The organism is Gallicola sp. Sow4_E12 (genome assembly GCF_052116305.1).
Taxonomy (GTDB): domain Bacteria; phylum Bacillota; class Clostridia; order Tissierellales; family Peptoniphilaceae; genus JBQKLI01.
In genome coordinates, this window is the sequence record NZ_JBQKLI010000001.1 from 115,343 (window position 1) to 220,452 (window position 105,110).

Annotated in this window: 96 protein-coding genes, 1 other RNA gene and 1 riboswitch (1 of these 98 cut by a window edge); of the genes, 41 read left to right on the forward strand and 56 right to left on the reverse strand. The window is 34.0% G+C overall.

Translation table 11 applies throughout. From position 1 onward, the window contains the following. The 6 genes from ACTQ46_RS00555 to rnpB form a co-directional block, all read left to right on the forward strand. Positions 1 to 12, forward strand: the final stretch of a protein-coding gene (locus ACTQ46_RS00555; RefSeq protein WP_441746601.1) for a deoxyguanosinetriphosphate triphosphohydrolase. The gene continues 993 nt to the left of window position 1, outside the view; 12 of the gene's 1,005 nt are visible here — the last part of the coding sequence; the start codon falls outside the window, past its left edge; it ends in the stop codon at positions 10 to 12. A gap of 14 nt (positions 13 to 26) precedes the next feature. Then, positions 27 to 1,802, forward strand: a complete 1,776-nt coding sequence (gene dnaG / locus ACTQ46_RS00560; protein WP_441746603.1) for a DNA primase — start codon at positions 27 to 29, stop codon at positions 1,800 to 1,802. Between the two features lie 18 nt (positions 1,803 to 1,820). Beyond that, positions 1,821 to 3,032, forward strand: a complete 1,212-nt coding sequence (gene rpoD, locus ACTQ46_RS00565; protein ID WP_441746605.1) for an RNA polymerase sigma factor RpoD — start codon at positions 1,821 to 1,823, stop codon at positions 3,030 to 3,032. A 1-nt stretch (position 3,033) separates the two neighbouring features. Then, positions 3,034 to 3,726, forward strand: coding sequence for a tRNA (adenine(22)-N(1))-methyltransferase (locus tag ACTQ46_RS00570; RefSeq protein WP_441746607.1), 693 nt, complete (start codon positions 3,034 to 3,036; stop codon positions 3,724 to 3,726). After that, complete coding sequence (locus tag ACTQ46_RS00575) at positions 3,716 to 4,477, forward strand: Nif3-like dinuclear metal center hexameric protein (RefSeq protein WP_441746608.1); 762 nt, start codon at positions 3,716 to 3,718, stop codon at positions 4,475 to 4,477. The genes ACTQ46_RS00570 and ACTQ46_RS00575 overlap by 11 nt, the downstream gene beginning before the upstream one ends. Positions 4,478 to 4,512: 35 nt before the next feature. Continuing rightward, an RNA gene (gene rnpB, locus ACTQ46_RS00580) (RNase P RNA component class A) lies at positions 4,513 to 4,853 on the forward strand. Positions 4,854 to 5,026: 173 nt separating this feature from the next. Here rnpB and ACTQ46_RS00585 read toward each other — a convergent pair. Beyond that, positions 5,027 to 6,394, reverse strand: a complete 1,368-nt coding sequence (locus ACTQ46_RS00585) for a sensor histidine kinase (protein ID WP_441746610.1) — start codon at positions 6,392 to 6,394, stop codon at positions 5,027 to 5,029. Then, positions 6,384 to 7,088 (reverse strand): response regulator transcription factor, encoded by a 705-nt coding sequence (locus ACTQ46_RS00590; RefSeq protein ID WP_441746775.1) that lies wholly within the window; start codon positions 7,086 to 7,088, stop codon positions 6,384 to 6,386. The genes ACTQ46_RS00585 and ACTQ46_RS00590 overlap by 11 nt, the downstream gene beginning before the upstream one ends. 135 nt (positions 7,089 to 7,223) lie before the next feature. Continuing rightward, positions 7,224 to 7,368: riboswitch (Lysine riboswitch) on the forward strand. Positions 7,369 to 7,438: 70 nt separating this feature from the next. Here ACTQ46_RS00590 and lysA point away from each other — a divergent pair. From lysA to ACTQ46_RS00615, 5 genes are read left to right on the forward strand one after another with little or no spacing between them, the layout of a single operon-like run. Continuing rightward, positions 7,439 to 8,743 (forward strand): diaminopimelate decarboxylase, encoded by a 1,305-nt coding sequence (gene lysA / locus ACTQ46_RS00595; protein WP_441746612.1) that lies wholly within the window; start codon positions 7,439 to 7,441, stop codon positions 8,741 to 8,743. A 27-nt stretch (positions 8,744 to 8,770) separates the two neighbouring features. Then, on the forward strand, positions 8,771 to 9,754 hold the full coding sequence (locus ACTQ46_RS00600) for an aspartate-semialdehyde dehydrogenase (protein ID WP_441746614.1): 984 nt from the start codon (positions 8,771 to 8,773) through the stop codon (positions 9,752 to 9,754). An 8-nt stretch (positions 9,755 to 9,762) separates the two neighbouring features. Then, positions 9,763 to 10,644 carry a 4-hydroxy-tetrahydrodipicolinate synthase gene (gene dapA, locus ACTQ46_RS00605; protein WP_441746616.1) on the forward strand — a complete coding sequence of 294 codons (882 nt, stop codon included), beginning with the start codon at positions 9,763 to 9,765 and terminating at the stop codon, positions 10,642 to 10,644. Between the two features lie 12 nt (positions 10,645 to 10,656). Then, the gene (gene dapB / locus ACTQ46_RS00610; RefSeq protein ID WP_441746617.1) at positions 10,657 to 11,400 is read left to right on the forward strand and encodes a 4-hydroxy-tetrahydrodipicolinate reductase; all 744 of its coding nucleotides are present in this window, start codon (positions 10,657 to 10,659) and stop codon (positions 11,398 to 11,400) included. A gap of 14 nt (positions 11,401 to 11,414) precedes the next feature. After that, on the forward strand, positions 11,415 to 12,383 hold the full coding sequence (locus ACTQ46_RS00615) for a diaminopimelate dehydrogenase (protein WP_441746619.1): 969 nt from the start codon (positions 11,415 to 11,417) through the stop codon (positions 12,381 to 12,383). A gap of 101 nt (positions 12,384 to 12,484) precedes the next feature. On the opposite strand, the gene ppdK is transcribed toward ACTQ46_RS00615, so the two are convergent. After that, positions 12,485 to 15,130: a pyruvate, phosphate dikinase gene (gene ppdK / locus ACTQ46_RS00620; protein WP_441746621.1), complete on the reverse strand. Its 2,646-nt coding sequence runs from the start codon at positions 15,128 to 15,130 to the stop codon at positions 12,485 to 12,487. A gap of 15 nt (positions 15,131 to 15,145) precedes the next feature. Continuing rightward, positions 15,146 to 15,961 (reverse strand): pyruvate, water dikinase regulatory protein, encoded by an 816-nt coding sequence (locus ACTQ46_RS00625; protein WP_441746623.1) that lies wholly within the window; start codon positions 15,959 to 15,961, stop codon positions 15,146 to 15,148. 313 nt (positions 15,962 to 16,274) lie between these two features. On the opposite strand from ACTQ46_RS00625, the gene dprA reads away from it, so the two are divergent. The 24 genes from dprA to ACTQ46_RS00745 all read left to right on the forward strand — a co-directional run bounded on the left by dprA (position 16,275) and on the right by ACTQ46_RS00745 (position 46,645). Further along, the gene (dprA, locus tag ACTQ46_RS00630) at positions 16,275 to 17,357 is read left to right on the forward strand and encodes a DNA-processing protein DprA (protein ID WP_441746625.1); all 1,083 of its coding nucleotides are present in this window, start codon (positions 16,275 to 16,277) and stop codon (positions 17,355 to 17,357) included. A gap of 4 nt (positions 17,358 to 17,361) precedes the next feature. Continuing rightward, entirely contained in the window at positions 17,362 to 19,437 is a 2,076-nt protein-coding gene (topA, locus tag ACTQ46_RS00635; RefSeq protein WP_441746627.1) for a type I DNA topoisomerase, read from the forward strand. Between the two features lie 138 nt (positions 19,438 to 19,575). After that, positions 19,576 to 20,322 (forward strand): 30S ribosomal protein S2, encoded by a 747-nt coding sequence (gene rpsB, locus ACTQ46_RS00640; protein ID WP_441746628.1) that lies wholly within the window; start codon positions 19,576 to 19,578, stop codon positions 20,320 to 20,322. An 88-nt stretch (positions 20,323 to 20,410) separates the two neighbouring features. Beyond that, positions 20,411 to 21,085: a translation elongation factor Ts gene (gene tsf, locus ACTQ46_RS00645; protein WP_441746777.1), complete on the forward strand. Its 675-nt coding sequence runs from the start codon at positions 20,411 to 20,413 to the stop codon at positions 21,083 to 21,085. Positions 21,086 to 21,486: 401 nt separating this feature from the next. Beyond that, entirely contained in the window at positions 21,487 to 22,947 is a 1,461-nt protein-coding gene (locus tag ACTQ46_RS00650) for an NCS2 family permease (RefSeq protein ID WP_441746630.1), read from the forward strand. A 257-nt stretch (positions 22,948 to 23,204) separates the two neighbouring features. Next, positions 23,205 to 23,912, forward strand: coding sequence for a UMP kinase (gene pyrH, locus ACTQ46_RS00655; RefSeq protein WP_441746632.1), 708 nt, complete (start codon positions 23,205 to 23,207; stop codon positions 23,910 to 23,912). Positions 23,913 to 23,932: 20 nt separating this feature from the next. Beyond that, positions 23,933 to 24,490 carry a ribosome recycling factor gene (gene frr / locus ACTQ46_RS00660; RefSeq protein WP_441746634.1) on the forward strand — a complete coding sequence of 186 codons (558 nt, stop codon included), beginning with the start codon at positions 23,933 to 23,935 and terminating at the stop codon, positions 24,488 to 24,490. Between the two features lie 14 nt (positions 24,491 to 24,504). Then, positions 24,505 to 25,242, forward strand: coding sequence for an isoprenyl transferase (locus ACTQ46_RS00665; protein WP_441746636.1), 738 nt, complete (start codon positions 24,505 to 24,507; stop codon positions 25,240 to 25,242). Then, on the forward strand, positions 25,239 to 26,012 hold the full coding sequence (locus ACTQ46_RS00670; protein WP_441746638.1) for a phosphatidate cytidylyltransferase: 774 nt from the start codon (positions 25,239 to 25,241) through the stop codon (positions 26,010 to 26,012). The genes ACTQ46_RS00665 and ACTQ46_RS00670 overlap by 4 nt, the downstream gene beginning before the upstream one ends. Before the next feature lie 9 nt (positions 26,013 to 26,021). Continuing rightward, entirely contained in the window at positions 26,022 to 27,050 is a 1,029-nt protein-coding gene (locus tag ACTQ46_RS00675) for a M50 family metallopeptidase (protein ID WP_441746640.1), read from the forward strand. A 9-nt stretch (positions 27,051 to 27,059) separates the two neighbouring features. Next, positions 27,060 to 28,109: a flavodoxin-dependent (E)-4-hydroxy-3-methylbut-2-enyl-diphosphate synthase gene (gene ispG / locus ACTQ46_RS00680; RefSeq protein WP_441746642.1), complete on the forward strand. Its 1,050-nt coding sequence runs from the start codon at positions 27,060 to 27,062 to the stop codon at positions 28,107 to 28,109. An 8-nt stretch (positions 28,110 to 28,117) separates the two neighbouring features. Continuing rightward, positions 28,118 to 32,332 carry a PolC-type DNA polymerase III gene (locus ACTQ46_RS00685; RefSeq protein ID WP_441746643.1) on the forward strand — a complete coding sequence of 1,405 codons (4,215 nt, stop codon included), beginning with the start codon at positions 28,118 to 28,120 and terminating at the stop codon, positions 32,330 to 32,332. 14 nt (positions 32,333 to 32,346) lie between these two features. Then, complete coding sequence (locus ACTQ46_RS00690; RefSeq protein WP_441746645.1) at positions 32,347 to 33,297, forward strand: PhoH family protein; 951 nt, start codon at positions 32,347 to 32,349, stop codon at positions 33,295 to 33,297. Further along, the gene (gene ybeY, locus ACTQ46_RS00695; RefSeq protein WP_441746647.1) at positions 33,297 to 33,752 is read left to right on the forward strand and encodes an rRNA maturation RNase YbeY; all 456 of its coding nucleotides are present in this window, start codon (positions 33,297 to 33,299) and stop codon (positions 33,750 to 33,752) included. Before ACTQ46_RS00690 ends, ybeY begins: the two co-directional genes overlap by 1 nt. 27 nt (positions 33,753 to 33,779) lie before the next feature. Next, the gene (locus tag ACTQ46_RS00700) at positions 33,780 to 34,190 is read left to right on the forward strand and encodes a cytidine deaminase (RefSeq protein ID WP_441746649.1); all 411 of its coding nucleotides are present in this window, start codon (positions 33,780 to 33,782) and stop codon (positions 34,188 to 34,190) included. Next, positions 34,183 to 35,070, forward strand: a complete 888-nt coding sequence (gene era, locus ACTQ46_RS00705) for a GTPase Era (protein WP_441746651.1) — start codon at positions 34,183 to 34,185, stop codon at positions 35,068 to 35,070. The genes ACTQ46_RS00700 and era overlap by 8 nt, the downstream gene beginning before the upstream one ends. Continuing rightward, positions 35,067 to 35,831, forward strand: coding sequence for a DNA repair protein RecO (recO, locus tag ACTQ46_RS00710; protein ID WP_441746653.1), 765 nt, complete (start codon positions 35,067 to 35,069; stop codon positions 35,829 to 35,831). The genes era and recO overlap by 4 nt, the downstream gene beginning before the upstream one ends. Then, positions 35,821 to 37,659 carry a glycine--tRNA ligase subunit beta gene (locus ACTQ46_RS00715; RefSeq protein WP_441746654.1) on the forward strand — a complete coding sequence of 613 codons (1,839 nt, stop codon included), beginning with the start codon at positions 35,821 to 35,823 and terminating at the stop codon, positions 37,657 to 37,659. Before recO ends, ACTQ46_RS00715 begins: the two co-directional genes overlap by 11 nt. A gap of 10 nt (positions 37,660 to 37,669) precedes the next feature. Then, on the forward strand, positions 37,670 to 38,476 hold the full coding sequence (locus ACTQ46_RS00720; protein ID WP_441746656.1) for a pyruvate, water dikinase regulatory protein: 807 nt from the start codon (positions 37,670 to 37,672) through the stop codon (positions 38,474 to 38,476). Between the two features lie 102 nt (positions 38,477 to 38,578). After that, positions 38,579 to 39,910, forward strand: coding sequence for a tRNA (N6-isopentenyl adenosine(37)-C2)-methylthiotransferase MiaB (gene miaB, locus ACTQ46_RS00725; protein ID WP_441746658.1), 1,332 nt, complete (start codon positions 38,579 to 38,581; stop codon positions 39,908 to 39,910). Positions 39,911 to 39,920: 10 nt separating this feature from the next. Further along, the gene (mutS, locus tag ACTQ46_RS00730; protein WP_441746660.1) at positions 39,921 to 42,524 is read left to right on the forward strand and encodes a DNA mismatch repair protein MutS; all 2,604 of its coding nucleotides are present in this window, start codon (positions 39,921 to 39,923) and stop codon (positions 42,522 to 42,524) included. Positions 42,525 to 42,527: 3 nt separating this feature from the next. Then, the gene (gene mutL / locus ACTQ46_RS00735) at positions 42,528 to 44,444 is read left to right on the forward strand and encodes a DNA mismatch repair endonuclease MutL (RefSeq protein WP_441746661.1); all 1,917 of its coding nucleotides are present in this window, start codon (positions 42,528 to 42,530) and stop codon (positions 44,442 to 44,444) included. Further along, positions 44,441 to 45,358 carry a tRNA (adenosine(37)-N6)-dimethylallyltransferase MiaA gene (gene miaA, locus ACTQ46_RS00740; RefSeq protein WP_441746779.1) on the forward strand — a complete coding sequence of 306 codons (918 nt, stop codon included), beginning with the start codon at positions 44,441 to 44,443 and terminating at the stop codon, positions 45,356 to 45,358. The genes mutL and miaA overlap by 4 nt, the downstream gene beginning before the upstream one ends. A 15-nt stretch (positions 45,359 to 45,373) precedes the next feature. Next, positions 45,374 to 46,645, forward strand: coding sequence for a methionine gamma-lyase family protein (locus ACTQ46_RS00745; protein WP_441746663.1), 1,272 nt, complete (start codon positions 45,374 to 45,376; stop codon positions 46,643 to 46,645). Positions 46,646 to 46,699: 54 nt separating this feature from the next. On the opposite strand, the gene lexA is transcribed toward ACTQ46_RS00745, so the two are convergent. Beyond that, positions 46,700 to 47,323, reverse strand: a complete 624-nt coding sequence (gene lexA, locus ACTQ46_RS00750; protein WP_441746665.1) for a transcriptional repressor LexA — start codon at positions 47,321 to 47,323, stop codon at positions 46,700 to 46,702. Between the two features lie 181 nt (positions 47,324 to 47,504). On the opposite strand from lexA, the gene yneA reads away from it, so the two are divergent. After that, positions 47,505 to 47,804 (forward strand): cell division suppressor protein YneA, encoded by a 300-nt coding sequence (gene yneA, locus ACTQ46_RS00755; protein ID WP_441746667.1) that lies wholly within the window; start codon positions 47,505 to 47,507, stop codon positions 47,802 to 47,804. Positions 47,805 to 47,848: 44 nt separating this feature from the next. On the opposite strand, the gene ACTQ46_RS00760 is transcribed toward yneA, so the two are convergent. The 37 genes from ACTQ46_RS00760 to lepB form a co-directional block, all read right to left on the reverse strand. Continuing rightward, on the reverse strand, positions 47,849 to 48,820 hold the full coding sequence (locus ACTQ46_RS00760) for a tyrosine recombinase XerC (protein ID WP_441746669.1): 972 nt from the start codon (positions 48,818 to 48,820) through the stop codon (positions 47,849 to 47,851). A 151-nt stretch (positions 48,821 to 48,971) separates the two neighbouring features. Then, a complete protein-coding gene (locus ACTQ46_RS00765; RefSeq protein ID WP_441746671.1) occupies positions 48,972 to 50,174 on the reverse strand; it encodes a pyridoxal phosphate-dependent aminotransferase in 1,203 nt (400 codons plus the stop codon). Next, positions 50,175 to 50,987 carry a PHP domain-containing protein gene (locus tag ACTQ46_RS00770; protein WP_441746673.1) on the reverse strand — a complete coding sequence of 271 codons (813 nt, stop codon included), beginning with the start codon at positions 50,985 to 50,987 and terminating at the stop codon, positions 50,175 to 50,177. Positions 50,988 to 51,047: 60 nt separating this feature from the next. After that, positions 51,048 to 52,586, reverse strand: coding sequence for a ribonuclease Y (rny, locus tag ACTQ46_RS00775; RefSeq protein ID WP_441746781.1), 1,539 nt, complete (start codon positions 52,584 to 52,586; stop codon positions 51,048 to 51,050). A gap of 81 nt (positions 52,587 to 52,667) precedes the next feature. Then, on the reverse strand, positions 52,668 to 53,381 hold the full coding sequence (locus ACTQ46_RS00780; protein ID WP_441746675.1) for an AAA family ATPase: 714 nt from the start codon (positions 53,379 to 53,381) through the stop codon (positions 52,668 to 52,670). Then, the gene (locus tag ACTQ46_RS00785) at positions 53,374 to 53,616 is read right to left on the reverse strand and encodes a hypothetical protein (protein WP_441746677.1); all 243 of its coding nucleotides are present in this window, start codon (positions 53,614 to 53,616) and stop codon (positions 53,374 to 53,376) included. Before ACTQ46_RS00785 ends, ACTQ46_RS00780 begins: the two co-directional genes overlap by 8 nt. Further along, positions 53,606 to 55,057 (reverse strand): AAA family ATPase, encoded by a 1,452-nt coding sequence (locus ACTQ46_RS00790; protein WP_441746679.1) that lies wholly within the window; start codon positions 55,055 to 55,057, stop codon positions 53,606 to 53,608. Before ACTQ46_RS00790 ends, ACTQ46_RS00785 begins: the two co-directional genes overlap by 11 nt. Then, positions 55,038 to 56,015, reverse strand: coding sequence for a metallophosphoesterase family protein (locus ACTQ46_RS00795; protein WP_441746681.1), 978 nt, complete (start codon positions 56,013 to 56,015; stop codon positions 55,038 to 55,040). Before ACTQ46_RS00795 ends, ACTQ46_RS00790 begins: the two co-directional genes overlap by 20 nt. A gap of 24 nt (positions 56,016 to 56,039) precedes the next feature. Continuing rightward, the gene (gene recA, locus ACTQ46_RS00800; protein WP_441746682.1) at positions 56,040 to 57,143 is read right to left on the reverse strand and encodes a recombinase RecA; all 1,104 of its coding nucleotides are present in this window, start codon (positions 57,141 to 57,143) and stop codon (positions 56,040 to 56,042) included. Positions 57,144 to 57,216: 73 nt separating this feature from the next. Then, a complete protein-coding gene (gene pgsA, locus ACTQ46_RS00805) occupies positions 57,217 to 57,759 on the reverse strand; it encodes a CDP-diacylglycerol--glycerol-3-phosphate 3-phosphatidyltransferase (protein ID WP_441746684.1) in 543 nt (180 codons plus the stop codon). Beyond that, positions 57,743 to 59,986 carry a DNA translocase FtsK gene (locus ACTQ46_RS00810; RefSeq protein WP_441746685.1) on the reverse strand — a complete coding sequence of 748 codons (2,244 nt, stop codon included), beginning with the start codon at positions 59,984 to 59,986 and terminating at the stop codon, positions 57,743 to 57,745. The genes pgsA and ACTQ46_RS00810 overlap by 17 nt, the downstream gene beginning before the upstream one ends. 28 nt (positions 59,987 to 60,014) lie before the next feature. Beyond that, positions 60,015 to 60,446 (reverse strand): dUTP diphosphatase, encoded by a 432-nt coding sequence (dut, locus tag ACTQ46_RS00815; protein ID WP_441746687.1) that lies wholly within the window; start codon positions 60,444 to 60,446, stop codon positions 60,015 to 60,017. Between the two features lie 54 nt (positions 60,447 to 60,500). After that, the gene (pnp, locus tag ACTQ46_RS00820; protein WP_441746689.1) at positions 60,501 to 62,603 is read right to left on the reverse strand and encodes a polyribonucleotide nucleotidyltransferase; all 2,103 of its coding nucleotides are present in this window, start codon (positions 62,601 to 62,603) and stop codon (positions 60,501 to 60,503) included. 78 nt (positions 62,604 to 62,681) lie between these two features. Beyond that, positions 62,682 to 62,948, reverse strand: coding sequence for a 30S ribosomal protein S15 (rpsO, locus tag ACTQ46_RS00825; RefSeq protein WP_441746691.1), 267 nt, complete (start codon positions 62,946 to 62,948; stop codon positions 62,682 to 62,684). A gap of 83 nt (positions 62,949 to 63,031) precedes the next feature. After that, on the reverse strand, positions 63,032 to 63,973 hold the full coding sequence (locus ACTQ46_RS00830) for a bifunctional riboflavin kinase/FAD synthetase (RefSeq protein WP_441746693.1): 942 nt from the start codon (positions 63,971 to 63,973) through the stop codon (positions 63,032 to 63,034). Between the two features lie 8 nt (positions 63,974 to 63,981). Next, the gene (truB, locus tag ACTQ46_RS00835) at positions 63,982 to 64,866 is read right to left on the reverse strand and encodes a tRNA pseudouridine(55) synthase TruB (protein ID WP_441746695.1); all 885 of its coding nucleotides are present in this window, start codon (positions 64,864 to 64,866) and stop codon (positions 63,982 to 63,984) included. Then, positions 64,850 to 65,818, reverse strand: coding sequence for a DHH family phosphoesterase (locus tag ACTQ46_RS00840; protein WP_441746697.1), 969 nt, complete (start codon positions 65,816 to 65,818; stop codon positions 64,850 to 64,852). Before ACTQ46_RS00840 ends, truB begins: the two co-directional genes overlap by 17 nt. Beyond that, positions 65,811 to 66,176 (reverse strand): 30S ribosome-binding factor RbfA, encoded by a 366-nt coding sequence (rbfA, locus tag ACTQ46_RS00845; RefSeq protein WP_441746699.1) that lies wholly within the window; start codon positions 66,174 to 66,176, stop codon positions 65,811 to 65,813. The genes ACTQ46_RS00840 and rbfA overlap by 8 nt, the downstream gene beginning before the upstream one ends. An 8-nt stretch (positions 66,177 to 66,184) precedes the next feature. After that, positions 66,185 to 68,323 carry a translation initiation factor IF-2 gene (gene infB / locus ACTQ46_RS00850; protein WP_441746700.1) on the reverse strand — a complete coding sequence of 713 codons (2,139 nt, stop codon included), beginning with the start codon at positions 68,321 to 68,323 and terminating at the stop codon, positions 66,185 to 66,187. Between the two features lie 13 nt (positions 68,324 to 68,336). Beyond that, positions 68,337 to 68,612, reverse strand: a complete 276-nt coding sequence (rnpM, locus tag ACTQ46_RS00855) for an RNase P modulator RnpM (protein WP_441746702.1) — start codon at positions 68,610 to 68,612, stop codon at positions 68,337 to 68,339. Next, positions 68,602 to 69,783, reverse strand: a complete 1,182-nt coding sequence (gene nusA / locus ACTQ46_RS00860) for a transcription termination factor NusA (protein ID WP_441746704.1) — start codon at positions 69,781 to 69,783, stop codon at positions 68,602 to 68,604. Before nusA ends, rnpM begins: the two co-directional genes overlap by 11 nt. 19 nt (positions 69,784 to 69,802) lie before the next feature. Next, on the reverse strand, positions 69,803 to 70,270 hold the full coding sequence (rimP, locus tag ACTQ46_RS00865; protein ID WP_441746706.1) for a ribosome maturation factor RimP: 468 nt from the start codon (positions 70,268 to 70,270) through the stop codon (positions 69,803 to 69,805). A 172-nt stretch (positions 70,271 to 70,442) separates the two neighbouring features. Then, positions 70,443 to 70,838 (reverse strand): hypothetical protein, encoded by a 396-nt coding sequence (locus tag ACTQ46_RS00870; RefSeq protein ID WP_441746708.1) that lies wholly within the window; start codon positions 70,836 to 70,838, stop codon positions 70,443 to 70,445. 5 nt (positions 70,839 to 70,843) lie between these two features. Continuing rightward, complete coding sequence (gene floA / locus ACTQ46_RS00875) at positions 70,844 to 71,824, reverse strand: flotillin-like protein FloA (protein WP_441746710.1); 981 nt, start codon at positions 71,822 to 71,824, stop codon at positions 70,844 to 70,846. Beyond that, a complete protein-coding gene (locus ACTQ46_RS00880) occupies positions 71,825 to 72,535 on the reverse strand; it encodes an NfeD family protein (RefSeq protein WP_441746711.1) in 711 nt (236 codons plus the stop codon). A 96-nt stretch (positions 72,536 to 72,631) separates the two neighbouring features. Further along, the gene (gene rpsU, locus ACTQ46_RS00885; RefSeq protein ID WP_441746713.1) at positions 72,632 to 72,811 is read right to left on the reverse strand and encodes a 30S ribosomal protein S21; all 180 of its coding nucleotides are present in this window, start codon (positions 72,809 to 72,811) and stop codon (positions 72,632 to 72,634) included. A gap of 94 nt (positions 72,812 to 72,905) precedes the next feature. Beyond that, complete coding sequence (locus tag ACTQ46_RS00890) at positions 72,906 to 73,247, reverse strand: histidine triad nucleotide-binding protein (protein WP_441746715.1); 342 nt, start codon at positions 73,245 to 73,247, stop codon at positions 72,906 to 72,908. Positions 73,248 to 73,297: 50 nt separating this feature from the next. Further along, positions 73,298 to 74,599 (reverse strand): tRNA (N(6)-L-threonylcarbamoyladenosine(37)-C(2))-methylthiotransferase MtaB, encoded by a 1,302-nt coding sequence (gene mtaB, locus ACTQ46_RS00895; RefSeq protein WP_441746717.1) that lies wholly within the window; start codon positions 74,597 to 74,599, stop codon positions 73,298 to 73,300. Position 74,600: 1 nt separating this feature from the next. Next, positions 74,601 to 75,323 (reverse strand): RsmE family RNA methyltransferase, encoded by a 723-nt coding sequence (locus ACTQ46_RS00900; protein WP_441746719.1) that lies wholly within the window; start codon positions 75,321 to 75,323, stop codon positions 74,601 to 74,603. Beyond that, positions 75,316 to 76,260, reverse strand: coding sequence for a 50S ribosomal protein L11 methyltransferase (gene prmA, locus ACTQ46_RS00905; protein ID WP_441746721.1), 945 nt, complete (start codon positions 76,258 to 76,260; stop codon positions 75,316 to 75,318). Before prmA ends, ACTQ46_RS00900 begins: the two co-directional genes overlap by 8 nt. A 9-nt stretch (positions 76,261 to 76,269) precedes the next feature. Further along, on the reverse strand, positions 76,270 to 77,397 hold the full coding sequence (gene dnaJ, locus ACTQ46_RS00910; protein ID WP_441746723.1) for a molecular chaperone DnaJ: 1,128 nt from the start codon (positions 77,395 to 77,397) through the stop codon (positions 76,270 to 76,272). A gap of 138 nt (positions 77,398 to 77,535) precedes the next feature. Next, positions 77,536 to 79,353 carry a molecular chaperone DnaK gene (dnaK, locus tag ACTQ46_RS00915; RefSeq protein WP_441746725.1) on the reverse strand — a complete coding sequence of 606 codons (1,818 nt, stop codon included), beginning with the start codon at positions 79,351 to 79,353 and terminating at the stop codon, positions 77,536 to 77,538. Between the two features lie 22 nt (positions 79,354 to 79,375). Further along, positions 79,376 to 79,894: a nucleotide exchange factor GrpE gene (grpE, locus tag ACTQ46_RS00920; RefSeq protein WP_441746727.1), complete on the reverse strand. Its 519-nt coding sequence runs from the start codon at positions 79,892 to 79,894 to the stop codon at positions 79,376 to 79,378. Between the two features lie 9 nt (positions 79,895 to 79,903). Then, positions 79,904 to 80,947: a heat-inducible transcriptional repressor HrcA gene (gene hrcA / locus ACTQ46_RS00925; RefSeq protein WP_441746729.1), complete on the reverse strand. Its 1,044-nt coding sequence runs from the start codon at positions 80,945 to 80,947 to the stop codon at positions 79,904 to 79,906. 111 nt (positions 80,948 to 81,058) lie between these two features. Beyond that, positions 81,059 to 82,201 (reverse strand): radical SAM family heme chaperone HemW, encoded by a 1,143-nt coding sequence (gene hemW, locus ACTQ46_RS00930; protein ID WP_441746731.1) that lies wholly within the window; start codon positions 82,199 to 82,201, stop codon positions 81,059 to 81,061. Continuing rightward, the gene (gene lepA, locus ACTQ46_RS00935) at positions 82,185 to 83,996 is read right to left on the reverse strand and encodes a translation elongation factor 4 (protein WP_441746733.1); all 1,812 of its coding nucleotides are present in this window, start codon (positions 83,994 to 83,996) and stop codon (positions 82,185 to 82,187) included. The genes hemW and lepA overlap by 17 nt, the downstream gene beginning before the upstream one ends. A gap of 13 nt (positions 83,997 to 84,009) precedes the next feature. Then, complete coding sequence (gene lepB, locus ACTQ46_RS00940) at positions 84,010 to 84,540, reverse strand: signal peptidase I (protein ID WP_441746735.1); 531 nt, start codon at positions 84,538 to 84,540, stop codon at positions 84,010 to 84,012. A 131-nt stretch (positions 84,541 to 84,671) separates the two neighbouring features. Here lepB and rpsT point away from each other — a divergent pair, with 131 nt between their 5' ends. After that, positions 84,672 to 84,929 carry a 30S ribosomal protein S20 gene (gene rpsT / locus ACTQ46_RS00945; protein ID WP_441746737.1) on the forward strand — a complete coding sequence of 86 codons (258 nt, stop codon included), beginning with the start codon at positions 84,672 to 84,674 and terminating at the stop codon, positions 84,927 to 84,929. A gap of 50 nt (positions 84,930 to 84,979) precedes the next feature. Here rpsT and holA read toward each other — a convergent pair whose 3' ends face one another. Next, a complete protein-coding gene (gene holA, locus ACTQ46_RS00950; protein ID WP_441746739.1) occupies positions 84,980 to 86,002 on the reverse strand; it encodes a DNA polymerase III subunit delta in 1,023 nt (340 codons plus the stop codon). Beyond that, positions 85,971 to 88,280 carry a DNA internalization-related competence protein ComEC/Rec2 gene (locus ACTQ46_RS00955; RefSeq protein WP_441746741.1) on the reverse strand — a complete coding sequence of 770 codons (2,310 nt, stop codon included), beginning with the start codon at positions 88,278 to 88,280 and terminating at the stop codon, positions 85,971 to 85,973. Before ACTQ46_RS00955 ends, holA begins: the two co-directional genes overlap by 32 nt. 63 nt (positions 88,281 to 88,343) lie before the next feature. On the opposite strand from ACTQ46_RS00955, the gene ACTQ46_RS00960 reads away from it, so the two are divergent. Beyond that, positions 88,344 to 89,390, forward strand: a complete 1,047-nt coding sequence (locus ACTQ46_RS00960) for a hypothetical protein (RefSeq protein WP_441746743.1) — start codon at positions 88,344 to 88,346, stop codon at positions 89,388 to 89,390. A gap of 77 nt (positions 89,391 to 89,467) precedes the next feature. On the opposite strand, the gene eno is transcribed toward ACTQ46_RS00960, so the two are convergent. From eno to nth, 8 genes are all read right to left on the reverse strand, one after another. Then, positions 89,468 to 90,754 carry a phosphopyruvate hydratase gene (gene eno, locus ACTQ46_RS00965; protein ID WP_441746744.1) on the reverse strand — a complete coding sequence of 429 codons (1,287 nt, stop codon included), beginning with the start codon at positions 90,752 to 90,754 and terminating at the stop codon, positions 89,468 to 89,470. Between the two features lie 12 nt (positions 90,755 to 90,766). Next, positions 90,767 to 92,296 (reverse strand): 2,3-bisphosphoglycerate-independent phosphoglycerate mutase, encoded by a 1,530-nt coding sequence (gene gpmI / locus ACTQ46_RS00970; protein WP_441746746.1) that lies wholly within the window; start codon positions 92,294 to 92,296, stop codon positions 90,767 to 90,769. A gap of 9 nt (positions 92,297 to 92,305) precedes the next feature. Further along, the gene (tpiA, locus tag ACTQ46_RS00975; protein ID WP_441746748.1) at positions 92,306 to 93,058 is read right to left on the reverse strand and encodes a triose-phosphate isomerase; all 753 of its coding nucleotides are present in this window, start codon (positions 93,056 to 93,058) and stop codon (positions 92,306 to 92,308) included. Positions 93,059 to 93,066: 8 nt separating this feature from the next. After that, positions 93,067 to 94,269, reverse strand: coding sequence for a phosphoglycerate kinase (locus ACTQ46_RS00980; protein WP_441746750.1), 1,203 nt, complete (start codon positions 94,267 to 94,269; stop codon positions 93,067 to 93,069). 76 nt (positions 94,270 to 94,345) lie between these two features. Then, positions 94,346 to 95,344 (reverse strand): type I glyceraldehyde-3-phosphate dehydrogenase, encoded by a 999-nt coding sequence (gap, locus tag ACTQ46_RS00985; RefSeq protein ID WP_441746752.1) that lies wholly within the window; start codon positions 95,342 to 95,344, stop codon positions 94,346 to 94,348. Positions 95,345 to 95,565: 221 nt separating this feature from the next. Further along, a complete protein-coding gene (locus ACTQ46_RS00990) occupies positions 95,566 to 97,161 on the reverse strand; it encodes a Na/Pi cotransporter family protein (RefSeq protein ID WP_441746754.1) in 1,596 nt (531 codons plus the stop codon). Positions 97,162 to 97,164: 3 nt separating this feature from the next. Beyond that, positions 97,165 to 97,629: a tRNA (cytidine(34)-2'-O)-methyltransferase gene (locus ACTQ46_RS00995; protein ID WP_441746756.1), complete on the reverse strand. Its 465-nt coding sequence runs from the start codon at positions 97,627 to 97,629 to the stop codon at positions 97,165 to 97,167. After that, positions 97,629 to 98,297, reverse strand: a complete 669-nt coding sequence (gene nth / locus ACTQ46_RS01000; protein ID WP_441746758.1) for an endonuclease III — start codon at positions 98,295 to 98,297, stop codon at positions 97,629 to 97,631. Before nth ends, ACTQ46_RS00995 begins: the two co-directional genes overlap by 1 nt. A gap of 121 nt (positions 98,298 to 98,418) precedes the next feature. Between nth and rodA the strand changes: the two genes are divergently transcribed. Beyond that, positions 98,419 to 99,525 (forward strand): rod shape-determining protein RodA, encoded by a 1,107-nt coding sequence (gene rodA / locus ACTQ46_RS01005; protein ID WP_441746760.1) that lies wholly within the window; start codon positions 98,419 to 98,421, stop codon positions 99,523 to 99,525. A 13-nt stretch (positions 99,526 to 99,538) separates the two neighbouring features. After that, entirely contained in the window at positions 99,539 to 100,015 is a 477-nt protein-coding gene (locus tag ACTQ46_RS01010; RefSeq protein ID WP_441746762.1) for an S-ribosylhomocysteine lyase, read from the forward strand. Between the two features lie 34 nt (positions 100,016 to 100,049). On the opposite strand, the gene ACTQ46_RS01015 is transcribed toward ACTQ46_RS01010, so the two are convergent. From ACTQ46_RS01015 to ACTQ46_RS01030, 4 genes are all read right to left on the reverse strand, one after another. Next, positions 100,050 to 100,748, reverse strand: coding sequence for a response regulator transcription factor (locus ACTQ46_RS01015; RefSeq protein WP_441746764.1), 699 nt, complete (start codon positions 100,746 to 100,748; stop codon positions 100,050 to 100,052). A gap of 30 nt (positions 100,749 to 100,778) precedes the next feature. Next, the gene (gene selD / locus ACTQ46_RS01020) at positions 100,779 to 101,813 is read right to left on the reverse strand and encodes a selenide, water dikinase SelD (protein ID WP_441746783.1); all 1,035 of its coding nucleotides are present in this window, start codon (positions 101,811 to 101,813) and stop codon (positions 100,779 to 100,781) included. 24 nt (positions 101,814 to 101,837) lie between these two features. Next, positions 101,838 to 102,422 (reverse strand): helix-hairpin-helix domain-containing protein, encoded by a 585-nt coding sequence (locus ACTQ46_RS01025; RefSeq protein ID WP_441746766.1) that lies wholly within the window; start codon positions 102,420 to 102,422, stop codon positions 101,838 to 101,840. Between the two features lie 79 nt (positions 102,423 to 102,501). Continuing rightward, positions 102,502 to 104,304, reverse strand: a complete 1,803-nt coding sequence (locus ACTQ46_RS01030; protein WP_441746768.1) for an NlpC/P60 family protein — start codon at positions 104,302 to 104,304, stop codon at positions 102,502 to 102,504. 217 nt (positions 104,305 to 104,521) lie between these two features. Here ACTQ46_RS01030 and ACTQ46_RS01035 point away from each other — a divergent pair. Beyond that, the coding region (locus tag ACTQ46_RS01035; protein ID WP_441746770.1) for an IS30 family transposase at positions 104,522 to 105,110 on the forward strand (589 nt) is incomplete at its 3' end.

The window sequence follows — 105,110 nt, forward strand, 5'->3', positions numbered from 1 at the left end:
TGGAAATTTTAAGAGGTGAAGTTTAATTGTCTAGAATACCAGAGGAAACTATAGAGCATATAAAAGAACAGGCGGATATAGTTTCAATAATTTCAGAATATATAGATTTAAAGAAAGCAGGCAGCAACTATTTAGGATTATGTCCTTTTCATAATGAAAAAACCCCATCATTTACGGTTTCTCCTTCAAAAGAAATATTTCATTGTTTCGGATGCGGCGAAGGCGGGGATGTTATCAGCTTTCTTATGAAGAAAGAAGGACTATCCTATCCGGAAACGATTCGTTTTTTGGCAGATAAGCTGGGAATATATATAGAAAACAAGGATATGGACCCTGATAAATACAAGAGAAGAAAACTCCTTATGGAGATCAACAATGATGCAAGATTATTTTTCTATCAAAATCTGCTGACAAATCAAATTCCAAAAGAATATTTAAAAAAGAGATCTATCGATAAGAAATGCATCAATCACTTTTTCTTAGGCTATGCAGATAACAGCTGGGATTCATTGTATAATTATATGAGTCAAAAGGGATATAAAGCTGAAGATTTGCTGGAATTAGGATTAATACAAAAATCCAAAAAGGGAACATATTATGATACCTTTAGAAATAGGCTTATCTTTCCAATTATAGATATCAGGAAAAATGTTCTTGCCTTTGGAGGAAGAACATTAGGCGATGATAGAGCAAAATATATCAATTCGAAAGAGTCTCAAATCTATCATAAACGAAAAAATGTGTACGGAACCAATAATTTCCATAATATTTCTAAAAAAGGCAGTGCAATGTTAGTCGAAGGCTATATGGATGTTATCAGTTTATATAATAGGGGAATCGATACTGCCATTGCATCATTAGGAACAGCGATTACGCAAGAACAGGGAAGATTGATATCCAGATATACAAAAGATATATATATTGTATATGATGGAGATGATGCTGGTATTAAAGCTGCAGATAAAGCGATCGATATATTCGATAGCATTAAAATTGAACCAAAAGTAGTTCGAATACCCGATAAAATGGATCCTGATGATTATATAAACAAAAATGGACCTGAAGCCTTCGATAATCTTATATCAAACGCTTATCTACCTTTATTATTTAGATATGATATAATAAAAAGTCGTTACGATCTAGGATTGATCGATGATAGAATAAAATTAAACGAAGATGTTGTTGTGCTTTTATCCGATGAAAAGAGTTCTCTGAAGCGAAATGAGTATATTGATTTAATTGTTAGAGATTTGGATATTGATAAAGATGCTCTTACTGCTGAAGTTAATTTTAGAATGAAAAATTTTGAAAGCAAAAAGAAACCAGCGCCAAAAATAGTGCATCAAAATCCGAACAAACGAAATCCATTGGATAAAATTACAAAAGCTGCCATTGTTTTTATGATTTTTAATAGAAAATTCATTGAATCGCTGCTTCCCTATGAGTGGATCTATCAATCAAGCAGTTTAGAATTTGATGCAATCTATAAAGCAATAGACGGCTATTATAAAGAGTTTCCAGAACAGGAAGCTATAGGACAAGATTATATTCAGAAGAACAGAATACTAGAGGGATTTCTTATTGAAAAGCATTACACTGAAGAAGAGGTGGAAGAGATGTATCAGAATTTAACAGCTCAGCTTGAAAGAGTACAGCAATTCAATAATAGAAATAAATTGTTAGAAGAAATTGGATTATTAAAAGAACAAGATTATTCAAAAATGTCTGCAGAGTTAAAAGAAAAGTACAAAGAGAAATTAAAAGAATTGTTCATATTAGATAAGCAAATCAGGGGACAATGATGGAAGGAGGATCATCATATGAGTAAAAATAAAGATCAGGAAAAATATGATGAATTAAAAAACGATATGATTGAGGAATTAATCTCGATCGCAAAAGAAAAGAATGGAATCGTCACTAAAACAAACCTTGAGAGTCTAGATCACTTCTCCGAATTAGATCCTGAAGATATAGAAGCGATTAAAGAAAGACTTCTGAAAGAAAATATTGACTACGATGAGGAAGATGAAGTCGTAAATATAGAAAAAGTGAATATTGAAGATGAAGAGGTTGTCGATGAAGAGGCCGAACTTGAATTTACAGAGGAAGATGAGCCTGCAGATGATCTCAAAGAGAAAGAGGAAAAGGATGCTGACACGAAGGAATTAAAAAAAGAAATTCCCATAGCAGATATTAAAGGTCTAAATGTAGATGATCCCGTTAAAATGTATCTTAAAGAAATCGGTAAGATTCCCCTATTAACTGCTCCTGAAGAAGTAGCATTAGCGAAAAGAATGGAGGCGGGAGATAACAGGGCCAAGAAAAGATTAGCAGAAACGAATTTACGTTTGGTTGTATCCATTGCAAAAAGATACGTAGGAAGAGGAATGTCCTTCTTAGATTTAATTCAAGAAGGAAATCTGGGTTTGATGAAGGCTGTTGATAAATTTGATTATAAAAGAGGATTTAAATTCAGTACCTATGCAACATGGTGGATTCGTCAAGCAATAACCAGAGCTATAGCCGATCAAGCTAGAACAATACGTATCCCAGTCCATATGGTTGAGACTATAAATAAGCTCGTTCGAATTGAAAGACAGTTAGTCCAAGAATTAGGACGCGATCCATCAAATGAAGAAATCGCTAAAGAAATGGGAATTGAAGTAGAAAAGGTACGAGAAGTCCGAAAAATTGCTCAAGAACCTGTCTCCTTGGAAACACCTATTGGTGAAGAGGAGGACAGTCATTTAGGCGATTTCATCGAGGATGACACAGCTGTTGCTCCTGACGAAGCAGCTAATTTTACGATGCTTAGAGAAGAATTAAATGAAATTCTTATGACATTAAATGAGAGAGAGAGAAAAGTTCTGGAACTGCGCTTTGGTTTAGTGGACGGGACTCCGCGAACACTAGAGGAAGTAGGAAAAGAGTTTAATGTTACGAGAGAAAGAATTCGTCAAATAGAAGCGAAAGCTTTGCGAAAATTAAAGCATCCAAGCCGCAGTCAAAAATTGAAGGATTTCTTAGATTAATATGAAAATGCAGCGTTTAAAAACTATAATTCATTTTATAGAGAAAAATTCGATTGTAGCAGATATAGGTACGGACCATGGGGTCGTACCTATTTATCTTATAGAGGAAAATATTGCAAAAAAAGTGATTGCGACGGATATCAGCAAACCTTCTTTAGAAAAATTGGAAAACAAACTTCAAGAAAAGGCTGGATCATTAAATATTGAGACGAGATGCAGCGATGGATTAAAACAGATTCTTCCCTTTGAAGTCGATACGATTATTATTTCTGGAATGGGTGGAGTTTTGATAGAAGAAATATTATCTCATTCTATAGAGACAGCCAAAACTGCATCAACGCTTATACTTCAGCCGAATAATGCAGTAGACCATTTAAGGAGATGGCTTCTTTATAATGGTTTTTATATTGAGAATGAAAAAGATCTTTTTGAGAATCGAAAATACTATACGATTCTTTGCGTAAAGAGAGGACTCGATAAACCTTATACAGAAACAGAATACAAATTCGGAAGAAGATTGATAGAGAATCAATCTATTGTACTGAAGAAATATCTGATTCATTTAAAAGACGAAAAAAGCAGTATATTAACTAAATTAAACAGCATAGGGAGTTCCTCTGCCAGCGAACGGATAAATGAACTTCAAAAAGATATCAATGAAATTAATGAGGTGATTGAGGCATATGATTCTTAAGAATATTATAGAGGTGTTTCAACAGAGATACTCTGAATTCCTTCAAGAAGATTGGGATAATTCGGGTATTCAGATTGCAGATCTTAATAAAAAGATTTTCAAAGTCTTATTTGTAATAGATATTACGAAAGAAGCTTTAGAGTTTTCTATTGATCATAATATCGATTTGATCGTATCTCATCATCCATTATTTTTCACATCTTTAAAATCTTTAAATGCTTCCGAGGGCAAGTCTAAGCTTATACTATCCTTAATAAGGAACAATATAGATGTATATTCGATGCATACGAATATAGACAAGGTAAGAGACGGTGTATCGGATGAACTGCTTAATATGTTAGATTATGGCAATAAAGGATCTCTTGATGAGGAAGGATTCCTTCGATTTACCGAAGTTAACCATTCTTTTGAAAAGATAGCCCTTGAGATTAAGGAGAAATTCCATCAAGATAGGCTATTGTACTATGGGAAGCTAGATCATAGTGTTAATAAGATTGCTGTTTGCGGAGGCAGCGGCGGAAGTTTCATAAATCTTTGTATTGAAAAAGGTATCGATTTATATATTACTGGGGACCTAAAACATCATGATATTGAGGCAGCGTTATTAAATAATATGAATTTGATTGATTTGGGTCATTTTGATTCTGAGGTACATATTCTTGAAAGAATGAAAGAAGAACTTCAGAGTCATTTTCCAGAGATACAGTCATATATTCTAAAATCGAATCCATACGAAAGAAAATATCTTTAATTGCAAATAGTAATTTACTTTGTTATAATATATATCGAGTAAGTCAGATGATCGCGTTTTTTAACGAGGAAAGTCCGTGCACCATAGAGCAGGATGCTGGATAACGTCCAGTAGGGGCGACCCTAAGGCTAGTGCAACAGAAATATACCGCCGCTGCTTTTCGAAGCAGAGGTAAGGATGGAAAGGCGAGGTAAGAGCTCACCAGCAAATAGGCGACTATTTGGCTATGTAAACCCCATCTGGTGCAAAATCAAATAGGATAAAAAGATGGCTGCTCGCCATCTCCGGAAGGTAGATTGCTTGAGTCTATTGGCAACAATAGATCTAGATAGATGATCATCTAATACAGAACACGGCTTATAGACTTGGTCAAAGGCAGCGGAGACGCTGCCTTTTTTATTGTCAAAGTTTGTTTTGTACTTTTGTGCAATAAGTAGAAGGATAAAAATGTATTATAATAAACCTTCATTGGCTCTTCTAAATTATACAAGACTCTCAAAAAATAATAATTTATTATGAGAAAAAGCAGATCATAAATGATCTGCTTTTTTACATTGATTTCTCTGCTATTTCTGCTGTATCTATAATTTTATCGGAAAATTCAAGAATAAATTCCGAACCAAGTCCTTCTTTGCTATTTACCAATATTTTGCCTCCTAACCGATTGGTATAGTTTTTTACAATAGATAAACCAAGACCGGAGCCGCTGGTTTTCGTATTACGAACATTGTCGACTCTGTAGAAACGATCGAATATATTTGAAATTGACTCTTCAGCCATGCCGATTCCAGTGTCTCGTATGGAAATTAATATTTTATGATGACGATGAGTAAGTGTTAAATAGACTTTATCGTCTTTTTCACAAGCTTTTAATGCATTGCTTAATAAATTCTGGATGATTTGTGTTAATTTATCTTTGTCCGTGCTTATAGTAATCGACTTTTCTAAATTTGCAATCAGCAAGACTTCCTTTTTTAGGAAGGAAGGGTTCACAGCTATTGTAATTTCGTTCAGCAGCTCTTCAACATTAAAACGGGATATTGAGAGTTCTTCCTTAATTGCACCGCTAAAACTTTCTTTTAATCCTGTCACTATAACATTAAGTCTTAATAGTTCATTTAGTATAGTTTCGTAATTCTCTTCGCTAGGATCTATAATTCCGTCTTTCAAAGCTTCGATGTGCAATTGAAGATTTGTTAATGGTGTACGGAGTTCATGGCTGATGTCTTGAGCATAATTTTCTCGAATAGCCTTTTGATGCTTGAGAGTATTGGCAAGATATTCTATATCGTTGTTTAATGTCTCAATTTCATAGATATCAGAGGGAGGAAGGTTCAGATTTTCAAATTCTCCGTCTTTGATTTGATTCGTAGCTATGGATAAAAAGCTAATGGGTCTAGAAAGAGCATGGGCAATGAAATAATTCATTATAATAGTAGACATTAAAGCAATTATGCAGCTTATAAATAAAAACTTAAACATCGTTTGACTAAAGGATTTTGTCATGATATCGGTATAATTTGTATCGATAAAACTAAATTGAATTGTGCCTACCTGCTGATTGTTATCTATTAAAGGATAATCTTTTCGGATTATTTCATTATCCGGCTGAATATTCGTATCAGGAAGAGCATCTATATCCAATAAAATGTTATTGTCTTTATCAAGTATTTGCAATTGAAGCTGTTCGTTTGCAATATAGTTTTTAAGGAGTTCTCTTTTTTGCCCGATAGGATAGGGGGCATTCATTATTTCTGTAACCATCTGCTCGATAGACTGGAACTTGATATTCTGTTCATACTCTAGATATTCTCTAAAAGATGAATTAAAATTTAAACTTGTAATAAGCACAAGTATTGTAAATGGAATCAAGATGGCTATTAAAAATGTGATACTGATTTGTTTTCTAAACTTCATCTCCAAGTCCTGCCTTATAGCCTACTCCATAAACGGTCTTAATATATTTAGGAGATTTTGGCTGATCTTCAATTTTATGCCTTATATTTTTGATATGGGTATCTATTGCACGATCATAAGCATCATAGTGCATCCCAAAGGCTATCTCAATAATTTCTTCCCGAGTAAATATTTTTTGAGGATTTGAGAACAACGTTTGTATAATCTTAAATTCGTTATTTGTCAAAGAGACTTCTTGGCCGTTTTTCAATAATTTATGATTATCAAAATCGATTTTTATTCTTCCATTGTCGATATTCAGCCATTCGCTTTTTGGCAGATTATACTTTTCAACTCGTCTTAGAACAGTTTTTACTCTTTGTACCATTTCTTTAGGACTGAAGGGTTTTGAAATATAATCATCCGCACCTAATTTTAAACCCTTTACAATTTGTTCTTCTTCCACTTTTGCGGTAACCATAATTACAGGTGTTTCTGAATTTGTTCGGATATACTCCATAATTTCTTCTCCGCTTACTCCAGGAAGCATCAAATCCAGCAAGATTAAATCATAGCGGTTTTCTTTGATTTTTATTAATGCATCTTCCCCATTAAAGGATTGATCTACAAGATATCCTTCTTTTTCTAAGTATTTTCTTTCAATATTTGAAATTCCTACTTCGTCTTCTATAATTAAAATTGATATATCCAAGATAATACCTCCTTATTAAAATTATTATATAACATTTTTGTGAGTAAATTAAGTAAACGACACAGTAGGGTTAAAATTAAACTTATATTTGACTTATGTCTATAAGACTGTTATGATGATTTTAGACAATTTAATTCAATGTAAGTAAGAGGCCGCGGTGTGGATGAGTAAATTATGAAAGGCTACATCGCCGAAATACTAATTTAGTATTGGGGTCAAATCGAATAGGTTTGGGACTGTCATGGCGGGATGCCCATCTCGCTAATGGAGTACTTCTTGCATTGGGGCAGAAGTTGACTATGAACTATGAGTGCTTTTGCTCATGGTTTTTTTGTATTCGAGAGGATGATGAGATGAAGTTATTTGGAACAATGAAAATTTCCGATAATATGGTTGAGGTTGGCGGAGTCTCTGCACAATCGCTGGCAGAGGAATACGGTACCCCTCTTTATATTATTGACGAAGAACAGTTTAAGAATACGATTGCAGATTTTAAATACAATTTTTTAAGCAATCAGCTGAAAACAAATGTAATTTATGCTTCAAAAGCTCTATTAAATCTATATGTAGCAAAAATAATCGATGAATCAGGATTATCGCTGGATGTAGTTAGCGGCGGGGAATTATATACAGCTTTAAAGGCAGGATTTCCAGCAGAACGTATTTTTTTTCACGGCAACAATAAATTGGTAAAAGAATTGCAGATGGCAATAGAATCCAATGTAGGTACGATAATTGTCGATAATGAATTAGAAATAGAAATACTATCCGATCTTTTGAAAGACTATAAAAAATCTCAGCGAGTTCTATTGAGAGTAAATCCTGGTATAGATGCTCATACCCATGAATATATTAAGACTTCAAAAAATGATTCAAAATTTGGCGTGAGTATATTCGACGAAGATACGATTGAGATTATAAGACGCATACATGATGACGAATATTTAGGGTTCAAAGGTCTTCATTGCCATATAGGTTCTCAAATCTTTCAAGAAGATTCCTTTCTAAAAGAGTCTGAGACAATGCTGGAGTATATATCTAGAATTGAAAAAGAAGAAAATATCCATGTGGAAGAGTTGAATTTAGGCGGAGGGTTCGGTGTATATTACACAGAAGAAGACAAACCTTTTAGCATTAGCGAATTTCTAAAAAAATTAGTAAAATTTATAGAAGATTATTCGAAAAATAATGGACTTCATTTAAAGCAGATTGATATCGAACCCGGCCGTTCCTTAATTAATAACAGCGGCTCGACGCTGTATACGATCGGAGGAGTTAAGAGAACATTCGGAGGCAAAAATTATATTTTTGTAGATGGGGGAATGACGGATAATATTCGTCCAGCTTTATATCAAGCTGAGTATGAAGGTATTATAGCGAATAAAGCAGAAGAAAAACCAGCCGTTAAATATACAATAGCTGGAAAATGCTGCGAAAGCGGAGATCTTCTTATAAAAGATATTATACTTCCTGAGGCCGGCAGAAATGATTTGTTTTTAATAAATTCAACGGGAGCTTATAATTATTCTATGAGCAGCAATTATAATAGAATAGAAAAGCCGGCTATGGTTTTTGTTATGAACGGCAAGTCCAAACTAGCAGTTCGCAGAGAAGAATATAAAGATCTTATAGCAAATGATATAGTTATTAGTGATTAAAAAATAGATTAGAACAAGGAGAAGAAAATGAAAAAAGTTAATTTAGCTGTTGTTGGTGCTACTGGAAATGTTGGAAGAATGATTCTGAAGGTTTTAGAAGAAAAGGATTTTCCTATAGAAAATCTATACTTGTTTTCTTCTAAAAAATCCGCTGGATCGGAAATAGAATTTAAAGGAAAAAAATATGTGGTTGAAGAGCTGACCGAGGATGTTTTCGATAGAGATATCGATATAGCAACTTTTTCTGCGGGTGGAACGATTTCAGAAAAATTCGCTCCGATTGCAGCTAGTAAAGGAATTACAGTCGTAGACAACAGTTCTCGTTTCAGAATGGAAAAAGATATTCCGCTAGTAGTCCCTGAAGTAAACGGAAAAGAAGCATTAAATAATTCAGGAATCATTGCAAATCCAAACTGTTCTACAATACAGTCAGTACTGCCTTTAAAACCTTTATATGATAAATATGGTATTAAGAGAGTGATATATAATACTTATCAAGCAGTGTCCGGTTCAGGAATGAAAGCTATTGAAGATCTAGCAAATAAAACTTGCGAGGTATATCCATATCCGATTGCGTACAACTGCCTTCCTCATATTGATGTATTTCTTGAAAACGGCTATACAAAAGAAGAAATGAAGATGATTGAAGAAACTAGAAAAATATTAGATGATGATAGTTTAAAAGTAACAGCAACAACTGTACGTGTTCCTATTAAGAACTCTCATGCAGTAAGTATCAATGTTGAACTAGAAAAAGATTTTGATATTGAAGAAATCACAAAAGATTTTGAATCATTCCCGGGAATTATCATAAGAGATGATATTGAAAACAATATCTATCCTTTAGAGCAAGAATCCGATGGAAAAGATGAAGTTTTTGTAGGCCGTATTCGAAGAGACTTTAGTGTGGATAATGGCATCAACTTCTGGTGTGTAGCTGATAACCTACGAAAAGGAGCTGCTTCAAACACTGTCCAAATCGCCGAAATCGTAGCAAATGAAATGCAATAGGAGGCAAAATGACTTTATTTAGAGGATCGGGAGTAGCAATTGTTACTCCTTTTAATGAAGATATGACGGTTAATTATGAAGAATTAGACAAATTAATCGAATTCCAAATAGCAAATAAAACAGATGCAATCATAATAGCTGGAACTACTGGTGAAGCTTCAACATTATCAGACGAGGAGCATCTTGAATTGATCGGACATACTGTGAAAAAAGTCAATGGAAGACTACCAGTTATTGCTGGTACGGGCAGTAACGATACTCGCCACGGCATCAATCTAAGTGTAGAGGCTGAAAAGCTTGGTGTAGACGGTCTGCTGCAGGTGACACCGTATTATAATAAAACTACACAAAAAGGATTAAAGGAACATTTTTTAGCCATAGCAGATGCGGTAAATATTCCTATTATTCTATATACTGTTCCAGGTAGAACGAATATGCCGATAGCACCAGAAACTGTTTTAGAATTGTTGGACCATCCAAATATTATCGGCTTGAAAGATGCTACAGGGGATTTAGGCTATACGGTCGCTGTAAAAGCTCTATGCGGCGACAAAATTGATATTTATTCTGGGAATGATGATATAGTAGTACCATTATTATCAGTAGGGGGAATAGGGGTTATTTCTGTACTAGCCAATTGTGCTCCTCTTGAAACTCATAATATGGTTATGAATTATCTAGAGGGTAATGTTTCAGAAGCCAGGAGTCTTCAATTAAAATATAAAGAATTTATTGATGCTTTATTCGCTGAAGCGAGTCCTATACCTGTTAAATCAGCATTAGAACTTATGGGATATGGAAAAAGCAATCTACGCCTTCCTTTAACAAGTCCATCTGATTCGACAGTTGAATTATTAAAAACAAAAATGAAAGAGGTAGGATTACTCTAATAGGAGGAACAGGTGAATATTTTACTTGCAGGAGCTACAGGGGCAATGGGAAAAGTTGTAACTGAAGTTGTAGAAAACAAAGAACAATATCATATTGCAGCTGGATTTGGAGAAGGCGAGTCGAAAGCGGATTATCCTGTATATGCGGATATTATTGAAATAAATCCGGAAAATATTGATGTAATTATCGATTTTTCCGTCGCTGAAACCCTCGAGTCTATCTTAAACTATGGTACATCAAACAAAATTCCTATCGTGATTGCAGCGACAGGTCATAATGAAGAGCAGATTGAAAAGATAAAGCTTGCTTCGGAACAGATACCTGTTTTATGGTCTGGCAATATGAGCTTAGGTATTAATATAATGACTGAAATCGTGTCAGAACTAGCTGAAAAATTGGCCCAGTATGATATTGAAATTATTGAAAAACATCATCACTTTAAAAAAGATGCACCCAGCGGTACTGCTAAAATGCTCTATAATGCAGTTGGAAAAGGCCGAAATGGAGAAACCACTCCTATATATGACCGTCATGAGTTGAAAGAGCAAAGAAATTCTTCTGAAGTAGGGATACATACCATCAGAGCAGGCAGTATAGTTGGTGAACATTCTGTGATTTTTGCTGGGCTGGATGAAATCTTAGAAATCAAGCATCAGGCAGGTTCTAAAAAAATATTTGCAATTGGATCTCTGCAAGCTGCAGATTTCATCGTAAATGGTAAGCCTGGTTTGTATAGTATGAAAGATATTTTTTAGAAAGGAATTAGTATATGATAAAAATTGGAATTGTAGGATATGGTAATTTAGGCAAAGGAATTGAAAGAGCTTGCGAAGTGTTTGAAGATATGGAAGTTGTCGGAATTTTTACCCGCAGGAATCCAGAAGATATTAAGGCTAAAAGCGCAGTATACAGTGTAGATGAGCTTCCTTCCTTTAAGGATCAAATAGATGTCTGCTTATTAGCAGGCGGCTCAGCAACAGATTTAATGGAACAAGGACCTTCAGTATTAGAAAATTTCAATACTGTGGACTGTTATGATACCCATGCTAAAGTTCCTGAGTATTTTGATAAAATGAATCGTATCGGAAAAGAGAATGGAACACTATCTTTAATTTCTACAGGATGGGATCCGGGTTTATTTTCTATTCAGCGTTTATTTTCAGAATGTATTCTGCCGAAGGGAGATACCTATACATTTTGGGGAAAAGGTGTCAGCCAAGGACACAGCGATGCTCTCCGAAGGATAGAAGGGGTAAAAAATGCGATTCAGTATACGATTCCAAATCAAGATGTAATTGAAAAAATAAAAGCTGGAGAAAGGCTTGAACTTTCTACTAGAGACAAGCATTTTAGAGAATGTTTTGTAGTTTTAGAAGAAGGAGCTGATGAAAAGGCAATTACAGATGAGATTGTGAATATGCCAAATTATTTTTCTGATTATGATACAACGGTTCATTTTATATCGGAAGAAGAATTATCAGCAGAACATCAAGGCATGCCTCATGGCGGGACAGTTATCAGGATAGGGGAGACATCAAATGGCTGTAAACAGAATTATGAATTCAGTTTATCTCTGGATAGTAATCCTGAATTTACAGCTAGTGTGGCAGTAGCCTATGCAAGGGGTGTTCATAGAGCTTTTAAGGAAGGGAAAACAGGAGCAATTACCGTTTTTGACCTGCCGCTATCTTATTTATCAGTGTATACCGATGAAGAGCTAAGAAAAAACTATATCTAATCTAGTGAAATACAAAAACTGTTATTTTTCAGAGAAGTCTGAGAAATAACAGTTTTTTCGTAAAAAAAAGCAGAGAGTCGTTAGACTCTCTGCTTTAAGTTTTATTTATCGATATGAATATCTTCGTTTTTAGCTTTGATTGCAGCTTGTGCAGCGGCAGCTCTTGCTATCGGCACTCTGTATGGAGAACAAGAAACATAGTCTAATCCTATATTGTTGCAGAATTCTACTGTTTGCGGTTCTCCGCCATGCTCTCCGCAGATTCCCATATGGATATTAGGGTTAGCAGCTTTTCCTTTTTCTGCAGCTAATTTCACCAATTGACCCACACCGTCTTGATCTAATACCGCGAAAGGATCTTGAGGATATATTTTCTTTTCACTGTATTCAGGCAAGAATTTTCCAGCATCATCACGAGAGAATCCAAATGTCATTTGAGTTAAATCGTTAGTACCAAAACTGAAGAATTCAGCTTCTTTAGCAATTTCATCTGCCATTAACGCTGCTCGTGGAACTTCAATCATTGTACCGATATGGTATTCTACCTGGGTACCTTTTTCTTCGAATACTTTTCCGATTTCATCTATAATTTCATCTTTAACATATTTCATCTCTTTAATGTCGCCAACAAGAGGAATCATAATTTCAGGAATGATATCAGCGCCCTCTTCTTTAATTCTTAAAGCAGCATTTATAATCGCTCTAGCCTGCATACGATAAATTTCTGGATATGTTACTGCCAAACGGCAGCCTCTATGTCCAAGCATCGGGTTTACTTCATGAAGTTCGTCTACTTTGCTTACAATCTCATCATAGCTTAGATTCATCTCTTTTGCCAAAGCATCCATTTCTTCTTTTTTAGATGGAAGGAATTCATGAAGAGGAGGATCCAATAAACGAACTGTCACTGGAAGTCCAGTCATGATTTTATAAATTTCATAGAAATCTTCTTCTTGGAATGGAAGCAATTTATCCAATGCATTTTGACGCTGTTCTACACTGTTGGATAGTATCATTTCACGAACTGCTGGAAGTCTGTCTTCATGGAAGAACATATGCTCTGTACGGCATAATCCGATTCCTTCAGCGCCAAACTCTAAAGCTTGTTTCGCATCTCTCGGGTTGTCTGCATTTGTACGAACGTTAAGAATGCTTGTTTCGTCAACCCATTGCATATATTTTCCGAAGTTTCCAGTCATCTTAGGATTTTCTTTTTTGATTTCTCCTTTATAGATAGCCCCAGTACTTCCGTCTATAGAAATGACATCTCCTTCGGATAAAGTCAAATCTTTTACTTTTATTGTTTTAGCTCTTTCATCAACATGTACTTCGCTGGCGCCTGCAACACAGCATTTACCCATACCGCGGGCAACAACTGCAGCATGTGATGTCATACCTCCGCGAGCCGTTAAAATTCCTTTAGCGCTTATCATTCCTTCGATATCTTCTGGAGAAGTCTCTTGTCTTACAAGAATACAATCTTCGCCCTTTTCGGAAGCAGCTTTTACATCTTCGGCTGTAAAATAAATTTTACCGGATGCAGCTCCTGGAGATGCTGCCAAACCTTTGGCTATTGCTTTAGCGCTGTCTAAATCATCTTTATTAAACGTAGGATGCAATAGTTGATCTAGTGAGGCTGGTTCTACGCGAAGAACTGCATCTTCTTTAGAGATCAAGCCTTCTTCTACAAGGTCTACAGCTACGTTTAATGCAGCATGTGCAGTTCTTTTACCATTCCTAGTTTGAAGAATATATAATTTTCCTCTTTCAATTGTAAATTCAAGATCCTGCATATCTTTGTAATGATGTTCAAGTTTGTCGGCGATATCCTTAAACTGTTTATAAATATCAGGCATTATGTCTTCTAGATGAGAGATAGGCTGAGGCGTTCTAATACCGGCTACTACATCTTCGCCTTGTGCATTCATTAAGTACTCGCCAAATAATTTATTTTCTCCTGTAGATGGATTTCTTGAGAAAGCAACACCTGTACCAGAGGTATCACCCATGTTTCCATAGACCATGGATTGAACATTTACAGCTGTTCCTAAATCATCTGGAATATTATTAAGTTTTCTATAAATATTAGCGCGAGGATTATTCCAAGATCTAAAAACAGCTTCAATAGCATAAATCAATTGAGTTTTAGGATCTTGAGGGAAGTCTTCGCCTTGTTCTTCTTTATAGATGGCTTTGAACTCTTCAACTATTTCTTTTAAATCGTCGGCTGATAATTCAGTATCGTCTTTAACGCCTTTTGCTTCTTTCGCTTCGTCGATTTTTGTTTCAAATAAAGCTTTCGGTACTTCCATAGCTACATCAGAAAACATCTGAATAAATCTTCTGTATGAATCGTAAGCGAATCTTTCATTTTCAGTTGATTCGGCAACTCCTTTAACCGCCTCATCATTGAGACCAAGGTTTAAAATTGTGTCCATCATACCTGGCATTGAAAAAACAGCGCCAGAACGTACAGAAACAAGTAAAGGATTTTTTGGATCAGAGAATTTTTTGCCTTGAATCTTTTCTAATTCTTCCAAATGTTGATCGATTTCAGTTAATAGTGAATCCCAAAGCTGGCTGTTTTCTTCGTAGAAACGATTACAGGCTTCTGTAGTAATTGTAAAACCTTGGGGTACTGGCAAATCAAGACCAGACATTTCCGCTAGGTTGGCCCCTTTACCACCTAAAAGATTTCTCATCTCTTTGTTTCCTTCACTAAAACTGTAGACGTATTTTTTGTCCATTTCAGCACCTCTCCTTTAAATAATATTAGTTTTTTTCATGTGTTTTATGATGATTTCCGCTGTTTCTTCAATTGCTCTAGCGGATACATCAATGATTGGACAGCCAATTTTTCTCATAATTAAATGAGCATGTTCTATCTCGTCTAGTATTCTTCCTAAATCTGAATAAGAGGAGATAGGGGGCAGACCCATAGCCTTAAGCCTTTCTTTCCGAATTTCATTGAGCTTTTCCGGTGAATTTGTTAAGCCTATAACTTTTTTGGCTGGTATTTGAAATAGCTCATCCGGCACAGGTGTCTCCGGTACTAATGGAATATTGCAGACACGAATATTTTTATTTGCTAAATACATCGATAAAGGTGTTTTGGAAGTTCTAGATATACCTAATATCGTTATGTCTGCTATTAAAACGCCGCGTGGATCTTTACCATCATCATATCGCACTGCAAACTCGATTGCTTCAACACGTTTGAAATATTGTTCATCCAGCTTTCTCAAAGCACCTGGATTTACAATAGGCACTTGATCTGTCATTCGTTCAATTGCTATAATTGCTGGTGATAAAATATCTACGCTGGTTATATTATTAAGGTCACAATATTTTCGGGTATAATCAATAAGATTTTCATTGACAAGAGAATAATAAATGATACTATAAGGCGATTCGCTGCACTCTTCTAGTATATTATGTAGCTTATTGATATCTCTCACGTGTGAAAAACGTTTTATTTTGAAGTCTTTTATGGTAAATTGAGCTATAGATGCTTTTACGATCTGCTCTCCCGTTTCTCCGGTAGAGTCTGAAATGATGAATAGTCTAAGAGTTTCCATGATACCTCCTATGATAATTTAGGAAAACTATCTCTATTCATATTATACAACAAGAACCATAAAATTTCATTAATATTCTATGGAGATCTAAAGACTGTGAAAACATTTACTTGACTTTTTTGCAAGATAAAATATTCATAGGCACTAAGCATGATTATAATTAAAATAAGTAGATGTGATCGATTTCCCAGGAAGTTTATTTTTTAATGAATCTATTATTTGCTCTCTATTGAAAAAACAATTATGGAATTTGATTCTAGTCCCGCTTTCGTTGTATAGTAAAAATAATTATACTTTTAAGAGGTGAGTTTTTATGTCCTCCGAATATGAGGATCTTCTTTTATTACTAAATATTGTGCGTCTTTCTTATGACAAACAGTATGTTCTATATGAAGAAATCGGCATACGATCCATTAAAGAATTAAGAGAATCTCTCTATAATCTTCCATTCAGTCGGTCTATTATAGAAAAATTGAGCAAAAGGATAGACAAAACAGATATCGATAAATATAAAGATCGGCTTCTTCAGCTTAATATACATAAAGTGCATTATACAGATCTAGATTACCCTGAAAACTTAATACATATTCAAAATCCGCCTCCTACATTGTATTACAAAGGTATATTAGAAAAAACTTTTAATAAAGGCGTTTCTGTAGTCGGTTCAAGAAAATGTACAGATTATGGCAAATATGTCTGCGAAAAACTTGTAAGAGAACTTAGTTATTATAAAATACCCATAATATCCGGATTAGCATTGGGAATAGATGGAATTGCTCATAGAGCTGCGTTGGACAACGATAATAAGACATTAGGGGTTTTGGGTAATGGATTAGATCAAATATATCCTAAGAGCAATAGAGCTTTGTATTCAAAAATGGAAGACAATGGTTGTATTATTTCAGAATTTCCATTAGGATCGGATCCAAAGCCTTATAACTTTCCTCAAAGAAATCGCATTATAAGCGGTATAGGTATGGGCGTGTTAGTGATAGAAGCTCAGGAGAAATCAGGAACTTTATTAACGGCAACGGCTGCTGGAGAACAAGGTAGAGAAGTATTTGCAGTACCAGGCAATATCTTTTCCCAAGGAAGCAGCGGTACAAATAAGCTTATCCAAGACGGAGCAAAGCTTGTTATGAACGTAGAAGATATTCTAAATGAACTGCCTTACGAGGACAGTATATTACAGACACAGTGTAAAGAAGAAATAAATGAAGAGTTAAGCGGAAATGAAAAAAGTATTTTCCAATCGTTGATGATCTCTCCTAAGAATTGCGATGAACTTTGTTTTGAAAAAGACATGGCAATCAGTGAAGTGCTGGAAATTATCACCAGTCTTGAGCTGAAAGGACTTATTGGAATGATTGGGGATAAATATAGCATATTAAAGTGAGAGGATGAATTTTTTGGCTAAAAATTTAGTGATTGTAGAGTCGCCAACTAAAGCAAAGACGATTTCAAAAATGCTGGGTTCAAATTATAAAGTAATCGCTTCTGTAGGACATTTGCGCGATTTGCCCAAAAGCAGAATGGGAGTAAATATTGAAGATGATTTTGAACCGGAATATATCAATGTCCGAGGCAAAGGCGATATTATAAAAAACATAAAAAAGGAAACAAAAAATGCAGAAAAAGTTTTTTTAGCCACTGACCCGGATCGGGAAGGAGAGGCAATCTCTTGGCATTTAAACTTTATTTTAGGATTAGACTTGGATCAAGCGAATAGAGTCGTTTTTCAAGAAATAACAAAGGAAGCAGTAAAAAAAGCGATCCAAGAGCCTAGGAAAATTGATATGGACTTAGTGGACGCACAACAGGCTAGACGAGTTCTCGATCGGATAGTAGGATATAATCTATCTCCATTATTATGGAAAAAAGTTAAAAGCGGGTTAAGTGCTGGACGTGTTCAATCAGTGGCCTTAAAATTGGTTTGCGATAGAGAAAAGGAAATCAGAGAATTTGTAAAAGAGGAATATTGGACGGTGCATTCAACATTTCTTGAACAAAAGCAGAGTTTCGAGGCAAATCTCAAGTCTAAACTCATAAAGGGAAAAGAAGTAAAAATTGAGATACCCGAAGAAAAAGAAGCTGATCGGATTATCTCCGAAATAAAAGGCAAAGAGAATCTGATTACCAAAGTGACAAAACGGAAAAAAAGAAAAAATCCGTATCCGCCTCATACCACTAGTACACTTCAGCAGGATTCATACAGTAAACTAGGTTTTTCAACCGGCAGAACTATGTCCATTGCTCAGCAGCTGTATGAAGGGATTTCCATTGGAAAAGAAGGGACAGTAGGTCTGATCTCCTATATGAGAACGGACTCTACTCGTTTATCCAATGAAATTATACAAGAAGCTTTACAATATATACGCAAAGAATACGGAGAAAACTATTCTTCTAAAGGGGTAAACTATGGCAAACAAAAAAAAGGCTCTCAAGACGCCCATGAAGCCATAAGACCCAGCTCGATTCAACGTTCTCCTAAATCTTTGAGATCTTATCTAACAGATGATCAGTATAAACTTTACAATCTTATCTGGACAAGGGTAGTTGCAAGTCAAATGATGCCGGCGCAATACAAGTCGACTTCCGTTCAAATACAAAATGGAGAGTATATCCTTCAATCTAATGGGTTAATAGAATTGTTTGATGGATTTACAAAAGTATATACTGTAGGCGGAAGCCAGGATAAAATTCTTCCAGATTTAAAAAAAGGTACTGTTTTGAAAGAAATTTCTGTAGACAAGCAACAGCATTTCACAAAACCTAAACCGAGATATACAGAAGCTTCTCTTGTGAAGACATTAGAAGAAGACGGTATTGGAAGACCCAGCACGTATTCATCCATTATTTCAAGTTTATTAAAACGCCACTATGTAGAAATTAAAGAGAAGAAGTTTTTCTCTACGCAGATCGGGGAAAATGTTAACGAATTTCTTTCTAAATATTTCAAAGATATCGTCAATGAAGAATTTACCGCAGGATTGGAAAAAGAATTAGATGAAATCGCTGATGACAAGAAAGATTGGAAGAGAGTAATATCTGTATTTTATGAAAAATTTGAAGGGGAACTGGATAAAGCAAAAGAAGCAGAAGAAAAGTTTAAGATTAAAGATCAGCCAATTGATGAAATTTGTCCAGAATGCGGAGATCATTTAGTAATCAAGCATGGAAGAAACGGAAAATTTATCGGCTGCAGTAATTTTCCAGATTGTAAATTTACAAAAACTATTGTTAAGAGTACGGGAATTAAATGTCCTAAATGCAAAACAGGAGATATGATAGAAAAAGTATCTAAGCGAGGGAAAGTTTTTTATGGATGCAGCTCCTATCCGAAATGCGACTATGCATTATGGGATAAACCTACTGGAGAGAAATGTCCTAAATGCGGTTCTTTGCTTGTTCATAAGAAAAATAGAAAGACGGATAAAATACTTTGCAGCAATGAGAATTGCGACTATGAAAAGTAGTTGTAATTCTGGTTAGAATATGTTATTCTACTCAAGTACGTATTTTAAAAATACACACACTCTAGGATCAAAGGAATGTTGCCACAGGTTTTCATTTGAGGGGAATAGAGTGGAGGAAAAAACAATGGAGGAATTAAAATGTCAGTTATTTCAATGAAACGATTATTAGAAGCAGGTGTTCACTTCGGACATCAAACAAGAAGATGGAATCCTAAAATGAAGAAATTCATCTTTACAGAAAGAAATGGTATCTACATTATCGATTTACAAAAAACTGTAAAGAAAATGGACGAAGCTTATAATTATGTTAGAGATATCGCTGCAGACGGCGGACAAGTGTTGTTTGTAGGTACGAAAAAACAAGCTCAAGAAGCAATTGAAACAGAAGCAAAAAGATGCGGACAGCCATATGTAAGCCAAAGATGGTTAGGCGGAATGCTTACCAACTTTAAAACAATTAAAAGCAGAATTGCTAGACTTCGCGAATTAGAAGCTATGGAAGAAGATGGAACTTTTGATTTGCTTCCTAAAAAAGAAGTAAGCAAACTTAAATTAGAGCAGGAAAAATTAGAAAAATTCCTTGGCGGAATCAAAGATATGGAGAAAATTCCAGCAGCAATTTTTATTATCGATCCTAAAAAAGAAAAAATTGCAGTTAACGAAGCTCATATTTTAAATATACCTGTTATTAGTGTTGTAGACACGAACTGTGATCCTGATGAAGTTGATCTTCCTATCCCTGGAAATGACGATGCAATTCGTGCCGTTAAACTTCTTACAGGAAAGATTGCTGATGCAGTTGTAGAAGCAAATCAAGGTGCTCAAAACGAAGCGGAAACAGTAGAAGCTGCTGAAGAGAGTACAGAAGAAGTAACAGAAGCGTAATTTTTAGGTAAGAGGGAAAGTATTGAACTTTTACTCTTACCTTTGTTTTTTGAGACTATAGAACAAGGAAATATATGGAGGTTTATTAATAATGTCAATTAGTGCATCAATGGTAAAAGAATTAAGAGAGCAAACAGGCGCTGGAATGATGGACTGCAAGAAAGTTCTTGTAGAAGCAGACGGAAATATGGCGAAAGCTGCTGAATTATTAAGAGAAAAAGGTCTTGCAGGTGCTGCTAAAAAAGCTGGAAGAATTGCTTCTGAAGGTGTTGTAGTAAGCTATATTCACGGCGGCAGAATCGGATCTATTATCGAAATCAATTCTGAAACAGATTTCGTTGCAAAAAATGATGATTTCCAAAATTTCGCAAAAGATATGGCAATGCAGGTAGCAGCTTCTAATCCAAAATATGTTAGAAGAGAAGAAGTTCCTTCAGATATAGTAGAAGAAGAAAGAGAAGTTTTAGTCAGACAAGCTATGAATGAAAATGCTGAAAAAGGTATGGACGAAGCGAAATCAAAAATGATTGCTGAGAAAAAAGTAGAAGGAAGATTAAACAAATTTTATGAGCAGATCTGTTTATTAGAACAGCCTTTTATTAAAGATCCATCAGTAACTGTACAAGAATTATTAACAAATCTTGTTGCAAAAATTGGTGAGAATATCCAAATCAGAAGATTTGTTCGTTATGAAGTAGGCGAAGGTCTTGAAAAAAGAGAAGAAAACTTCGCAGACGAAGTAGCAAAACAAATGGGCAACTAAATAGAAACTGGAGGCTAGGAGCATTAACTGTTTTTAGCCTTTTTCTTTGCTTTTCTATATTGCTAAGCTTTAAAATATATAAGAATTTACAAGTTCCTATCAATTACAACTTGAAAGGAAGGGTATTTATTAATAGAATAACAATTAAGTAATATCTATATAATAATCAGAACATTCATAGATGCGTTAGACCGTTATGTAAACGATTGTACATATATTTTCCTGATGCATTGTGAAAATATATCGATAGGATTAAGCGATACATAGAAGCTGATATTTATAGATTAACTGAGAGGAGGCTGCAGTAGAGGAGAAATTTTATATTTGTATTTGAAAAAATCTAAACAAAAATTCATATCATCCGATATGAATAATATTCTTTATTGAAAAAGGAGGTCAATATGGAAAGCAAGAAAAACGGTTTCATTGAGAGTTATTTTAAGCTGACAGAAAATAACACCGATGTCAGGACGGAGGTTATTGCTGGTTTAACTACATTTTTAGCAATGAGTTATATTCTAGCTGTAAACCCCATGATTTTGGCGGGCCCTTTTGAAGGTACCCCAGACTTTGCTAAATATTTTAGCGGTATTTTTATCGGTACTTGTATCATTTCTTTTATCGGTACGATGCTGACAGCGTTATATGCCAGACTGCCCTTTGCCCAAGCACCTGGTATGGGATTAAATGCATTTTTTGCATATACAGTTATGCTTGCAATGGGATATACTTATCAGCAGGCATTAGCCGTTGTATTCCTTTCAGGGGTAGCATTTATTATAATGTCCTTAGGCGGTATACGTACAGCAATTATGAATGCAATTCCTGAAGCTATTAAAGGAGCTATAGGACCTGGTATCGGATTATTTTTGACTATTATCGGTTTGAAAAACAGCTCCCTTATCGTAAGCAACCCTTCAACACTAGTTGGTATCATTGATTTTTCTCTACTAGGATCCGCTGGCGATGCAAATGGTATGGTATTTGCTGGTGGAATGCAGTATGAAGCTGCTGCTTACAATACTATGATAAAATCTGCACTCGTAACACTAGTTGTATTAGTTGTGTTAGCAGTATTACTTTCCAAAAAATTTAAAGCAGCAATGCTTATAAGTATTATTGTCGGAACTATTATCGGTTTTCCTTTAGGTTTATCGACAATGACTGAGATGATGGGACTAGGACAGCAATTCAGCAATTTCTTTGAAGTATCGTTCTTCAATATGGATCTGCCGGGACTTTTATCAAAGGGGGATACACCGCTCACATCTATATTCAATCTCGTGATGCTTATTATCGCCTTTGGTTTGGTTAATCTCTTTGACACCATGGGTACCCTTCTAGGGACCGCCAGGGCAGCAGATCTAGTCGATGAGAAAGGGAATCCTATCCGAATGGAAAAAGCATTATTGTCAGATGCTATCTCAAGTGCAGGTGCTGCATTAGTAGGTAGTTCTACATGTACAACATATGCTGAGTCTGCAGCGGGGGTTGCCGTTGGTGGTAAAACCGGACTTGCATCCGTTATTACAGGAATATTATTCTTAGCATCATTAATCCTTGCACCGATTATAGGACTTGTCCCTGCAGCTGCAACAGCTCCAGCGATGATATATCTTGGTGTTTTAATGATGAAACAAATACAGCATGTTGATTTTTCAGACGTGACAAATGCTATACCTGCATTTTTAACAGTTGTAATCATGCCTTTTACATATTCCATTGCAAATGGGATAGCCGTTGGTATAATAAGTTTTATTTTAATAAAATTATTCTCTGGCAAGGCTAAAGAAGTAAATTGGATAATTACTATAATTGCTATATTATTTGTAATACGTTTTGCGTTTATGGTATCTGGCTAGAAAAAAAGGTCTTGTTTCTTGATGAAATAAGACCTTTTTCTATGTTTATCCGTAGTATATCTAATATGGAAAGACTTTCTAAAGATTGCAATGGATGAGTGATTAAGATATAATATTTTTTAGGTTAAATAATAAATAAGCCTGTCTTTTTGGCAGAATTATTTTTTTAAATAATAAAATGAATTTCAGATATAATATTATAATGAATGTAAATGGAGAACTTTGGTTCTTCATTTATCTTATGTATAGGAGGGTCTATGGAACTCGCATATAAAAGGGTCATAATAAAATTAAGCGGTGAAGCACTATCGGGCAATAAAGGATATGGATTAGATGACGAAGTCATCGATCGTATCTGTATGGCAATACGTGAAGTACATACAATGGGATTGGAAATAGCAATCGTTGTTGGGGGTGGAAATTTTTGGAGAGGACGATCTAATGAAAATATAGATCGATCGACTTCAGACAATATGGGAATGCTTGGAACTATAATAAATGCATTAAGACTTCAGGCATCGCTAGAAAATCTTGGAGTGGAAACCAGAGTTCAAACTTCTATAGAAATGAGGGAAATTGCAGAGCCCTATATCAGAAGAAGAGCAATTCGCCATATAGAAAAAGGAAGAATCGTAATTTTTGGAGCGGGTGCAGGTCTTCCATATTTCTCAACAGACACGACCTCAGCTTTAAGAGCAGCAGAAATTAATGCAGACGTTATATTAGCTGGCAAGACAGGTGTTGACGGTGTATATGATTCAGATCCAAATATAAATAAAGATGCAGTCAAATATGATGAATTAAGCTATATTGAAATCTTAAATAAAGGATTAGGTATCATGGATTCTACTGCAACCTCTTTATGTATGGATAATCATATACCTCTTGTAGTATTCGGCATCGATGATCCAACCAATCTAGTTCGCGTTGCAGTAGGCGAAAAAATAGGTACTGTCGTTAGATAAATTTGAAAGGAGATAGAGTTATGGTACAGGAAGTATATAAAGAAACAGAAGAAAAGATGGAAAAAACAATCACTGCATTTCAAAATGAATTGACTGCGATAAGAGCAGGGAGAGCAAATCCACAGCTGTTAGATCGGATGACTGTCGATTATTATGGCGTACAAACGCCTATAAATCAGGTAGCAACAATCTCTACACCGGAGCCTAGATTGTTAGTTATTCAGCCTTGGGATGCTTCTTTAATCCCAGCAATTGAAAAAACTTTATTGGGTTCAGATCTAGGAATCACTCCATCAAATGATGGAAAATTGATACGTCTGCCTTTTCCTCAACTTACTGAAGATAGACGTAAAGAATTAGTTAAAGTAGTAGGCGCTGCTTCTGAAAAAGCAAAAGTTGCAATTAGAAACTCACGCAGAGATGCTATGGATACTGTTAAAAAACAAGAAAAAGCTTCAGAAATAACAGAAGATGAAAAGATACAAGCGGAGCAGGAAATTCAAAAGATCACTGACACCTATATTGAAAAAATCGTAGATATTGTCAAGGTAAAAGAAAGTGAACTAATGGATATTTAATTTTGGAGAAACAAATGGAAAATGCTGAAATACAAAAACAAATTAAAAACAATTCAGTGCCGGTCCATGTAGGAATTATAATGGATGGAAATGGAAGATGGGCCAAGAAACGCCATCTTCCACGTATTTCAGGTCATAAAGTCGGTGCTGAGAGAATTGAAGATATTCTCGAAGAATCAGTAGCGTTAGGTATTCAATACTTAAGTCTATATGCCTTTTCAACAGAAAACTGGAAAAGGCCAAAAGAAGAAGTAAACAGTCTTATGAATCTTATCGTGCGATATGTAAATAGCAGATTAAGCGATTTTAAGAAAAATAATATAAAGCTTCTTACTATGGGAGATATTAGCAAACTCCCGACTAGCGCTCTAAATGCTGTAAACTACGCGAAAGAAGAGACAAAAGACAACAATGGTTTGACTCTTAATATAGGACTTAATTATGGCGGACGAGATGAAATAGTTTCTGGCATAAAGGCTTTATTCAAAGAATATGAAAAAGACCCGACTATAATAAAGAATCTTGACAGCGAATTATTTAAATCCTTTTTGGATACGAAAGATCAGCCGGATGTGGATCTGCTGATTCGTCCAGGAGGAGAAAAAAGAATCAGTAATTTTATGCTTTATCAGATTGCCTATTCCGAGTTTTATTTTACAGAGTGTTTATGGCCTGATTTTACAAAAGAAGAGTTTCAAAAAGCTATTTTAGAATTTCAAAATAGAGAAAGAAGATATGGAGGATTAAAATGAAAAAACTTGTTGTGCGTACAATAACAGGCGTTCTCGTTTTAATAGCCTCCATTTTTTTCACTTATAAAGGATCCTTTTCTTTGTTGGCTTTTTTATTATTCTTATCCAATGTAGGTCTTTATGAATTAAACATCGCTCTAAAAAAAATAGGATTCCATCAGAATATATCACTGGTATATATAGCGAACTCGATAATTATGGTATTTGCAATGCTTAAGAATATGCCGGCGATAACGGGTGTCTTGATCGCATTTTCTATGATTACATTTGTTTCCTATGTATTAGCAGAAAAAGGAAAATTAGAAGATATTATGGCACAGCTCTTTTCTTTGATCTATATTTCGATACCTTTTTCCATGATGTTTTTTCTAGAATCTACACTCTTTATCTGGCTTGTTTATATTTGCGCATGGGGCACAGATACATTGGCATATATATGCGGAAGCCTCTTCGGCAGACACAAGCTTATTCCAAAAGTGAGTCCGAAAAAGACTGTAGAAGGAGCCGTCGGAGGAATGATCGGCGTCGGTATAATTTGTTTTGGCTTTGCAACAGCTATCAATAGTACCAATGTATTATCCATAGTATTTTTAGGAATGATCGGTTCTTTATTAGGACAAGTTGGTGATCTTTGTGCCTCTAAACTAAAAAGATTATCCGGATTAAAGGATTATGGATCAATATTTTTAGGTCATGGGGGAGTATTAGATCGTTTTGACAGTATTTTATTTACGATCCCTTATATATACATTATATATTTATTCATATAGGAGAATTTGATGATAACAATTTTAGCAGCAATATTAGTATTTTCAATTGTAATTTTTGTCCATGAGTTCGGACACTTTATAGCAGCAAAAAAATCCGGCGTAAAAGTCAACGAGTTTTCAATCGGCATGGGTCCGGCATTATTTAAAAAACAGGGAGCAGAAACATTATACGCTATACGTGTCCTTCCTATCGGCGGTTACTGTGCAATGGAGGGTGAAGACGATGAATCAGATGATATAAGAAGTTTCGATAATGTTTCTGCAGCTAAGCGGTTTGTTATTATTATAGCCGGGGCATTAATGAATTTCTTGTTTGCTCTCTTGATTTGTATCTTTATTCAAACTTTCACGATCACAACTGTCAATATAGCTTCCGTTGCTGAAAACTCTCCCGCATCACGAAGCGGGTTTATGCCCGGAGATGTTATAACAGAAGTTGAAAATACAAAGATAACAAATACGAGTCAAATCCAAACGATGATTTTAGAGTCTGGCGGCAGAGAATTAAATTATAAAATCATAAGAGACGGAAATGAAGATACCATTACTGCAGCTGCAGAACCGGCAGAAGGCACGGAAGGAAGCCAGTTGTATCAAATCGGCATACAAATGCAGGGAGTACAGAATGCTTCTTTAAGCAATTTTTCCCTTATAAGAGGAATCGCAGGCGGTTTTTCTCAGTTTGGGGCAATGATGATTATGATGGGTCAGATTCTAGGGATGTTATTTACAGGACGTTTAGGAGTTTCTAATCTAGCGGGGCCTGTAGGTGTAGTATCTGAAATCGGCAGACAAGCAAATACAGGATTGATCTCTCTTCTGTTTTTCGTTTCTTATATAAATGTGAATTTAGGGGTATTAAATCTACTGCCTTTTCCAGCGTTAGATGGAGGAAGAGCAGTGCTGATTCTTATAGAAATGGCAACAGGAAAAAAACTACCAAAAAATAAAGAAGCGCTAATCAATGGGATAGGTTTATTATTATTGTTGGGATTAATTTTGTTCGTAAGTATTAACGACGTACGAAGAATATTTTAAGGGGACATAATGGAAAGAAGAAAAACGAAAAAAATTATGGTAGGTGATGTTTCTATTGGAGGAGGATCACCTATTACTATTCAATCTATGACGAATACAGATACAAAAAATATTGACGATACCGTCAGCCAAATACTAAGATTTGAAAGTTTAGGCTGCGATCTAACCAGAAGTGCTATTAACGATATGGAGGATGCAAAAGCTATAAGGGAAATCAAAGAAAAGACAAATATACCTTTCATAGCAGATATACAATTTCATTATAAACTTGCTATAGCAGCGGTGGAAAACGGGGCAGACTGTCTGCGTATTAATCCGGGAAATATCGGTTTGAAAGAAAAGGTTAAAGAACTTGTAAACTGCTGCAATCATTATGGAGTTCCTATGAGAGTTGGAGTCAACAGCGGATCTATTCATCAGAATATGCTGGATAAATACGGAGGGGTAAATGTTGATTCAATTTGCTACAGCGCCTTAGAAGAAATCGAGTATTTAGAGTCTTTGAATTTTTATAATATGAAAATATCTTTAAAGTCTTCTGATGTAAACATGAGTATAGGGGCTTATAAAAGATTTTCAGAGCTATCCGATTATCCGCTTCATCTTGGTATAACAGAAGCAGGTCCGCCATTTAAAGGAACCATCAAATCAGCTGTTGGAATCGGCAGTTTGCTAAGCCAAGGCATAGGCGATACTTTAAGAGTTTCATTAACCAGCAATCCAGAAGAAGAAATCAAGGTAGGAAAAGAGATTTTAAAAGCATTAGATCTAAGGCAGGAAGGCATCGATATTATTTCTTGCCCGACATGTGCGCGAACGAAGATTGATTTAATACGTCTAGTAGAGCAGGCAGATGAAATTCTAGATAAGATGGACAAGAATATTAAAGTAGCGATTATGGGCTGTCCTGTAAATGGACCTGGAGAAGCAAAAGAAGCAGACATCGGAATAGCAGCAGGAAAGGGAACGGGTATCCTTTTTAAGAAAGGTGTTGTTCTTAGAAAAGTTCCGGAAGAAGAATTATTGTCTGCTTTAATTGAAGAGATTGAACAATTGTAGGTGATTTGTTGAATAATTTAAATGATATACTTTCAAAATCAAATAAGGATATATTTCTTGAGGAAGAATATGAGTTTGAACGTATCCTATTTAATAAAAGATCAAAACGATTAGAACTCTATTTCAAAAATGATATTTCTGCTATAGAGGAACAAATTAAGACAGAATTAAGTGCATTGATCCCTGAAATTGCAATTGTTTTATATAGTAAAAAATCAACAGTTAAACAATGTACAAATGAATTTATTCAAAACTTGCTAAACCAATATAATGAATCCTGTGTTGCCTGTATAGATATCCAAAATATCATGATCGACAAGAATTCAATTACGATTCATTTTCCTTATCAAATGGCAAAGGAAACATTTGAAAACAAAGGATTGCATTCAAGATTAAAAGAAGATCTTTTAAAGGAATGCGGCGTAGAATTTAAATTGAACCTTTTATATGAACAAAAACTAAGCAACGATGACTTTTTGGAAAAAAACGAGAAAGAAGAACTAAATACGGTTCGAACTGTTGCAGCGGCAGTCAATCGAAGTATAAAAAAACCTAAAAAAAAGGAATCATCACTTTCCTATGGCAGAAAAATCAAAGGAGAGCCTCAAGATATCCAAAGTTTAACTTCAGATTCTTACGAAGCGGTAATTAAAGGAAAAATTTATAATGTGGAAAGCAGAGAGACAAAATCCAAAAAAATTATCGTTATTTTCGACATCAATGACCAATCAGGAGCTACAATCTGCAAATTATTTTTGAAACCAGAAAAATATGAAGAAATAAAAGAATTATTTACAGAAGGCAATTCCTTAAAAGTAATGGGTAATATGCAATACGATAGTTTCAGCAACTATAATTGTATTATGGTTCGATCCATAGAATCTGCAAGCATAGCAGACCGCAGAGATTTATCGCCTGATAAACGTATAGAACTTCATGCTTACACTCAGTTTAGTGCTTCAAATGGTTTTATTTCTCCAAAAGCTTTGATAAAAGAATTAGAAAATTGGGGTCATGAAGCTGTAGGAATTACGGACCAAGGAGTTGTACAGGCTTTTCCAGATATAGCTGATGCCGTTAATGGTAAAAATATTCGGGCCCTTTACGGAATGGAAATGAAACTTTTAGAAGATTATATACGAATCTTCACAAAAAAAGAAGAGGAAAATTCTTTTAATACATTTGTAGTTTTCGATATCGAGACAACAGGACTTTCCAGCAGAAACGATCGGATTACAGAAATCGGTGCTGTTAAAATAATCGACGGAAAAATTACAGAGGTCTATAATCAGCTTGTCAATCCTGAAAAAAATATTCCACCGAAAATTGTTGAACTGACAGGGATTACAAATGCGATGGTTGAAAACGAGCCTGTAATCGACAAAGTACTGCCAGAGTTTCTAGACTTTGTAGGAGATTCTATTCTTGTAGCTCATAATGCTGATTTTGATACAGCTTTTATTTTCGAAAACTGCAGAAGACTTTCTATCTCTTGGAGCAGATCTTTTATCGATACTTTAGCTTTGGCAAGAGCTCTATATCCGGAATTAAGAAATCACAAACTAAACACATTAACAAAACACTTAGAAGTAAAACTTGAAAATCACCATAGAGCGTCAGACGATGCAAAAGCTACAGCGAATATATTTCTAAAAATGATCGACTTTCTTTCTGAGAAAAACATCAAATTAGATGAAAATATAAATCAGCTGGATACAGAATGGCCAAAATCTAAAAATGAAAGCCATAACGCTTTATGCTATGCAAAAAACTATACAGGTTTAAAAAATTTATACAAGATGGTATCTGAATCATCATTACATTATTTTTTCAAAACTGGAGGAGTTCCCAAGTCTATCTTAGAGAAATACAGAGAAGGACTAATAATTGGAAGCGGAAACAGCAATGGCGAACTTTACAAAGCAATACTAAATAAAGAAACTGAGGAAACAGTTAAAAAAATAGCATCCTTTTACGACTTTTTAGAAATTCAGCCGATTAATCAAAATTTAAGCTTATTAAAACGTGGCAAGGCATCTGACAGAAATGAGCTTATTGAAATTAATAAAAAAATAACCGGGATCGGTGAGGAGTTGAATATTCCAGTAGCAGCAACAGGTGATGTTCATTATTTAAATTCAGAAGATTTCGTGTTTAGAAATATTATCCTAGAAGGTCAAGGCAATCGTAATTTAGAAGAAGAAGGCTATTACTATCTTCGAACTACAGAAGAAATGCTGAAGGAATTCGATTATCTGGGAAGTGATAAAGCTCGGGAAGTTGTAATTGATAATACACACAATATAGCAGAGCAAATTGAAGATCTAAAGCCGATACCGGATGGAACATTTCCTCCAGTAATTGAAGGTTCGGATGAAGAACTTAAAAATCTTACTTATACGAAAGCATACAATATTTACGGAAACCCATTGCCGGAACTGGTAGAAAAACGTATTGATAGAGAACTGACATCAATTATTTCAAACGGCTATGCGGTTTTATATATTATCGCTCAAAAACTTGTTAAGCGATCAAATGAAGACGGCTACCTTGTCGGATCCCGTGGTTCCGTTGGTTCTTCCTTAGTTGCTTTTTTAGCGGATATTACGGAAGTAAATTCTCTGCCACCTCACTATATTTGTTCGGAATGCAATCACTCTGAATTTATTCTAGACGGTTCTTATGGATCCGGTGTGGATTTGCCAGATAAAATCTGTCCAAAATGCGGAACTTTAATGAAAAGAGATGGCTTTGATATCCCCTTCGAAGTTTTCTTAGGCTTTGAAGGGGACAAAGAACCAGATATCGACCTCAACTTTGCAGGGGAATATCAGTCTACAGCCCATGAATACACAGAAGAAATGTTCGGTAAAGGCAAGGTATTTAGAGCAGGCACAATTACGACTATTGCAGAAAATACTGCTTTTGGATACATCAAAAAATATTTTGAAAAGAGAGAAGTCAATCTCCATCCTGCAGCCGTCAGACGTTATCAAAGGGGGATAGTCGGTGTTAAACGTTCTACCGGACAGCATCCTGGCGGAGTTATGGTTGTGCCACGAGATAAAGATATTACTGATTTTTGTCCGATTCAGCATCCTGCAGATGATATAAATTCCGATATTATTACAACACATTTCAACTATCAGTCAATCAGCGGCAGGATTCTGAAACTAGATCTTTTAGGCCATGATGTTCCTACGATAATTAAGATGCTGAGCGATCTGACAGGAGTAGATGCTATCAATATTCCAATGGACGATCAAGAAACAATGGAAGTTTTTAGATCTGTGGAAAGCTTGAACATGAAATATGATGCAAGCGAAATGGAAGTAGGAACGTTAGGTATTCCTGAGTTCGGTACAGGTTTTGTTCGACAAATGCTCAAGGACACAAGACCGACCACTTTTTCTGAATTAGTCCGTATTTCCGGCTTGTCTCATGGTACAGATGTGTGGCTTAATAATGCCCAAGATCTTATTAGAGAGGGGAAAGCTGTACTGAAAGAAACAATATGTACAAGGGATGATATTATGCTTTTCTTGATTTTAAAGGGATTAGACAATAAAAAAGCCTTTAAAATCATGGAAACTGTTCGAAAGGGAAGACCCCTCGACCCAGAGACGATTCAATATATGGAAGAGTACGACTTGCCGTCTTGGTATATCGATTCTTGTAAAAAGATACAATATCTATTTCCAAAAGCCCATGCAGTAGCCTACAATCTTATGAGTTATCGTATAGCTTATTTTAAAGTGCATTATCCAGAAGCTTTTTACGCGACTTATTTTACGATTAAGATTGCAGATTATCCTGGAAATCTTGTGGCTAAAGGAATAGAAGCCATAAAAGATGAAATGGAACGAATAAAATCTTTAGGAAATGATGTTTCTCCTAAGGAAAAATCGGTATATAATTTATTAGAAGTAATAGAAGAAATGTATGCAAGAGGGATAGAATCGAAGCCTGTGAGTTTTAAACACTCAGACAAGCTGCGCTTCACTGTACCGGAAAAAGGGTTTATTCAGCCCCCTTTTAGAGCGTTAGAAGGGGTTTCTGATTCTCATTCCATCTCAATATACAAAGAGGCTCAAAACGATGAATTTATTTCGATTCAAGAGCTTGTCAAGAGAACCAAGATCAATAAAGTAGCAATAGAAGCTTTAAGAGAACATGGTACATTGGACGGACTGCCAGAAACAAACCAAATGAGTTTTTTATAAACTAAGGAGAATTTATGTCGGAGAAACTTGTTTATACTATAAATGACGAAAATATGATTCACCAAATATTTGGTGATTTAGATAAAAACAAAAGAATAATAGAAAACAGCTTTAATGTTGTGATGAAAATTAATTCAGAAGGAATAGAAATTATCGGCGAAAAAGAAAAAGCTGAGAAAACTTATGAATTGATCGAGCAATTAGTTCGGATTATAAAAAAACAGCCTCTTACGGATCAACAGCTGAATTACACAATTGATTCGGTTTTGATTGGAAAAGGGGAGGAATTGGAGAAATTATTGGAAGAGCCGATCAGTTATACTGCATCAGGTAAGATCTTACGGGCAAAAACATTAGGACAATATAAATATATCAACGCGATTAAAAAAAATGATATCGTATTTGGAATTGGTCCAGCAGGTACAGGTAAAACTTATCTGGCCATGGCAATGGCGATTAAGGCTTTTAAAAACAATGAAGTCCGCCGTATTATTCTTACAAGACCTGCAGTAGAGGCAGGAGAGAGCTTAGGTTTTCTACCGGGTGATCTCCAAGAAAAAATAGATCCTTATTTAAGACCTCTTTATGACGCATTGTTTGATATTCTTGGATTTGAAAATTATCAAAGACTAGTAGAAAAGGGTTTGATTGAAGTAGCCCCCTTAGCCTATATGAGAGGAAGAACATTAGACGACTCCTATATTATATTAGATGAGGCGCAAAACACTACGTCACAGCAGATGAAGATGTTTTTAACACGAATCGGATATGGATCCAAAGCTGTTATTACCGGTGATATTACTCAAGTAGATTTGCCTAGGGGAAAAAAATCTGGATTAGTCAGCGCATCTAATATTCTTAAAGATATAAAGGGAATAGAATTTATGACCTTCAAAAAAGAAGATGTTGTTCGCCATCCCTTAGTTCAAAGAATAATTGAAGCTTATGAAAAGGACGATAAATAATGAATATCATGTTTGAAGACAGGCAGGACATAAAAATCGAAGACAGTATCCTCTCAATAATGATTGACTCTATCCAGAAAACCTTGGAGGAAGAACGTCTATCTTTAGATAAAGAGGTCTCTGTTTCTTTTGTAAATAATGATGAAATACAAGCTTTAAACAGAGAATATAGAGATATTGATCGAGAAACAGATGTTTTATCCTTTCCTGTAGATTTTGAATTTGCTATAGATGGAGAAGATAAGCCCCTTGGAGACGTAATAATCTCTGTTGAAAAAGCAAAAGAGCAAGCAGAAGAGTTTGGTCACAGTCTTTTAAGAGAAATGGTTTATTTAACCATCCATTCGATGCTTCATCTGCTAGGCTATGATCATTTAGAGGAATCGGATAAAAAGATCATGAGAGAAAAAGAAAAGGCAATCGTACGAGCAGTGGGTATATATAAGAACAGCTGATTAATTAAAGAAAGCAGAGGTGAAATTATGGAATATCTAAAAGAGGACATCCTTAAAAAGGCAATCGAGGCGAAAGAGCATGCATATGCACCTTATTCAAAATTTCATGTAGGAGCCGCGGTTTTAACAGAAGATGGAAATATTTATACAGGATCAAATATTGAAAATTCCAGTTATCCGGCTACCATCTGTGCAGAACGGGTTGCAATAAGTACCGCAGTACATTCCGGTTCTAAGAAAATAAAAATGCTGGCGATTGCAGGAGATTCAGATTATACACATCCATGTGGAATCTGCAGACAAGTCCTTGTAGAATTTTCGGATAAAGAAACTTTGGTTATTGTTGGAAAAGATACTCATAATTTTAAAGTCTATAGTGTAAATGAACTGCTGCCTTATGCTTTTACAAAAGAAGATATTGGAGAAGAAGATGTTTAAATCAGGATTTGTCACAGTTGTCGGTCGTTCTAACGTTGGGAAATCGACTTTATTAAATCATATAATGGAACAAAAATTATCTATAGTCACAAATAAAGCTCAGACTACGAGAAGTAGAATTCAGCTGATCTTTACAAATGAAGAAATGCAGGTTATATTTATCGATACTCCAGGGATACAAAAACCTAAAAATAAATTAGGGGAATATATGCTGGATATTTCTGAATCTGCTTTAAAAGATGTAGATATTATTACCTATGTTGTCGATATAAGCGATACAATAGGGGAAAACGAAAACTATATATTGGAAAAATTACAGTCTCTAGACCAGAAGATTATACTTGTGATCAATAAAATGGATCTTGTCTCTGAAAATAAGCTGGAAGAAATTGTTGAAATGTACAAGAAATATAACATATTTGAAAGTATCATTCCGATTTCTGCATTAAACGGCAGAAATATTCACTTGTATCTAGAAGCTCTGTATCGTAATTTAGAGGAAGGGCCTATGTTTTATCCGGAAGATGCGATTACAGATCAAACAGAGCGGACCATTGTGTCAGAATTAATTCGAGAAAAGGCGCTTCTTTTTCTTAAAGATGAAATTCCTCATGGTATAACTGTTACAATTGAATCTATGAAAGAAAGAAATAATCGTAAACTAATGGATATTGATGCAACTATAGTTGTCGAAAAAAAATCACATAAAGGAATGGTTATCGGCAAAGGCGGAAAAATGATTCAAAAAATCGGTTCAACTGCTCGTGTTGATATCGAGAAGTTTTTAGACGAAAAAGTAAATCTTCAACTATGGGTTAAGATAGACGAAAATTGGCGAGCTAACGAACAGAAATTAAAGAGACTTGGTTTTCATAAATGATAGAGTTGAAAAACATTCATGGAATCGTTGTTAATTCTATGAAATATAAAGAAAATAACCTGATTCTAAAGCTATATACCAGAGAATTAGGCATGGTTTCTTTATTGGTTCGAAACAAAAAAAATTTTCTGCCGTTATCCTATGAGGTCTTTGCAGAAAGCTGTTTTACTTTAGAAAGAGGTAAAAATTTTTATTATTGTACAGATTATGAGTTAATTAATTCTCACTATGAAATTAGACATAATATAAAAGTTTATAGCTTCATTAATTTATTTGTAAATATCATTGAACTATCAATTATGGAAAATATGGTTGACTATAAATCCTATGATCTTTTTATTAAGACTTTGGATTTTATAAAAATTTCAGAAGATGATTTCTTAAATATTGTTAATGGTTTTTTAATTAAATATATAAGTTTTCAGGGGTTTAAACCTCTGTTGAATCTAGAGCTGCTAAATAGTTGTTCGGATTTTATCTTTTCATTGGAAGAGGGAATATTTATCGGTTTAGAGGACAGTAAAGTAAAACATAATGAGATAGTATTCAGAAAATATGAACTAGAATATCTCTATGCTTTACTGTATAATAGACTAGAAATTCTAGGAAAATTTGATATAGACATATATTCAAAAGAAAAGATATTTAATTCTTTGATTGAGTATATCAAATATATTTATGATATACCGCAATTGCATTCTATGAACTTTATAGAAAGGATGTGTCTATCTGAAAAATGGAGAAAACAACATGGTAAATGATTTATTATTAGAAATGGGTATTGAAAACTTCCCTACGGAATTAACGGGTCTAGTTAAAAGAGTTTTAGATGAAGAGTTTTCAAAATGTCTTTACTCTAACCATATTCATTTCGATAAAATAACAGTAGAATCAACGAAAAAACGAATTGTTTTAATCGTTCAAAATCTGCAAGATACAGATACTGAAATAGAGAGTTTAGTTTCTTTTTTTAAAGAAACTATTCCTAAGATTATATCGAATGTTACAATTCCAATCTATAATGAAGTCGATTCAAGAAAATGTCATTTCATCCACTATATAACTTGGATACAATGTGTTTTTCATGATAAGTTAATCCATTTTGATCAAACGGATGATATATATGAATATAAGTCTGATCGAAAAGAGTACTTTCAGATAGATTCTATACAAGATTATAGAGAGACATTAGAGAATAATTCTATTTTGCTAGAACTGGAAAAGAGAAAGAATCAGCTTTCTATCAAAGCGAATAAATTAGTACGCGAACATGGAGACAATTTATACCGACCAAAAAAATTAATCAATTTATACAGCAATATATATGATTATCCGAAACCACAACTTGGAAGATTTGATGCACGTTATTTAGCCTTGCAGGATGAAATTATTCATACGATTTTAAGAAATGAATTCCAAGTAATCTCTGTTATTGATGACAATAACGCCTGTTCTGATTACTTTGTAGCTATAGCAGAATATGAAAACAATGTTAATATAGATCAGTATACAAATAAAATAAATACTCGACTGGAAGAAGTAAGAACTCTATTATTAGAAGATTTAGATAGACCCTTAGAAACATATGTCGATGAATTGGAAAATATAGAATATTTAAATTTTGGAAATTATAAAGATAAAACAAAAAGACTAGAAACCTACTCAAAAATAATTGCTGAAGAACTTGGTGTAGGAAAAGAGACAATAGCAAATACTGAACGGTTGGCACTGCTGTCAAAAGCAGATTTAGGAACGAAGGTTGTACGAGAGATTCCCATTCTAAGGGGAACTATAGGTATGATCTATGCAGCAGAACAAGGGGAGAGGGAGATTATCGCTAAAGGCATATGCGAGCATTATCAGCCGTCTTTTTCTGATGAAGAACTTCCTGCTACCACATCTGCAAAAATAGTCGCATTCGTTGATAAATTAGATGAAATAATAACACTATATGTTATGAGAGAACAGACTCAAGAATTAGACCCGTTGTTGGTACGGGCAAATGCATTGGGAATTATTGATATTGTCCTCGGTTCAAAATGGACATTGAATATTGAAAAGACAATTTTGGACGGATTGTTTACATTATTAAAACATTCTGATGTGCCAATAAATCATAAAAAATTAATGCAGCCGTTGATTAATATTATCAAAATTAATTTCAAAGATAATCTGATTCGCAAAGGACATAAATTTTATATCATTGATGGTATTATGGAAGATGCAGACTTTGATCTCTATGATATTTATAATCGAGTAAAAGCTATGACTGCTATTACTGAAAGTTCAGACAATGATTTTTTACGATTTATTATTCTTTTAAATGATTACGAAAAGGAATATTTAAATACAGACAAAGATTATGAATTTACTGCAGAAATTATAGAATGGCAAGAATTGTATGAAAAAAAACAATATAATGATTTTTTCCAATCCGTTGAAGAATTCAGGAAAAAAAACGAAACGACTATTAAAATGATATTGTCAAAAGAAATTGATCATAATGAAAGTTATGATAATATTATAATACCGCTAAACCGGATGATACGTTCGATCTATGATATAGATGCAGTATTTATCCCAGATTAGGAGGGCTTTTTTGAAAGAAAAACAGATTATACTGATTTCCGATTCTACGGGAGAGACAGCAGAACATATTATGAAGGCAATACTTGTACATTTTGACATTCAAGAGACAAATATCATTCGAAGCAATAAAGTCAATAGTACAGAAAAAATAGATGAATTGTTCACAAATACAGGTGAAGAGGTCTTGGTTTTTTCAACTTTAATTGAAGAAGAGCTGATCAATCATCTTAAAGAAAAAGTAGAAGAAAATCATTACAAACTTGTAGATCTCTTAGCAGATCCTCTTCAGATAACTGCGGACTTTTTAAAGCAGGAACCTAAAAGGGAAATTGGGTTGAGAAGACAGCTTTCAGAAGATTATTTTCATAAAATCGAATGTGTTGAATTTACTGTTAAATATGATGATGGCAAGGATCCTAGGGGAATACCAAAAGCTGATATAGTTATTATAGGTGTATCCCGGACTTCAAAAACACCTGTTTCGCTAAATCTTGCTTTTAAGAACTTTAAAGTATGTAATATCCCTTTAATCCCAGAAATAGAAGCACCAGAAGAACTTTTTAAAATCGATCCTAAAAAAATCGTAGGTTTGATTATTAATCCCGACAAATTAAATGCGATTAGAATTGAAAAGTTAAAGATGATGGGTTTATCAGGTGATGTAGAATATGCGAATGACAATCGCATTCATGAAGAACTTGATTATGCTATTGATATAATGAATAAAATAGGATGCGATATTATAGATGTTTCTGATTTTACAATCGAAGAAACCGCTAAAGAAATTCTAGTGCAGCTTGATTTATTGAATAAATAGTTCAAAAGCACCTTTATACAGGTGCTTTTTTGGTGGAAGATTAGTGTTCTACAAATATATGATAAAATAGACAGAGTTGGTTAAAATATAAATGGAGTGAATATGGAAACGATAAATAATAAAAAATATACGATAGCAACTTTTGGCTGTCAGATGAATGAACATGATTCTGAAAGAATAGCTGCTATTTTAGAAAATATGGGATATACCAAAACAGATAATTATGATAATAGCGATTTTATTATCTTCAATACTTGTTTAGTACGTGAAAATGCAGAATTAAAGGTCTACGGACAAATCGGAGCATTAAAGAAATGGAAAAGAGAACATCCGGATGCTTTATTGGCAATATGCGGGTGCATGATGCAGACTGGTGAGGCGAGGGATGTAATTTTGAAGAAACATCCTCAAGTAGATATTATTTTCGGTACATCAAATATAAATTCTCTCCCAGAGCTGATGGATACACATAAAAGAACAGGGAAAACTGCAATGGATATTAGCAGAACGGATTCTATAGACGATCAGTTCGACATGATCCGATCCCATCCAAGTATCGGTTATGTAAATATTATGACAGGGTGCAATAATTTCTGCAGTTATTGTATTGTACCTTATGCTAGAGGCAGAGAAGAAAGCAGATCCCCTGAAAGTATTATTAAAGAAGTGCAATTTATGGCTAAAGAAGGCTATAAGGAAATAACTCTTTTAGGTCAAAATGTAAATAGTTACGGCAAAGATAAAGACTCTACTGTCAGCTTTCCTGAGTTATTAGAAGAGATAAATAAAATTGAAGGTATTGAACGAATTCGATTCTTAACAAGCCACCCTAAAGATTTATCTGATGAACTAATAGAAAAAATGGCAACATTGGATAAAGTGTGTGAAAACCTCCATCTACCATTTCAATCTGGAAGCAATGCAGTGCTAAAAGCAATGAACCGAAAATATACTAGAGAAGACTACTTGAAACTCATTAAGAAACTAAAAGACCGTATACCCGGTATTAGTTTATCTACAGATATTATAGTAGGTTTTCCAGGCGAAACAGAAGAAGATTTTCAAGACACTTTAGATTTAGTAAAAGAAGTAGAATATGAACAAGGATTTACCTTTTTATACAGCATACGTCCAGGTACGAGAGCTGCAGAAATGAAAAATCAAATTCCCGATGATGTTAAACAAGATCGATTTCAGCGATTATTAGATACAATGTATCCTATATTTTTCGAAAAAAATAAAGAATATTTGGATACTATTCAAGAAGTTATGGTAGAAGGTACCAGTAAAAATGATCCCTCTATTCTAGCAGGAAGAACACGAACTTTTAAATTGGTCCATTTTAAGGGAGATGAAGACTTGATTGGAAAATTAGTCAATGTCCATATTACTGAAAATAATTCATTTGCATTGAAAGGCGAAATGGTTAACTAAGGAGGTTCAAATGGCTTATACTCCTATGATGCAGCAGTATTTAGATTTAAAAGAAAAAAATCCAGACTGCATCCTCTTTTTTCGTTTAGGAGATTTTTACGAAATGTTTTTTGAGGATGCAAAAGTAGCTTCTCGCGAATTGGAGATTGTAATGACGAAAAGAGACTGCGGGGATAATCAAAAATGTCCTATGTGCGGTGTGCCTCATCATGTTGCTGATATTTATATTTCAAAATTAGTTTCCAAAGGCTATAAAGTTGCAATCTGCGAGCAGATGGAAGATCCGAAACTTGCCAAAGGGCTTTTAAAAAGGGATATTATTCGAATCATTACTCCAGGTACCGTTATTAATTCAGAATCCATTGATCATGATTTAAATAATTATTTAATGAGCCTTGTGAACATTGATGGGATATACGGCATATCCTATTGTGATATCACCACTGGAGAGATCCAATTCACAGAAATTCCTTCTAGTGCTAATCAAGGCAATGATATAGAAAACGAAATTACTAGAATTCAGCCGGTTGAGATTATTTACGATGAAGAAAATATAGACGAGAGCACAATCCAACACTTAAAAAATCAATACCAAATAACTTTTACCAAAAACACATTAGCAGTATCCGAGAATCCCCTTAAAGATCTGGAAAATTATTTTTCAGTCGACGGTTTAAGAGTATATCAAAATAAAATTACAGGTCTGTCAGCGTTAAATTATATCTTAAGATTTGTTTATAAATACCAAGAAGATAAGCTTCTCCATCTCAAGAATCCTCGATATTATGAATATAAAGAGTATCTTGATATTGATGCGCACAGCATAGTAAATCTTGAAATCTTAAAAAATTTATATACAAAAACTAAAAAGGGTTCTCTTTTTGATGTATTGGATAAAACACAAACATCTATGGGATCACGATTATTAAGATCGTATCTTGAGCGGCCTTTAATGAATCGAGAAACTATATTATATCGACAGCAATATGTAGAAGCCTTTTATAATAGTCAGGAACTAAATGGAAATCTTCAAGAAATTTTAAAAGATATTTATGATTTGGAGAGAATTATTGGTAAATTAGCTTATTCTAAAGCTAATGGGAGAGATCTGCTATCTTTAAAAAATTCAATCTTTTTACTGCCTCAGCTTAAAGAACTTCTTATTCACTCAGAGACCACAGTATTAGAGAACACTGGAAATCAAATTGATACTTTAGAAGATCTATATCAGTTGATACATGCATCTATAGTTGAAGAACCGCCTATTAATATAACGGAAGGAAATTTAATCAAAGACGGCTTCAATAAAAAGTTAGATAAAATTCGAAATAATAAAGTAGAAGGACAAAAAAGGCTGATCGAATTTGAACAAAGGGAAAAGAACCGACTGAATATTAAGAATTTAAAAATTGTTTTTAATAAAAAACTTGGATATTTTATCGATATAACAAAGAGCCATTTGTCAAAAGTACCTGAAGAGTATATAAAAAAACAGACATTAACAAATTCTGACCGATTTATAACTTCTGAACTTTTAGAAATTCAGAGTATGATTTTAGATTCTGAAAATGAGATCTCAGAGCTTGAATATAGCATCTTTAATTCAATTCGAGAAGAAGTTTTAGACAAAATGGATAGAATTAAACAAACATCTCAAATTATTTCCTTCTTAGATGTTGCTAGTTGTTTAGCTTTTATTTCCAAGAAAAATAATTATACAACACCCCAATTGAATAATGTGGGTATTATGGATATTGTAGACAGCCGCCACCCGGTCGTAGAGCAAAGCATTGGAAAAGAAAACTTTATAGCCAATAATATTACCATAGGCAATGGAAGAGATAATATTCAGATAATCACCGGTCCTAATATGAGCGGTAAATCAACCTATTTAAGACAGATCGCTTTGGTCGTCGTAATGGCTCAAATCGGATCTTTTGTTCCATGCGAAACGGCAAATATATCCATTGTCGATAAAATATTTACTCGTATCGGGGCATCAGACAATTTATACAGCGGCGAGTCTACATTCATGGTTGAAATGAATGAAATGAGCAATATTCTTCGAAATGCAACTACAGATAGTCTGCTTATTTTAGATGAAGTCGGCAGAGGTACTAGCACCTTCGACGGTTTAAGTATAGCCTGGTCCATCTTAGAATATATTTCAAAAAATATAAAAGCAAAGACACTCTTTGCTACACATTATCACGAATTGACAGAATTAGAACATGTATTAAAAAATGTGGTAAATTTAAAAATACAAATCGAAGAATATAAAGACGATATTATCTTCTTAAGAAAGATCATTAAAGGAAAATCAGACAAGAGTTATGGGATCGAGGTTGCAAAACTAGCAGGGCTTCCTCCAGTGATAATAAAGCGTGCGAAAGAACTGCTAAATAAAATTGAAGAAAAAGAATTTACAAAAAACGATAAAAATTCAAATAATATTCAAACTATCAGCGAAAATCAAATGGACTTCAATAAAGTTAAAGAGCTGAGGTTTATTGAAGAAATAGTAGATGTAGATATTCATAATTTAACACCGCTTCAAGCTATGGATAAATTAAATTCGCTAATAGAGAAAGCAAAAACGATAGGGGGTGAGTAATTCATGATCGAGCTATTATCTTCAGAGACGATACAAAAAATTGCTGCAGGAGAAGTAATCGAGCGGCCGGGATCTATCGTAAAAGAGTTGGTTGAAAACTCTATAGATGCGAAAGCAGATTCCATTACTGTTGAAATTAAAGATGGAGGCAAGTCCTTTATACAAATCATAGATAATGGTTCCGGCATCCATAAAGATGATCTGTTGATGGCTTTTAAGAGGCATGCTACATCGAAACTTAAGGAATTCGATGATCTATATCAAATTTATTCTTTAGGTTTTCGTGGAGAAGCATTAGCAAGTGTTGCTGCCGCCGCTGATGTTAGCATCAAAACAAAAACAGAAAATGAAACAGCGGGCGCCTTCTTAAATATTCATAACGGTATTTTTTCAGCTATAACACCGATTGCGATGAATAGGGGAACTGTACTTACAATAACCAACCTTTTTGAGAGTATTCCTGTTCGAAAAAAATTCCTTCGAAAAGACAGTACGGAAGCAAATATTATCACAAATATGATGTATCGTTTTGCCCTTTCGAATACTAATATCAGTTTCAAATATATTAAAGATAATCGAGTTGTTTTTGAAACTGTACAAGGAAGTCTAAAAGAAAATCTTCGTGAATTGTTCGACAGTTCTCTAGTTGATAATATGGTGGAGATTAATATAAAAAACAAAAACTATCATTTTTCTGGATTAACTTCAAATAATAACTATTATCGAGGAAATCGAGGATTACAATATCTTTTTATAAATGGCAGATATGTAGAAAACAAAGATATACAGCGGGCTGTTGAAGACAATTACACGAGCGTAATACCCAATGGAAAATATCCGGTATTTCAGCTTTTCTTAGAAATTTCTCCTTCTTTAATTGATGTTAATATTCACCCGAATAAACAAAAAGTAAAAATCAATATTATCGATGATATATTAAGAGATATCAAAGAAGAATTTGCTAAACAGCTTAAATCAGGTATTGAAATTCCCGGTATTGATATAAGGAAAAAAGCCCCTGAGGTTAAAAGATTAGAAAATATTGCTGCAGATCAAGAAAAAGAAATTATTGAAAAAGTATACGGAAAAAAAGATTCCTTAACAAAAGACAGTTATAATTTATTCAAACCTAATCATCAGATAAACGATAAAAAAATAGAAAGAATCCTCCCCTTAGAAGAAAATCAAGAACTTTTGATAGAGGATACAAAAATAATTTCAAAGCCCTTAGTGAAAAAATTTCATGTGGAAGAAAAAGAAATCCCTTATTCTTCCTCTCAGATTAATTTTCATCAAGATGAAACAGAAGATAAACGCCTAGAGAAACCTGCCTTTCCAAAATTGGATAACTGTACAATTATAACTGTACTATACGATACTTATATTTTATTTAAGGAAACAGGCAAAGAAAATCTGTATCTCCTAGATCAGCATGCAGCTCATGAAAGAATTCTATTTGAAAAATTTACTGAAAATTATAAGAATAATAGCATTTCTTCCCAACAATTGATTTCACCTGTAATTCTTACTATGAAAGAAGATGAAATCAGAGCCTTTGAAGAGAATAGAAGTATATTTGAAAGGCTAGGGTATGAACTGGATCTTTTCGATGACTCTCATTTAATTTTAAGGGCTTTCCCAGTAGTTTTAGGAAACATCGAAGGGGAGAAGCTGCTTATTGAAATATTTGATTCTTTTGGAGGCAGTGATAAAGACATTGATTCCCTTCGAAATAAAATTATAATGAAATCTTGCAAAGCTGCAGTGAAAGCAGGCGATCATCTTTCTGCTCTTGAAATAGAATCATTATTAAAACAGCTTTCTGCAGCAGAATACCCCTTTACTTGCCCCCATGGGAGGCCTACATTGATTCAAATTACAAAAACAGATATTGAAAAAATATTCAGCAGGATAAAATAATGAAAAAAGCAATTATTATTGTAGGTCCAACAGCAGTTGGAAAAACAAAATTAAGTATAGAGTTAGCAAAAGTATTAAACAGTGAAATCATATCTGCAGATTCTATGCAGATTTATAGGGGAATGGATATTGGAACAGCAAAAGTAAAGGAAAATGAAAAAGAAGGGATTAAACATCATCTTATAGATGTTATAGATCCCGATCAGAATTTTTCTGTAAATGATTTTCAAGAAAAAGCATTTACTATTATAGAGCATCTAAATAAAAAAAATATAATCCCAATTATAGCTGGCGGAACAGGTTTATATATAAATTCTCTAGCCTATAAGCTCCATTTTCAAAAGACAAAAGCTGACACAGGTATTCGAAAAAAATGGAATAAAAAAGCAGAGCAATATGGTCTTTCCTATGTTTATGATCATCTAAAAAAAATTGACCCAGATTCCGCAAAAAGAATTGATTCAAGAAATGCCCATCGCATAATAAGGGCTATAGAAGTATATGAATCAAGCGGAAGGCCCATGTCAACGGAATATAATAAAGAATTATCCGAGAATGACAGTTATGATTTTATAATGATCGGCTTAAATACAGATCGCGAAACTCTTTATGAACGTATTAACCAACGAGTAGATCTGATGTTGGAAGAAGGTTTAATTGAAGAAACTCAACAATTAATAAGAAGATACGACCCGAATTCTCATGGATTTAAAGCGATCGGTTATCGTGAAGCAATTGATTATTTATACGGTAAAACCACCAAGGACGAAATGATCCATTTGATAAAAAGAAATAGTCGAAGATATGCTAAACGACAGCTTACATGGTTTCGAAGAGATAGACGCATTATATGGTTCGATTTAGTTAAAGATTATGAACATAACTATAAAAAAATAGAAAATCTGATTAAATAAAAAGTAGGTAATATTTTGGATAAAGAATGGCTAGATTTATATAATATAGAAAATGATATCTATGAAGAAGTAAAAGAAATCGATAAATCAATAAAAAAAGACTTTTACTTATTAGATGAAATAGAAGAATATAATACTTTTAAGGTTTTGAATGCATTTCATGAGGAAAAATTATCCTCTACGGATTTTAAAGGAACTACCGGTTACGGATATGGCGACGACGGAAGAGATAAAGCTGAAAGAATATTTGCTCGAATATTTAAATCGGAAGATGCGCTTGTCCGCCCTAGTATAGCATCGGGTACTCATGCCTTAGCATTATGTTTAAACGGCATACTGCTTCCTGGAGACCATCTGCTGTCTATTTCAGGTACTCCATATGATACAATGCAGCAGGTTATAGGAATCACAGGAGACGAGCCCTGTACTCTAATAGAACAGGGGATAGAGTATTCTGAAGTTCCATTAAACGGGAATAAACTTCAAGGGGATAAGATTCTTAAAGAGGTCAGAACTAATACGAAACTATTGTTAATTCAAAGATCGACAGGCTATAGTCTTCGTTCTGCAATATCTTTAGAAGATATGGAAAAAATAATTGGAATAATTAAAGAGAAATATCCGAATATTATTATTATGGTAGACAACTGCTATGGAGAATTTACTCAAAAAAAAGAACCTATTGAAATTGGAGCCGATCTTTGTGCAGGTTCATTAATTAAAAATTTAAGCGGCGGCATCGCCGTTTCTGGCGGTTATATTGTGAGCTCGCATAAAATCATTCAAAGAATTGCCAATCGTCTTACTGCACCAGGACTAGGAAAAGAAGTAGGTCTCTCTTTCAATACGACACGATTAACTCTTCAAGGTCTGTATTTTGCACCAAAAGTTGTCATGGAAGCGATGAAAGGCAGCAAGCTGTTTGCACTCGCTTTTCATAAAAAAGGCTATAAAACAATACCAGATATCCATGAAGAAAGATACGATATTATACAAGCAATAATATTAAAGGAACCTGAAAAAGTTATTCAATTTTGTCAATCTATTCAAAAAGCAGCTTCAGTAGACTCATATGTTTCGCCTCAGCCTTGGCCAATGCCTGGTTATGAGAATGAAATTATAATGGCATCTGGCAGCTTTATTGACGGGTCGTCTATCGAACTAAGTGCCGATGGCCCGCTAAGAGAACCGTACTGTGTATACTACCAGGGGGGATTGTCTTATTATCAATGCAAATTGGCATTAATGATGGTTCTGCAGAATCTAAAAAACAATAATTTATTATAAAAAAACGGCGGGAGAGAATTCTACTCCAGCCGTTTTTTTATAATATTGTAAATTCTATCGGATATCACTTCTATATAATCCAACAACCTTACCAAGTATTTCCACATCTTTTACTAATATTGGATACATACTAGAATTCTCCGGACGAAGCTCTATATGGTCGCTATGTTTATAAAATCTCTTTACCGTTGCCGATTCATCCATCATTGCTACAACGATGTCGCCATTGTTGGCAGTGTTTTGTTTTCTTACAATAATCTTATCCCCGTTTAATATCCCTGCTTCGATCATTGATTCACCTTGAACCGTTAATATAAATAAGGTTCCTTTTGAAGATAGTTCTAAAGGCAGGGGGAAGGTATCCTCAATATTTTCTATAGCGAGTATCGGCATCCCTGCAGTAACTTTTCCAACAATGGGAACGTCGAAAGTATCTTTTTTATTTACTTCATCATCGAATTCATTATCAATAATTTCTAAGGCCCTGTTCTTTTGCGGATCTCGTCGAAGATAACCTTTTTCTTCTAATTTCAAAATATTGCTGTGAACAGTAGATGTAGAATTTATATTTAACCCTTCGCAAATTTCTCTAATTGCAGGAGGATAGCCTCGATATTTTATTTGTCTTTTAATAAAGGTAAATATATCTATCTGACGTTGATTTAAATCATCATACATAAAATTTCCTCCTATCTAGGATATTTATTATCGTTAATTACTTTAACATTATTGTAACATAGAAGGGTTTTATTCGCAAACAATAGTTCGAAATCAATCCTTGACACGATACATATGTTCGTTTATAATTTAAGAAACAGAACAAATGTATCGAACGTTTAGACTATATGGAGGATTTAAAATGAGATTACGTGTAGTAAATAAAACAAGATTTTCAATATTTATTATAGTTTTATTGAGTATTTTATTTTTAACAATGGGATCTTTATTTTTCCAAATAAAATCATACGGTTTAGAAAATAATGAAGATCAAAAATTATATACAGTGGCTTATGGAGACACATTATGGAAAATAGCAGAAGAATACAAATTCGAAAATATAGATACAAGAGACTATATCGCGAATATTAAGCGTTTAAACAACATGAAAAAGGCGGCTGTTATGCCAGGAGAACAATTGATATTACCTTCTGAAAACTAAATCATATTAAAAAAAGATAGCTATATGAAAAGTATAAGACTTTTTCAGCTATCTTTTTTACTGCTTTTAATATTTAAGGGATTTTTGCTTACTGCAGAGCGAAGACCTTCATCATCTAAATGGGTATAAATTTGTGTTGTTGAAACGGATTCGTGACCTAATATTTCTTGAAGAATTCGTATATCAACTTCACCGTACTTGAACATAAGTGTCGCTGCAGTGTGTCTTAATTTGTGAGTAGAATATATGTTTGTGTCAAATCCTGCAATTTTTAAATAGTGTTCGACTCTATGCTGTATAGCTCGAGTACTCAATCGGCTCTTTCGCATACTTAAAAATAATGCAGGCTCATTCTGCACGTCAGGTCTGATTCGCAAATAATCAGTTATTGCTTCCATAGAAGCCTCATTCAAATAGATTGTTCTTTCTTTATCGCCTTTTCCAACAACTTGGAGAGTATTATTAGCTCGAATTTTATCTATATTGATGCTGGCTAATTCTGACAACCGGAGTCCGCAATTGAGGAAAAGGACTAATATCGCTCGATCTCTTGTTCGAAAGATCTCATTTTTCGTGGTTTCTACGGATTGTATAAGCTGTATAGACTCGTCTAATGTGAGATATACTGGATTTCTAGAGCTTTTCGCAGGGGTGTCTAATAGTTCTGCTGGATTGATCTTCATAATTTTTCGTATATTTACTACATATTTAAAGAATGATTTAATAGAAGCTATTTTACGAGCTCTCGTTGAAGTTGAATTATGAGCAACTCGATCTAAGAATGTCATATAGGCATGAATATCTTTTAATGTAATATGCACTAATTCATCCGTCTTGAAATTCAAAATAGAAATTTCTTTAAGAGTTTCGGCATTTACAGTGATAGAATTTTTTGAAGCCGTGATGAATTTTAAAAAATTTGAAATATCATAAGTATATTCTGTAATCGTTCCGTTAGATCTTCCTTTAATGGTGGAAAGATACTCCACATAGTCATTGAGAATGGTAGGGTTCATGTTTTTTTGTCCTTTTTTAGTTTTTGATATATTTTCTATCTATTTTGTCACAAAACTATAATTTTGTGACTATTATTATTTTACTAAAGAGAGCTGTTTAAGTCAAATTTTCTTAAACAGCTCTCTTTATGTGTCTCCCCCGACTTATATTCTATGCATTTTGGTCTTCTAGGTCTTTTATGAATCGCTTAATACGCTTAAAACCTTTTTCGATGATCTCATCGCTTGTTGCATATGATACCCTTATATAATCATCATTACCAAATACAAAACCTGGCAAAAGCGCTACCTCATAATCCGAAAGTAAAATATTCGCCGCGTCAAATGAAGTTTCTATAGGTTTTGATTTATAATGTCGACCTTTTATATGGCTAATGTCAATAAATGCATAAAAAGCCCCTTTTGGGTCCACTACAGACAATAATGGAGTTTTTTCAATTAATTCTTTTATTAAATTTCTTCTTCGAATAAAATGTTTAATCATTTCGGCTTTTGAACCGTCATCATCCTTTAAAGCAGTTAAACCAGCATATTGTGAAATACTTGAAGGGTTGGATGTCATATGAGATTGAAAACTGCTCATAGCTTCTATTATATCTGCATTCGCAGCACAGTAGCCTAACCGCCAACCTGTCATAGCATAAGATTTAGAAAAACCAGAAACGGTTATTGTTAAATTTTTAATATCTTCGTTAAATTTCGCAATACTTATATGTCTTCCTTCATAAACCAAATCTTCATAAATTTCATCAGATAGGACTAGTACATTATTATCCACCGCCCATTCAGCAATTTTTCTTAATTCATCTTCTGTGTAAACTATCCCTAAAGGATTGGATGGATTGTTAATTATTAAACATTTAGTATTTTTTGTCTTATTTTGATCTAATAGTTCTACTGTGATTTTGAAATCATTATCCTTGTTTGTATCTACAATAACAGGAGTTCCATCGCCGATCTTTACCATTTCAGGGTAACTCAGCCAATAAGGTGAAGGTATAATAACTTCGTCTCCTGGATTTAATATACTCATTAGTGCTGTAACTATCGTTTGCTTAGCACCTGTAGATACTATGATATTTTCATTACTATATTCTAAGCCATTAAAATCTTTAAATTTTTTACATATCTCAGATTTTAATTCAGGTATACCTGAAGCAGCAGTATATCGGGTTTTACCTTCATTGATAGCTTTGATAGCACCTTCTTTAATATATTGAGGTGTTTCAAAATCAGGTTCCCCTACTGTAAAATTAACTAGATCAATTCCCTCTTTAATCATTTCTTTTGCTTTTGCGCTAATTGCCAATGTTAGCGAGGGGGCAATATTATTTCCCTTTTCAGATATATACATTTATAGTCCCTTCTTTCTTAGTTGATGCAAATGAATTATAGGTTCTAAGGCTTTATAATTCATCCCATAGTGTCCTAATAACATTTTACCATTATATACTTTACCGTGACAATCAGAACCAGATGTTTTTAATAAATGATATTTATCTGCTAAATGAATATAATAAACAACATCTTGGTATTGGTGTTTTGAATTAACAACTTCCAAGCCGTCTATACCCATTTTAATAATATCAATGACTGTATTTTCATCTTTAATAGTTTTTGGATGGGCCAAAATACTGACCGCTTTATTATCTCGAATAATACGAAGTATTTCTTTCACATCCATAGCTTTTTTATCAACGTAAGCAGGTTTTCCGGGATTTAAATATTTTTGGAATGATTCCTTTAACGATTCTGTATAACCTTTTTCCGCTAAAAGTTCTCCAATATGGCTTCGGCTTAATATTTTTCCTTTTGATTTTCTTTCAACTTCTTCATAAGTAATAGAAAAACCTAAATCCGACAATAATAAGACTGTTTTATGAATTCTACGATTTCGATCTTCTTGTAGTTTCACAGTTAAATCAAGGAGTTCCTTATCATAAGTATCTATAAAATAGGCTAAAATATGTACTTCTTCGTTTTTATAAGTCAATCCAAATTCTATACCGGGAATAAAAAATTCATCGTGTTTCGAATTTAAGTAATATTCTAAATTATCATGATCTGTAATAGAACCCTTCATATCTTCGTTTTTTAATTTAGAAAATATCTCAGATGGAGATAAACATCCATCTGAGTTAGTACTATGTATATGCATATCAAACATAAAAATTACCTCCAAAAAAAAGAAAATGCACCAAAAATTAATTTAGGTGCATTTAATGGATTATTTAGCATACTCTACTGCTCGGGTTTCTCGAATTACATTTACTTTGATTTGCCCTGGATATTCTAATTGATTTTCTATTTCGTTAGCGATATCTCTTGCTAATAGTATAGATTTATTTTCATCAATATTATCAGGCTGAACCATAATACGCAATTCTCTACCTGCCTGCATAGCGAATGAAGTATCAACCCCGTCGAAAGAATTTGCGATTGTTTCTAAATTCTCAAGACGTTTTATATAGTTCTCCAAGGACTCTCTTCGAGCTCCTGGTCTTGCTGCGGAAATAGCATCCGCTGCTTGAACTAAAACAGCTTCTACAGAATTTGGTGCAACATCTCCATGATGGGATTCAATACAGTTAATAACTTCAGGTTTCTCCTTGTAGCGCTTCGCTGCATTTACTCCTAATTCAACATGAGGACCTTCAATTTCATGATCAATTGCCTTTCCGATATCATGGAGAAGACCGCCGCGTTTTGCTAATCGGACATCGGCACCTAATTCAGCTGCGATCATACCTGCAAGATTTGCAACTTCTATAGAATGTTTTAAGACATTTTGACCATAACTTGTTCGATATCTTAGTTTTCCGAGAAGTTTTATAATTTCTGGATGAACACCGTGAACATTTGCTTCATCACAAGCATTTTCACCCTCTTTGCGTATAGTAGCATCTACTTCTGCTTTCGCTTTGCCATACATGTCTTCTATACGTGATGGATGAATTCTTCCATCGGCAATCAGCTTTTCTAAGGTTATTCTTGCAATTTCTCTTCTAACAGGATCAAAGGCAGACAAAACAACTGCTTCTGGTGTATCATCAATGATCAAGTCCACTCCGGTCATCGTCTCGAATACACGAATATTACGCCCTTCACGGCCGATAATTCTGCCTTTCATTTCATCGTTTGGCAGATTTACAACTGTTACAGTAGCTTCTATTACATTATCAGCTGCATATCTTTGGATTGTTGTAGAAATAATTTCCCTTGCATATTCTTCAGCACGATCCTTAGTTTTAGCTTCAATTTCCTTAATAATAGATGCTTGTTCCTGAACTGTTTCTTCCCGTACATTTTCAAGCAAAATTCCCTTTGCTTCATCTGTAGTTAGGTTTGCTACTTTTTCAAGTTCTTGCAATTGCTGGTCTATAATTTCTTGAATCTTCGCTTCTTTTGCTTCCACTTTTTTGATTTCGTTGTTTAATCGTTCTGTTTTCCGATCTAAGGAATCGCTTTTTTTCTCTATATTCAGTTCCTTTTGAACGATACGATCTTCAAGTTTCTTAATTTCTCTACGCTGCTCTTTGTTTTCACTTTCTTGATCAGAACGCAATTTAAGAATTTCACCTTTAGCTTCTACTAAAAGTTCTTTCTTTCGGGAATCAGCTTCTTTTTCAGCATCTTCCAAAATTCTCGCAGAGTATTCTTCAGCGGATGAAATTTGTTTTTCAGCGGAGTTCTTTCGCAATATATAGCCAATTACAAGACCTATTGCCAGTGTAATGATTGCTACGATTATTGTAATGTAGTTAATATCAATACACCTCCTTTACTCAATATTCAATTTTCAAAATACATTTAATTATTAAAATTTTGATAAATTTACTATTTTATTTTATAATGATTTGTTACTAATGTCAAGTGAACGAGGTTTCACAGAAGATGAAGAATCCCCATTAAATTGGTTGATTTCAACATTTGAATGGTCCTCTTCTTTCTGAACTCTGTAACTATTTTCTGCCATAGCAGCTAAATGCTCATCATGAGAAATCAGTATTATCTGACGTTCAAAATCTAATGAGATTTTTTTCAAAAAATCTGCTACATTATAAATATAATCCATACTCACATGTTTTGCCGGTTCATCTAATATTAACGGTCCTTCTATACGAGGTCTGTATTTGAGTAGAAATGCAATTCTAAGGGACAAGGAAACTATGTCAACTACGCCTCCCCCTCTGGAATCAAGTATGCCGTAAGGCTGTTCAATCCCTTCTTCGGATATATAAAATTCTGCAGAAGATCGATTGCGCATTTCTTTAAGTTGAACCACAAATTGAAGGGGCTTTTCAAAAATTAATGATAAACAATTGGATACAATAGTTTCTATCTGCTCTTTCGATTGCTGTCTAGCATAATCCGACGTAATCTTAAAAAGAGAGTCAACTTTAGTTAATTGATCAATTACTGTATCAATTTCTTTGATTTTATTCTCTGTAGAACTGATTAATTTTAAAATCTGTTCTTGCCTTCCTAAAGCTTGTATATATTTTTCTTCTTTTTTTTGATAAAGGGTCTTTACTGATAAAATCCTATCTCTATTATTCATGGCTTTCTCGAGGAAGTAAATTATCCGCTTCTGTTAACAATCTTTCAATTTCTATTTTTAAAATTTCAATTTCTTGATCAATATTTTCTGGATCTATATTGTATTCTTTAAATTGCAAAAGAAGATCTTCTTTTTGCTTATTTAAAGACTCAAGTTTCGTTTCAGCTCTCGTTCTTTCTGTTTTTGCCTTATCTAATTCTTTTTTTAACTGGCTTAGTTTCATATCATAATCCATAGTCGTCCCTCATTTCATTAACAATCGATTCTCTATGTTTGCTGTCGATCCGGCTTTTGCAGTACGGACATGCAGTTATATTTTTAAGTATATCTTCATAGCTTGCAATCATCTTATGGATGGAATTGTTTAGACCGTTAATTTCTGTTAAGATATTTTCTTGATTTTTATTTAACACATGATACCAGTCTCGCAATTGAATATATGTTTTTAATTTTTCTGTCATATTGTTAGTATTCTCTGTTATAGATTCAATTGCTTTTAGATTTTCATAACGTTCTAGATAGATATTTCCATTTTTTATTCTCGATGAAAGTATTGTATTGTCTTTATAAAAACGATCTAACTTTTGATATCTCGATAGTTTATCTTCTATTTGATTCTCGACATCATTTATTTTTTTGATGTTGATATTATTAACAAGTCTTTGAGATTTTTGAATGTTTTTCGATAACGAAGTCCACTTCAGTGCAAATTGTTTCAGACGATAATAGTTTTTGATATACTGCTCTAAATCAAGAATTGATTTTTCAGTTTTCTCCAGATGATTTGTTTTTGTGATGGTATTTGTTAAAAATCTTTCTTCTTTTTCAAGGATTTCCTTATTTTTGGACATTCTGCTTAATAGTTTAAGATGATTGATACTTGGAATTGCAGATTCTAATACATTTTCTAATTCTGATATATTCTTTAATCGAGATAATTCATTTTCAGTATTTTTTATTTCTTGAACTATAGAAAGATATCTTTGATTTACGATAGATAGTTTATCTAAACGATTTTCAAGAAATTCTGCTTTATCTATAATTGTTTTAATTTTTATAAGATTTTCTTTTTCTTCTTTTAAATACTCATATTGAGAAAGTTCTTCTTTCTGCAGTTTAAGAAGACTTTCTTGAGCCTTAAGATTATTTTTTTCTTCGTAAATTTCTTTGCTGAGATTGGAAGAAGCTTTATCTATAATATCAGTTCCAGCAAGTATACCAATAGCAGTAGATTTCACAGAAGGAGCCTCTGTAATAAGAAAAGGACTCTCAAGCTGATCTGCTATACTTACTATTATATTCTGATTGTTGATGCTGAGTTTATGAATTTCAGCTGCTTCTTCAATATCTTGAGGCACATTATGGCCAAAACCTTCATACCGCTCTTCTTTGTCATCTTTTTTCAGTATATAATAATTTTTTTTCTTGCTTCTTCCTCGTTCAATAATTGTATTATCGTTAAAATATAAAACAACCTTCGCATATTCTTCGCCCCTTTTTATAAAGGAAGAACCAGAAGGCTCATTAAATAATACCCACTTGATTGCTCGTATAATAGCTGTTTTACCGCTGTCTGATGGCCCTACTATAACATTTACACCGTCGCTTAGATACAAGTCTGTATAACTATGGGATTGGAAATTAACAATTTCTATTCTACTTATTTTTTTCATCATTAAATTCAGCCTCGGCAAGTCGTTCTAATGCCATATCTAATATGGGCTTAGGGATATTTTCATTTTTAGAGATGTCCATAAGCATATCCTTTATATCATAATTATCTATGTCTATATTTTGACGCATAAGTAATTTGAAATTTTCTAAATTAGATCGTTTTAGTTCTGAATCATCTCTTTTTATATTTAAAATTTCACTGCCCGGTTTAGCTGTTTTTAAAGGTAACAGTCTGCAGCTTACCTCTTCTTTATTTACTTCAATAATAGCTACTTGAGGTATTCTTTTTCTTTCGGGTTTAGAACTGCTTATCCGCACTAAACTCCCCGGGTTTACAAATAGAGTATTATTGTATTTGATTTTCCCATATCCAGTGTGATAATGTCCAGATAAAACAATGTCGATATTGTCGTCTTGAACTTCTTCAATTAGACTATAGGCTATCGATTCGATAAATGGTTTTTCTAAAAGCATGCTGTGTATGATCAATATATGTTTGTCTATATCTTCCAGTCTTTTTGGATGATATAGATTTTTTTCTTCACTGTCGATATTATAAACATAAGGACTTCCGCTAATTTGAATCTTTAAATCTTTATCTTTCACAATAATAGGTTCATCTTTACGAATGATATGAAATACATCTAATTCAGAAAGCAATCCAAGCATCGATCTACCTAATGTATTTGGATTGTGACCATAAATATCGTGATTACCGCTGATAATAAAAGTAGGCTTTTCAAATTTTTGAAAAAGCGTGCCAAATTCTCCGACAGTCCGAATCGCAACGTCAGGCCGGTCGAACAAATCTCCTCCATGAATATAAAAATCTACCTCTTCTTTGATACCGATATTATTAACCTCTTTGATTTTTTCTTTCAATGTATCCTCAAATCTGTCAAGTCTGGAAACAGGAGAATTTCCTCTAATATGGGTATCTGTAAAAAACAAAAATTTCATTTTATAATGAAAAAATTGAGGATATTATTCCTCAATTATTTCAGTTTCCTCTATAACAGTATCTACATCACTATCCCCTGATTTGATTTCAGTTTCTTCGACTACATCAAAAAAACCTTCTTCATATTTAAAATTATGATGATCGTAAATACGTTTAAGAATTTCATTTTTTATAATTGGATTTTCATCGAGGAAATCTTTTGATTTTTCACGACCTTGTCCGATCTTATCATCTTTGTAGCTGTACCAAGCTCCAGATTTTTTAATAATATCTGCATCTACTGCTACATCTAAAATCGTACCTGTCTTAGAAATCCCTTCGCCATACATTATATCGAACTCTACTTGTCTAAAAGGAGGAGCAACTTTGTTTTTAACAATCTTGATACGAGTTCTGTTTCCTTTAACCGTATCTCCCTCTTTGATCTGCTCTGCACGTCGGATCTCCATTCGAACACTAGCATAGAATTTTAGCGCTCTTCCTCCTGTTGTTACCTCAGGATTTCCAAACATGACTCCTACTTTTTCTCTAAGCTGATTAATAAATACTAATGTACAATTAGATTTTGCAATTACACCCGCTAGTTTACGAAGTGCTTGACTCATCAGCCTTGCTTGAAGTCCAATATGAGAATCCCCCATATCTCCTTCGATTTCAGCTCTTGGTACGAGGGCTGCTACAGAGTCTACAACAATAATTTCTAAAGCACTGCTTCGGATTAACGATTCTGCTATTTCTAATGCCTGCTCGCCTGTGTCCGGCTGAGAGATAATTAAATTATCAATGTCTACACCTAGTTTCTCTGCGTACTGAGCATCTAGTGCATGTTCAGCATCGATAAAAGCAGCTAATCCATTTCTTTTCTGTGCTTCTGCAATAATATGAAGAGCAAGAGTCGTCTTTCCTGAAGATTCAGGGCCGTATATTTCGATGATACGGCCTTTTGGTATACCTCCGACTCCTAAAGCAATATCTAGATTCATTGCCCCTGTGGGTATTGCTTCTATGTTGATCTTGGGAGCATCTCCCATTCTCATGACAGAACCTTTTCCGAATTGTTTTTCTATTTTAGAAAAGGCATCATCTAAAGCCCTTTGTTTTTGTTCCATTTCTTTAGAATTTTTCATATAAACATCCTTCCTCATTCTTTAGAACTTATGTTCTTGATTTGATTGTATAATAAAGCTTTGATTCTGTCAATCAGATATTGTTTAAGTCTAGAACATTTTTATTTTTAATAATATAATCTGCAGCAGAGATTATAGTTAGGATCAAAGAAATATAAATAAATATCGTATCTAAAGGAAATGTAAAACGAAGCAGCAGCGTTTCTTTAAACAACAATAATATAATCGCAATAAATTGAGTTGTTGTTTTAAACTTGCCCCAGATGCTTGCAGCTATAGTAACATTATTTGAAGCAGCCAATACTCTAAATCCTGTAATAATAAATTCTCTAGCAACAATGACTACTACAATCCAAGCAGCTATTTTTTCTAACTGGATCAGCATAATAAGAGCTGTTGTTGAAAGAAGTTTATCTGCGAGAGGATCCATAAATTTTCCGAAATTTGTTACAAGATTGCGGCTTCTTGCAAGATATCCATCTATAAAATCCGTTAATGCAGCTCCGACAAATATAATCCCTGGAATTACACTATCTAGGCCTGTTATTATAATCGCTATTACAAATACTGGAATCAGCAACATTCTGAATGTCGTTATTTTATTGGCTATATTCATCTGTTTCTCCTTCTTCTATTTCATCATATAAATAATTTTTATCTTTCAGCACTTTTCTAGGTTTGCTTCCTTCATAACCGCTTACAACACCGTTTTCTTCCATTTCATCGATAAGCCGTCCGGCTCTAGCGTATCCTATTTTTAATTTCCTTTGAAGAAATGAGATTGACGCAGTCTGTTCTTGAACTACAAGGTTTACAGCTTCGTCGTATAAATCATCATTGCTGGAAGCTTTAATAGATTCTTCTTGAACTTTTTTGATCTCCTCTAAAATGACTTCATCATAATTTGTTTCATTCTGATCCTTAATATAATTTACAATATTTTCAACTTCCCGATCCGATACAAAGGCGCCTTGTATTCTTTTAGGTTTACTTATTCCCGATGGGAAGAAAAGCATATCTCCTTTTCCTAATAGTTTTTCAGCTCCTGATATATCTAATATTGTTCTGGAATCGATTTGAGAAGTGACCTGAAAAGAAATCCTAGAAGGAATATTTGCTTTTATTGTACCTGTGATTACGTCTACTGTAGGTCTTTGAGTAGCAATAATCAAATGAATTCCACAAGCTCTTGCCATTTGTGCCAATCGGCAAATAGCATCCTCTACTTCACCGGCTGCTACCATCATAAGGTCTGAAAGCTCATCGATAACGATGACGATGTAAGGCAAATGTTCTAAGGAATGATCCTCGTTTTTTCGGTTATAAGACTTTATATCCCGTACATGATTTTCTGAAAATATCTGATATCTTCTTTCCATTTCCCGAACAGCCCAGTTAAGTGCAGAACTGGCTTTTTTAGGATTCGTCACTACAGGTATAGCTAGGTGTGGAATTCCATTATAAATACTTAATTCAACAACTTTTGGATCAATAAGGATTAGTTTAACATCCTCTGGCGTGCTATGGTAGAGAAGACTTATAAGAAGGGTATTTATACATACCGATTTTCCGCTTCCAGTTGCACCTGCTATTAATAAATGAGGCATAGAATCGATCGAAGATACAACGGCTTTTCCTGAGATATTTTTCCCTAGTACAAGAGGCAGTTTTGTTTCGAAATTTCTAAATTCATCTGATGTAATGATTTCTTTTAATAAAACATTATCTTTCAGCTCATTAGCAACTTCTATACCTACTACAGATTTTCCTGGAATCGGCGCTTCGATTCTTATTTCCGATGAAGCAAGATTTAAAGATAAATCATTAGCCATATTTACGATTCGGCTTACTTTAACACCTGGAGCCGGCTGTACTTCATAACATGTAACTGTTGGACCTGTGTTAATCTGAACAACTTTAACTTTAATTCCAAATTCTTCTAAGGTCTTTTCGATAGTATCAGCTTTTTGTAGTACTTCTTCCTTATTATCAATTTTCTTAACCGCTGGATTTTTAAGCAGTTCTAATGGCGGTATTTTATAATTTTGATTATTTTTTTCGATATTTAAATCAAAATCCTCTACTGTCATTTGTTCCCCAGAGTTTTTATAATCTACAATAAGAGGCTGTTTTTTCGGGGTGTTGGAAGTTGTATCTTTCTTTGCTATTTCTCTCTTCTCTACTATTGGAATATTCTTTTTCTTTGGTATCTTGATTTCTTCCTTATTATTAATATTTTTTCTCGAGGTTGAATCGTTTTTAATCTTCATTACAGCTGTTTTCGCTTTCTGATAAACAATCTTTACAATATCTCTTAATTCATAAAGAAATTCTCGAATCGTTAATCCAAAAATCTCCAGTCCGCAAAGGAAAAAGCATAATATGAATGCAATATAGATTCCAAGATCGCCTATCATTTTGAAACTAGCGTAGCTTAAGGCTGCTGCTATAACTCCATATCTTGGCTCATTAGCGTTCAACTGCCATTGAGGATCAAAGCGATCCAAAAAAGCAGTGCCATACTTAAACCTGTTATCTAAAAAAATCAGCAATGCAAAAGACAGAACTATACAAGCAATGATTTTTTTTCTATATCGGCCTATTTTATCAGGAAAGATAAAACTTGCAAGAAGGGCGGAGATAAGCAGCGGCAATACATAGCTGCCCAATCCAAAGAGATAAAAATACATGTTTTTAAGCCCTTTCCCTACAAAACCAATATTTTCATTAAAAATAAAAACATAGGATATCAAAAAAAAGAGTATCAAAAAAGCATATACTGATGTTTTATTAATATTCAGTTGTTTGTTTGCTTTCTTACTTGTCTTTCTTTTTTTTCTCATTTTATACGCTCCAAATATTTAGCGGACATTAAAGTCCGGTATGTCCGAACCCTCCATCTCCTCTTTGGGTATCTTTTAACTCTTCTGCTTCTTTAAACTCAATTCTCTCATATTTTGCTAAGATCATTTGCGCAACTCTTTCACCATGAGAAATTACAGCTTTTTCTTTTGACAAGTTTATAATGGGAACCATAATTTCACCCCGATAGTCGCTGTCAATCGTTCCTACAGCATTTACAAGAGTAAGTCCTTTTTTAATCGATAAACCGCTGCGAGCTCTTATTTGAATTTCATATCCTTCTGGTATTTCCACAAAAATTCCAGTGGGTATCAAAAATCGGTCTAAAGAATCTAATATAATATCTTCCTGAAGATCAGCTCTAATATCAACTCCGGCCGATCCTTCAGTAGCATATTCTGGCAACGGGTTCGTACTCTTGTTAATTATATTTATAATCATAGTTCCTCCTTATGAGAAAAGACATAGATATAGCATCTATGTCCTTTTTAGTCATTATTCTTGTTCTTTTTCTTTTCTTTCCGGTCTCGGCAATAAAGCTTTTCTAGAAAGGTTGATTCTGCCTTGTTTATCGATTTCAGTAACTTTAACCATTACTTCATCTCCTACAGACAACACATCTTCCACTTTATTAATTCTTTCATCGGCGATATTAGAAATGTGAATTAAGCCTTCTTTACCAGGAAGAAGCTCTGCAAAAGCTCCGAAATTCATAATCTTTGTAATCTTAGCAAGGTATGTTTCTCCAGCTTCTACTTCTTTAACAATATCTTCAATCATTTTAACAGCTTTTTCGCCATTTTCTCTATTTACAGAAGTTACATTTATGGTACCGTCATCTTGGGTTTCAATAATAACTCCAGTTTCGTCAATAATTTTATTTATTACTTTCCCCCCTGGTCCGATAACTTCTCGTACTTTATCCGGATGAATTTTAATCGTAAGAATTCTAGGAGCATATTTTGAAATATCAGCTTCTGGTTCTGCAATAAGAGCTGTCATTTTATCTAAGATGAATAGTCTTCCTTTTCTAGCTTTTTCCAAAGCTTCTTTTAGAATTTCCTCGCTAATACCGCTGATTTTTATATCCATCTGTAGTGCAGTAATACCTTCTTTTGTTCCAGCTACTTTAAAGTCCATATCCCCTAAGTGATCTTCTAATCCCTGAATATCAGAAAGGACAACCACGTTATCATCTTGTTTGATAAGACCCATTGCAATACCTGCTACAGGAGCTGAAATAGGCACACCTGCGTCCATTAAAGATAATGTCGATCCGCAGATAGATGCTTGAGAACTGGATCCGTTTGAACTAAGAACCTCTGATACTACACGCATTGTATAAGGGAAATCTTCCTCTTTTGGAAGGACAGGAATAATTGCTCTTTCTGCTAATGCACCATGGCCGATCTCTCTTCGTCCAGGGCTTCTTAGAGGTTTAGTATCTCCTACACAAAATGGAGGGAAGTTATACTGATGCATATATCGTTTGTTTTCTTCTTCGATTAATCCGTCTAATCTCTGTACTTCTCCAGGTGCACCTAAAGTAGTAATGGATAATACTTGAGTTTGTCCCCTTGTAAATAAACCTGATCCATGGGCTCTAGGAAGCAGACTTCGTTCACAAGTGATTTTTCGGATTTCATCTAAATCTCTATTATCTGGACGAACATGGTCCTCTACAATTAAGCGTCTGACCTCTTCTCTTTCGATATCATCAAGAATTGCTTTTATTTCTTTATCTTTATCTTCGAGCATTGAAAAATGCTCTAATGTTTCTGATTCTAGTTCCCCTAGCTCATCTTGTCTAGCCATCTTATCAGGATTTTTTATCATATTAATTAGGCGTTCTTCTGCAAATTCGCGAACACTTTTATTTAATTCTGGATCTACTGCTTTAATTTCATATTCTTTCTTTTCTTTACCGCAGTCTTTTTGAATATTACTGATAAAGCGGCATATATTTTTAATCTCATCATGGGCAGCTAGTATAGAATTTAATATCATTTCTTCAGATACGATATTGCATCCTGCTTCTACCATCATAATAGCTTCTTCTGTTCCTGCAACTGTTAATTCAAGATCTGATTTTTCTTTTTCTTCCTGGTTTGGAAATAATATGATTTCTCCATCGATAATACCTACACTCATAGCTGCTGTAGGGCCCATAAATGGAATATCAGAAATTGTCAGTGCAACGGATGATCCAATCATCGAAAGTATATCAGGAGTGTAATCCGGGTCGACAGATAGTGCCGTAGCGATTACTTGTACGTCATTATGATATCCTTCTGGAAATAATGGTCGCAACGGTCTGTCGATCAAACGTGAGGTTAGTATTCCTTTTTCTGTAGGACGTCCTTCTCTTTTGATAAATCCGCCAGGGATTTTACCGACAGAGTATAGTTTTTCTTGGAAATCACAACTTAAAGGAAAGAAATCCACACCTTCTCTTGGTTTGTCGGAAGCAGTAGCTGTTACGAGAACGATACTGTCCTCATATTGCACTAAGCAAGCACCGTCTGCCTGTTCTGCTACTTTCCCGATTGTAATTTTTAACTCTTTGCCTTTAAATTGATATGAATATTCTTTTGTCATTTTTCCTCCAATAAAAGATTTGCTTATAACTAAAGATAAGAGCGGTTAAGACCGCTCTTATCTTTAGAACCTCATTCATTAACCACGGATATTTAATCTTTTGATTAAGTCACGATATCTTTCGATATCCTTAGATTTAAGATAGTTAAGAAGACCTCTTCTGTTACCAATCATCTTAAATAATCCCCTACGAGAATGGTGATCACTTTTGTGAGTTTTTAAATGTTCTGTTAAAGAACTGATTCTATAGCTTAATAATGCTATTTGAACCTCTGGAGAGCCTGTATCTCCCTCTGCTGTTTTGTACTCATCGATAATTTGTTTTTTTTCTTCTGATGTCATCATAATAATGATTCCTCCTATTAATTTTATTCACCGCTGCTGTTGAAAACGTTGAGGACTCGTATAACAACGCAACAGTACAAGTATTATAGTAACATATCTGTGTATAGTTGTAAATCTTTCTTAGAAATATAAATCTTGTCTTTTTCAAGCTGCTGAATCAACTCATTGGCAGATGGAAATCTGTCATTTTCCCTCATATATTCGATGAAATACAATTTCTGAGTTTTTCCATAGATATCTTCTGAAAAATCGAATATATACGTTTCAATTTTTTTTTCTACTTCATCAAATGTTTTATTCTCGCCTAATGCAGTCATAGACAGATAGTGGTTCCCATTGACTTCGCTGATTGTAAAATAGACACCTTCCTTGGGCAAAATATAGTTTTGATTCTCTAAATTTGCTGTGGGAAAGCCTAGAAGATGTCCTCTCGCTTCTCCATGAACTATTTTTCCTTTTATACTATAGGGTCGGCCAAGGTACCTATTCGCTAATTCAACATTTCCAATTTCGAGCAGATTTCTTATTAACGTACTTTTTATAAGCTTTTTATCAAGACAAAAGTCATTTATTTCAATAAGTTTAAATTCTTGATCGACATAATGCTCTTCTAGATAACGAATATCGCCTTCTCCTTTATAACCAAATTTATAATCCCTTCCTACAACGATACCTTTGCATTTTGTTTTTGTAATAATAAAATCAATAAACTCTGCCGGAAGCATCTTAGAAAAGTCTATATCAAAATTCTTTACAAAAACAATATCAACTTTTTCTTTTTTTAGAATTTCAATTTTATCTTCCAAAGTCGTCAACACGAATTTTTTACTGCTCGGATACAGTACCTTGCCAGAATGATCTTTGAAAAGAAGAACTGCACTTTTTAGATTCTTTTTACAAGCTTCATCTATCATAGTAGAAATTAATTTGATATGACCTAGATGCAATCCATCAAAATTTCCTAATGCCAGTATAGTCTCTTCTGAATTTTTAATTTTACTATTGTCTAACTCAATAATCTTCATAACTTCCTCTAATGCAATAATTTTTTTACTTTAATAATATTTGAATGGTTGCTTTTTAATACTTCACCGATACCAATAAATTCATTCCTGCAGTAGATCAGATTTTGTTCCATTGGATCTAAAGAGGTAGATATTTTTGCTCCATTTAGAATAAGATTATATTTCTCATCGTCTACTTCAATTTTTGGCAAATGAGACAGTGCCTTTTCCATAGGAAGCATAATATCTTCTATCGATTCTATATTATGCTCAATCTGTTCTAGGGTTAAACAATTATCTATGGATATGCCTGATGAAAGAGTACGCAATAGAAAAGACATAGTGCCGCAGGTATCCATAGAACGAGCAAGATCTTTCAGAAGAGTTCTAATATAGGTGCCTTTAGAACAACGTATCCGTATAAGAGCTTTATTTTCATATTTACGAAGCAGCTCTGCCTGATAAACTGTAACGCGGATCGATTCGCGAGAAATAATTTCGCCTTTTCGCGCATATTCATATAACTTTTTACCTTTGATTTTCTTAGCAGAATACATCGGTGGAATCTGCTGGATTTCTTGATTATTTATTTTATCTATTGAAGATATTATTTCATCTCTTGTAGGAATTTTGTCTGAATAATTTAATACTTCTCCCCAGATATCTTCAGTAGCAGTTTCTATTCCGAATGTAATTTCAGCGATATATTCTTTCGGCTGAAGCATCATATAGTCGCTGATTTTAGTTGCTTTTCCGATACAAATAGGCAGTGCGCCTGTGGCATTTGGATCAAGTGTACCGGAATGGCCGATCTTTTTAGTTTTTAAAATTCCTCTTAATTTTGCAACCACATCATGGGAAGTAAAACCTGTTTCTTTAAAAATTGGCAAAATCCCATTAAGATTTCCATTCAATTTCTTCGAACCTCTCTAATAACTTGTTTTTCACTTCTATTAAGCTTCCCTTAATACTGCATCCAGCAGCGAAAGTATGTCCTCCTCCGCCAAAATCTGCAGCAATCTTACTCACATCAAGATAAGTCTTGCTTCTTAAACTCACTTTAAATTCGTTTTGTATTTTTTCTTTTATCAATACAGAAAGCTCAACACCGCCGACATTTTTGTATTCGTTTACTACTTCATCAACTTCCGATATGGTTGAATTATAGTCGGAAGCTTGTTTCAATGTAACAGAGGACAGTACTAATTTATTATCAAAATAGAATTCAGATTCCGAAAGTATCTCTATTTTCAATCTTTTGGATTCTATCGATTCGTTTTCATAAAGGTAATACATGATCCTTCTTTTATCTGCACCGCATTCTATCAACTCGGATGCTGCTTTTAATGTAGAATCTGTAGCTGCTGGATATAAAAAACGTCCTGTATCTGTACAGATCCCTGTATAAAGACTATCCATAGAGGACGTGGGAAGCGGAAATTTACCGTGTTTTATTAATTCATATACGATCTCGCATGTTGAGCTGTAGTCGCCTATTACTAAGTTAATATCGCCATAATATTCATTGCTCTTGTGATGGTCGATATTTATAATTTTAATCGTTGGGTCGTTGAAAAGTATTTCAACATCTCCTAATCGTTCTTTGTTTGCACAATCTACTGTGATATAGAGATCAATATTGTCTGGAATTTTATCTGTCATTTTGTCCAAACCTTTTAGGAATTTTAGGTATTTTGGAATCTCATCTAGTTGAAGCAGGGTAACTTCTTTTCCCATTTTTTCTAAAGAAAGACCTAAACCAATAAGAGAGCCTAAATTATCACCATCTGGACTTAGATGAGAAGAAAGCAGAATTTTATCTGCTTTCTCGACTTCATTTTCAATCTCATTGAAAATATTATTCATTTTTATGATCCTTATCGTGAATTTCTTCAATCAAATTGTTGATATGGATACCTCTTTCGGTAGATTCATCTAATTTAAAGACTAATTTCGGTATTTGGCGAAGCTGTACAGCTTTGGCAATTTCTTTTTTGAAGAATCCGGAAGCTTGTCTAAAACCTTCGAGAGTCTCTTCTTTTTTTGCTTCATCTCCTATAACTGAGATGTATACAGTTGCAAAACTTAAGTCATTTGTAACGTGGACTTCCGTAATACCTGTGTTTATCGTATCAATTCTTGGATCCTTTACGTCATTATACAAACTTGTGGATATAATTTTTTTTATTTCAGCTGATATTCTATGAACTCTTTTATTATTCATATTAACCTCTATCTTTTTACTTCACTCATGATATAAGCTTCCATTTCATCGCCTTCTTTGATGTCGTTGTAATTTTCTAAACCAACACCGCCTTCATAGCCGGTAAGAAGTTCTTTTGCATCATCTTTGAAACGCTTCATGGAAGATACATCTCCTTCAAATACAACTACATTATCCCGTATTAATCGAATGGTAGATTGTCTTGTTAATTTTCCATTTGTAACGTACACACCAGCGACGTTTCCAATATGAGGTACTTTGAATACTTGTCTAACAGTAGCACGGCCTAAAACTTCCTCTTCAAATTTAGGATCAAGCATACCTTGAATAGCGTTTTTAACATCTTCAATTGCATCGTAAATAACTCGGTACGTTCTAATATCGACCCCTTCATGTTTTGCCATATCCATAGCACCCTGAGAAGGTCTAACATTAAACCCGATAATTACAGCTTTAGACGCAGTAGCAAGCATTACGTCAGAATCTGTAATTCCTCCTACGGCACCGTGAATGATATTTACCTTTACTTCTTCATTGCTTAATTTATTTAAAGATTGTCTAACAGCGTCTATAGTTCCTTTAACATCTGTTTTTACAATAATATTCAAGTCCTTGAGAGCGCCTTCTTCAATTTTTGAGAATAAATCATCAAGAGATATATTATCTCCTTGGTGGATCATTTCTTCTCTTTGGACATCTCTAACTCTATCTGCATAAGCTCTAGCGGTTTTTTCATCTTCAACTTCGTATAATTTCCCCCCTGCTTCTGGAACTTCAGAAAGACCTAAAATTAATACAGGGATTGAAGGACCGGCTTTTTTGATTTTTTTGCCTTTATCATCAAACATAGCACGAACTCGTCCGCTTGCTTGTCCGGATACAACTTCATCTCCTAAACGAAGCGTTCCTTTTTCAACTAATACCGTTGCAGTTGGTCCTCTTCCTTTGTCAAGCTGAGCTTCAACAATAGTTCCTACTGCTTTACGATCTGGATTTGCTTTAAACTCTTCCATATCGGATACCATCAGGATCATCTCTAAAAGATCATCGATTCCATCACCTGTTTTGGCAGATACTGGAACGATTATGGCATCTCCGCCCCATTCATCCGGCATTAGACCGTTGTCAGCCAGCTCTTGTTTAATACGCGCATCATTCGCATCTGGCTTATCCATCTTGTTTACAGCTACAATAATCGGCACTTCCGCCGCTTTTGCGTGATTGATCGCTTCTATGGTTTGAGGCATAACACCATCGTCAGCAGCTACTACTAAAATAGCAATATCTGTTACCTGTGCTCCTCTAGAACGCATAGCAGTAAAGGCTTCGTGGCCCGGAGTATCTAAAAACACAATTTTGTTTCCATCTATATTTACAGTATAAGCCCCTATATGCTGAGTGATTCCTCCAGCTTCGCCGCTTGTAACATGGGCTTTACGTATTCTATCTAATAATGAAGTCTTGCCGTGATCAACATGGCCCATAACTGTAATTACCGGAGGTCTTGGTTTTAATGTTTCTTCCGCATCTTCGTAATCTAAATCGAAATCAGATTTAACTTCTTCCGGTTCTTTTAATGCAACTTTTTTATTAAATTCATCAGCTATTAACTCTGCAGTATCAAAATCAACATCTTGATTTTGATTGGCCATAATTCCTAGCTGTATCAATTTTGAAATTAATTGAGTAACAGATACATTTATCGCTTCCGCTAAGTCTTTTACTGATATAGATGCTGGTATATACGTCACATCTGACTCTTCTTTTTGTTTCTTATTTTGTTTTTCTTCTGAAGCCTGGTTGGTAGAAGCATTCTTGTTTTTTTGTTTCGACTGTTTATGTCTTTGTTTATTTCGTTTGGAAGAATTGGATTTTTGTTTTGACTTTTCTTTCTTTTGAGTATCTGCTTTCTTCTCATTGTCTGCATTCTTTTTATTTTCTGCTTTTTTAGCAGGTTCTTTCTCCGATTTTTCCTCAACAGAATTAAACTTTTTAGATAATTCCTCTTTCGCTAATTGATAGCTTTCATCATCTAATGCTGCCATATGGCTTGTGATTTTAAAACCTAACTCATTTAGCTCAGAAACAGCTTCTTTTGCAGGAATATTCAGCTCTTTGGCTAATTCATAAACTCTTATTTTCTTCATATATAGCTTCCTCCTATTTCGCATTCACGTTTTTTACATAATCTTTTATCTCCTCATATAAATTTTGCGTGATTTCAGTTTTTAATGCGTGTTCTAACTTATGGTTCTTTTGTGCTAATTCAATACAGGAAGGATCTTTGCAGATATAAGCTCCTCGGCCGTTCTTTTTACCGGTCGGGTCTGCTAATACTCCTTCTTCTTTATTATTGACTATTCTTATGAGATCATTCTTAGCCTTGTTTTCTCCGCAGGCTATACATTTTCGCATAGGAATTTTTTTATTCTTCATTTTCAGCCTCGCCTAAATCTATCATTTCTTCTAATTTGGAAAGCTGATCGGAAATTGTATTGTCCATATCTGAAGCAGAGTTTAGGTACCCTTCTTCTCCTTCATATTGAACCTCGATAGCTCCATTCTCAATTTCATTTTGATATTGTTCATTTCCTTTAATATCAATTTTCCAGCCTGTTAGCTTAGCAGCTAATCTAGCATTTTGACCTTCTTTTCCGATCGCTAATGATAATTGATCTTCCGGTACTATAACTCTTGCATTTTTATTTTTTTCATCAATAAATACTGATTCTACAGTTGATGGACTTAAACTATTTGCTAAAAACACTTTAATATCTTTGTCATAGACAATAATATCTAATTTTTCTCCCCGTAATTCATCAACAAGGGCTTTAACTCTTGTACCTTTAAATCCAACACAGGCTCCTACTGGATCAATGTTTTCATCCTTTGTAAAAACAGCCAGTTTCGTTCTAGAACCTGCTTCTCTGGCTATAGAAAAGATTTCTACAACACCGTCGCTGATTTCTGGAACTTCCAATTCAAGAAGTCTCTTTACAAGACCGGCGTCCGTACGAGATAAAATAACTTGGGCGCCTTTAGTCGTATTCTTTACTTCTTTAATGAAGAGTTTTACTCGATCATTAATTTTATAATTTTCTGTTTTAATCTGCTCCGCAGGAGGTACAACTCCTTCTACCCGGCCTAGGTCTATATATAGACTTCCCCTGTCGATTCGTTGAATCGTACCTGTAATCATTTCTTTTTCCCGGTCAATAAATTCATTATAGATAATGTCCCGCTCAGCATCTTTAATTTTTTGTATCACAATATTTCTAGCAGTCTGGGCTGCTATTCTTCCAAAATCACCGGGTGTAACTTCTATACTGATTTCATCTCCCAGCTCCACATTTGACCTGATCTTTTGGGCTTCTCCAATATTTATTTGACCGATTGGATCCTCTACAGATTCTACAATTTCTTTAATAGCAAACACTTTAATTTTCCCTGTGTCGCGGTCAATTTCAACTGAAACATTCTCTCTGTCGTCGTAATTTTTTCCGTAACTTTTTATAAGTGCTTTTTCCAAGGCATCAAAAATTATCTCTCTTGGAATACCTTTTTCCGATTCAATTTCTTCTAATGCTCTTATAAATTCCTGATTCATTAATATACACCTGTCCTAGTTAAAATAATGATAGTATAATACTAGAAATCTTTTCTCTTTCTATACAGATTTCCTTGTTTTTCTTCGTTTCTATGTGGATATTATCTTCATTGAAATCTTTTAAGATTCCCAACCACTCTTTTTTTCCATTCAAAGGCATATATAGTCTCACAACTACCTTCTTGTCTAAATTACGTCTATAGTCTTTAGGATAGCGGAATTCCCGTTCGATTCCTGGAGTAGATACTTCTAAGTAATAGGATTCGCTTATAGGATCTGTCCGATCCAGCTCATCGCTTATAACTGAGCTTGCTTTTTCGCAGTCTTCAACAGTGACTAGTTCGTCGCTTATATTATCGATATAGAAACGCAGTACATTTCCCATTGATTCAGGTTGGTACTCTACTTCAACTATTTCATATCCTAATGATTTAAGCATTTTACCAAAGTGATTACTGCACCACTGCAAAAGATTTTTATTCTCCATATAAATTCCTCCTAATCGAATCCTAAACAAGCTTTTAAAATATAAAAGCATCTTAACTGCCAATCGGTAAACTTTTGATAAATGGACAATAAAGAAGAGTGGGATACCCCCACTCTCTCCATTTCTCAAATTTATCTAATAATATTATATCAAAATTATGCGATTCTATCAACTATTTACGGAGACTTTTAGGTTTAGACAGGAGTTCATAGTAAAGAAACATTTCTTTAGGAGAGGGTTTATCCTTTTTGCCATCCTTTTTCTCAACCATTATGCTGTCTTTGTTGCCTTGCAGCTTTCTGTCTGCCGAAGGTTTATCCTTTTTCTCCACAATATCCCATGAAATTTCTTTTGCTGCTGGAAATTGTTTTTTTATAATTTCTTTTCCCTTTTGTTCTGCCGGTTTCTTAGTCTCTTCATCGAGATCTGTGAAATACTTTTTAAGATCTCTTTCTCTAAATTCAAAAAATTTTGATTTTTTGCTCTGTTTCTGCTTATTTTGGGGTCTCCTTGAAATTTTTGAAAATATGACATAAGCTCCGATCGCTATAAGCAAAAGATCTAACATCAGAACTAATCCTCCTTATTCGTAGTTTCATTTGAATCTGCGAAAGATTCTCTCATTTTAGTATCCGATACAATATTATTTAAATTATAATAATCTAAAACTCCTAAATTCCCATTTTTCAGCGCATCAGCTATTGCTAATGGTACCTTAGATTCTGCTTCTACAACTTTAGCTCTCATACTGCGGACTTCTGCTATCATTTCCTGTTCTTTCGCTACAGCCATAGCACGGCGCTCTTCCGCTTTTGCTTGAGCAATTCTCTTATCTGCTTCTGCCTGATCTGTCATAAGCTTAGCTCCGATATTTCTTCCGACATCGATATCCGCAATATCTATAGACAGGATTTCAAAAGCAGTTCCCGAATCCAGACCTTTAGTTAAAACAGTTTTTGAGATCGAATCTGGATTTTCTAGAACATCTTTGTGGCTTTTAGCAGATCCGACCGTTGTAACTATACCTTCTCCTACTCTGGCTATAATCGTTTCCTCTCCTGCACCGCCGACTAAACGATCGATATTCGCTCTAACAGTGACCTTTGCTTTTGCTAAAAGTTCTATACCGTTTATAGCTACAGCTGAAATCTGCGGTGTTTCGATAACCTTAGGATTAACCGAAACCTGTACAGCCTCTAAAACATTTCTGCCAGCTAGATCAATAGCGGCCGCTCTCTCAAATTCCAATGGTATCTCTGCTCTTTGAGCTGCAATAAGAGCGTCTACCAATGTATTAACATTCCCCCCGGCTAAATGATGAGCTTCCAATTCATTTGTGCTGAGAACCAAACCCGCTTTCGTAGCCTTAATTAATGGGTTAATGATTTTGCTAGGTGTAACTCTTCTTAATCTCATTCCGATAAGATTAGAGATTTTCACTTTTACGCCAGAGAAAAATGCTGTGATCCATAATCCCACTGGAACCATTGTGAAAAGAATTCCTAAAAATATAAGAATTATAAACGCGATTAAAATAATAAATACTAATTCCATTTAATACCTCCTTACTTTTACAATATTGCCATTTACCGATACAATAACAATTTTTTCGCCTTTATCGATAAATTCTCCAAATGTAACTACATCAATGCGGCGTTCGCCTACAATCATAACCCCTGACGGACGAAGTGCTGTTTCTGCTGTTCCAACTTCTCCAATCACCGCCTTTTCTTCGTTATATTCTTCGTCTTTCTTAGGTTTTGTAACCCTTAAGATAATCGGTTCAAAAAGCTTGTGCTTATACCCTTGTTTAATGAAGATATAAAGAATTATAGTTGAGACGATGATAGCAATACTTAATGTTAATACAGCAGTAAATATGTCTCCTATTGCTAGGAAAATACCCAATATTATAAAGCCTAAACCCGCTATCCCGATAAAGCCGAAACTCGGCACAAAAATTTCAATACCCAGCAAGAGACAACCGATTAAAAAGATAATAATATGTATCATTTCCGCATTTCCTAATGTAAAGTTCAGATAAAAAAAACCGATAAAAGATAATAGCGAAAAGATACCTGCAATTCCGAAAGTAGGCAGAAAGATTTCAATAATAAATAATACTACTGCCGCCACTAAGAGTACAATCGACAATACACTTGTATTTTCTGCTAACGATAATGATGCTGCAAAGGTTTTACTTGAAATAGAAAACAATGAAATGATCATCATGAGCATAAATAGACCTATTTTTTTATTTTTCATATATATCCCCCTCTTCTATTATACATTAAATACTATACAATGGAATTTTGAGTAGAAAAAAACTGCTCTGAATAAACAAAGCAGTTATAATTTAAATTAAAATTTTTTCTTTTTACGTCTAGCCGCCTCAGATTTCTTTTTTCTCTTTACGCTAGGTTTTTCATAGTGCTCTCTTTTTCTGTATTCAGATAAAACACCAGATCTGGCACATTGTCTTTTAAATCTCTTTAAGGCGCTATCTAATGATTCATTCTCTCCAACTTTAATTTCTGACATAATCTATCCCTCCCCTCTTTTCTTGCAAGAGTACTCCTAAGAGTAGAATAATACCCTAATAGTATATACTACCTTTAATCAATATGCAAGAGATTTAACCGGGTGGCCATTGTAAACTTCTTCCGGCCAAAACATGGAAATGAATATGATGTACAGTTTGACCTCCATCATTGCCGCAGTTATTAACAATTCTATAACCATCCTCTGCAAAACCCATCTCCTTCGCCAACTTAGCAACAGCTGCATAAATACCTCCTATTATCGAAGCATTAGCGCTATTGATTTCATTAGCTGAACTAATATGTTCTTTAGGGATTACTAGAAAGTGTACAGGTGCTTGTGGATTTTGATCGTTAAAGGCAATTATTTTATCGTCTTCATAAATTGCATCTGTCTCAATATTGCCTTTAACTATTTCACAAAAAATACAGTTCATCCTTTCACCTCCTTTATCAATTATATCAAATGGATTAGGATTAGAAAAGATTAAATATTGATTTTTGAGTACAATTCTTCATTTTTTATTTCAATAGGCTCTACTTTTATTATTTTATTTAAATATTGCTCCTCAAAATCTAATTTTATTCTCAGATAATTTGAAGAATAACCATACATATATTCTTTATCATGACTCTCTTCCACTAAGACCGTTAAACTTTGACCTTTCTGTTTTTCCATAAATCTTTTTGCAAGTTTATCGCCTAATATAATTAACCGAGCACTGCGTTCCTTTTTTACATTTCCGTTGACAGGATCTCCCCATTTAGAAGCCGCAGTTCCTTCTCTTTGACTATACTTAAACACATGAATTCTAGAAAATTCCATTTTTTCCGAAAATTCCAAAGTATCTTCAAAATCCTCTTCTTCTTCTCCTGGAAAACCTACGATTATATCTGTAGTAATACCTGCATTGGGGAAATACTGTCTTAGAAGATTTACTCGTTCTTCATACATTTTTCGATCGTATTTTCTATTCATCGCTTTTAAAATTCTATCGGATCCGCTTTGCAGTGAAAGATGAAAATGGTCGCATAATTTACCGAGTTTAGCAGCACGTTCCAAGAAGTCTCTTGTTATAATTCTCGGTTCTACTGAGCTTAATCGGATTCTTTCTATACTGGGAATTGTTGCAACTCGTTCTATTACATCAATTAACTGATACCCATCTTTATCGTCTCTTCCATAAGAGGCAACATGGATTCCTGTTAAAACAACTTCTTTGTATCCATTATCCGATAAGTTTTTTGCTTCCTCATAAATTTCGTTAATATTTCGAGAACATATCGGTCCTCTGGCGTAGGGAATAATACAATAGGAGCAAAACTGGCTGCAGCCTTCTTGTATTTTTATATAGGCTCTGGTCATCTCTTTTTGCTGAGTAATCTTAAGAGGATCAAAAACTTTATCTCTCTTAAGCTGAGAAACTGCATTTACATTTCTCTTTTCTTTTTTTGCTTTTTCGCATAGCTCGACAATTCTGCTTCTTTCAGCAGTTCCTAAAACAACATTAACCCCATCTATATTAGATACTTCTTTATCTTTGATCTGGGAATAACAGCCTACAACTGCTATAATTGCATTTTCGTTTGTTCTTCTGGCTTTAGAGATAGCCTGTCTCGACTTGCGGTCGCTAAGATTTGTAACAGTACAGGTATTTATAATATATATATCTGAAAACTCATTGAACCCTCTGATTTCATAATCTTTTTTTTCAAATAATTCCTGCATCGCTTCCGTCTCGTAATGATTCACTTTGCAGCCCAAGGTTAAAAACGCTACTGATTCCAACTTAATTTAAGTCTCCTTTCTCATATTGCAGAATGGATAAAAGCGCTAAAGCTGCTGTTTCTGCCCTTAAAATTCTGTTTCCAATTGAAACAGAACGTGCACCCATCCCTTGTAATTTCTCGATTTCTTCCTTTTCAAACCCGCCTTCCGGCCCAATAATTACATTTACAGAATTTATACTGTCTGTCTCTAAAATTGTTTTTAAAGATTCCTCTTCTTCTTCGTATGCAACAATCGTGTATTCATCTTGTACCTCTAATTGATCCAAAGACAAAGGCGGATGAATAATCGGTATGTTTTTTCGTTTGGATTGTTTGGCAGCTTCTTCAATTATTTTTTCAAATCTTTTTATTTTAGATTGAGCTTTGCCTTCTTTTATTTTAACAACAGTCCTGTTTGTTAATAAGGGTGTTATCTCATCCACACCTAATTCAACAGCTTTTTGAATAATAAAATCCATCTTGTCTCCTTTGCAGTAGCCTTGATACAAATGGATCGATAGTGGAGACTCATAGCTTTTTTCGTCGATATTTATAATTTTTGTTTTTATACAGTCTTCTAGTATTTCGGAAATTTCTACATCATAAATAATATCATTAGAAACAATTTGTATTTTTTCGTAAATTCGTATTCTCAAAGAGTTTTTTAAATGATTGTGATCAGGGCCATCAATTACTATAATCCCCTTTTCATCGGGAATATTTTCGGTAAAAAATCTATACATTTTTGTTCACCGCCACAATACTAATCCATTCTCCGTCTTCTCTTACTCTTACAGTTTCATAACCATAGTTTGCAAGGCAGAGTTTCATATCTTCTTCTTGTTTTTTTAGAACACCAGAACATACGAACATACCGTTTTTTTTGAGATAATCGCCGAGTTTTGGTATTAAAGAAACCAAAACGAAATATAATGTATTTGAAACCACTATATCGTATTGCTCTGAAGTTCTTTTTTCAGATAATATATCCATTACTTCAGCCGTAAAATTCTCTTCTACTTTGTTTATAATGGCATTTTCTTTAGACGCTTTTACCGCCAAAGGATCTATATCCACAGCATGGGCAGATTTCGCGCCATATAATAAAGCTGCAATGGATAAGATCCCAGATCCGCATCCCACATCTAATACTTTTTTTCCTTTTAGATTCAAATTTTCTAATTCAATCAATGTCAAGGATGTAGTTTCATGTGTCCCTGTTCCAAAAGCCATGCCGGGATCAATTTCAAGAACAATATCACCTTCCTGATTATTATAATTTTCCCAAGTCGGTTTTATTACTAAAGACCCGCCTATTTTAAATGGTTTATAACCTTTTTTCCATTCTTCTGACCAGTCTTTATCCTCAATACTCTTATCTAAATGGTACTGAATCTCTTCAGGATGATTCTTCTTAATATTTTCAAGCAATTGATCGATTTTTTGTATGTTGTAATAATTATCGGCATTGTCTTCCAAATAAGTCCTAATAATAATTTCTTCCCGAATAGCCTTTACGTTTTCATCGATAACTACCCAGTAAGGCTGTGTTTTTTTGAAATTTAAAACGTCCTGATAATCTTCAACTTCGATACTTGTAATCGGAAACTGATAAAGTATAGAGTAAATAATTTCTTCTAAATTTCGATCGCAAATTATCTCAATCTCTCTCCAATTCATTTTGTCTCCTTATTCAAAGAAAGTCTTGATTTTCCCGAAAATATTTTTCTTATCTTCTTTCCCTTTAATGTTATATTTTTCTGAATGATCCGCTAATTCCTCAAACAATTCTCTTTGTTTTTGACTTAGTTTCTTTGGTGTAACCACTTGAACATCAAAATAGATATCGCCTTTTGACTTGCTGTTTAGCTTCTGAATCCCTTTTCCTTTTAGCTTAAAACGTGTGCCCGTTTGTACTCCTTCTGGGAGTTCATAATCTTCCAGTCCTTCTAAAGTTGGTATTTTTAGATTTGCCCCTAGAGCTGCCTGGGCAAAGGAAATCGGCAGTTTATAATAGATATCGTAACCATGTCTTTGGAAGAATTCATGATCTTTTACTTTAACAACTAAGTATAAATCTCCTTTTGGACCGCCGTTTGCGCCTGAATTCCCTTCACCTCTTAAATTAATCACCGAACCATTATCGACTCCCGCAGGTATCTTTACATTTATACTTTTGTTTTTTCTTTCTTTTCCAGAACCGCCGCATTGATGGCATTTTTCTTCTATGATCTCTCCTGTACCTTCACATTTATCACAGACTGCAGTTCTTACAAATGTACCTAAAGGAGAACTTTGGGTTCTGCGAATCTGACCAGATCCATGACATTGGTCGCAGGTTGTTTTTGACGTTCCAGGTTCAGCTCCCGATCCTGAGCAATGAGAACATTCTTCCGTTCTAGAAATGGATACTTCTTTTTCAACGCCAAATACAGCTTCGTCAAAAGTCAGAATAATTTGTTTTTCTAAATCGCTTCCCCTTCTCGGACTATTCGGATTCGCCGTTCTTGAGCTGTATCCACCTCCAAATATATCGAATATATCTCCAAATATGTCTGAAAAATCCATATTAAATCCGCCATTACCCATGCCTCCATTTTGGAAGGATGCTTCTCCAAACTGATCATAATGGCGTCGTTTTGTCTCGTCGCTTAAAACTTCATAGGCTTGATTGATCTCCTTAAATAATTCTGCAGCCTTTTCATTATTGGGATTTAAATCCGGGTGATAGGTTTTCGCTAACTTTCTATAGGCGCTTTTAATTTCACCTTGTGGTGCATCTTTGCTTACACCTAATATCTCATATAAATTTCTCATTCTCTACCTCTACCTTATCTATTCATTAACTTATCATCATTTTAAACTACTGCTACTATTTTACTAGATATACGTCAATTAGCAAGACAAAAAAGAAAAAGGCTATTGCATTAGCAAGAGCCTTTTCTCTAGATACTTTTAGTTTTCTTCGTCATCTACAACTTCATAGTCTGCATCTACTACATCATCTTGTGCTGATGCATTTTCAGATCCATCCCCGCCGTTTTGCTCGTATAATTTTTGAGACATTTTATAAACTTCTTGAGTTAAATCTTCAGTTTTTTGTTTCATATCTTCAACATTGTCGGCTTCTAAAGCTTTCTTCAAATCATCGATCTTTCCATTGACAGCTGCTTTTTCATTTTCATCAACTTTATCGCCAAGATCTTTGACTGTTTTTTCAGCTTGATAAATTACAGATTCTGCATTATTTTTTGCTTCAATAGATTCTTTTTTCTTTTTATCTTCTTCTGCATATTTCTCAGCTTCATCTACTTTTCTTTGGATTTCATCATCACTCATATTTGTAGAGGCAGTAATAGTCATATTTTGTTCTTTTCCAGATCCTTGGTCTTTAGCGGTAACATTTACAATACCGTTCGCATCAATATCAAAAGATACTTCGATTTTTGGGATTCCTCTTGGTGCTGGTGCGATATCAGCTAAAGTAAATCTTCCTAAAAGTGTATTGTCAGAAGCCATTTCTCTTTCCCCTTGTAATACTACGATTTCAACAGAAGTTTGTCCATCTGCAGAAGTAGTAAATACTTGGCTCTTCTTAGTAGGGATGGTAGTATTTCTTTCGATTAATTTTGTTGTAACACCGCCTAAAGTTTCAATTCCTAGGGACAATGGTGTAACGTCTAGTAATAATAAGTCTTTTACTTCCCCTGTTAAAACACCACCTTGCAATGCTGCTCCGATTGCAACACATTCGTCAGGGTTGATATCTTTTTGAGGATCTTTCCCTACTAATTTTTTAACAGACTCTTGCACTGCAGGAATTCTTGTAGATCCGCCGACAAGCAGAATTTTGTTTACTTCGCTTGCAGAAACGCCTGCATCTTTTAAAGCTTCTTTCACTGGACCTTCAGTAGCTTTTACCAAGTCAGAAGTTAAATCTTCAAACTTGCTTCTGTTGATATCCATATTTAAGTGAGCTGGAGTTCCATTAATTGCTGTAATAAAAGGAAGGTTTACATTTGTAGATAATGTAGAAGATAGTTCTTTTTTCGCTTTTTCTGCAGCATCTTTAAGTCTTTGAAGAGATGTAGGATCTTTTCTTAAATCAAGTCCGTTCTCTTTCATAAATTCTTCAGCCATATGATCAACTAGTTTTTGGTCAAAATCGTCCCCGCCTAGTTTATTATTTCCTCTTGTTGCTAATACTTCGAAGACTCCATCCCCTACTTCAAGAATAGAAACGTCGAATGTACCGCCGCCTAGGTCGAACACCATAACTTTATTATGATTTGTTTCTTTATCTACACCATAAGCTAAAGCTGCTGCTGTAGGCTCGTTGATAATTCTTCTAACGTTTAAACCTGCTATTTTACCTGCATCCTTTGTCGCCTGTCTTTGACTGTCCGTAAAGTATGCTGGAACAGTAATAACCGCCTCGGTAACTGTTTCGCCTAAATAAGACTCTACATCATTTTTGATTTTTTGAAGAATCATTGCTGAAATTTCTTCTGGAGAATAGTCTTTGCCATCGATACTTTCTTTATAATCAGATCCCATTTCTCTTTTAATTGAAGAGATAGTTCTTCCAGGGTTTGTGATAGCCTGTCTTTTAGCTGTTTCTCCTACAAGTCTTTCTCCATCTTTTGTAAAGGCAACTACGGATGGTGTTGTTCTATTTCCTTCTGCATTCGGTACAATTACAGACTCTCCACCTTCCATAACTGCTACTGCTGAATTTGTTGTTCCTAAATCTATACCAATAATTTTACTCATATATACTTCCTCCTAAAATTAATTAATTACTTACTTTGACCATACTTGGCCTAATTACTTTATCATTTAATACATAGCCTTTTTGCAGCGTTTCTATAATATGATTTGATTCTAGTTCATCATTGTCTTCCATAACAACAGCATGATGGAAATTAGGATCAAAAGGTTCGCCTACAGAAGGGACTTCTTCTAAACCTTCGCCTTTTAATATCTCTATCATATTTTTATAAATCATGCTGATTCCCTCGGAAAACTCATTGCTGCAGTTTTTCTGATCTAAAGCTCTTTCTAAATCATCGATTACAGGTAATAATCGTAATATAAGACCTTCATTTGCCAACGCGATAGATTGAGCTTTTTCTTTTTGGGTTCTATTTTTGAAGTTTATAAAATCGGCTTGGATCCTTGACAAACTGTTTTTTAAATCCAGGATCTCTTGTTCTGTCGCATCGATTTCTTCTTCAACACTACCTTCCTCATCCATAATTTCGTCTTCCGTTTCCTCTTCGATTTCTTCTGAATGAATATTGTTTTCTTTCATTCTCTCCTCCTAGTTCCTATTATTAATCATATGATTGATTTTCCAGGATATTGTCATAACTGCTTCGATCACCTTGGGGTAATTCATTCTTATAGGTGCTATTAAAGCAATTTTCCCTTTTATTCTTTGGTTTAATAAATAAGACGATACGATAACAGTATTATCTTTTAAAATATCAATGGAGTTTTCTTTCCCTATTTTCACATAAAAGTAATTCTCTTCTTCTAAAAAAAGCTTCATAATATTTTCTTTGTTTTCAACGAACTCTATAAATTCTCTTAATCGATTCATATCAGAATATTCTGGATAATCAAATATATTAGTCAATCCTTCTGTATGAAAATTTAATTCCCGAAAACTATTAAATTCTTCTTCGATAACACTAGTAATAGAATCTCTAATAAAAGGATAATCATTTAATTTTCGTATCAGTTCATTCTTGTATTCATCCATTTCGTTAATTTCTTTTTTTGTAATTAACGACCGCAGATGAAAATTGATTTTTCTAATGTCTTCATCTTCTAATAAACTATTGCTGTGAATAATATGATTGCCAACATCTCCAGTACTGTAAACGACTACCATTACAAAATTATTGTAATTAATCGGCAATAGTTCGATATGCTCGACATGAATATCAGAAGATGTTCGAAGCATTGTGATACAGGTATAGTTTGTTAATGAAGATAGTATCCTTGCTGCTTCTACGATTATTTTATCTGCATCAATAAATTGATTGTAATTCGTCGTCGATAGCGATTGATTCTCTGTAGCATATAATTTCGCATTAATTTTATTCATTAAATCATCGACATATCGTCTATAAGCAGCGTCCGTCGGGATTCTTCCAGATGATGAGTGAGCTTTCATGATTAAACAAAGATCTTCTAAATCGCTCATCTCGTTTCTGATAGTGGCAGGACTAACACCTAAATCATACTTCTTATTTAAGGTTCTTGATCCCACCGGTTCTGCAGTCTCTAGATAACTATCTATTATAGAATACAGGATTTTTTCTTGACGATCTGTTAAATCTTGATTGATCAAGCTCAAGTCACCTCCTTACAGTTGTTAGCACTCACTTGACTCAAGTGCTAACAACATTATAGTACCTTATTTTCTGTTTGTCAACAGTAAAAACAAAAAAATCGGCTAATTAGCCGATTAAAAATCTATTTTTGAAAGAAAATAGTTGGATATAAAGAAACCCTTCTCTGTGAATGAAATTCTATCGTTTTGAAGCTGCAAATGCCCGCTTTCTATAAATTCCGATATGATAGCTTTGTTTATTAAATAAAGGTCTACCCCAAAAAGCTCTTCAAATCTACCTAAGGACAATCCTGAGTCAAGACGCATATGCATGATAATATATTCGAATTTTAAAGTTTCCATATCCAATTCTTCTACTTCCAAGTAAGGACTTTCTCTTCTATCTATAGAAACAGCATAATCCTTCATATTGATGTCGTTTTTATAACGAATTTTATTAATATAACCTGATGCGCCAATTCCAAAGCCAAAGTATTCCTCATTATGCCAATATTTTAAATTATGCATTGATGCATAGTCGGGTTTCGAGAAATTCGACAATTCATACTGTTTATATCGTCTTTTTTTCAACTCTTGACAGATACGTAAATATAATCCCTCTTCTTCTTCATCAGAGGGCAAAGTCAATTCGCCTTTTTTATATAAATAACCAAACAATGTTTTGTCTTCTACAATTAAATTATACCAAGATATATGTTCTGGCTGTATTTGATCTATAAACTCTAAATCCTCTAAAATATCTTCTATTTTTTGTTCTGGAAATCCGTATATTAAGTCTATTGATAAATTTCTTATGCCGCCATGACGTATAATTTGGCAATCTTCAATTATTTTTTCCCAAGTATACATTCTTCCTAGTTTTTCTAAATGATGATTCTGAAAACACTGAACACCTAAGGAAATTCTATTGATTCCTATTTCTGTATATTTCTTTATTGTATTATAGTCGATCGTATTAGGGTTGCATTCCAGAGTGATTTCTGCATTTTTCATAATAGAAAAGGAGTCGTTCAATTTACAAAGGATTCTCTCTATGAACTCCGAAGGAAACAAACTCGGGGTCCCGCCGCCGATATAAATTGTATCTACGAAAACAGATGGATCTTTGTAAAGGTCTATTTCTTGCAGCAGAAGATGTACGTACTCTTTGTAATATTCTTTATCTTTGCCGATTATCGTTGTGAAATCACAATAACTGCATTTTTTCTCGCAAAAAGGGATATGAATATATATCCCTTTTTTAATCATCTTCATCATATTTTAATACCGATAAGAAAGCTTCTTGAGGAACTTCAACAGAACCAACTTGTCTCATTCGTTTCTTGCCTTCTTTTTGTTTTTCTAATAATTTTCTCTTTCTAGAAATATCTCCGCCGTAACACTTCGCTAATACATCTTTCCTAAGGGCTCGTACCGTTTCTCTAGCAATCACTTTCGATCCGATAGCAGCTTGTATCGGCACTGCGAACTGATGTCTAGGTATCTGATTTTTTAACTTGGAAACGATAGATCTTCCTCTTTCGTAGGCCTTTTCTTCATGAACGATTAAAGACAACGCATCTACTGTCTCCCCATTGATAACTATATCTAAACGAACCAGTTCTGCTTGCTGATATCCTTTTAGTTCATAGTCTAAAGAAGCGTAACCTCTAGTTTTTGATTTTAAAGCATCAAAAAAATCATAGATTACTTCATTTAACGGCAGCAAATAACGAATATTGACCCGTTTTTCATCTAGATAGGTCATATCTTTAAACTCCCCACGCTTATTTTGGCATAAGTCCATAATAGGACCGACGTAATCGGTAGGACTCATAATATTCGCTTCTACTATTGGTTCTTCCATATAATCAATTTCAGTTAATGGAGGCAAATTGGAAGGATTTTGAATTTCCAAAAGCTCTCCGCTCTTCTTATACACTTTATATATAACCGAAGGGGATGTGGCGATAATATTTAAATTAAACTCTCTCTCAAGCCTCTCTTGTATAACTTCCATATGAAGAAGACCCAAGAATCCGCAGCGGAAGCCAAATCCTAAGGCGACAGAACTTTCCGGTTCGAAGACCAAAGATGCATCATTAACCTGAAGTTTCTCCAAAGCTTCTCTCACTTCAGTGAACTCCTCGCCTTCAGCAGGATATATTCCGCAGTAAACCATAGGCGTTACTTTTTTATAGCCGGGAAGCGGTTCTTCAGTACTGTTTTTCGCTTCTGTTATAGTATCTCCCACTCGGGCATCTTGAACATTTTTTATACTGGCAACAACAAAGCCTACATCTCCCGTCTGAATTTCTTCAGTAATAATCATGCCGTGAGAAGTATAACCCACTTCAGTTACTTCAAATGATTTTTTCGTAGACATCATCTGAATAGACATACCAGGTTTAATAGATCCGTCAAATACACGGACATAACATACAACACCTCTATAGGAATCATAGTAACTATCAAATATCAAAGCTTTCAATGGTTTATCGTCTTCTCCCAATGGAGCTGGTACATTATTGACTATTTCTTCTAGAACATCGACAATATTTAGTCCTTCTTTCGCGGATATCGCTGGAACATCATCAGCAGGAAGACCGATAATATTTTTGATTTCCTCTTTTGCAAAATCGATATCTGCAGAAGGCAGATCGATCTTATTTATAATTGGTAATATTTCTAAATCTTGTTCCAATGCTAAGTACATATTAGCCAATGTCTGAGCTTCTACTCCTTGTGTAGCATCGACTATCAATAACGCGCCTTCGCAAGCTGCTAAGCTTCTCGATACTTCATAATTGAAATCCACATGTCCTGGAGTATCGATTAGATTCAGCATATATGTTTCGCCATCTAAAGCCTTATAAAACAGCTTTATCGCTTTTAATTTGATCGTGATACCCCGTTCTTTCTCTAAATCCATACTATCAAGCACTTGGCTGTCCATTTCTCTTTTTGTAAGCATTCCTGTTTCTTCTATCAATCTATCTGCCAAAGTAGACTTGCCATGGTCGATATGGGCTATGATAGAAAAGTTTCTTATATGATCTTTCTTAATTAACAACTAAATTCCCCCATTATAAAGTACCGATCTGGTTGAATGGATAAAATCTAAAAAAGGCTATGCCCACTATAGAATCCTTATCAATAGTACCAAAATCCCTGCTGTCTTTACTTCCATTAGGAAGCCGGTTATCCCCTAATACGAAGACTTTGCCCTCTTCAACTTCCCATTTCGTTTGATCTGTAATGGCTAAAGTTCTATCAGAATTAGTATAAGACTCCTTTAATTCTTTTCCGTTTAACAACACTTTATCATCTTTGATTTCTACTGTATCTCCCGGCAGACCGATTACTCTTTTAATATAATCTTTGTCTTCTACCGGAGATTTAAATTCAACAATATCTCCATAGTCCACATCATCTACCATAAAGCTGATTCTATTTACAAATAAACGATCCCTGGTTTTTAACGTATCATTCATACTGGAACCGACTACTAAAGTAGAACTTAAAATAAAGCTTTTAATGACCATTGACAACACAAACGCAACGGCAATAACGACAACCCATTCCAATAAACTGTTTTTGTTTGATTTTTCAGACATCTTTACTCTCCTTAAATTATACTGTTGTAGTATATCATACTCCTTTTTTTTCTTCAATTTCTTAAAATATTATCTTGATCTTTTATAAGCTTTAGTATATAATACCAATGTTATGTTTAGGAGGTGAAAGAATGGCTAATATTAAATCAGCACTAAAAAGAATCAAAGTTACAAAGAGACAAACTCAAGAAAATAGAGCGAAAAAAACTGAGTTAAAAACTTACATCAAGAAATTTGATGCAGCCGTAGAATCAGGAAATTTTGATGAAGCTAGAAAAATTTTAAAAGTTGTAGACAAAAAACTTAAAAAAGCGACGTCTAAAAATGTAATTCATAAAAATGCAGCTTCTAGACAATTAAGCAGATTAAGTAAAAAATTAAATGCGTAATAAATATTTAGGATAATGTATAACAGATCTGATACATTATCCTTTTTTGTTTATAATAATATTTTCACGATGAAATTTTTAAACAACTCTTCGCTGTCTGCTCCAGTACTCTTTAGTTGAACTTCAATTTCATAAGCTGTGTGTAGTCCTCTCTGAAGGGCATCAACAGACCAGTTTTTAAGATATCCCTGGAGTTTTTTATATTCATATTCCGATATTCCAATACTCTTTTTCGCTTCCCCTAAAGGAATTCTATTGAGAGCTGCCCATTTTATATAAAGAAGATTCCGTAATTGCCGAATGATCATATAAAACACATGGAAAGGATCACTGTTTGATTTCATCAAACGAAAGTAGGTCTCTAAAACATTTTTTCTCTTTTTCTCACCAATTGCATCTGTCAACCTAAAAATATTCGATTCAAAGGAACTAATCAGGACTTGATCGATATCCAAAAGTGTAAGTTCGCACTTATTTAAATTTTTTAATTTAATAATTTCATTTTCTACATCATAAAGAGTTACTTTCATTTCGCTTTCCAAGTACATAGTATTTTCGATAAAATATTTAAGTCCTTTTTGATCTATTTTTATACTGCTTTTATTAAAGCTTTTTTTTATAAAATTTTCTAATTCCCTCTGATTCAATTTAGAAACTTCAAAATGATCCATATACTTGATTGCATTTTTTAAAAATTTTCCTTTATAGGCTTTTCCAACTGATACTAAAACTAAAATTGTAAACTCAGGGAATGTTTTAAAATAATTCAATAATTGTTCAAGAAAATCATTTATTTTTGAGACACTATTTCTATCCATAGGCAAATTTTCTACAACAACAATTCTTTTTTTATCCATAAAAGGAAGAGTTTCGCATATTTCATATAAATCATTGAATAGAACCGCCTTGCCTTCTATTATATCGAGATTGAAATCTTCTAAGCTTTGATCAACATACTGCTTCTTAATCCGCTCCAGAAGATCTTCTTTTAGATAATTCTCTTCTCCGGATATCAATACTATCGGCTGCAGCTCCCTATTTTTAATCCGTTTTACTCCATCTATGTAGTTCATCCCTTGTCCTTTCGCTTATAACTAATATATAAAAAACTATCGTCCATACTAGTATACTAAAAATTATATCTTTATCGACTTCTTTAGGCCAATAGGTATAGGCTTTTAAACCAAATCGATGAATAATGATCTCTATTTCACCCTGTTCATCTGTTCTTAGAAGAGGAATCCCCTTCTTATTGTACCGCTCTATTACTTCTTTATGGGGAAAACCGTACATATTATTTCTTCCGACAGAGACTATTCCTAGTTTTGGATTAACCTTATCTAAGAACTTTTCTGTAGAAGAGGTTTTTGATCCATGATGAGGAACTTTCAGAATATCACTTTCAATATCTTTGTCTAAATACTTCTCTTCGGCCTCTTTTTCGATATCTCCTGCAAAAAGTATTGCAGAATTATGAGCTTTCATTTTAAATACTAAAGAGTTGTTGTTCTCATCTTTTACATCTTTTGCAAAGTAATTGATTATTTGAAAACTGTTGAAATCAAGAATAGAATTTTCTAATTCTATATAAGGAACATTTAAATTATATTTTTCTTTTATTATTTCTTTCCCGTTTTTCCGACCTATGACAGCCTTTGGCTTGAATTCTCTCATTATCATCTCGATATTTCCTGCATGATCTTCATCAAAATGAGATAGTAATACATAATCAAGAGACCCTACCCCTTTTTTTAATAAAGTCGGTTTTAATATATATTCTCCTGTCGAATCATTTTCCCAAAAACTCCCTCCAGTATCCACCAGCAGAGTATCTTCTCTGTTTTTTATTAAAATAGAATCTCCCTGCCCAATATCAATCATCGTAACTGTAACAGGTTTAAATAAATAATAAGAAAAGGCATCAAAAAAAAGGATAATAGATATAGCGATAAAGAGGATTCTTTTACATTGCAGCAATGCTCTTCTATGATAAAAATACAAAAAGCACAGAAAATAGAAACAAAGTATGCCCATAAGTGAAAAAGAAGGTATTGTTATCGAAGATGCAAATAACGAAGCTCCCTCAATAGTCCAATCCAGTAAATTTAGACTCCACTTTGTAAAATAAAGCAAACCTGCTCCAACAAGGGGAATAAACCCAAAAAGTATATAAATCGCCGCAGATAATATAGCTAGAACAAATACGGGAACTATGATGATATTTCCTAATAAAAAGCCTAATTGTATTTCGTTAAAATAGTAAAGCTGTACTGGAAGGAGAAAGATATAAACAATTGCGCTAAATTTAATCAAGCTTACCAGGCCCTTCTCTTCCTGCAGTCTGAACCTGGGAATTACTGCTATTATTATATATGCAGCTAGATGAGAAAATTGAAGACCTATATCGTAAATAGCAAATGGATTTCTTAACAGATTTATCAATAAGGAGAGAAATAATATATTCATACGATCCCATGGCAGATAATATCGGCTTGAAATAAGGATCGCTGTAATCATAAATACCGCTCTAAAGACAGAAGGAATCCATGACAATAAATATGCATAAAACCACAATCCAACTATAATAACAATCATACTGGTATTTCTAGGAATGTTTGCCTTTATCAAAAGAAATTGAATAAAACTATAGAGAAGACTAATATGAAACCCGCTAATTGCCAATAAATGGGCTATACCCAATTCTCTTATTTGTTCTTTTTCCGTTTCTTCAATTCTATCTTCTCCTAAAAATACTGTCTTTAGAAAGTTCGAATGATCCTTTTCAAAGTTGTTATCCAACAATTGATTTGCACCATCCAAAATAGAATACTTAAACTTCAGAATAATATTATTAGTCTCTCCAATTTTTACAGTATTATAATGATCTGCATCGAGAAGGGCATAAATCTTATTTGACTTCAGATAATTTTTATAATTAAAAAGACCAGGATTTGAGTTTTCCTCCGGTAAAGAAACTTTTCCCTTGATTTCTACGAGATCCCCAGGACGATAATCAGTATTTCCAAATATACGTATTTTTGTTTTGTATATATTTTCACTTTCATTCTTGGCGATATAGCTTTTGCCATATTCTTCATCCGTAACGGATTCTATAATATAGTTACCAGAATTATCGGCGGCATTTATTTTACTGATTTTATTGTTTTGATAGTCTGTTAGCAGTATAGCTGATAAAAAAGCGAACAAAACCATCATCTGCCATCTTTTTTTGATAAACAAGAGCAGCAATAACCCTACGGCGTAGACCAAAAAGAAATTAATATTTAGTTTTTCAGTTAATACTATCCCTAAAGCAAAAAATATTGTAACAAATATAATCGGACGCTTCATAGAAACCTCTTGTTTTTGTTTAATTTATATTAAAAATATGATAATATTTATACGGTGATTATAATGAAAAAAGTATATTTAGAATACCCTTATATTAATAGTTTAAATACAAAAGTAATTCATCAAAAAATTATTAACGGTGAATATCATTTTGAATTGGAGCAAACCATATTCTTCCCTGGAACTGAAAAAATCAAATCAGATGAGGGTTGGATTAACCAAAAAAAGATTATACGTATTTATGAAGAAAACAACAAAGTCTACCATGTGCTAAAAGAAAATCTGTCTGGATCTGTGCAGCTCGATTTAGATTGGAATAAAAGACTGCAAAGGATGCAGGATCATAGCAGCTTTCTTATTTTAAAACATTATCTCAAAGAGATCTATAATCTAGAGGTAGAAGATTTTAAAATTAATAATCATTGCTCTCTGTCCGTTTCTAATAAAGAAGGATATAATCTCGATAATATGGCAAGTCGGTTAAATACTCTTATCAATAATTATATCCTATCTTCGCTGCCAATAAAATCATATTTTGAAGAGAGTACTCGTAAAGAAGAAGGCAAGACTTATCAGATTCGAAAACATTTTATAAAATTCGTAAATCTAAACAATTATCCTTGCCAAGATACTTTGATTCAAAACAGTTCCGAGATTAGAGGCTTTTATATCCATAATGCAGCTATTCATGAAGATAAAATTGTTTTTGAATATATTTGTGGGAATCAATTATTCGATCAGTGGGCTCGTATTGTGAATGAAGTTCGAAAAGATTCTAAATCAAATCCAAATCTAGTGAATAAATTTTTAAATGAGAACAGTAAATTAACAGAAGAAAATACTCTTCTAAAATCTTGTCTAATCGACAGTATATTAAAGGATTCCGATTCCAATTGTACTGAAATCGATCTAAGTAATCTTCCTTTAATTCCAGAAGATTTTATGCTTCACAAGCCAAAAAAGAATGTTTTTGCTTATTTAAAAGGAAAAGACCATATTTATTTTTATACAAATGATCCTTCACACATTACCCGCCAGTTTCCCAATAAAAAAATGATTATCCTTTCTAATGAATATGATAGTATTTACGGAATATTAAGAGACAAATAAATCAAGCAATCCTTGGAAATAAAAAAGCATTATCGACAAATTATATGTCGATAATGCTTTTTTATTGAATATCTCCCTTATTTTGAGAGATTATAAAAGCTGTCTAGTCCTTTAAATTGTGCATTATCACCTAGTTGATCTTCTATTCTTAGAAGCTGATTATATTTGGCAACACGGTCGGTTCTTGATGGAGCACCTGTTTTAATTTGGCCTGCATTGGTTGCAACAACAAGATCTGCTATTGTCGTATCTTCTGTTTCACCGGATCTATGTGATACTACTGCAGTATAACCATGTGTTTTAGCTAGTTCAATTGCATCTAAAGTTTCTGTTAAAGTACCTATTTGATTTAGTTTTACAAGGATTGAATTACCAATTCCCTTATCAATTCCTTCTTGAAGTCGTTGTACGTTTGTTACAAATAAATCGTCTCCAACTAATTGGATTTTACCGCCTAGTCTATCAGTCAGTTTTTTCCATCCATCCCAGTCGTCTTCTGATAATCCGTCTTCGATAGATATAATCGGATATTTATCAACCATTTCTTCAAGATAGTCGATCATTTCATCAGGAGTAAGCACTCTGCCTTCCCCTTTAAGATTATATTTTCCATCTTCAAAAAATTCAGTTGCTGCAATATCCATAGCGATATAAGCATCTTTTCCAGGTTCGTATCCAGCTTTCTTGATCGCTTCAACAATTGTTTGAAGGGCTTCCTCATTTGATTTAAGGTTCGGAGCAAATCCTCCTTCATCACCAACTGCTGTATTATAGCCTTTATCTTTCAATACTGATTTTAAATTGTGGAAGACTTCAACACCCATTCTTAATGCTTCAGAAAATGATTTTGCTCCAGCCGGCATTACCATAAATTCTTGAATATCCACGTTATTATCAGCGTGTTCTCCCCCATTTAAAATATTCATCATAGGAACTGGAAGAGTTTTTCCGTTGATGCCGCCGATATATTCATAAAGCTCCATATTCATTTCTTCTGCAGCAGCCTTAGCTACAGCTAAAGATACTCCAAGAATTGCATTAGCTCCAAATTTTCCTTTATTCTCAGTTCCGTCAAGAGCGATCATAGCATTATCAATACCAACTTGATCAAAAACATCCCATCCGATTAACTCGTCAGCGATATCTACATTGACATTTTCTACTGCATTTTCTACACCTTTACCCATAAATTTAGACTTATCTCCATCACGAAGTTCAACTGCTTCGTGTGCACCGGTAGATGCGCCTGATGGCACTATAGCAGAACCAAACGCTCCCAATTCTGTTACAACTTCTACTTCTACTGTTGGATTTCCTCGTGAATCTATAACCTGTCTCGCATAAATATCTATAATAGTACTCATAATATACGCCTCCTAATGTTTTATCAATGTACTGTTTTCCATCTCATCCGGTTTATCTATTTCTAAGACATCTAAAATTGTAGGTGAAATATCCGCTAAAATGCCTTCTTTTAATTCTATATCTTTATTTGGATAAGCAATAAAAGGTACCGGGTTTGTTGTATGGGCTGTAAAAGGTCCGCCTGTTTCTTCATCAATTTCATACTCGCTGTTTCCATGATCAGCTGTAACAAATAAACAATATCCATTTTCATCAACAGCCTTCATGATCTTGCCTAAACATTGATCCACCGTTTCTACGGCTTTTATAGCTGCAGGGAGAACTCCTGTATGGCCTACCATATCTCCATTGGCAAAATTCAAAATGATTACATCATACTCATTTTTATCGATTTTTTCAATGACTTTCTCTGTGACCTCTGGTGCACTCATCTCTGGTTGAAGATCATAGGTTGCAACTTTAGGAGAAGGAACTAGATAGCGGTCCTCATTCTCATTTGGCTCTTCTACGCCCCCATTGAAGAAAAAAGTAACATGGGCATATTTTTCTGTTTCTGCTATTCTCAATTGTTTTTTATGATTTTTAGCGAGAACTTCCCCTAATGTATTCTTGTAAGTTTCCGGAGGATAAGCAACGATTACATTTTGAATAGTTTTATCGTATTCTGTTAAACAGAGATAGGTAAAATCTGTTATTCTCTTTCGTCTTGTAAAACCATGAAACTCATCGTCAACAATAGCCCTAGTCATTTGACGGGCCCTATCTGGTCTGAAATTAAAGAAGATGATACTATCCCCATCATCGATTGTTGCAACAGGTTTATCCTTATCCGTCATCGTTATTGGAAGTATAAATTCATCGGTAATCCCTTCATCATAGGATTTCTGCAATGAATCTATAATATTTGAAGAGGGAATTCCTTCACCAAGCAGCATATTATTATATGCTTTTTCTACACGATCCCATCGTTTATCACGATCCATTGCATAGTATCTTCCTGAAACAGACGCCAGCTTTCCGACTCCAAGCTCATCCATCTTTCTCATTAATAATTTCAAATCTTCAATGCCGGAGGTAGGCGATACGTCTCGTCCGTCTAAGAATGCATGCACATTAACATCTTTGACCCCTTTATTTTTGCAAAGTTCTAGTAGAGCAAATACATGGTCGATATGGCTATGCACTCCTCCATGGGATAATAGACCTAAAAGATGCACTTTTGTTCCTTTTTCTACAGCATCATCTACTACTTTATTTAAAGCTAAATTTTGATAAAAAGTGCCATCTTTAATTTTCTTTGTTATTTTTGTTAATTCCTGATATATAATTCTGCCTGCTCCAATATTTAAATGACCTACTTCAGAATTGCCCATCTGTCCTTCTGGCAAGCCGACGTCTTCTCCAGAAGCAATCAGTTTTGTATGGGGATAATTTTTCCATAGATTGTCAAAATTTGGAGTATTCGCTAATTGAACTGCATTTCCTGGATAGTCTTTTCCTAAACCCCATCCATCTAATATCATTAACATTACTTTTTTCATCAATTACTCCTACTTCTTAAAATTAACCAATTTTGCGAAACTGTCCGACTTAAGACTCGCTCCTCCTACTAATGCTCCATCAATATTTTCTTTTGACATAATATCTTTGACATTCTCAGGTTTAACGGATCCTCCATATTGTATGCGGACACTATCAGCTGTTTCTTTGTCATATATTTCTTCAATTAGTCCTCTGATAAAACCGCACATCGCTTCTGCATCATCGCTAGAAGCAGTTTTTCCTGTTCCAATTGCCCAAATCGGCTCATAGGCAATCACAAGTTTTTTAACATTATCAGCAGCAATTCCTTCTAGATCTTTGGCAATTTGAGATTTTACTTTTTCTTCTTGTTTGTTTTCTTCTCTTTCTTCAAGGGTTTCGCCACAGCATAAAATAGGAATCAGCCCGTGGGAAAAAGCAGATGCAACCTTTTTATTGAGAAGATTATCATCCTCATTAAAGATTTCTCTTCTTTCAGAATGCCCAACAATTACATAATCAACATCCAAATCCTTAAGCATCAAAGGTGAAACTTCCCCTGTATAAGCTCCGCTTTCTTCAAAATACATATTCTGTGCGCCTAATTTTAAATCTTCTTCTTTCAAAAGCTCTGTAATTGGATAAATACTTGTAAATGGTACAATGACAACTTGCTCTACATCTCCATCCAAGTCTTCTTTCAAGATCTCTTTTACTAATTCGATGCTTTCTGATGGATTATTATTCATTTTCCAATTTCCAGCAATTATCGGTTTCCTCATATTTCCTCCTATTTATCATTAATTGCAGCAACACCCGGAAGTTCTTTTCCTTCCAAGAACTCTAAAGATGCGCCGCCCCCTGTAGATACATGGGATACTTTATCTTTATAGCCGGCCTTTTCAACTGCCGATGCAGAATCTCCGCCTCCGATAATTGTAATAGCATCTGATTCGCTCAATGCTTTTGCTATATCATATGTTCCTTTGCTGAATTTCTCGATTTCAAAAACACCCATCGGTCCGTTCCATACAACAGTTTTTGCATTTTTTAATTCTTCATCAAATAATTTTATAGAATCCGGTCCAATATCGAATCCAGCTTTGTCTTCCGGAATATCATCCACGGAAACTGTTGATATATCAGCATCCTCTTCCATTTTATCCGCTATGACTACATCTGTTGGAAGGAGCAGCTTCACGCCTTTTTCTTTTGCTTTCTCGATAAGTTCTTTTGCTAATTCTATTTTATCTTCTTCTAATAAGGATTTACCAATTTCTTTTCCTTCTGCTTTTAAGAATGTAAAAGCCATTCCTCCGCCAATAAGGATAGAATCTACTTTATCCAATAGATTTTCAATAACACCTATCTTATCCGAAACTTTCGCCCCGCCTAAAATCGCTACAAAAGGTCTTTCGGGATTTTCTAAAGCTTGTCCCATAACATCAATTTCTTTTTCGACTAAGAATCCTAATGCTGAAGGAAGTATAGAGGATACCCCTACATTTGAAGCATGAGCTCGATGAGATGTACCGAAAGCATCATTCACAAACACATTTCCGAGTGAAGCTAGTTCTTTTGCGAAATCTTCCCCGTTTTTTGTTTCTTCTGCTCTGTAGCGTGTGTTTTGTAGAAGAACAATCTCTCCATCTTTTAATGCATCGACTTTTTCTTTTACACTGTCGTCCACTACTACATCTGAATCTAAAAATTGTACGTCTTTGCCTAATAGAGATGAAAGTTCTTTTGCTACAGGTTCTAATGAAAATTCTTTTTTCGCTTCCCCTTTAGGTCTTCCTAAATGAGACATGAGAATCACTTTTGCATCTTGCTCTACTAAATATTTTATAGTAGGCAAAGCAGCTTCTATTCTTGCATTGTCTGTAATTTCTCCAGCATTCTCTTTTGACATAGGCACATTAAAATCAACACGGACAAGAACTTTTTTTCCTTTTACATCTATGTCCTTTAAGCCTTTTTTATTTAAATTCATAAAAACCTCTTTCTTTTTCATTATTCTAAATAAGCCCAGTCAGATGACTGGGCTTATTGGGTTTCTGGCATAAATGTTATTTAGTTGCAACTAGTTTGGCTAAATCTACAACTCTGTTAGAATAACCCCACTCATTATCATACCAAGATGCAACTTTAATCATATTACCATTAACTAAAGTTAAGTCCGCATCAAAGATTGAAGAACGAGAATCTCCTTGGAAGTCGATAGAAACTAATTTATCATCGGAATATCCCAAAAGACCCTTCATTTCATTTTCAGAAGCTTTTTTAATTGCTGCATTAATTTCTTCTACAGTTGCCTCTTTTTCAATTTCAAAAACTACATCTGTGATTGAAACTGTAGGAATTGGCACTCTGATCGCATAACCTGTTAATTTTCCTTCCATTTCTGGAATAACTTGAGCTACTGCTTTTGCCGCTCCAGTTGTTGTTGGGATCATACTTAATGCTGCTGCTCTGGCACGTCTAATATCCTTATGCGAATCATCATGAAGTTTTTGGTCATTTGTATATGCATGAACTGTTGTCATTAACCCTCTAACAATACCAAAGTTATCATTGATAACTTTTACTACAGGAGCTAAACAGTTTGTAGTACAAGAAGCATTAGAAATAACAACGTCATTTTCTGGATCATAATCTTCATCATTTACGCCTAATACGATTGTCTTATCTACACCTTTGCCTGGCGCTGTTAATAATACTTTTTTTGCACCCGCTTTGATATGTTTGGAAAGACCTTCTTTATCTCTAAAAGCTCCAGTAGAGTCAATTACTAATTCTACTCCTAATTCTTCCCATGGAAGATTTTCTGGATCTCTGTCGTTAACAACTTTGATTTTTTTGTCGCCTAAAGTCAACTCGTCTCCATTTACACTCACTTCACCATCAAACATTCCATAAATAGAATCATATTTGAATAGATGAGCGTTTGTTTCCAAATCACTTACGATATTCACGGCAACTAATTCTAAATCCGGATCATTATTTTGTACAAGAATTCTAACTACATCTCTTCCTATACGTCCAAAACCATTTACTGCTACTTTCATTTACTAAATCCTCCTTTAAGATTCTATGATAATCTACAATTGCATTAGATCACTTTTATTTCCTTCACATTATAAATACCCAGTTTATAGCATCTTTATCATAACAATTAATTTTTTGTTTGTTTTTTATATACGAATGAAAACTTATTATTCTACTATACTCTTTTATTATATAACATTTAGAAAAAATATGTATAAGAAAACTTTTATAAAATGTTTTCTTATTTTAAATTCATGATACGTCTGGAAATCTCCTCAGCAGAAATGCTAATATGATTAAGTTTAATTAAAGTTCTTAGTATGATTATAGGCTTCTGAAATTCAAGCTGATTTTCATCTAATTCTTCAATAAACATTAATCGTGATTTACGGATTTTTTTATTGATAAATTCTCTTAATTCAATTACATCTAATGCAGCCTCATTATCTTCGTTTTCTAAGGCATATATTGATTTTTCTAAAGAATATCTAACATTCTGAGCAATAATTTTCATTTCTTTTTTTACATTCTGAGAAATACGAATATGTCTTTCAGAACGATCATCATAAGTATTTGCCAAAGAGGAGATACTATCATGAATCGATGATAGACTCGTTGATATATCTTGAAATTTTATTTTTTGATCTTTATAATATCCTTCTTTTATCGTCGAATTTGATAAAAAGACTATAATATTTCTGCAAAGGACTGCTATATTTTTTTTTGAATTCAATACTGCTGCAATTTTAGTACCATCATTCTCTGTTATCGCTTCTATTGTATAATCAAGATTAGTCATTAAGATTTTTCCAAGTCTGATAATCTCTTTTTTTGATTGTTCTATAATAATGTTCGGATTATCCGCGTATGAATCTTGAATATATTTAAATCTTCTAAACTCGTCTTCTTGAGTATCTGGTATAAAGAAACATGCCAGTTGTATTATTTTATCTGTAAAAGGAAATAAAACAGCAGCTGCTGTAATGTTAAACAATAGATGCGCCAATCGTATCTGTATTATTTCGTTTCCGGAAATCAGTGCAATCAAACGGTCTATAGGAAAACGCAGTATGATAAGAAATAAAAGCGTGCCTAAAAAATTAAATAAAAAATGAAACATTGCTGTTCTTTTGGCCTCGCGATTACAGCGAACCCCTGCTAAAAGCGCTGTTGTCGTTGTACCGATATTGTTCCCCATTACAAATGGAAAATACTGGCTTAAGTGAAAAGATCCGGCAGCAGCCATTTTTTCCAATATACTGTTTGATACCGTCGATGACTGCATCATTGTTGTTATTCCAATACCTAAGGGAATACCATATAAAGGCTGACTGATCTTTATAACAGAATCTATAAACCACATCTGCTCTGTTATAGGGTATAAACCGAAACGTATACTATATAAACCCATAACAATTAGAGACAGACTTATTAACGCTTCTCCTAGATTGAGCAATGTCGTATTTGCAGAAAAAAACCATAATACCAACCCCATAAAAAGCTGCAGCAAAAAGATATAAGACGATATATTCAAAAAATGAAAAGCCGCTATAGACGTGCCTATATTCGCACCTATAATTAATCCTGCAACATCTTTTATTGTTAAAAATCTGGATTGAACCAATGCTACCGCCAGCACTGTAGTAACAGAGCTGGTTTCAAGAAATATCGTTAGAATAATCCCTAACAGCACTCCTAATATTTGATAATGCAAAATGTTTTTAAGAATATTTCTTACTTTTACATTGTATAATTTTGAAACATTAATATTTAAAAGTTTAATGCCGTATAGCAGCAGTGCAAAGCCGCTCACTAATTCTATAAATATTATCAACATATTTTAACCTAAGTCCTTAAATCCATTTTGTCTCAATGCTTCAAATAGGACTATATTTACACTGTTCGCCAAATTCAACGATCTTTTTAAATCCAATATCATAGGAATTTTTATGCATGTTTCTTGATTAGCCTTTAGAATATCTTCAGGTATTCCTTTAGATTCTTTGCCAAATAGTATATAGTCGCCGTCCTGATATTCTTTTTCATGATAATAATTCTCTGTTTTTGTAGTTGCATAATATATTTTCTCAGGTTGTTCTTCTAACAAAAAATCTTTATAGGAATCGTGAATTTTCAAATCAATATCTTTCCAATAATCAAGCCCTGCTCTTTTCAGCGTTTTATCATTTAACTGAAATTTAAATGGTCGAATTAGATGCAGTCTTGTATTGGTTAAAAGGCAGGTTCTTCCAATATTTCCTGTATTAGAGGGCATTTCAGGTTCTAGTAAAACAATATGCATCATTATAAATCACCGCCTTTGTTTTCTAAAGAACTATAGTAGCAGCAGTAGTTTTTGATATCGCACTCTTCGCACAGAGGCTTCCTTGCTTTGCACACCCGGCGCCCATGATAGATAAACCAATGATGAGCATCGGACCATATCTTTTCAGGCAGCCGTTCCATAAGCTGTTTTTCAGTTTTTGATACATCGTCCGCATTAACAATCCCAATCCGATTTGTAACTCTAAACACATGAGTATCTACTGCAATAGCAGGAATTCCAAAGGCATTGGAAAGTACTACATTTGCTGTTTTTCTGCCAACTCCTGGTAAACTCATTAATTCTTCATGTGTCTGGGGCACTTCTCCATTAAAATCTTCTAATAATAATTTACATGCATTTACAATATTTTTGCTCTTCGTTTTATATAAGCCGCATGTTTTAATATAAGGGCTTAATTCCTCTGGTGTCAACACTGCAAAATCCTCTGGAGTTTTGAGTTTTTTAAAAAGTTCTTCCGTAACGATATTCACTCTTACATCGGTACACTGCGCAGAGAGCATCGTTGCGATCAGCAGTTCAAATGGATTAGAATGATTTAATTCTGTGATGGTTTCAGGATATTTTCCCGCGAAAATATCAATTACAGTATTCAGTTCAGTATCCTTTATTAAACATTTTTTTGCCAAAATTGCACAACCTTTCTTTAAATCTTTCATTCCTTAGTATATCATAATTAAATATCGAAATTCTTCTGCATCAAAGTCAATGATCCTATCATTTTCTGTTATAATGAAAATGGGTGATTTTATGTTTGGAGCACGAAAAAAAAATTTACAAAAAATCGATCGGATCTTGCTAATAACTTTTGGTATACTGCTGATATATGGTTTATTAATTCTAAACAGTGCAACCTTAAGTATAGAAGGTAATTTACTTCGAAGCCAATTGATTTCTACAGGCATCGGTTTGTTTTTACTGATGATAATTCTTTTAATCGATATTGATTTGATTAAAAAACTTTATATTCCGATTTATATATTCAGTCTGGCGCTTCTCCTGCTGGTGTTCTTTTTTGGAGTAGGCCAAGAAGAATGGGGTGCCAATTCATGGCTTGTTATAGGCCCCGTTAGTTTTCAAGCTTCTGAAATCGCAAAAATAGGAATTATCCTATCTTTAGGTCGTATCCTTGAAGACAATCATGAAAAACTAAATAAACCAAAAATACTTTTAAAAGTGTTAATCTTGGCGGCTCTCCCTATTTTATTAGTTATGAGCCAGCCTGATATGGGCACAGCCTTTGTAATGATATTTATTGTTCTGGTAATGTTATTTACAGCCGGTTTGCATCTAAATTATTTTCTTGGTGCAATTGTTGCAGGAATAGCTAGTCTGCCTTTTATATACTTAAGATTGGATGAATTTCAGAAAAATAGAATACTCAATTTTCTGCATCCAGAAAGAGATGTATCCGATACAGGCTATCAAGCTATGCAAAGCAAAATTGCCATTGGATCCGGAAAACTATCCGGAAAAGGTCTAAATAAAGGAATCCAGAATCAGTATAATTTTATTCCAGAAAAACAGACAGATTTTATTTTTGCAGTCGTTTCAGAAGAACTTGGATTTTTAGGCGGTGTATTTCTTATCCTTTTATACGGGATTCTTCTATATCGATTTTTGCACGTTGCAAATAAAACTGCGAGTCTTTATCAAAAGCTGATTATCATGGGGATATTTGCGATGTTTTTATTTCATATTTTTGAAAATATTGGAATGTCTATAGGTCTTGTGCCTATTACCGGAATCCCCCTTCCCTTTTTTAGTTACGGAGGAACCTTTCAGATAACAAATATAATTTGTCTAGGAATCGTGCTATCGGCTTCTATACAAAGAGAACCTCTATCATTTGAATAAAAGGAGATTATTCATGGAAAAAATCACAAGTTTCACAATTGATCATAATGCACTGCAGCCGGGTGTCTATGTATCGCGTAAAGATGATTATAATGGAAATATTATTACTACTTTCGATCTTCGTTTTACAAGCCCTAACGAAGAACCCGTATTAAATACTGCCGAATCCCATGCGATAGAACATTTAGCAGCAACATATTTGCGAAACGACGAAGAATTCAAAGACAAAACACTCTATTTTGGTCCGATGGGCTGCAGGACAGGCTTTTACCTCTTATTAATGGGTGATTATGAGTCGAAAGATATTATTGAGCTATTAAAAAGAATGATTTCCTTTATCATAGATTTTAAAGGAGAAATACCTGGAGCAAGCGCTAAAGATTGCGGAAATTATCAAGATATGAACTTGCAGATGGCGAAATACGAATGTAAAAAATATATACATGTATTGAATAATATCACCGAGGACCGTCTCGTTTATCCAGAATAAAAAAACTTTCGTATAAATTTATACGAAAGTTTTTTTATTCTTCATTTCCAAAATAATACCCTTCCCCCCATTTGGTTCGGATTAAAGTGGATTCTTTGTCATCGATTTTTTCACGTAGTCTTTTAATATGCACATCTACAGTTCTTAAATGGCCTTCATAATTTTCTCCCCAGATTTCTTTTGCGATATCTTCTCTTGAAGTTACCTTTCCAGGATTAGATACCAGTATATACAAGATGTCAAATTCCTTTCCAGTAAGATCAATTTCTTCATCATCTAAAGTAACCATTCTGCCCACGATACTAAACTTAAAATTATTAATAACAATCTCGTTATCTTTATCGACTGAATTCTTATCTTCATTTTTAGCAACTCTTCTAAGAACGGCTCGGATTCTAGCTTTCAATTCTAAAATATTGAAAGGATATACAATATAATCATCAGCACCATACTCCAAAGCCAAAACTTTTTGAATATCATCATTAATTTCTGTTACAAAGATAGTAGGAATATCAATAATATCATTCATTTTTTTCTTAAGATCAAGACCTGTTCCATCTTTAAAAATCATATCCATTAATACAATGTCATATTCTTCTTTCTGAATAAACTTTAGTGCATCTTCTATCGTTGAACAATTATTGATTTCATAATTAACATCACTGGAAAAATTGTAGACAATTTCTTCTCGATAACTGGATTCGGGAAATGCCAATAATATTTTTAAACTCATGTTACACCTCAATTTCCATTCACCTTAGTCTTAAAAAACTTTAAGCGAATTATCTTCTCTTTCTATTACTTTTCCGATGATCGATGCATTGATTGATTTATCCCCTAATCGTTTGATTAAAATATCGGCATCTTCTGGTGATAAACTAAACAGCAGCCCGCCAGAGGTCTGAGGATCAAACAATATAGACTTGATAGTGTCTGATATCCTATCAATGTAGACTACTTCGTTTCCAACAAATTTTTCATTATCATATGCTCCTTTTGGAACAAGTCCCATAGAAGAATATTCTAACGTTCCTTCTATAAAAGGTATATTTTTATGAAAGACTTCGAAAGTTTTCCCGCTTCCTTGAGCCATCTCATATAAATGCCCTAATAATCCGAATCCCGTTATATCGGTACAGCTGTGTATTCCTAGATCGTCTGCCGCTTCTTTCGCATCTTTATTGAGCATCTCCATGGCTTTTATGGCCTGTTCATAATGAGAGGATTCGCATATCCCTCCTTTTATAGCTGTGTTAATGATTCCCATCCCTATAGGCTTTGTTAAGACTAAGACATCCCCTGTTTTTGCATTTGCATTGGACCAAATATGGTCTGGATGTGTAAATCCTGTAACACTTAGACCGTATTTAGGTTCATCATCTTGTACGGTATGACCACCTACAAGAAGACAGTTTGCCTCTCTTACCTTATCGCTGCCACCTCTTATTATCTCTCCCATTATATAAGGATCGATACAATTTGGAAAACAGAGGATATTCATAGCAATTTTAGGATCAGCTCCCATAGCATAGATATCCGAAAGGGAGTTTGCTGCAGCTATTTTTCCGAATGTATAAGCATCGTCGACGATTGGAGTAAAAAAATCTAAAGTCTGTACGATAGCTGTATTTTCATTCAATTTATAAACGGCTGCATCATCGGATGTCTCCACACCGATTAATAAATTGTCATCTTGAATCTTCGGAACTTCACGCAGAACCTGCGATAAAATATCCGGACCGTATTTAGCTGCTCAGCCTGAAGTTTTTGCATACTCTGTAAGTTTTATATTTTCAATATTTTTCAAATTTACCGCTCCTTATTATATCGTAATAAGTTCTTCTAACTCCTCATAAGTTTTATCGCCAATACCGGATACATTTTTTAGATCTTCTTTTTTCTCAAATTTCTGTTTTTCTCTAAAATCAATAATTTTTTGAGCTTTTATTTCCCCTATACTAGGTAATGTCATCAGCTCTTCTTTTGTTGCGTTGTTTATATTTACTAAATTCTCCTTAGTGCCGCCCTCCATAACCCCTTGAATTTCGTAATCTGCCTTCATTTCTCCGATTTTTGGAATATGAATTTTCATTTCATCTTCCATTTTCAAAGCGAGATTAATATTATCCATATCAGCATTCGAAGTATGACCGCCAGCGATCTGAATGGCATCGACCAAGCGGTCTCCTTGTTTGAGTGAAATAACCCCGGGATCCTTTATCTCTCCTGTTAAATGAACAAATATTTCTTCTGGTTCTTCTTTGCTTCTTGGTTCTTCTCCTGCCGCTTCAATATGTTGAGGTTTAATCTGATCTTCACCTGCCTGCTTTTGATTTAGAAAGCCCATAAAAGCAAGTATTAATATCGCTGCTGCAAGAACAATTTTTTCAAAATGCTTTTTCAGCATAAGCACTCCTCTTTTAATTATAAACAAAATTCCGTAAACAAACAAAGAGTTTGAACATTCGTCCAAACTCTCTCTATAACTAATTCATAATTCTTCGCGCTGTGACAAATGTTTTATTATAATCATCTGATTTTATATCGGAGTTTATAAATTCTACACCCGACTCAGATGGATAAACAAATCTATTTCCCCCAATATAGAGACCTGCTTTATCAATATTCTTTTCCTTATCAAAGCTAAATACGAGATCACCAGCTTTGAGATTATCAATATTTACTTCATAGCCATTTTTCGATAGAGCTGTCTTATCAGAACTCAGCTCTATATTTAGATGGGTTTTGTATAAATATTGGATGAAATTAGAATTCTTTATTTTCTCTTTTGAAAAATGTTTATCTCCAGCTGCTAAATCTTTTGCTTCTTCGATAAGATTCTGCATCTTTGAGTTCTTATTTTTCGAATCGCTCGTTTCTTTTATAGAACTGTCCGCTGATTCTTTTTCATTGATGCTGGTTTCCTCTGCTTTAAGCTGAGAAATATCTTCCGATACCTTTGTTTGAGATCCATCGGCTTTCTTTAAAAACTTGGCACTGACAAAAGCTTTTTGATTCCCTTGTGTAATCTCGATCCAGTAAGGATCTGATTTTCCCTCAACGATAAAATCTTTTTTTAATGTTCCTAAAATCTTACTATCGTTGGACTTATCTTCTCGAAAATAGACATCGCGTACAACAACGTATTTTTCGGTTTTTTTATCTTCTATAGTATTTGTACTTTCTGCCATCTCTTTAGAATTTTGAGACTCTGATGTATCCAAGACTGTTTTATCATTATGAGAGTGATCTTCTTTTGCTGCAAGTTTTGTACTGCTGTTTTCATCAGTTTTTTCAACATCGGCAGAATCTTCTTTTAAAGCTTGTGCAGTGGAATAAGCCGCTTCTTTTTCTAAAGTTTCATCTGTTTTCTCTAAATATTTAGCGCTTACATATCCTTTTTGATCCCCTTGTTTCATCTCGATCCAATAGGAGTCGGATTTACCTTCAACAATTAAATTTTTCTCTAATGTTCCTAAAATCTTACTTTCATTGGATTTATCTTCTCGAAAATAAACGTCATGAACAACTACATACTGTTCAGATTTTTGCTCTTCTCGATCCTCAAATGTATCTGTTTTTTTAGCAGAATTTTCATTAAGCTTTAGAGATTCATTTTCTTTTTTTGGTATAATTGTTTTGCTGTCGGATTTCTCGGTATTTATAGAATCTTTTTTTGGTTTCGCTGAAACTTCATGTTCACTGCCGCTTATTGAAGAAGATGCAGGAGTACTTGTTTCCTTCTCATCCGAAGTATTAGAAGCCGTAATGTTCACAACTTCTACAGGAGTTTCTTTTTCAGCTGGTGTGGATGGGATTTCTCCAACAGTCTCTGGCAGGCTGATATGTGAAGAAGTGGGAATTTCAGAAGTATTTTGAGAAATCAGAGTTTCCTCTTTCTCATCATTTCTTGGTCCCGGAATTTCTCCAATAGTATGAACAGAAGTAGACTCTGAAGAAGATGCTTCCTCTTCTTGTTTTTCTTTTTCCATATCTTTTTCTATTCTTTCGACAACAGCCTTGTCTATTTTTAAATCAGCTATATATAAAGCATCGTCTTTATAATCTTTGTAATCTTCTTTGCTTGATGCTTCTTTTTCTTTTTTATAATTGGAATAATCTGTGATAATATTACCTACGAATTGATTAGATTTTATATTTCCTAAACTTTCTATAACTTTAGTGGCCGATTGTTCTGATAGTTGAGCGAAATCTACATTTGACTGCGCGATTACACTAACACCTATAGCTGCTGCCAGGCTTAATGTAATACCTATATTCTTTTTCAAATAGATCGAACCTCCCTGCTCATTGATTGTATAACTGTAATCAGTTTAATTTATTTTTAAACTATTGTCAAGACAACCACAGAATTCCAATTCTTCTAAACCTTTTTATACAGATGAATTATCATACTAAGTGCAACACTGAAAATAAAAACTCATAGAAAATACTCTATGATAAAATGAGAGTGATCAAACAAACATTTTAAAGGAGTAAAATACTATGAGTTATTCACATCTTACCATAGAAGAAAGATCTTGTATCTATCAATTTAAAAACTTAGGGATGAGTATAAGAAAAATTGCAAAAGCATTGAAGAGATCCCCTAGTACTATTTCTAGAGAACTAAATCGGAATACAACCATAACGAACAACAAGTTTTCATCTTTTACTAGGTACTTTCCAGTAATTGCAAATAATAAATATAAACACAGAAGACTAAGATGTAGAAGAAATAGTGTAGTTGATGAAAAGACATTAAGATATTTAGAAGAAAAACTTTTAGAAAACTGGTCACCAGAGCAAATAGCAAATAGGAAAACATCTGAAATAGTGAATGTGCCGTCAACTTCGACAATCTACCGATTAATCCATAAAAAGATTCTTCTCATAGTTACAATGAAAAAATTAAGAAGAAAAGGAAAATTTAAGAGACCCACAGAAAAACGCGGGAAATTCAATGACGGTGGTAGAACGATTAAAAAAAGACCTACGGAGATCTATAAAAGAGAAATCTTAGGACATTGGGAATGCGATACCGTTGAATCTGGAAGAATAGACCATAAACGAAAAAGTAAATATTGTTTTGTAA

What these genes read in the sequence shown, in the direction of transcription:
- rpoD (WP_441746605.1), top strand. Translation starts at nt 1,821, where the DNA reads ATGAGTAAAAATAAAGATCAGGAAAAATATGATGAATTAAAAAACGAT.
- ACTQ46_RS00570 (WP_441746607.1), top strand. Translation starts at nt 3,034, where the DNA reads ATGAAAATGCAGCGTTTAAAAACTATAATTCATTTTATAGAGAAAAAT.
- ACTQ46_RS00575 (WP_441746608.1), top strand. Translation starts at nt 3,716, where the DNA reads ATGATTCTTAAGAATATTATAGAGGTGTTTCAACAGAGATACTCTGAA.
- ACTQ46_RS00585 (WP_441746610.1), bottom strand. Translation starts at nt 6,394, where the DNA reads ATGAAGTTTAGAAAACAAATCAGTATCACATTTTTAATAGCCATCTTG.
- lysA (WP_441746612.1), top strand. Translation starts at nt 7,439, where the DNA reads ATGAAGTTATTTGGAACAATGAAAATTTCCGATAATATGGTTGAGGTT.
- ACTQ46_RS00600 (WP_441746614.1), top strand. Translation starts at nt 8,771, where the DNA reads ATGAAAAAAGTTAATTTAGCTGTTGTTGGTGCTACTGGAAATGTTGGA.
- dapA (WP_441746616.1), top strand. Translation starts at nt 9,763, where the DNA reads ATGACTTTATTTAGAGGATCGGGAGTAGCAATTGTTACTCCTTTTAAT.
- ACTQ46_RS00615 (WP_441746619.1), top strand. Translation starts at nt 11,415, where the DNA reads ATGATAAAAATTGGAATTGTAGGATATGGTAATTTAGGCAAAGGAATT.
- ppdK (WP_441746621.1), bottom strand. Translation starts at nt 15,130, where the DNA reads ATGGACAAAAAATACGTCTACAGTTTTAGTGAAGGAAACAAAGAGATG.
- ACTQ46_RS00625 (WP_441746623.1), bottom strand. Translation starts at nt 15,961, where the DNA reads ATGGAAACTCTTAGACTATTCATCATTTCAGACTCTACCGGAGAAACG.
- dprA (WP_441746625.1), top strand. Translation starts at nt 16,275, where the DNA reads ATGTCCTCCGAATATGAGGATCTTCTTTTATTACTAAATATTGTGCGT.
- topA (WP_441746627.1), top strand. Translation starts at nt 17,362, where the DNA reads ATGAATTTTTTGGCTAAAAATTTAGTGATTGTAGAGTCGCCAACTAAA.
- rpsB (WP_441746628.1), top strand. Translation starts at nt 19,576, where the DNA reads ATGTCAGTTATTTCAATGAAACGATTATTAGAAGCAGGTGTTCACTTC.
- ACTQ46_RS00650 (WP_441746630.1), top strand. Translation starts at nt 21,487, where the DNA reads ATGGAAAGCAAGAAAAACGGTTTCATTGAGAGTTATTTTAAGCTGACA.
- pyrH (WP_441746632.1), top strand. Translation starts at nt 23,205, where the DNA reads ATGGAACTCGCATATAAAAGGGTCATAATAAAATTAAGCGGTGAAGCA.
- frr (WP_441746634.1), top strand. Translation starts at nt 23,933, where the DNA reads ATGGTACAGGAAGTATATAAAGAAACAGAAGAAAAGATGGAAAAAACA.
- ACTQ46_RS00665 (WP_441746636.1), top strand. Translation starts at nt 24,505, where the DNA reads ATGGAAAATGCTGAAATACAAAAACAAATTAAAAACAATTCAGTGCCG.
- ACTQ46_RS00670 (WP_441746638.1), top strand. Translation starts at nt 25,239, where the DNA reads ATGAAAAAACTTGTTGTGCGTACAATAACAGGCGTTCTCGTTTTAATA.
- ACTQ46_RS00675 (WP_441746640.1), top strand. Translation starts at nt 26,022, where the DNA reads ATGATAACAATTTTAGCAGCAATATTAGTATTTTCAATTGTAATTTTT.
- ispG (WP_441746642.1), top strand. Translation starts at nt 27,060, where the DNA reads ATGGAAAGAAGAAAAACGAAAAAAATTATGGTAGGTGATGTTTCTATT.
- ACTQ46_RS00690 (WP_441746645.1), top strand. Translation starts at nt 32,347, where the DNA reads ATGTCGGAGAAACTTGTTTATACTATAAATGACGAAAATATGATTCAC.
- ybeY (WP_441746647.1), top strand. Translation starts at nt 33,297, where the DNA reads ATGAATATCATGTTTGAAGACAGGCAGGACATAAAAATCGAAGACAGT.
- ACTQ46_RS00700 (WP_441746649.1), top strand. Translation starts at nt 33,780, where the DNA reads ATGGAATATCTAAAAGAGGACATCCTTAAAAAGGCAATCGAGGCGAAA.
- era (WP_441746651.1), top strand. Translation starts at nt 34,183, where the DNA reads ATGTTTAAATCAGGATTTGTCACAGTTGTCGGTCGTTCTAACGTTGGG.
- recO (WP_441746653.1), top strand. Translation starts at nt 35,067, where the DNA reads ATGATAGAGTTGAAAAACATTCATGGAATCGTTGTTAATTCTATGAAA.
- ACTQ46_RS00715 (WP_441746654.1), top strand. Translation starts at nt 35,821, where the DNA reads ATGGTAAATGATTTATTATTAGAAATGGGTATTGAAAACTTCCCTACG.
- miaB (WP_441746658.1), top strand. Translation starts at nt 38,579, where the DNA reads ATGGAAACGATAAATAATAAAAAATATACGATAGCAACTTTTGGCTGT.
- mutS (WP_441746660.1), top strand. Translation starts at nt 39,921, where the DNA reads ATGGCTTATACTCCTATGATGCAGCAGTATTTAGATTTAAAAGAAAAA.
- mutL (WP_441746661.1), top strand. Translation starts at nt 42,528, where the DNA reads ATGATCGAGCTATTATCTTCAGAGACGATACAAAAAATTGCTGCAGGA.
- lexA (WP_441746665.1), bottom strand. Translation starts at nt 47,323, where the DNA reads ATGTATGATGATTTAAATCAACGTCAGATAGATATATTTACCTTTATT.
- yneA (WP_441746667.1), top strand. Translation starts at nt 47,505, where the DNA reads ATGAGATTACGTGTAGTAAATAAAACAAGATTTTCAATATTTATTATA.
- ACTQ46_RS00760 (WP_441746669.1), bottom strand. Translation starts at nt 48,820, where the DNA reads ATGAACCCTACCATTCTCAATGACTATGTGGAGTATCTTTCCACCATT.
- ACTQ46_RS00765 (WP_441746671.1), bottom strand. Translation starts at nt 50,174, where the DNA reads ATGTATATATCTGAAAAGGGAAATAATATTGCCCCCTCGCTAACATTG.
- ACTQ46_RS00770 (WP_441746673.1), bottom strand. Translation starts at nt 50,987, where the DNA reads ATGTTTGATATGCATATACATAGTACTAACTCAGATGGATGTTTATCT.
- ACTQ46_RS00780 (WP_441746675.1), bottom strand. Translation starts at nt 53,381, where the DNA reads ATGAATAATAGAGATAGGATTTTATCAGTAAAGACCCTTTATCAAAAA.
- ACTQ46_RS00785 (WP_441746677.1), bottom strand. Translation starts at nt 53,616, where the DNA reads ATGGATTATGATATGAAACTAAGCCAGTTAAAAAAAGAATTAGATAAG.
- ACTQ46_RS00790 (WP_441746679.1), bottom strand. Translation starts at nt 55,057, where the DNA reads ATGATGAAAAAAATAAGTAGAATAGAAATTGTTAATTTCCAATCCCAT.
- ACTQ46_RS00795 (WP_441746681.1), bottom strand. Translation starts at nt 56,015, where the DNA reads ATGAAATTTTTGTTTTTTACAGATACCCATATTAGAGGAAATTCTCCT.
- recA (WP_441746682.1), bottom strand. Translation starts at nt 57,143, where the DNA reads ATGAAAAATTCTAAAGAAATGGAACAAAAACAAAGGGCTTTAGATGAT.
- pgsA (WP_441746684.1), bottom strand. Translation starts at nt 57,759, where the DNA reads ATGAATATAGCCAATAAAATAACGACATTCAGAATGTTGCTGATTCCA.
- ACTQ46_RS00810 (WP_441746685.1), bottom strand. Translation starts at nt 59,986, where the DNA reads ATGAGAAAAAAAAGAAAGACAAGTAAGAAAGCAAACAAACAACTGAAT.
- dut (WP_441746687.1), bottom strand. Translation starts at nt 60,446, where the DNA reads ATGATTATAAATATAATTAACAAGAGTACGAACCCGTTGCCAGAATAT.
- pnp (WP_441746689.1), bottom strand. Translation starts at nt 62,603, where the DNA reads ATGACAAAAGAATATTCATATCAATTTAAAGGCAAAGAGTTAAAAATT.
- rpsO (WP_441746691.1), bottom strand. Translation starts at nt 62,948, where the DNA reads ATGATGACATCAGAAGAAAAAAAACAAATTATCGATGAGTACAAAACA.
- ACTQ46_RS00830 (WP_441746693.1), bottom strand. Translation starts at nt 63,973, where the DNA reads ATGAAGATTATTGAGTTAGACAATAGTAAAATTAAAAATTCAGAAGAG.
- ACTQ46_RS00840 (WP_441746697.1), bottom strand. Translation starts at nt 65,818, where the DNA reads ATGAATAATATTTTCAATGAGATTGAAAATGAAGTCGAGAAAGCAGAT.
- rbfA (WP_441746699.1), bottom strand. Translation starts at nt 66,176, where the DNA reads ATGAATAATAAAAGAGTTCATAGAATATCAGCTGAAATAAAAAAAATT.
- infB (WP_441746700.1), bottom strand. Translation starts at nt 68,323, where the DNA reads ATGAAGAAAATAAGAGTTTATGAATTAGCCAAAGAGCTGAATATTCCT.
- rnpM (WP_441746702.1), bottom strand. Translation starts at nt 68,612, where the DNA reads ATGAAGAATAAAAAAATTCCTATGCGAAAATGTATAGCCTGCGGAGAA.
- nusA (WP_441746704.1), bottom strand. Translation starts at nt 69,783, where the DNA reads ATGAATCAGGAATTTATAAGAGCATTAGAAGAAATTGAATCGGAAAAA.
- rimP (WP_441746706.1), bottom strand. Translation starts at nt 70,270, where the DNA reads ATGGAGAATAAAAATCTTTTGCAGTGGTGCAGTAATCACTTTGGTAAA.
- ACTQ46_RS00870 (WP_441746708.1), bottom strand. Translation starts at nt 70,838, where the DNA reads ATGTTAGATCTTTTGCTTATAGCGATCGGAGCTTATGTCATATTTTCA.
- floA (WP_441746710.1), bottom strand. Translation starts at nt 71,824, where the DNA reads ATGGAATTAGTATTTATTATTTTAATCGCGTTTATAATTCTTATATTT.
- ACTQ46_RS00880 (WP_441746711.1), bottom strand. Translation starts at nt 72,535, where the DNA reads ATGAAAAATAAAAAAATAGGTCTATTTATGCTCATGATGATCATTTCA.
- rpsU (WP_441746713.1), bottom strand. Translation starts at nt 72,811, where the DNA reads ATGTCAGAAATTAAAGTTGGAGAGAATGAATCATTAGATAGCGCCTTA.
- ACTQ46_RS00890 (WP_441746715.1), bottom strand. Translation starts at nt 73,247, where the DNA reads ATGAACTGTATTTTTTGTGAAATAGTTAAAGGCAATATTGAGACAGAT.
- ACTQ46_RS00900 (WP_441746719.1), bottom strand. Translation starts at nt 75,323, where the DNA reads ATGTATAGATTTTTTACCGAAAATATTCCCGATGAAAAGGGGATTATA.
- prmA (WP_441746721.1), bottom strand. Translation starts at nt 76,260, where the DNA reads ATGAATTGGAGAGAGATTGAGATAATTTGCGATCGAAATTTAGAAGAA.
- dnaJ (WP_441746723.1), bottom strand. Translation starts at nt 77,397, where the DNA reads ATGAGAAATTTATATGAGATATTAGGTGTAAGCAAAGATGCACCACAA.
- dnaK (WP_441746725.1), bottom strand. Translation starts at nt 79,353, where the DNA reads ATGAGTAAAATTATTGGTATAGATTTAGGAACAACAAATTCAGCAGTA.
- grpE (WP_441746727.1), bottom strand. Translation starts at nt 79,894, where the DNA reads ATGAAAGAAAACAATATTCATTCAGAAGAAATCGAAGAGGAAACGGAA.
- hemW (WP_441746731.1), bottom strand. Translation starts at nt 82,201, where the DNA reads ATGATGAAGATGATTAAAAAAGGGATATATATTCATATCCCTTTTTGC.
- lepB (WP_441746735.1), bottom strand. Translation starts at nt 84,540, where the DNA reads ATGTCTGAAAAATCAAACAAAAACAGTTTATTGGAATGGGTTGTCGTT.
- rpsT (WP_441746737.1), top strand. Translation starts at nt 84,672, where the DNA reads ATGGCTAATATTAAATCAGCACTAAAAAGAATCAAAGTTACAAAGAGA.
- holA (WP_441746739.1), bottom strand. Translation starts at nt 86,002, where the DNA reads ATGAACTACATAGATGGAGTAAAACGGATTAAAAATAGGGAGCTGCAG.
- ACTQ46_RS00955 (WP_441746741.1), bottom strand. Translation starts at nt 88,280, where the DNA reads ATGAAGCGTCCGATTATATTTGTTACAATATTTTTTGCTTTAGGGATA.
- ACTQ46_RS00960 (WP_441746743.1), top strand. Translation starts at nt 88,344, where the DNA reads ATGAAAAAAGTATATTTAGAATACCCTTATATTAATAGTTTAAATACA.
- eno (WP_441746744.1), bottom strand. Translation starts at nt 90,754, where the DNA reads ATGAGTACTATTATAGATATTTATGCGAGACAGGTTATAGATTCACGA.
- gpmI (WP_441746746.1), bottom strand. Translation starts at nt 92,296, where the DNA reads ATGAAAAAAGTAATGTTAATGATATTAGATGGATGGGGTTTAGGAAAA.
- tpiA (WP_441746748.1), bottom strand. Translation starts at nt 93,058, where the DNA reads ATGAGGAAACCGATAATTGCTGGAAATTGGAAAATGAATAATAATCCA.
- ACTQ46_RS00980 (WP_441746750.1), bottom strand. Translation starts at nt 94,269, where the DNA reads ATGAATTTAAATAAAAAAGGCTTAAAGGACATAGATGTAAAAGGAAAA.
- gap (WP_441746752.1), bottom strand. Translation starts at nt 95,344, where the DNA reads ATGAAAGTAGCAGTAAATGGTTTTGGACGTATAGGAAGAGATGTAGTT.
- ACTQ46_RS00990 (WP_441746754.1), bottom strand. Translation starts at nt 97,161, where the DNA reads ATGTTGATAATATTTATAGAATTAGTGAGCGGCTTTGCACTGCTGCTA.
- ACTQ46_RS00995 (WP_441746756.1), bottom strand. Translation starts at nt 97,629, where the DNA reads ATGATGCATATTGTTTTACTAGAACCTGAAATGCCCTCTAATACAGGA.
- rodA (WP_441746760.1), top strand. Translation starts at nt 98,419, where the DNA reads ATGTTTGGAGCACGAAAAAAAAATTTACAAAAAATCGATCGGATCTTG.
- ACTQ46_RS01010 (WP_441746762.1), top strand. Translation starts at nt 99,539, where the DNA reads ATGGAAAAAATCACAAGTTTCACAATTGATCATAATGCACTGCAGCCG.
- ACTQ46_RS01015 (WP_441746764.1), bottom strand. Translation starts at nt 100,748, where the DNA reads ATGAGTTTAAAAATATTATTGGCATTTCCCGAATCCAGTTATCGAGAA.
- ACTQ46_RS01025 (WP_441746766.1), bottom strand. Translation starts at nt 102,422, where the DNA reads ATGCTGAAAAAGCATTTTGAAAAAATTGTTCTTGCAGCAGCGATATTA.